The organism is Algoriphagus ornithinivorans (assembly GCF_900115305.1).
GTDB classification, from domain to species: domain Bacteria; phylum Bacteroidota; class Bacteroidia; order Cytophagales; family Cyclobacteriaceae; genus Algoriphagus; species Algoriphagus ornithinivorans.
This window is the reverse complement of the sequence record NZ_FOVW01000002.1, coordinates 115,344-230,686: the sequence shown is the minus strand read 5'-3', so window position 1 is coordinate 230,686 and position 115,343 is coordinate 115,344. Positions and strand designations below refer to the sequence as shown.

Sequence of the window (115,343 nt, the reverse complement as noted above, 5' to 3'; positions counted from 1 at the left end):
GGATCCATTCAAGACAATCGGGACCATTTTGATAAATTTCCCTGGCTCCATCAAAACCTTTCCCGGCTCAAGACGCATGATTTGACCTTTGTCCAAAAGGATTTCTAAAAGCCTTGGATCTGTGAAATTTGGAAGTGCTGATTTGAGTTCTTCTACTGTCATAATTATAAAAAAACGAAACTAGTCTTGACTGAAATGGAAGTTAGTGATAATTGTCACAATGCAGTAATCGTACTTTTAAAATAATACTGAATCAGAAAGGTGATTTATCTCATCTTTCCCAGCAAAGGTGATGAAAGTCACTAAAATGCCTTTTGATTTTAAATACCTTTCTATCAGTCAAACAACCGAATCATGAAACATTATCAAATAGTAATCATCGGTGGAGGTACCGCCGGAATTACAGTTGCTGCCCAGTTAAAACGTAAGGATAAAAATCTGGCAATAGCCATCATTGAACCTTCCGAAAAACACTATTACCAGCCAGCTTGGACACTTGTAGGCGCTGGTACTTTTGATTTTAAAGATACCGAAAGAGAGGAGGCCGACTACATCCCCAAAGGAGTGGAATGGATTAAAGGCAAGGCCACAGCCATAGATCCTAAACAGAATAAGGTTTCAACTGAAAAATCAGGGGATGTTTCTTATGATTATTTGGTAGTAGCTCCGGGTTTGGTAATGGCACCGGAATTATTGCCTGGGCTAAGCGAAGCAATGGATAAAAAGGTTGTTTGTAGCAATTACACAGACCCCGAACATACCTGGGAAGTATTAAAGAATTTCAAGGGAGGCAATGCTGTTTTCACCCAACCTACAACACCAATCAAGTGCGGAGGAGCGCCTCAAAAGATCATGTATTTGGCTGAAGAATTTTTTAGAAAAGCTGGAGTCAGAGAAAAAACCAACGTGATTTTTGCTACCCCTGGGACCGTGATATTTGGAGTTCCGGACTTTGCAAAAACACTCAACAAAATCATCAAGGATAGAGATATAATATTCAAGCCCTTTTATGCTCCAGTAAGAATAGATGCTGAAAATCAGGATATTTATTTTAAATACATTAAACCTGATTCTGTCCATTCTTTTGATGAAGCAGGTATGAAAATAGGAGAAGAACAGCTTGGTAATAATGAGATCAAAATTCACTTTGATATGCTTCACCTAGCACCACCGCAGGCTGCTCCCAAGTTCATTCAGGAAAGTGACATATCCCTCAAAGAAGGGCCTGGAAAAGGATGGGTGGACGTAGACATCCATACGCTACAGCACCTGCGTTTCCCTAATATTTTTGCTTTGGGAGACGTCGCACATCTTCCAACTGCAAAGACCGGTGCTGCAATCAGAAAACAAGCTCCCGTACTAGTGGGAAATTTACTTCAATTGATTCGGGAAAATAAAGTTGGAGAAGAGGCTTATTCTGGATATTCTTCCTGTCCATTGGTCACAGGATATAGTAAAATGGTTTTGGCTGAATTCAAATATGATAATGTAAGAGACAGTGATCCATTAATCTCAAAATTTGTGGATACATCGAAAGAACAGTATAGTATGTGGCTTTTGAAAAAATATGGGTTGCCCTTTATGTATTGGAACTTGATGCTGAGAGGAAAAGCTTAAAATCAACCACCAACAAGCCTAAAGCCTATATTTTCTGGATATAGGCTTTTTTATTCCTAACTTTTCATGAATACTTGAGTTTAAAGATTATAGCTCATCTCAAAAAATGAAAAACGCCGGTAAAGTTACTTTACTCACTTTTTTAATTTTCTCCTCATTGGCGATTTTACCTATGAGTTGCACCAACTTCTGTAATGACTCTTGCGGCTGCGGACCGGTTTTTGACATCAAGGATTTTAGGATTTTATCCTTTGAAACCCTCTCCCTCACCACTGATGGCCAGCAGGTAAGCCCCAGTACCGTGCTTCCGTATTCAACCATTACGAAATCATTCCGAATAAAAGAAACACAGACACTTGCATACTTTGAGTCCAATCCCTCCTACTTTACTTTCGGGACTGCAATGGCCTGTAGCCCACCTTTACCAAAATCTGCCGAGAAAATGATTGGTATTCAGATCATCAATACCAGAGAAGTCATCTTGGGAAACGGTGAAGTCATCAAAGTTGGACAAGACATCAGTAACTACTTTCAGATGAATTATTTTTTCAACAACACTACACGATCCATTGATCAGTTTCTGGAGAATGGATTAACAGTTTTTCGGGATGATTTATTCAAACTCGTCTGGAACAAAGATCCTGGTAAAGAAATCGAACTTGAGTTCAGTTTAAGAATTATGATGGAGGGTGGCCTGGAATTTAACTTAGCAAATGAAATCCTAAGTATTCGTTGATAACCATCTATCTAAAAACTGACAAAAATCTTTATTCTTTTTCTTTAGATCCATTCCAAATAAGTTATTTTTGCAAATCTTAGAAAAGGATTCCGACATTTAGTACATGACAGCTGACCAACTACCCATTTCCAAAAGTGCCGTTATCAAGGACGTTTTAGACTCCCCTTTGAAAATCAACTTAATGGAACTGGGCTTTCTTCCAGGAAAAAAAATCACCTTGCAACACGTTGCTCCTTTGAATGGCCCTATGGCATTCAGACTGGAAGAATCCACTTTAGCACTTCGAAAAGCCGAAGCTGCATTGCTGGATATTCAATTACTATAATCCCACATGCCTGAACAGACTCAATCACCTTTAGTCAAGCCACTCAAAATTGCCATCATAGGGAACCCCAATGTTGGTAAGTCGACCATATTCAACCAACTCACCGGTCTAAGCCAGAAAATAGGTAATTACCCGGGGGTAACTGTGGATAAGAAAATTGGTATGATGAATTACCAAGGGTCTACTTATGAAATTATAGATCTTCCTGGTACTTATTCCCTCTATCCAAATTCCGAAGATGAAATCATAGCCCACAGAGTATTAAATCAGTTGAGTGAAGTTGAGCGACCTGATTATGTGTTGATGGTTATTGATTCTCTTCAGCTATCAAGAGGGATGTTTTTAGCCTCGCAGTTGATTGACCTAGGATTGAATCTGGCTTTAGTACTGAACATGTCAGATTTAGCTGAAAAGCACGATCTGGAAATAAAAGGCTTCGAATTATTCAAAGCTTTAGGAGTACCAATTTTGAACACGGATGCAAGAGGTTCCAAAGGATTGGAGCAAATCCGGGAATTGATCCATCAGAAAAATTTTTCCAAAAAAAGTCAATTCCTTCAGGTAGACGATTTCATAGACTCTTCTCTCCTACAAGACATTAAAGAAAAGTTCGACCTCTCCAATGACTATCAGGCCTATCAAATTTTAAGATTTGGACTGAAAGATAAAGGACTTCCTCTGGAAAAAAGGCAATGGGTTAAAAACAAGATAGATAGCTTGAATATCAATTTGGAATCAGCCCAACTTGAAGAAACCAAGCTCAGGTATAGAAAAATCACCGGTATAATAGAAAAAGTACTGGTGAAAAAAGAGGATAGAAAAGTGTCCTCAAATACCATAGACAAAATTATTTTACATCCTGTTTTCGGATATCTCGTTTTCGCCTCCATCCTATTGGTCATTTTTCAGGCAATTTTTGCCTGGGCCACAGTTCCAATGGACTTGATAGATGGGGTTTTTGCTGATTTGGGAACTTGGGTGAGTACAGTTTTACCAGAAGGAGTATTGACCAGTCTCTTAGCCGAAGGTATCATCCCCGGTATAGGAGGTATAGTCATATTTATTCCTCAAATCGCCTTGCTTTTTGGATTTTTAGCCATTCTGGAGGACACAGGGTATATGTCCAGAGTTGTCTTTTTGATGGACAGATGGATGCGCCCATTTGGTCTTCACGGTAAAAGTATAGTGCCTTTGGTTTCAGGAGTAGCATGTGCTATTCCAGGAGTCATGGCTGCCAGAAATATCGGTAACTGGAAAGAGAAAATCATAACCATCATGGTGACTCCGCTAATGAGTTGCTCAGCAAGGCTTCCGGTATACATCATCCTAATTGGTTTGGTAGTTCCAAATGAGACCGTTTTAGGGTTTATTAATCTTCAAGCTGTCGCCTTATTGTCTCTTTATCTTTTGGGAGTGATAGGTGTTTTATTTACAGCTTTTGGACTTAAAAGCATCCTAAAAACCGATGAAAAGAGCTTTTTGATGGTAGAACTCCCATCTTATCGTACCCCAAGATGGAAAGATGTTATCATTACCATGTACAATAAGTCCAAGACATTTGTGACTGAGGCAGGAAAGGTGATTTTAGCTATTTCAATCATTCTATGGGTATTGGGCACCTATGGCCCTCCTGAAAAAATGGAGGAAATCAGAGCAGAAAGGGATCAAAAAATAGAATTGGCGTCTTCTGAAGTGGAAATAGAAGAAATCAGAGCAGAAGCCTCATCAGACTTATTGGAAAATTCCTTTATAGGAATCATGGGAAGAGCTATTGAGCCAGCTATTCGACCCTTAGGTTATGACTGGAAAATTGGAATAGCATTGATCACATCCTTTGCGGCTAGAGAAGTATTCGTATCCACCATTGCGACTATTTATAGCATAGGGGGAGATCCAGAAGATGATTCCACCATTCGAGAAAAGTTGAATGCTCAAATTAACCCGGTGACGGGCGATAAAGTATTCAACAAAGCCACCGCATTCTCTTTGATGGTATTTTATGTTTTCGCTATGCAGTGTATGAGTACCCTGGCGATTGTGTACAGGGAAACTAAAGGATGGAAATGGCCGTTAATCCAAACAGTATACATGACCGCTTTGGCTTATATATCAGCATTGATTACTTATCAAATTTTATCCTAAAATGTGGCAAGAAATAATCGTAGGAATTATCGTGTTGGGAGCTGTAGTCTATTTGGGTAGAAGGTTTTTCTATAAACCTAAAACCGAACCGGGCTGTGATAAATGTGCTAAACCTTGATTTGAAGAAAAAAAGGTAGCATTTCCAATTTTTTGATAATTTCACCCTATGGGCAGAGTTGCCAGTCAAAGTATTCAAACCACACTTTTTTCCTACTTAGGTGTAGTCATTGGCTATTTTAATGTCCTTTGGTTATATCCTTATGCTTTAGAAGCTGCTCAGTTAGGTACTTTTCGCACTATTCAAGATCTAGCTCTGCTATTTGTTCCCTTTGCTCAATTAGGATTGGGACATGGAATTACCCGGTATTTCCCCAAATTAAAAGCAGGTCATTCTGCTTTTTTGAGTTTTAGTTTGCTTCTGGCCACTGCAGGCTTTGTTTTAGTGAGTTTCCTATTTTTCGTATTCAAAGAAGAAATTATTGGTTTATTTTCCTCTAATTCTCCTGAGCTTATCAATTATTTATGGATCGTTTTATTGATCACATTTTTGGCTTTGGCCAATTCCATTTTAGATGCCTATAGCAGATCTTTTCTCAAAGTAGCTATTCCTACCTTCTTCCGGGAGGTTTTGCTTAGATTACTGACAGGCCTTTGGGTCATTTGTTTTTTGATGAAATGGATCAATTTTGATTGGATGATGGCAGGGCTAATAGCAGTATATGGGATACCACTTTTGGGGATTCTGGTTTATTTGTCATGGTTGAAAGTTTTGAAAGTTGATCTGAATTGGAGGTCATTTCCAAAAGGATTCAGAAGCTCATTTTTAAAATTCAGTCTTATAACCTTTCTAGCCACTGCTGCCTCTACCCTCATCATGAAAATTGACAGCATCATGGTCAGTTCTATGGTCAGTTTGGAGGCAAATGCAATTTATACCATTGCATTTAGCATGGCATTGGTCATAGAAATGCCAAGAAGAGCTATTTCTCAAGTTGTGATGCCCGTAGTTGCCGATCATTTTTCAAAAAACAATCTAGTAGAAATTAACCGGCTATATAAGGAAGTTTCCACAAGGCAATTCTACATCTGTATCCTATTATTTCTGGGAATATGGGCTAATATTGATTCCATCTACCATTTTATTCCCAATAGAGAAATTTATGAAAGCGGGAAATGGATTGTATTCTTTATTGGCTTGGGAAAACTCTTTGATGTGGCCTTTTCAATCAATTCTGAGATCTTGGTCTTCTCCAAGTATTACAGGTTTAACCTGATAGCAACTATAGCCATGAGTATCCTGATTATTCTGATGAACTTTTGGTTGATTCCTATTTATGGAATAGAGGGGGCTGCAATCGCTTCAGCATTAGTCATGTTGGCCTTCAATACAGTAAAATTCCTCTTTCTAAAAATCAGATTAGACTTCAATCCTTTTTCATTGGACACGGTAAAAATCATAGGCTTAGGTCTTTTCGCTCTGATTATGACTTCCATTTTACCAATGATGGAAAATCCATTGATCGATATAACAATTAGATCAATCTTGATTCTAGGAATATTTTGGTTGATTGCGGTGAGTGGTTTTTATGGAAAAGCTGAACTCAACTGGATAAAGGAAAAAATTAAAAAGTCCGGGTCTTAGAGTGTTACAAACCTCCGTATAGACAAGATTTGAGCTGCCTTTAATCCGCAAACTTCCACTGTTATCCTGCTTTTTTGGGCGAGGCCCCGATTAGTCCGATAACATCGGGATCGAGGTGAGGCCTGTTTTTGGAAAGGGCTTCACTCGGTAATTATGTTAATTGTGAAGTTTGAACATGTCGGCGACCCGGACTTGTGCAAATATACGATATTATGAGAGAGGGGTTAAGTAAATAGAGGATAATTCCAGAAATATTCGGATAAAACAATATGTCAAATCGATTAAAATGAAATATAATTCTGATTATTGAGGTATTTTTCTTTAAAAATTAGAACCAAATCAAAAATTTAGCGTTCGCAACAAAATATTATACCGTTTCTATATTTAAACATTCCATTTAGCCTTAACTTTGTAAATCCAAAACCCGGAGAACTATGTACTTGATTAAAAAAATGATCGTTTGCCTGGACCAAACTTCTTTGGATAAGACCCTGATTCAATATGCGGCATTTATCGCCAAAGTGAATCAAACCAAGAAGATTTACTTTGTCAATGTGATCAAAAATCTATCTGTACCTAAGGAGGTTTTGGAAGAGTTTCCAAATTTGGTGGAGAGCATGATCAATGAACGACAAGCGGCCATGGAAACGGTTGTCTCTGAAAACTTCCCTGATCAAAAAGGTATCTCCTTAAACTATATTGTAAAAGAGGGTTCTTTATCTAAAAAGGTACTCAAATTAGCTGAGGAGAAATCTGCTGATATGATTATTGTAGGCAGAAAAATTCATCTCCCAGGCACTGGTGTAGTATCTTTGAGGCTGGCAAGACGTGCATCTTGCTCCTTATTAATCGTTCCTGAAAACTCCCAACCGAAAGTTCAAAAAATTCTGGTTCCATCTGATTTTTCTGATTATTCTAAAGATGCGCTGGAAGAAGCGATTATGATCGCGGAAAAACATGGAAATGTGGAAATCGTCTGCCAGAATGTATTCTCTATCCCTTCTGGTTATCATTTCACAGGAAAAAGCTACGAAGAGTTTACTCAAATCATGCAGATGCATGCTGAGATAGCTTACAAAAAATTCATTCGAAAAATAAATACCAAGGGAATCAAAATCACACCTGTCTATACCAAAGACGAGGATGATGATCCCGTTCAGGAAATTGTCAACAAGGCCTTGGAAATCAATGCTGATGGCATCATTATCGGGGCTAAAGGACGAACAGCTGCTACCGCACTTTTTATAGGTAGTATGGCTGAAAGGCTTATTCAATTCAATGACAGCCTTCCTCTTTTAGTCACAAGGCCTAAAGGCAAAAACGCAGGTATTCTAGATTATATCCTGGAAATCTAAGTCTTATAGTGATTTGGCGCTGAAGGTATCGCCTTGGCTCAAATCCCCTGTATCAAATCCTTTTTTGAACCAGCGCATTCTTTGAGCAGATGTGCCATGGGTAAAAGAATCAGGTACTACCCTACCCCCTGCCTGTTTTTGAAGCCTGTCATCTCCAATAGCATTGGCAGCATTCAGTGCTTCTTCCAAATCCCCCCTTTCCATCATCCCGCTGCTTTTTTGGCTGTGATGAGCCCAAACTCCCGCAAGGAAATCCGCCTGAAGCTCCAGTCTGACAGAATATTGATTATACTCTTGATCGCTAATCTGACCTCTCAGGGAATGAACCTCATCAGTAATTCCCATGATTTTTTGGATATGATGTCCTACTTCATGGGCAATAACATAGGCTTGAGCAAAATCTCCCGGCGCATTTAATTTCCTTTCCATATCCTCAAAAAAGCTTAAATCTATATACAGTTTTTCATCAGCCGGACAATAAAAAGGACCTGTTGCCGCGCTGGCATTACCACAAGCCGAAGAAACTGATCCAGTAAAAAGAACTAAAGTGGGTTCCCGATAATTTGAAATCAATTCATTCCATACCTGCTCTGTATCCCCCAATATGACTGCACTGAATTCAGCCAATTCATCTTCCTCAGCAGTTGGTTGGTAATTGGATTCCGTCGTAAATCCTTGCCCTCCACCTTGCAAAAATCCACCTAAAAAGCTTAATGGGTTGGTGCCCGTTATAATGGAAAATGCAATTAATATCCCTACTATAATGAGTCCCGTTTTGGAAAAGAGGATTTTGAGCAATGAACCTATCAATAATGGATTCATTCCTCCTCCAGAAGAACTTCTTCCTCTTCTATCATCGATATTGCTGCTTTTTTTGCGGCCTTGCCATTTCATAGTATTCCTTTTGATGTTAAAGTGCCTTTTTTTCTCTTCATGAAAAAGATAAACAAGGGCTTAGCATAGAAAATAATTTAAAGAAAGGGAGATTACTTCGCATTCTCCGTGTAAAATTTATTTCCTACATCATTAAAATTAACCAAATTGACCAAAAAGCAATCAATAGCTTTTTAATAAATCAAACCCAAAACCTATGAAAAACACAAAAACCTCCATCCTATGCCTTTTATCGGCATTCTTTTATTTCCTTTTCTTAAGCTGTGAAAGCACTGCACAAGTCGGAGTGGGTGTCAAACCTATTGAAGGAGCAGAACTCATGTTAGATGGCACCAAGTCTATGTTGCTTGAAAAATGGGAGTATTGGGAAGGACCTAGATTTTCAGCTGAGGCACCTATCAAATGGCCTGAGGTTCAAGATCCTGTGACAGGAGGCAAAGCAATCAGTTCCAATGACCCAGCAGGAGCAGGAGGGAAATATGGAGCTGCAGATATCGTTACCAAAAAGAAATACAAGGACTTCAGGGCTCATGTGGAGTTTTTGATAAAAAATGAGGGAGGAAATAGCGGGGTTTATCTTCAGAATCGATACGAAATTCAAATCCTGGATGGAGACTATGGACTTCATGGATTGGCTGCAGTGATCAATGAACATCTCCCAAAAGAACAGGCCTATAATGGTCTTGGGAAATGGAATGCCTATGACATTGTATTCAAAGCAGCTCGCTTTGAAAATGGAATATTAAAAGAAAAAGCCAGGGTCACAGTTTATTTTAATGGTAAAAAAATCCACGAAGATGTGGTAATCCAACAGGTATGGGGCGGTCCAAATTCGGGTCTAGACGGAGGAAATGACGGTGGTAAAGGAATTACAGACAGACCCGGAGGTTTGAAGCTTCAGGCTGAAGGACACGATGTCCTTTACAAAAATGTCTGGATTAAGGAATTGGATTTGGATGGAAAGACAACTGATTTCTAATAAAAAGAGGCTGTCTTTTTAGTAGATTGTCAGACTGAGCGCCTAATTAACGTCAGGCAGGGAGTCAACGGCCATTTTAATCTTTCTGGCCCACATTTCGATCCCGAAAAATTGTTGGGACGCTCAATGTGACAAACTTCACTTTTAAGACAGCCACTTTTTTTATCCCAATTTGAATCGAATTGGAAGTCTCATTCTTGTCCTGACAATACTTCCATTCATTTCACCTGGAGACCATTTGCCAGAGCCTTTGACTACTCTCAAGGCTTCCTCATCGCATCCCCCACCTATTCCCCTCATCAACTCAATATCGCTAAGTGAGCCGTCTTTTTCTACAATAAAAGAAACAATGACAGTGCCTTCTATTTCTTTGGATTGGGCCTTTTCAGGATATTTTAAACTATTGATAAGATATTGCGTCCATCCCTGAAATCCACCGGGAGGCTGAGGAGCAACATCTAATTTTTCTATCTGTTCCTCAACTGTTTCGCCAGTTTGAGCTTTCAACTCAACCCCGATTAAAAATAGGAAAAGGGGAATAAATACTAGGGTTAATTTATAGTTTTTCATGATTTTGAATTTTAATGGAAAAAACTCTCCAATAGCTTGGAGAGCTTTTCAGGTTGCTTAACACGATTATTTGCTTAACTCAACTTGAACCGAATTGGTAATCTCATTCGAGTTCTTACTTTCCGACCTCTTTGTTCGCCAGCTTTCCATTCAGGGGAATTTTGAACCACTCTTAGTGCCTCTTCATCCAAACCAGAACCCACTCCTCTCAAAATTTCCACATCCTGAACTGAACCATCAGTATTAATTACAAAAACGACAATGACAGTACCTTCAACTCCTTCAGCCCTAGCAGCATCCGGGTATTTAAGATTCGCGCTCAAGTAATTATTCCATCCAGACATTCCCCCCGGTGGTTGAGGCTGAGTTTCCACCACGTCAAATATTTCATCCGCTGCTATGTCAACCACTTTACCATTGACCATTCCCTTGAGTTCAGTTGATCCATCTTCATTGATCACATCCACTATCTGTTCTGGCTTGAGTGGTTCATCTGATAAGTTTTGCTCGCAAGCGAATACAAAAACCATTAATGAAAAAAGAGGGAGAACTAACAAAAATCTGCTCTTTTGCAGTTCAGTTGATTTAGTTTTGTTCATCATAACAATGCGTTTTTTTGTTTGAAATTGATTAAAGCTATTCATAAACTGCCAGCCTTGATCTTTAGCTAAAAGTCTAACAAGCAATCTTGAATAATCGAATTGAGAAAAAGATTTGGTCACCCCTTGGTCAGCCTGAAACTCATGCACTTCCCGAAGAGATTTTTCTAAAGCATAAATGAATGGGTTAAACCAAAAAATAGCCTTGGTAAACTGAATCAGAATCAAGTCCCAGGTGTGTTTTTTTGCCACGTGAATTGATTCATGAAGTAAAATCTGTTTTTGATCCGGATCCTCTGGGTCAAATTTTGGCAATAAAATATAATTGAAGAAAGATGCTGGTTCAAAGCTGGGATGGATGGCTAATTTCATTCCCTGATAATTCCTCTTTTCGACCAGTTGGAGCTGAAAAATAGGTTTGGCCAAACCCAAACAAAACTTACCTAGTGAAAAGACCAATCCAATGGCATAAATCACCAAAATCATTTCCTGCCAAGAATAGGTTTCCACTTGCTCAGTGGTGCTTCCAAAATCAAAAGTAGGAAGTGTGTATTCCGCGAGAGGTGCCGCCGCTTGAGTCATCTCAAATGACAAAAGGGGCACAAAAAGAACCAGCAGCATCAAAACCAGAAGAGTTACTCTATTCCAGTCAAAGAAGGTTAGTTTTTCTAATACTACCTTATAAAAAACCCATCCGCCTACCAGGCAAATGCTTCCTTCTAAAAGATAATTTAAAACATTATTCATTGTTTATCCATGTTTTCGTAATCATCAATCATCTTCTGCAAATCATCAATTTCATCCTTGCTGATTTTTTTCTCTTTCACCATAAAGGATAAGAAATTACCTACAGACCCTTCAAAGAAATGCTTTACCATATGATTGATGCTTTTCTTAGAATAGTCTTCCTGACTGACTGTCGGGATATACATGTGAACTGTACCGTAAACCTTGTGAGTCAAATACCCCTTTTTCTCCAGTAACCTGATTGTTGAGGCCAAAGTGGTGTAAGGTGGCTTAGGTTCTGGAAATTCGTCCAAAACGTCACGAATGAGACCTTGTCCCATCTTCCATAATATGCGCATGATGCGCTCTTCCTGTTCTGATAATTCTTTCATGACTTTAATTTAAAATGAATTTTTTAAATAACCTATTAAAAATTAGTAGATCTATTGAAAAATAATTTATGACTTACTAAATATAGGTTATTCGCGAATAAAAATGGATTCCGATAATAAAGGCGAAACCAGGAAGTACCCCAATACCTCACCCTCTCCCTGAATGACCCGAATATTGGTTTCTGGATTTTGAGGAGGAGGACTGAAGAGTCCACCATCATTAAATAACAATCCTACCAACTGGGTAAAATAATTATAAACATCTCTATTCATACGAAAAAGCTCCAGTCTAACTCTATCTCCAGGCTGAAATGCATAATTTAACTCCAAACCTCTTTCGAAAAAACTTAATCCAAAGGTATCATCAAATAGTAAATAATCTTCCCTATTGTTTTTCAAGGTGTCATTTTCAATGACTCTAATCCGATAATAGTTATCTCTGGTGAATGGAATTTTGCCATAGGCTTTAATATAGTATCCCTCGTCAGAGAATAGTCTTTTCTCTTTGAACTCATAGGTCAAGCTATCAATTTTCGGAGCTTCTAACATCAGTCCCGAAGCTTGATAAATATTACCCCCCCATTTGACGGAAAGATTATATCGCTCTCCTACTTTTGCCACCTTTCTCCTATCCTTCGGCCTATAGCTCCTTGAACTGGAATTGTAGACAAATGGGATCAAAACTTCAGTCCCTGGAATACTGATTACCACCTCAGCATCAGAAATCACAATTCTAGTGGATTCATCAAAATAATTCTTTGCAAGGCTAATAGTCACCTCATTATAAAAGTCCTTATCGGTCCATGTACCCTCTATTACAGGGATCTCTCCTTCTATAGTAGCCAAGGGAAGATCCACTTCTTCCTGACAGGAAAAAAACACCACACTCAACAGAAGAATAAGCAATCGTCTCATCAAAACTGAAAATTATAAGTAATTGAAGGAAGAAATGTAAACAAATAGGTCATGACGATTCCTTGCCGACTAGATTCAATAGGGCCATCCCCCGCACTAAATCTAAAATCATCATTGTAGATCTGACGGAACTCATAGGCAAAAGGGTTCTTTCTTCCATATAGATTGTAAACACTGAAGTTCCAGCTTCCCCTCCATTTTCTCCCTTTATTGGGGTTTTTCCACGTGACTGAGGCATCCATGCGATGATAATCCGGGAATCTATCCTGATTTCTGAATTTGGAAAAAAGTGGTAAATGCTGGTTGTCTATTGGATAAGTTCCGATTGGAAATGTGACTGCCTGTCCTGTGGTATAAACGAAGGTTAAACCTGATGACCAGGAAGGAGAAAACTCATGATTCAAGACCAAAGTCACATCATGAGGTCTATCAAATCTTGGGTTATACTTTCGGTTTTCACTTATTCCTTCAATCAACCTCCAAGTTCTTGACCAGGTATATGCCAGCCAGCCTGTAGTTTTTCCGGTATTTTTTCGAAGTAAAAACTCCACTCCATAAGCCCAGCCTTTTCCGGTAAGAATTTCTGTTTCCACCTGGTCTGTAAATAGAACCTGAGCTCCATTTCTCAAATCAATGATATTTCTCAGGTCTTTATAATAAGATTCAACTGAAAACTCCCATTTGTTATTTTGGAAGTTTTTGAACACTCCAACCGAAATTTGATCAGATCTAATCGGAGGAACATAAGTGCCTGCCAAAATCCATCTATCAATTGGCAATCCTGCAGAACTATTAGAAGCAATCTGCACGTATTGAAAATTCCTGTTGTAGGCGGCTTTCAACGAAAACTCTTCATTAATCAAATACCTAAAAGCCAATCTTGGCTCCAAGCCTTGATAAAACTTGATGTTTTCGAAGGAATTGAATTGAACAGAATCAATCACTTCCACATCCGGTCCAGGAACACCTCCCGCATATCTATAGTCCACACCTCTACCTAGCTGATTGAAAAAACCCCATCGGAGCCCAGCCTCAGCACTCAATTTTGAAGAGAATTGATGAGACAGTCCAGCAAATAAATTATTCAATACTCCATTTTTTGGATTGGTATTGATTGGATCCAAATTACTGTTCGGAAGAGGTTCTAAATTGATGGGTGAAAAATTATAAAACTGGGAATGAAAGCCCCAGTAAGTCTGTGTTTTTGAATTATTATTTAAGGACCAGTTTCCCTTAATTCCTGATTCAGAAAGGTTATTATTCCAAATAAACCCATTATCCGGATCATTGATTTCGATTTTATAATTGTAAAAAGAGTGATAAGCATCTAAGTCAAAAAACAAGTCATCAGAAATATTTCTGGACCACTTCAATGAACTCACCCAATTACTCCAACCCAACCCGAACTCTTTATTTACACCCAGAAAATCTCTCCCTTGATAGGTAGAGAAAGTGATCTTATCCTTGTCCGAGATTTTAAACGCCAGCTTTCCGCTTAAATCATAAAAATTAAGCCTATTGTCTCTTAGGTCTGGATCATTAGCCAGTTTCAAAAAAACATCTGCATAGGTTCTTCTCGCCGAAAATACAAAAGAGGATTTTTCTGAAAATAATGGACCATCTATAGTAAACCTGGAAGAAATTGTTCCAATTCCTCCCTCTCCATGAATTTGATCATAATTTCCTTCTCTCAAACTAACATCAATTAGAGAAGACAGCCTTCCTCCATAGGAAGCGGGCATGTTCCCCTTATATAATTCCACCTGATCTAATGCATCTGGATTAAACACCGAAAAGAATCCAAAGAAATGGGAAGGATTGTAAACAGGAGTTCCATCTAGTTGTACTAAATTTTGATCGGCAGAGCCTCCTCTAACGAACAAACCGGTAGTCCCCTCCCCCGCAGTTTGAACTCCAGGTAGTAACTGCAAACTTCTAAGCAAATCGACTTCTCCAAATAAAGCGGGAATATTCTTGATAGTCTCAATAGGAACCCTCGCTTTTCCAGTCTCCAAATTCCGAACATTTTCATCCGGACGCCTTTCCTGAATAATCACTTCCTCAAGAGACAACTCCTCAGGATTCAAAAAAAAGCGCTGAAATTTGGCTAAATCTTTTTCAGTAAGAACTCTGATTGATTTTTCATAGCCTATAAAAGAGACAATCAATCTGGCTGGAAGTTTAGTGGGCTGGATTTCAAAATTCCCATCTAAATCACTAACTACTCCAGATTTTAAATCATTTTCCCAAAAAATATTTGCTCCCGGCAAGGGTGATGAATCTTTCACATCCAAAACCTGCCCACTGATTTTCGCACTTTCCTGAGCAAATAGAAAAAACGGCAACAGACTTAAAGCTAAGACTATCAGCAAACAAAAATTGACTTTGGATAAATTCATCGACCAAAAATATTGAACCCATTCAAATTACTCGGAAGGATTTGGGATTTAATAATTGTTAATATTTACAAACATTGAATTTATAACCGACCACTTGCATGAAAGTTCCTTTCAAAGTAAGCTTTATTTTATAATTTCAGGCCATGATTTGGGCATATCCTGACATCAAGCTTATTGCAATCCTAGCAGGAATTTTTATTCTGCTCTATCTGGTATATTTATCAAGATATTGGGCCATCAATAGAAGGCTACAAGTTGAAAAGCGAAGACTTTTCACCAAACTGGTCATACGTACTCTTTACTTTATATTATTTCTAATCGCTTTGGCAGGACCATCCATTGGAACATCTACCAAAGAAGTCAAAGAAGAAGGAAAGGATATTTTCATTGCAATTGATTTATCCCAATCTATGAATGCAACGGATATTGGCCCAAGTCGTTTGCAGAGAATCAAGTTTGAGTTGAAAAATTTGATTAAAAGTTTTCCATCTGACAGAATTGGATTGATAATTTTCTCCTCTGAGGCTTTTATGCAGTGTCCTTTGACATTTGATCAAAGTGTGCTCCAGCTTTATTTAGATGGATTGAATACCGGTTTGGTTCCAAATTCAGGCACGGACCTGAGAGGCCCTTTAAAAATGGCTTTGGAGAGATTCAACAATGATGAAAGCATGGAAGTAAAATCCAAGTCCATAGTATTGATCTCCGACGGAGAGAATTTCGGGGATGATTTGGACGACGTGGGCGACAGACTAAGCGATGCTGGAATCAAGGTTTACTCCTTAGGTATTGGAACAGAAAAAGGAAGCTCTATTCCACGAGGAAATGGAGTAATCATCAATCCTGAGACCGGGAAACCTGCAGAAACTAAATTAGATAGAGGATCTTTAAAATACATTGCCTCAGAAACAGGAGGTCAATATTTTGAAATTTCAGATGAAGCCCAGGAGCTAGGTGATCTCACTGCAGCACTAGAGAGATTAGAAGGAGGAACTGTAGGCACCAGAAAAATAGAAACCTCCTCCAATAAGTATTTCTATTTTCTTTTGGCAGGACTGGTTCTGTCTCTCATTGACATGATTTTACCTATCAAAACAATTAGATTATAATGAGCTGGGGCAAAGTCATCATAGCAATTTTCCTAATAATCCCTGCATCATGGACCCGGGACTCCAGGTTGAATGCAGCGATAGATGTTGCTGCTGAAAGCTATGCCAAAGCAGAATATGAGCAGTCTATTAAAGACCACTTATTTATATTAGAACAGTTTCAGCTCCAATCCTACGCATTGGATTTCAACTTGGGACTCAGCTATCATTATGCAGAAAATCCCGATGAAGCCAGTACTTATTTTGACAAAGCATCCACTAGTCCAGATAAGTTACTCTCATCTTTTGCTTACAATCAAGGTGGAGTGATTCTGGGAAATAAGAAGGAATATGAAGTAGCTCTTAATAAATTTAAATCTGCTTTAATTCAAGACCCATTCAATGAGGTAGCAAGGCATAATTACGAATTACTTGCTCGCTGGATGCAAAGAGACGAGGAAAGGAAAAATGAGGAGCAGAATAAGCCTGAGCCATCCGAATTTGCCAAGCGCAAAAAAGCGGAGGCTGATCGCCTGGTTGAACAATTTAGGTTCCAGAATGCGTTACAGGTAATGACTGATGCTCTGCAACAGGATGAGACGGTTGCAGCTTATCAGGACTTTATCAACAGTCTCCAAGAAATAACAGAAATAGAGAAAAAATGAAATACCTATTAAGCATCATTTTCTTGCTTTCCGCTTTGAGCCTTCAAGCTCAAACGGCAGGGGATTTCTTTAACCGAGCTGCGAGGTCCTATGTCAAAACTGAAAAAGAGGATGCTCTTAAAACAGTAAATCAGGGATTAAGTAAATATCCTGAGGACCAAAAATTAAAAGCTTTGAAAGAAAAGCTGGAGCAGGATCAAGAAAAGGAACAAAACCAAAATCAGCAGCAGCAGAACCAACAAAATCAGGAACAGCAGCAGCAAAATCAGCAAAGTCAAGGGGAAGAAGGCCAACAGCAGGAGTCCAAAGATCAAGGGGAAAAGACAGATCAGGATAAAGCTAAGGAATCTCAGTCCGGAAATCCTACAGACAAGAGCAATGACCCTGCAAGCCAAAATGCCAATGATCAAATGGATGCCAATTTAGCTGACAGACAGAAAGCCATGGAGGAATTCAAGGAAAAGCTTAAGGCTATGAACTTGACCCCAGAGCAAGCTGCTCAGATTTTAGAGAGCATGAATGCAGCTGAATTACGGTATATCCAACAGAATAAAAAGAAACCAACTCAAAGACCTAAAAGGGGAATTCCTGATTGGTAAAATTTTCTAATTGAGCTTTTAATTAAACCCAAATAAACATGTCTAAAGAAGTATATATTGTTTCAGCAGTTCGTACACCACTCGGAAGTTTTGGAGGAAAGCTTTCAGGACTTACTGCCGTTGAGTTAGGGAGCACTGCCATTAAAGGTGCCTTGGAAAAATCCAGTGTCAAAGCGGATGACGTACAGGAAGTTTTCATGGGAAATGTAATATCTGCCAATCTAGGTCAAGCCCCTGCAAGACAGGCTGCAATTGGAGCAGGAATTGGGTACCAAGTCCCTTGTACTACTATTAACAAGGTATGTGCTTCTGGAATGAAAGCAGTAATGTTTGCCGCTCAGTCCATCATGCTTGGAATCAATGATGTGGTCGTTGCTGGGGGAATGGAAAGTATGTCCAATGTCCCATTCTATGTTCCTAAAGCCAGATTTGGATACAAGTATGGCAATGCAGAGTTCGTGGACGGCCTTGTAAAAGATGGCTTATTCGAAGTTTACTATAAATTCCCTATGGGAAATTGTGCAGATAATACTGCCAAAGAGATGAAAATCAGCAGAGAAGAGCAGGATGCTTATGCAATACAGTCTTACCAAAGATCTGCTGATGCTTGGGCAAAAGGATACTTCAAGGACGAGGTAATTCCTGTAGAACTTAAAGGAAGAAAAGGGGAAACAATTCTCATTGATGAGGATGAGGAATATAAAAACGTTATGTTCGATAAAATCCCTTCCCTTCGTCCTGTATTTGATAAAGCAGGAACAGTTACCGCAGCCAATGCTTCCACCATGAATGATGGAGCATCTGCCTTAGTATTAGTCAGCAAAGAAAAAGCAGAAGAATTGGGATTAAAGCCACTGGCGAAAATCAGAGGATTTGCAGATGCAGCCACTGACCCACTATGGTTTACTACTGCTCCAGCACTTGCGATTCCTAAAGCTATCAAGCATGCAGGTTTGACTGCAGATGATGTGGATTTTTATGAAATCAATGAAGCCTTCTCAGCGGTGGCATTAGCCAATCAAAAACAGCTGAATTTGAATCCAGACAAACTGAATGTATTCGGAGGTGCAGTCTCCCTTGGTCACCCACTTGGGGCTTCAGGAGCTAGAATCATCGCTACCTTAAATTCAGTCTTGCATCAAAAATCTGGACAGATCGGAGTTGCCGGTATCTGTAACGGAGGCGGCGGTGCTTCTGCTTTAGTATTAGAAAAAGTCTAAAAAAGCAATTAATTTGATCCTTGGTGAATTAACCTCACCAAGGATTATTTTTATGAAAAAAGCCCTTTCAATTCTACTCTTTCTTTCCTTTTGTTTGATCGCAAAAGCTCAGGATACAATTCGAACTTATTACGATGAGGATCAGGAGCTACTGAAGGAAATTTATGTCCGAATCAACGGCAAAGCTCAGGGCCAAATCAAAAGATATAGTGAAGATGGACAATTGATCCAAATCGGTTTTTTAAAAGATGACCAAAGACATGGATTATTTGTGGATTTAGATCCGGCAACCGGAGATACAATTCGGATTGTCCCCTTTTTGGAAAATCAAAGAAATGGCTTGAGCAAAAGCTTTTATCCATCAGGACAAATTCAGCAGGAACTTAATTTCAACAATAACCAAATTCAGGGAAAGGTTACCACTTATTATCCCGACGGAAGTCTTCAGGACCTGACTGAGTTCAAAAATGACAGGCCAAATGGGTTGAATGAATCTTTTTATGAAAATGGGGAAATCCAAAGCAGGCGCAATTTCTCCATGGGACAATTTGATGGCTTGGTAGAGGAGTTTGATGAAAGTGGTCAAAAATTAAGAGTTGCAACCTACTCTAAAGGAGTTTTGGATGGAAAAGAAGAGCAGTATTATGAAAATGGTAAAATTCAGTCATCCATCGATTACAAAAAAGGCCTCTTGGATGGGGCATATATTTTAAATTTTGAAGATGGAAGCCCTCAAAGACGGGGAACTTACAAAAATGGGATAGCTGAAGGTGATTTGCTGGAATATTTTCCTGATGGAAGTATAAGATCCCAAATAAGCTATAAAAAAGGAATCCCTACCACTCCCCTTTTGGTTTATCATGCAAATGGAAAAATTGCTATCGAAAGAAAGTTTGTTCCTAATTCAGATTTGGTACTTAGTGAAAGCTTTTATTTTCCAAATGGACAGCTTCAGATGAAAAATACCTATCTCAATGGTTTATTGGAGGGAGAAGTTAAAATATTTAGGGAAGATGGGAGTTTAAAAGAAATCAAGAATTTCAAAAAAGATAAACTGGATGGTAAAAGGGAGTTCTATGATGAAAATGGAGAACTTATAAGAGTAGAAATTTACAAAGCAGGTAAAATCGAAGAGAAATAATCCCCAAACCCAAAGTATAAAGGCAAAGCTTTTCCTATTTTTGCCAAAAATCAAAAGCATGAGTCAAGCGATCAAAGAAACCAATTTTCAATTCCCCGGCCAACAGGGCTTTTATAAAGGAAAGGTAAGAGATGTCTATATCTTCGAAAAAGAATTGGTTGTAGTAGCCTCTGACAGGATTTCTGCTTTTGACGTGGTTTTACCCAAACCCATCCCATTCAAGGGACAAGTTCTAAATCAAATTGCAGCTAAATTTCTTGCTGCCACAGCTGATATAGTTCCAAACTGGGTAGCAGCAACCCCTGACCCAAATGTGACCATAGGAAAAAGATGTGAGCCATTTAAAGTTGAAATGGTAATCAGAGGCTATTTGTCCGGTCATGCTGCACGTGAATACAAGGCAGGGAAAAGAATGATTTGTGGGGTGCCTATGCCTGAGGGCATGAAAGAAAATGATCGCTTTCCTACACCTATTATCACTCCTACCACCAAAGCCTTAGAAGGTCACGATGAAGATATTTCCAAAGAGGATATTTTGGCAAAAGGAATCGTAAGTGCGGAAGACTATGCTGTTTTGGAAAAATATACGCGTGCGCTTTTTCAAAGAGGGCAAGAAATGGCTGCAGAAAAAGGACTGATTCTGGTAGATACGAAATATGAATTCGGGAAATACGGAGATCAAATATTTCTGATCGATGAGATCCACACACCAGACTCATCCAGATACTTCTACGCAGAAGGTTACGAGGAAAATCAAGAAAAAAACTTGCCACAAAAACAGCTTTCCAAAGAATTTGTTAGACAATGGTTGATTGCTAATGGTTTCCAGGGGAAAGAGGGACAGCAAGTGCCTGAAATGACCGATGAAATTGTAGATAGCATCTCGGATCGTTATATTGAACTTTTCGAGAAGATCACCGGTGAAAAGTTTCAGAAAGCAGAGACAAACCAACTTGAAAATAGGATTGAAAAAGCGATAAACGCTTATCTTTCCAAATAAATCTAAATTTATAAGGTCAGTCAATAACAAGAAAATCTAGAAGTGAATTGACAAGATCTCAACCGATTTAATTCGGGATTACCACTTAAATACAATCGTCTAAATATGAAATACAGCATCGATAAAAAAGAACAATATGTGGTTTTCACTCCAATGGAGGAAAAACTGGATTCTATTCTAGCACCAGCCCTAAAATCTGAGCTATTGACAGTTCATGCTGAAGGCTATGAAAACTTGGTTTTGGACATGAGCCAGGTAAAATATGTAGATTCCAGCGGACTAAGTGCTCTTTTAGTTGGAGATCGTGAATTCAACAAAAACGGTGGAATTTTTATCATCTCCGGAGTTCAGGATCACGTGATGAAGCTATTGAAAATCTCCATGCTTGATAAGAAATTGAATCTAGTCAACTCATTGGAGGAAGCCAGTGAGGCTATTTTCATTCATGAAATCGAAAGCGGAGAGGAAGAAGAAGAGGAAGAAGATTGATCAAGGATTTTGAGGTAACGATTCTTGGAAACACCTCCTCTATTCCTGTACATGATAGGAATCATACATCACAGGTGGTCCAAATTGGTCGGGAGTTAATTTTACTCGACTGCGGAGAAGGCACGCAGTTACAACTGAGAAGGTATAAGGTCAAAACCTCAAAAATCTCACACATATTTATTTCTCACCTACATGGGGATCATTACCTTGGATTGATTGGATTGCTGTCCAGTTACAATTTATCCAAGCGTCTTGATCCCATTTTTCTTTTTGGCCCCAAAGGTCTGGATGAAATCATAACCACTCATTTCAGGTATAGTAATACTCAGCTTTCATATCCTCTTCATTTTAAAGAGACAAATCTAGACAAAGGATTCAGTTTATTGACAGATCAAGCTAACTATCAGGTTTATAGCTTTCCACTTAAACATAGACTTCCGACTACAGGCTTTTTGATTCGGGAAAAAGCTGGATTTAGAAATCTGATCAAAGAAAAGCTGCAAAAGGAACAGCTTCCCCTGGAAGCTATTCATTCTTTGAGAAAAGGTTTGGACTACATTGGAAGTGATGGGTCTTTCTATTCTGTTAGGGAATACTGTTATCCGCTAGCTCCTTTGCGTTCCTATGCCTTTTGCTCCGATACAATTTACAATCCCGATATCATCGAGTTTATCAAAGGAGTGAATCTATTATATCATGAATCAACTTTCATGGAGTCAGACGCAGCCAGGGCTGAAAAAACTTTCCACAGTACAGCAAAGCAAGCTGCAGAGATAGCAAAAGCTGCTCAAGTGAAACAGCTCTTATTAGGACACTTTTCTTCCAGATATGTAGACTTGGAACCCATGTTAGAAGAAGCCAAAACAGTATTTGAAAACTCCGTGTTAAGCTTGGAAGGTCAAACCTATACTTTATGAACAAAGCCAATAATTCCCGGAAGACTAACTTGTTTATGATTCTTGGCGGGATATTTCTCACCAATGCTATTCTTGCAGAGATTATTGGAGTTAAAATCTTTTCCGCTGAAAAGACCTTGGGTTTTTCTCCGGTTAATCTCAATATTTTCGGGGAGTATTTATTGGATTTCAATTTGACTGCGGGGGCGGTAATCTGGCCAGTAGTATTTATTACCACGGATATTATCAATGAGTATTTTGGCAAAAAGGGAGTAAAAAAGATCAGCTTTCTGACTGCAGGGTTAATTGCTTATTCATTTTTAGTAATTGGATTGGTGACCATGCTGACTCCAGCAGATTTCTGGCTGGAAGTAAATGCCACAGATCCGGAGGGAAATGCTTTCAACATCAGTTATGCCTTCAACACTATTTTCAGACAAGGTCTTGGGATTATTGTTGGGTCCCTGACTGCCTTTTTATTGGGACAGCTGATTGATGTTTTTGTCTTCCAGAAGTTAAGGGCGATCACAGGTGCAAAAATGATATGGTTGAGAGCAACTGGCTCTACCCTAGTATCACAATTCATTGACTCTTTCGTGGTTTTGGGAATTGCTTTTTATGTATTTGGAAATTGGGACTTATCCCAAGTGGCTGCTGTCGGCATCATCAATTACATCTATAAATTCACTGTAGCTGTGATTTTGACACCTCTACTCTACCTGGCCCACGGATTGATTGACAATTTTTTGGGAGAAGAACTTTCACAGGAAATGATGAAAGAGGCATCTTCAGACAGATCCTTTTTGTAATGGAGTTAGCACTATGATGCTAACCTTGCCAAATATTTTACTCCAAAATCATGTTAATTTTTAAGAATATTCTAAAAAGACTGAGAGTCCGTTAGGTTTACAAAATAATTACTATTAATTTTGCACCGTCAATAAGACATAGAACATTTTTCTGAGCCGTGAAATCCTTACTGTCGCTTGTCGTGGGATAATCACAAGGAGTACATGGCAAGAAAAGTAAGGAAACATCATGGAAAACAACACAAAATTCTCAGACCTGGGGATTTCAGCAGAAATCTTACGGGCAGTGGAAGAAATGGGCTATACCCAACCTTCCGAAATTCAAACTCAAGCCATTCCTTTCGTATTAGAAGGTCGTGACGTAATTGGTCAGGCTCAAACTGGTACTGGAAAAACCGCAGCTTTTGCAATTCCTATCATCGATTTGGTTGATCCGGAATACAACAGACCGCAGGCTATTATCCTTTGCCCTACCCGTGAACTTGCTGTTCAGGTTGAAGGCGAAATTCAAAAACTTGCCAAATTTCACAAAAGAATAAACTCTGTAGCCATCTACGGTGGTGAATCTATCGACAAGCAGATTCGCGTACTTAAAAAAGGCGTTCAGATTGTAGTAGGTACTCCAGGTAGAGTTCAAGATCACATCAACAGAGGCACATTGAAGCTGGAAGATGCTGGAATCATCGTTTTGGATGAGGCAGATGAAATGCTAGACATGGGCTTTAGGGATGATATCGAGGCGATCTTGCAGGAGATGCCAGAACAGAGACAGACTGTCTTCTTCTCAGCTACTATGGCTAAGCCTATTATGGACTTAACCAGAAAATATCAAACAGATCCACAAATCATCAAGGTTGCCAAAAAAGAACTGACCGTCGATAGAATCGAGCAGGTTTTTTATGAGGTGAAGCCTTCTTTGAAAATGGAATTGATGACTCGTCTAATGACAGTCAACAACTATGCACTTTCTGTGGTATTCTGTAATACTAAAAGAATGACCGATGAGGTGACTGAGTCTTTGGGTTCAAGAGGAATTCTAGCTGAAGCACTTCACGGAGATCTATCTCAAGCTCAGCGTGACAAAGTAATGGGCAAGTTCAGAAAAGGACTTTGTACTGTATTGGTTGCGACTGACGTAGCAGCAAGAGGTATTGATGTAGACAATGTTGAGGCAGTGTTCAACTTCGATCTTCCACTGGATGAGGAATACTACGTTCACAGAATCGGAAGAACCGGTAGAGCTGGAAAATCAGGAACTGCTATCAACTTTGTAACTGGCAGAAGAGATTTCATGAAAATTCGTGACTTGGAGAAATTCACCAAGGCCACAATCGCAAAAATGGACCCTCCTTCAGTATCTGATTTGATTGAGTTGAAAAAAGCTCAATTGGTGAAGGATGTTTACAGACATTTAAGCAAAGAAGAGGATAATCAAATTTTCGAAGCGACTATTGGCCAAATGTTGGCCGAAGGTTTAAGCATGGACCAAATTGCTTTAGGATTACTAAAGATGACCATGGGAGATGCTGTGAAAGAAATGAGAGACCAAGACTTCGCGCTTCCTTCATTCAATGAAAGAAGAAGAGAAGGTGGACGTGACGGAGGTCGTGAAAGAGGAGAAAGAGGCGGAAGATTTGAAAGAGGTGGAAGTGACCGATTTGGACGTGGAGAAAGAGGCGAAGGCAGAAGAGAAAGACGTGAAGGTGGAAGAGACAGCAGAGATGGTGGAAGAAGACCTGAGCGAGTTCGTGATGCCAACATGGCCCGTCTATTCTTAAACCTAGGTAAAAAAGACAGAATCCGTCCTAATGATATCGTGGGAGCAATTGCAGGTGAAGCCGGCATCCCAGGCAGAAGCATTGGAGGAATTGACATATTTGACAACTTCTCTTTTGTGGACGTTCCACAGAAAGATGCTGATCATGTAATCCGCACTATGAAACATAACACTATCAAAGGGAAGTCCGTTAATATGGAAATCTCTAAAGGTTGAGTTTTTAGGTTATAAGGTTAATTGGTTAAAAGCACAATTTCTTCGGGAATTGTGCTTTTTTTGTAGGCAGATATGCAACTCTTTTTTCAACAAAATATAGCCCCTCCTACTATTTATCTGGAGTCTGAAGAATCAAAGCACCTCACCAAGGTTCTGAGAAAAAGAGTCGGTGATCAGGTTTTTGTCACCGATGGTGAAGGGAATTTATTTGAATGTACCATCACGGAGGCCAACCCTAAAAAAACCATTCTGCAGGTACTCCATCAGGAAACAATAGCAGAGGATGAGTTTCATATCCATTTGGTCATAGCGCCAACGAAAAGTCCTGACCGAATGGAATGGATGGTGGAAAAAATCACGGAGCTGGGTTTTCATGAATTGACTCTAATCAAGACGATGAATTCTGAAAGAAGCTTTCTGAAAACTGAAAGGCTGGAGAAAAAAATCATCGCTGCTTGCAAGCAAAGTCTAAAATTTAGGATCCCGAAACTCAACCCTTCCTGCTCTTTGGAGGATTTCTTTGCTGATCATATCCACAAAGACCATGAGAATTTCATTGCATATGTAGACGAGGATCATGACAGGCATCTTTTTGATGCAGCCAGTAAAGGAAAGAGTTATTGCATCCTAATTGGACCGGAAGGAGATTTTGACCCTAAAGAAATAAAAAAGGCATTTGAATTCGGCTTCCAACCTGTATCGCTAGGAAAAAGCAGATTGAGAACAGAAACAGCCGGACTTGCAGCTGTCCAAATGCTTCAAATACTGAATCGATAATTTTTTCGTTTGAAAATCAATTAGCTCAAGTTTTACTTGAAGAGAAATCTATATTTTCACTAATTTAGAGTTTAAACCATTTTTGCTGTGCCGTACAAAGAGCGAGAAATAGAAAAGAAATATCATTCCATTGGTGAAGTTGCTCAGATGTTCAAAGTAGCTCCCTCATTGATCCGTTACTGGGAAGGAGAATTTGATATTATCCGCCCTAAAAAGGATAAAAAAGGAAACCGTCGCTACACCAAGGATGACATTCAGAAAATTCGCTACATTTTTCATTTAGTAAAAGAAAAAGGCTACACACTAGATGGTGCTCGTGAGGTTATAGCACAAGGAAAAGACAAAGGCTTCGACAAGGTAGAGGCCGTTCAGAAACTTCAGGAAATCAAAGACTTTTTAATCAATCTGAAAAATGAACTTCAAGGAAAAAACGACACCTGAGGAGTATAGGTATTTTTTAGCCTTATCATTGGCACCAAAAATAGGACCGGGAGTATTTAAAGCAATTTTGGCATATGCTGGATCTGCTCAGAATTTTTTCGAAATTCCTAAAGGAAAAGCAGCTAAAATTCCAAAAGTAGGCCCTAAGCTACTTGAATTACGCGAGCAAAAGGACACTTTACTCAGAGCAGCTGATCAACTCATTCAGAATTCTGAGAAGAAAAATATCCGGATTCTTACCCATTTGGATCCTGAGTTCCCACAAAGATTAAAAGCGCAAGAAGATGGACCCGTTGTACTATTCATCAAGGGAAACAGTACCCTGAATTTTGAGAGAACAGTAGGAATAGTCGGCACCAGAAATGCCACCGATTATGGAAAAAGTGTTACTCGAAAAATTATTGAGGATTTAGCTGTATATCAACCTGTTATAATATCTGGTTTAGCTTATGGCATTGATATAGAAGCTCATAGACTGAGCCTCAAAACAGACCTTCCCACCATTGGAGTATTAGGTTCTCCGATCGATCAGATATATCCCGCTGTGCATAAAAGTACTGCCGAGCAAATGCTGGAAAAGGGAGCTTTGATCAGCGAGTACCCCTCAGGATCCAAAATGGTACCGGGAAATTTTCCTGCCAGAAACCGAATTATTGCAGGACTTTCCGATGCCCTTATTGTGGTGGAAGCAGCAGAAAAAGGAGGAGCATTGATCACCGCTGAAATAGCTTACAGCTATGATAAAGAAGTTTTTGCGGTACCGGGCAATTTGCAATCATCCTTCAGTGAAGGATGCAATCAATTAATCAAAAAAATGAAAGCATCCATTTATACAGGTCCGAATGATATTGCTGAAGCCTTATTTTGGACCAAACCAGGAGAGCAAAAAGTCAGCAAACCAAGTTTAGATTTGAGTTCCAGAAATGGTGAGGAGAAACTGATTTTAGAATTATTGCTGGACAAAAAGGAACTGGAAATAGACATGATATCCTATCAAACCGGTATACCTTTGGGATTATTATCATCCAAATTGCTGGAATTGGAATTTGAGGGGATTATTAAATCTTTACCTGGGAAAAAGTATAAAATTCAATACTGATCCTAACTTTTCAACCTTCTGATCAACTTTGGGTAATACCAAAGATAAAACCCGCTGATTGCCAGCAAAATCAATCCTAAAGAAACCAATGTTGAATAGGTCAACTTAGCACCTTCATCTCCTGAAGTATAAAAGTCTATAATACTTCCGTCGTGCACTTTCTCTATCCAATCAGAATGTCGGATGTCTACTGATAATATTTCTCCCGAAAATCCATCGACCTGCACTTCTTTAAAGTGATTTTTGAAAGTTACTTTAGCTATGCCCTTATCTGGCCGAATATCTATTCTGTCTACTTCCTTGGACTCTCCTAGCCTTTCCATTTCTAGCTCGGCAATGGAAATCATCATTGCTGGAGAAATCCACTCTCCCTGACCTAAAAATTCACTTTTCTGTGTTGGAGGTAATAGGTCTACCTTCTTTTTCCAGGCTAATAGAATGGAGGTAATTCCAATTATGAAAAAGAAAATAATCAATGGAACACCCATCCATTTATGAAGCACCCTCAGCCATCTCAGGGCTTTGACTTTACTTTGAATTAATGGAGTACTCATTACTTAGGACTGGAAAACATAATTAGCCAACTTCATGGATTCTCCCAACTCGGCTTTATTGAGGTTCAATGAGTGCCCCTCTCCTTCCAGAGTTTCTATCATGACTTCGGTAGCCATATTTCCAACCAAGTCATCATTTGCCATAGGACAGCCGCCAAATCCCTTTAACGCCCCATCGAATCGCTTGCATCCTCCTGCCAATCCAGCAATTACCTTTTCAGCTATACTTTCTCTTCTACTGTGCAAATGAGCACCGAATTCTATATGGGGAAAGGCTTGAATTTGCACTTCAAATAGATTTTTAATCAATTCATTATCAGCTACTCCTACTGTATCACTTAAAGATATTATTTTGACTTCAAGGTCATCTAGTTTTTGAACAAACTCCGCCACTAATTCTGGGGAATAAGGATCACCGTAGGGATTCCCAAAACCCATACTCAAGTAAACTACCAATTCTTTCCCCTTGGTTTGACAAAGATTTTGAACGGTTTCTACTGTTTCTAAAGCCTTAGAAATGGATGCATTGGTATTTCGCTGTTGAAAGGTTTCAGAAAGAGAAAGAGGAAATCCCAAGTAATCAATTTCAGGAAAATGAAAGGCATCTTCTGCACCTCTGACATTGGCTATGATGGCTAAAAGTTTGGATTGGGATTTATGCAGATCCAACAAACTCAATACTTCCGCAGTATCCCTCATTTGGGGTATTGCTTTGGGACTTACAAAACTTCCAAAATCCACTGTATCAAAGCCTACTTCCAATAGCTGGTTGATATAAGCCGCCTTGATTGCTGTATCCACAAAATCGGGCAGTCCCTGCATGGCATCCCGAGGACATTCGATTAATTTAATCATGCCCGAAGATAGGGAGAAATGAGAAAAAGAGGGAAAATTTGGGAAGAATGGTCAATTCTAACAGTCCTATTGGACACTAAGGAAATTAAAACACCTCCTTTGAAATCTTAATAAATTGTGTTTACTAATCGGGAATTAAAAGATATTATGGCATAACTACTACCAACTATTGTCAAAGATTACACCGAGCGCAAATGCTTCGTTCAAACAAGAAGCAGTATTCCAACTAGACAATCGCCCATTCATACAAAAAATAATCAGGCGGGATCTTTTTCTACCCTATACCGAATCGCTTCAGCAACGAAGTTGTTCAATGAAGTCTTGGCCTCCATGGCCAATAATGCAGCCTTTTGATGTAATTTAGCCGGTATTCTTACATTGAAACTCCCTTTGAACGGCTTCTCAGGCGATATCCCCGTTTCCTTACAATGAGCCAGATAAGTATCAACCGCCTCTTTAAAATCCTCTTCCAGGTGTTTACCGGTTTCTCCTTCGTAAGAGATCAGACCCTTAACCCCCAACACTTTTCCATAGAGAAGACTATCCTGAGGACTGTATTCAATGCTGCCTGTATAACCTTTATATTCCAGATATTTCATAACTCCAATAGTTCTTTGATCTGTTTCATTTGATATTGCTTCATGATCCCGCTTGGATGTGGTTTATGGAGCATGATAAGAGCCCCACCCTCGTTCTCGAATTTAACCCTAGAACCGGAGGTTTTACCTTTCTTTACTTCACTAAAACCAAAGTATCCAAGGAGTCTCACCATTTCATTATAATGGAAGTCAGATGGCATGCCCAAAAACCTAGCAATCAGTTTTTCCTTCTTAGACATAAACTCAAAGTAACTGTATTCAGTTGCAATTTACAAATTTTTAACTCAACTCTAACTAGTTAAACTCAGGGTTAAATAAGCATTGATTCCTCGAAGGGCCAACAGCTTCTACAATAAAAAACTTGGATGAAGCAGAATAAGTTAAGTCTTCAAAAAATTGAAAGCATAACCTGTATTAACTCAACTTAAATCGAATTGGAATTTTCATTTCTGAAGGAACTGGAATCCCATTGATTTTTTTTGGATTCCAGTTTTCTGGATAAATAAGAAGTATCCTCAAGGCTTCTGCAGCCAAGGCTGGATGAACCTGTTCTGGATTGGCTACCTGTGGATTAACAATAGCTCCTTCCTCATCCAAATCAAAGGCTAAAATAACCGTACCTTCAGCCCGTTCAGACCTTGCTTCTACCGGGTATTGCAAGTTGGCTACCAAAAAATCATTCCAGCTTTTCTTTCCTCCTTTTGGTTCAGGGTCTTCAATTAAGGGTTTGTCAATGACCACTCCATCCACACCATAATAGGTTTCTGATAAGATTTCTATCGAGGAACTGACTATTTCACTTTTTAGACTACCATCTTCATAATAGTTGGTCTCTTTAAACTCATCCTTCGCGTAATCAATACGCTTATTGAATTTCATTTCTCCATTGGGGTAATATCCCAAAATTCGTTCACTGATTTTTTCTCCGTTCTCGTCAGTCAAAACTGTAGAATGCTCAACCTTTACTGTATCCAAATTATATGTAAAGCTTTGAATCACCCCGTTTTTCTGGGTAGTGACTTTAATAAATTCAGCTGGATAGGCGTTGAGATCCACTATAGGATACCTAAAACCATTTAGGTATTCAACTTCCTGACCTAAGCAAATTATACACTGGGATAAAAAGAGAAATAAAAATAACAATCGAGACATCATAATTGGTTTTCCACTAAAAAAATAAAAGCTATTAGAAATACAAAATCAAATAGCCTTTTTTGTCAGAAATGGTCTTAAAACACCTCCTTCGCAATCTTATAAGTCGCATCTGCCTTACTCATAGTATAAAAGTGAAGACTCGGCGCATCTGCTGCTACCAGTTCCTTACATTGCTGAATGGCCCACTCTATACCCACTTCTTTGACTTCTCCATTGGTCTTGCACTTTTCCAGTTCGTCCATCAAGGCATCTGGTAAGTCCAAGAAGAAAGTACGAGGAAGCATGGTAATCTGACCTATGGTCGTGATGGGCTTGATTCCCGGAATGATGGGAACTGTTATCCCCGCTGCTCTTACGTCTTCCACAAATTTGAAATACTTCTCATTGTCAAAGAACATCTGAGTCACGATGTATTCGGCACCTTTCTCGACTTTTTCTTTCAGATACTTCAAATCAAATTTCATCGAAGGCGCCTCAAAATGCTTTTCAGGATAGCCTGCAACTCCTACACAGAAATCAGTATGGAAACTGGTTTCTGTTTCTTCATGCAAATATTTCCCATGATTCATACGGATAATTTGATCTACCAACTCGCTGGCAAAATGATGGCCGTCATTTTCTGGAACAAATCTTCCTTCAGTTTTGGGTGCATCGCCTCTTAAAGCCAATACATTTTCCACCCCGATGAAATTGAGGTCTATCAGTGCATTTTCGGTTTCTTCTCGGGTAAAACCTCCACAGAGCAAGTGAGGAACAGCATCCACCTGAAATCTATTCATAATTGCTGCACAGATTCCAACCGTTCCCGGCCGCTTTTTGGTACTGATCTTTTCCAACAAACCATTGGGATGCTTCTTATAAATAAACTCCTCACGATGATAAGTCACATCGACAAAAGGAGGTTTGAAATCCATCAAGGGAGCAATTCCTTCCAACAATTCTTTCAAACTTTGCCCTTTCAATGGCGGTAAAATCTCAAATGAAAACAGCGTAGATTTCGCGTTTTTCAGGTGTTCGGTAATCTTCATACAGTCTGATTCACAAGTAATTTAGCAGGCGTGTAAGCCAAATTGGGTGATAATAATCTCTCGGCATCTTCCAGGCTGATGCCTTTTCTCTTCGCATAACTCTCCACTTGATCTTGGGCAATTTTCCCTAAGCCGAAATACTTTGCATCTGGATGGGCAAAATAAAATCCTGAAACAGAACTAGTCGGATACATGGCATAACTCGAAGTCAAAGTGATTCCAATGGCTTTTTCCATTTCCAAAAGGCTGGCGATAGTTTCTTTCTCAGAATGCTCTGGACAGGCTGGATAGCCGGGTGCAGGTCGGATTCCTGTATATTCTTCTCGGATCAAGGAATCGTTTTCCAAATTCTCTTCAGGCGCATAACCCCAATAGTTTTTTCGGACTTGCTCATGTAAATATTCGGCTGCTGCTTCTGCCAATCTATCCGCCAAGGCCTTAAACAAAATATCATTGTAATCATCCCCGGCTTTTTGAAATTCTGCCAATTTGGACTCCATTCCCAATCCTGAAGTCACTGCGAAGCAACCCATGTAATCCACCTTTTCGGGATGTAGGTAATCAGCTAAAGAACGGTTTGGAACCCCTTTCCCTTTTTTACCTTGCTGTCTCAGAAAGTGAAATTGACCTAGAGTCAAATTTTTCTTTTCAGGACTAAAAACAATCGCATCATCTCCTTTTCTCTGAACAGGAAACAGTCCAAAAACACCTTTTGCAGTCAACCATTTTTCATCAATCAACTGATCCAACATTCTTTGGGCATCATTGAAAAGCTTTTTTGCTTCGCTACCCACGACTGGATCTTCAAGAATTTTAGGATACTTCCCGCTTAACATCCATGTACTGAAGAATGGGGTCCAGTCAATATATTTTCGGATTTCATTTAAATCCAAATCATCCAAAATTTGGGTTCCCAAGACTTTCGGTTCAATAGGTTCAAAAGCAGTCCAATCAATTTCCACAGGATTTTCCATAGCCTCTGAATAGGAAATCAATTGTTTGGCGGATTGTTTGGCCTCATGCTCTTCTCTCAATCGCTTATAAGTTTCCTTGATATCTAGATGATATTGATCCCTAGTCTCCTCAGAAATGGATTCACCCGCAATAGGCACAGACTTACTCGCATCAGTTACATGGATCACCGTTCCGGAATACACAGGATCAATTTTTACAGCAGTATGAATTCTGGAAGTAGTGGCCCCACCTATCAGCAAAGGAATTTTTAAACCTTGACGCTCCATTTCTGATGCCACATTGACCATTTCATCCAAAGAAGGAGTAATCAATCCACTCAATCCTATAATATCAACCTTATTTTTAATCGCTTCATCAATTATCTTTTGGGCATCTACCATCACTCCCAAATCAATGATTTGATAGCTATTACAAGCCAATACGACTCCTACGATATTTTTCCCGATATCATGCACATCCCCTTTAACTGTTGCCAGCAAAATTTTCTTCAGGGAACTGTCCTCTTGACCTTCTTCCGGCAGTGGCATGAATGGCTCAAGATAGGCTACAGCCTTTTTCATCACTCTGGCAGACTTCACCACCTGGGGCAAAAACATCTTGCCTTCCCCAAAAAGATCTCCCACCACATTCATTCCATCCATTAATGGACCTTCAATGACTTTCAATGGGTTTTGGAGTAGCTGTCTGGCTTCCTCCGTATCTTCAATAATAAAATCGAGAATTCCTTTTACCAAGGCATGCTCAATTCGCTTTGCCACAGGATCAGAACGCCATGCTTCATTTACTACCTCTTTTTTGCCGGAGGATTTGACAGTGTCTGCAAACTCCAAGAGCCTTTCGGTAGCATCTTCTTTTCTATCAAAAAAGACATCCTCAACCCGCTCCAATAAGTCTTTAGGAATATCATCATAGACTTCCAGCATGGTAGGGTTGACTATGCCCATATCCATTCCATGATGAATCGCATGATAAAGAAAAGCTGCATGCATAGCTTCTCTCACTCGGTCATTTCCTCTAAATGAAAAAGATACATTGCTAACCCCGCCACTTACTTTTGCTCCGGGCAGATTTTCTTTGATCCATTTGGTGGCAAGGAAAAAGTCTAATGCATTCTTTCTATGCTCTTCCATCCCTGTTGCAACCGGGAATATATTGGGATCAAAAATGATGTCTTGAGGATTAAATCGTACCCGATCCACCAAAATCCTATAACTTCTCTCACAAATCTGAATCCTCCGCTCGAAGGTATCCGCCTGGCCTTTTTCGTCAAAGGCCATTACTACCACAGCGGCTCCAAATTTCTTGATGGTTTTGGCTTGAAGGATGAATTCTTCTTCTCCATTTTTAAGAGAGATGGAGTTAACGATTCCTTTGCCCTGAACGCACTTCAAACCAGCCAAAATGATACTCCACTTGGAACTGTCAATCATGATAGGAATTCGGCTGATTTCGGGTTCTGAAGCGATTAGGTTCAAAAACTTAACCATTGCCGCTTCTCCATCCAGCATTCCTTCATCCATACAAACGTCCAGAACCTGAGCTCCTCCACGTACCTGATCTAATGCTACCTCCAAGGCCTCATCATAATTCCCATTCAAAATCAAACGGGCAAATTTCTTGGAGCCTGTCACATTGGTTCTTTCTCCAATATTGACAAAGTTTAGGTTGGGTGTAAATACTAAAGGCTCAAGGCCTGATAATTTCAAATAATCGTTCATTGCCTGCTCCTCAATCTTCATTTTCTGCTAATTCTTTTTTTCCGATTTTTCTTGGCTCAAAACCATCTGCTAGTTTTGCCAATTCCCGGATATGATCGGGGGTGGTTCCACAGCAACCTCCCAAAATATTCAACATGCCTTCCTGCAAAAACTCTTTGACTTGCGCGGCCATCTCCTGTGCATTTTGATCATACGCACCAAATTCATTAGGCAAGCCCGCATTAGGATAGGCTGATACAAAAAATGGGGCTTTGTTTGCCAAAACTTTCAAATAAGGTCTTAACTCTTTGGCACCTAAAGCGCAGTTTAATCCTACTGAAAGTAGAGGAACATGCGATACGGAAATCAGAAAAGCCTCTGTAGTTTGCCCTGAAAGAGTTCTTCCTGAGGCATCGGTGATAGTTCCAGAGATCATGATAGGAATACCTCCCTCAAGCGGGTCTAATGGTATATTTCTTTCTTCAAACACCTCTTGAATTGCATACAGCGCTGCTTTTGCATTCAAAGTATCAAATATTGTTTCCACTAATAAAATATCTGAACCTCCGTCCAGTAATCCTCTCACTTGCTCGGCATAAGCTTCCGCCAGTTGATCAAAATTTATTGCCCTATATCCCGGATCATTCACGTCCGGAGAAATGGAAGCAGTTCTATTGGTGGGGCCCATGGCTCCTGCTACAAATCTTGGTTTTTGAGGATTTTGAGAAGTAAATTCTTCAGCAACTTCTCTGGCTAATTTTGCAGATTGAAAATTAATCTCATAGGCTAAATGCGACAACTCATAATCAGCCTGAGCTATACTGGTGCCTGAGAAAGTATTGGTCTCAATGATATCCGCTCCAACCCCAAGATATTCAGCATGAATTGCCTTGATAATATCCGGTCTACTAAGGGAAAGTAAATCATTATTTCCCTTTAGAGATTTTGGGTGGTTTTTGAGACTTTCGGTGCGGAAATCCTCTTCTGTTAACTGGTATCTTTGAATCATGGTACCCATAGCTCCATCAAGGATTAAGATCCTATCTTGAATTGCCTGAAGCAGGGTTTCCGTTCTATTTTGCATCATTCTATTAAGTTTAAAAAGCTAATCGAGCAAAACCACGGAGCAAAGTAAAAATACTTTTCCGCTCATCTTTTTCCGGCATTTCCGGAACGGGAGTTAGCACCTTGATTACAGGTTGCTAAGACGTCGTAGGGCCCTTCCCTCGGTCTTTCTCGATAAGCAACTCAAATGTACTAGCTATTTGGCAATAAAACAGCGCTATCGTTGGATTTTTAAAACTTTTCGCCCTCTTTTTTTAAGATTCGGCAAGCGAAAATGCGATTACTCTAAAATTTAAGGTCTTACCCCTATTCCAAAAGTCAAATAAGGGGCTGACATGTAAGAAGCCATATCCAACTCCCCTAGTCTATAATTTGCCAATGCAAGTTCATATCCGGCAGATGCGGTAAATACAAGGTCAACCAACTTCCTTTTGGTCATTGGAATTCCATACTCTAAAAACACTTCGGGTTTACCCATCAAACCTGAATTTCTCAAATACCCGTCAAACTTTCTCTGCTCAAACAGTTCAGGAAAGTCTGGCTTATTTCTCTGCGCCAAGGTGTATCGTATATTTCCAAAACCCAGTCCGGCCAAAGCTCCAAATCCAAAATTTTTGTATTGAATAACTTTATATCCCAAATTCCCATACACTCTCAAACTGTTGAGAGACTGAGATTGGGTCTCGCTTGCGCTGCCATTCATGGCTAAGTTGTAAACATCTACTCCATAAAGCATACGTTCGGATTCACCTTTAATCTTAATCCCCAAATTGGAAGGCCTGCCTTCTAAGGGATCATAGCCAGCTTCTTCCAAAACCTCATTAAAAGTATCTGGACTTGTGAAATGAACCCCAGAAATCAGGTGAAGCCCAATTGAGGCATCTTTATAAAAGAAGTTTCTATCTGGAATGGAAATACCTGCTCCTAGTCTAAGAAATGCACCACTTTGAGCATTATCAAAAGACATCCCATTCAGCTCCCATTTTCCTTCAAATGGGCTAAATGCGTATCCTGCTTTCGCAATGATGGAAAGTGCTTCTCTCCTACCTGGAAGATCAAAGTCGTAGGTCATATGGAAGCCTATTTCTGTTAAAAAGTTCCCATAGTATTTTGATCCTTTTTGGATATCATTTTCACGAATAATAAATCCCTGCTTTGGGTCTGCCAGAAACTCTTCCAAACTGGAAGGCCTTTCGGATGGAAGCATTTGAAAATTCAAATAGCCCATTCCTAAAGACATATAGTGAATTAGCTGAAATTTGGATTCCTCGGTAAAAGCATATCCCACGTTGAGTAAAACTCTGGAAGTCCGGTATCCCAATTTAAAGCCATCCAAATCACTGTTTGCACCACGATTGTGATAAAGCTCAAGTCCAATCACGAAATCATTTATTCTGCTTTGATAGCCTAATCCTAAGGTTCTATATCTATTTCTCAAGCCTGTTAAACCTCTATCTTCCAGCATTTGGTCAAATTGATTCAATTTGGCTCCACTGGTACCTACCACGGTATACAGTGTGGTTCGCTTGGATAGAAGTTGCTGAGAAAAAGCATAGCCAGAACCAAAGAAGAAAACTATTGCAATGCTTATTCTAAAAAAAAGGGACATGAGTAAGGAAAATTTCGGCTGTAAATAAATAACCCACAGCCTTTAGGCAAAATTAATGCTAAAGATGTCTTAGACCCTTTCTTTGGGACGAAGAAATTTCAACAATTTCTCGTAGAGATTTTCCGGAGTAAATGGTTTGGCCACATAGTCGTTTACACCTACTTCCATTAACTGTTCTTTTACTTCATGCAAAGATGTGGCAGTCAATGCAAGCATAGGAACTTTACTTTTTACCGGATCTGCCATAGACCTTATTTTCTTGGCAACTGTAAAGCCGTCATAAATTGGCATTTGCAAATCCAATAGAATTAAATCAAAATGTTCCTTCTCAAAAAATTCCAGAGCCTCTTGCCCATCAGAAGCCACAACCACATTTCCGGTATTCCATTTTTTCAAAAATTTCTGGATCAAAATCTGGTTTACCATGTTGTCTTCCGCAACTAGTATAGAAGCTCCCATCAGAGATTTGATTTGAGGCTTATCCTCAGCTGAACCATTGTTCGCCCTCTCTTCAAAAGGCTTCAAGTGAATCACAAATTCAAAGACACTTCCACCACCTAGATTTGGAGAATAGGTAATATCCCCTTGATATAATTCCACCAAGCGTTTTACAATGGCCAATCCCAAGCCTGTACCTCCATACTTTCTAGTAGTCTCTGAAGAGGCCTGTGTAAATGCTTCGAAAATAGTGGAGACCTTTTCTTCTGGAATTCCAATTCCAGTATCCTCAAATCTAAATTTGACTATAGCTTTTCCTTCTATATCGATTCCCTCGGATTTGAGAATTATTTTTACACCGCCTTTTTCGGTGAATTTAATCGCATTGGAAACTAGGTTATTTACAATTTGACCCAATCGGACAGAATCAGCCAAGATACTTTTAGGAAGTGCTTCATCAATTTCGGAAATCACATACAGAGATTTTTCTGTAGCCTGAAAACTATGAGAATGCACAATTCGCTGAATGAAATTCTTTAAATCAAAAGGCATCTCCTCCAACTCTATTTTCCCTGAATCAATCTTATTGTAATCCAAAATATCATTGATCAGGGCCATCAAGCTTTCAGCAGAAAACTGTAGTGTTTTAAGGTTTTCCAACTGATCAGGTTTAGGATCATCCTCCAAAAGAAAATGAGCCAAACCAATGACTGCGTTCATTGGTGTCCGGATTTCATGGCTCATCACAGAAAGAAACTGGGATTTTATCAAAGACGCCTGCTCCGCTTTTTCTTTAGCTTTGAGCAATTCTCGCTGAGCCTCTTTAAGTTTGGATATGTCCCTTGCAATACCTGTGTAGAGTCTCTTTCCATCTTTATCCAGAATAACTTTTCCATTGGAATTGAACACTCGGTATTCTCCATTTTTATGGCGCAATTTGAACTCCAAAAATTGGTTTTGGGAGAAGAAATCCTTGGTCTCTTCCAAAAGTACCTGGAAAACATCCAGATCTTCCGGGTCCAAAAATTCAAATACGCTTTTACCGATAACCTCATCCATCTCATAGCCCATAAATTGCTTGACGTTGGGTGAGATATAATCCACAATAAATGACTCCGATAAGGAAAATATGATCTCAGTTGACTCTTCTACCAAGGTTCTATATTTTTCCTCTGACTGTCTTAAATCTTCTTTGGCTTTATGCTCTTCTGTGATATCCCTAACGATACTTAGTGCATATTCCACTTTGCCATATTCTAATATAGGCCTGATCACTCTGTGATATCTTCTTCCTCTTAAAAAGAATTCAGTCTCGACGATCTCACGTTTTTCATAAACTCTATCCAGTAATTTGGATACCTCCTTAGAATCAGTCAGTGCGATATCAGTTAGGTAATTCCCTTCAAAATCTGATGGACTCAGCCCCCAGTTTTCAAAGTTGGTTCCTTCTGCCAAAATGTATTTTCGACTTTTATCCAATAGGAAAATATTCGTTCCGGGAATATTGGAAGCCAAGACTCGATATTGTTTTTCTTTTTCCTCTTTGAATTCTTCGAAATTCTTTCTCTCGGTAATATCCTGAAACAGACCCTGATGTAGAATGATATCGCCTACTTCGTTTCTCACGTCTGTAGTTTTATCCTCAACCCAGATAAATGTCCCATCAGTTTTTTTGATCCTATATTCGCCAGAAAAGGAAACTACTCCTGACTTACCCCTTGATTTGCTATTGATCTTTTTGATGATTTTGGCGTCATCAGGATGTACAATGTCCAAGAATGGAACCCTATTTTCCATCAATTCCTTAGACTGATAGCCAAATTGGTTGATATTTTCCGAGATGTAATAGATTCTGTAGTCATCATTAGGATCCACCTGAAATAATACAGCTGGACTATTCTCTACAATCATGCTGGCTCTCATAGCCAAGCGTTCATTTTCGTATTTCTCAGAAAGGTCCCGGAGGATCAAAGAGTAGCCTATTTTCTCCTTTCCATCTGCATGGATTGCCTGCATAGAAATTTCAAAAGGAGCCTTAGGCTGAACCCCTGTCTCTATAAATAACTCTTGTTTCTTTACATCTCCTATTTCCAGTTTCCTGCCGATTTTTTCAAATCTGCTTCCATCTGGAAAATTAAATTTGATGACAGAATCTATGTGTTCATTATAGGCATTCTCCTTCACCATCCCACATAATTCCACAGCAGCTTTATTCAGATATATGATCTGATATTCGAGATTAGTGACCAAAATGGGATCATTAACCTGGGCTAGAATCTGAGATTGAAGCCTTAGATACTCCTCGCTTGCTCGCTTGTGTGTGATATCGGTACAAAATCCATTTACCTCAATTCCCTGGGTAAAAAAGTCCTGTTTGGTTTCTATTTCATAGGAAATGTAAACTAGTTTACCATCCTCATTGCGAATAGTAAACTCTCCCGAGGCATGACTTTTTTCCTTAATACTTCTTTTCAGATTTTTGACAAAATCCTCTCTGTAGCTCTTATCAATCCGAAGAATCAAAGAAGAAAATTCAGCTGTTACAGGCTGAATCCCCAAGTCAAAAATTCTTGCTAAACCACCTGAGATATAAAATAGATTTCTTGTAGTACTGTATCTCCAGGAACCGGATTTAGATAGCCTTTCTGTTGTAGCAAGAAGATTCTCGTTTCTTTCGATTCGTCGAGTCATCAAACTACCGATATATGCACCGGCAAGTATATCTCCCAATTGTCGGAAAATCTGCAACTCCTTCTCCGTAAACTCCAAGTCTTCCTGATCTATTTCAAAATAGATGACACCCAAAATCTTGGAGGCAGATATCATTGGAATCAAAATAAGCCTTGAAGTAGATTCAAAGCCCTCCGACTCTAAGTCAATCAGTTTTACTATGCCTGCCTCCAACCTTTTTTTACGGGAATCAATGATCGCTTTGAAATCAATTTCTGACTCACTTTTCCAGCTGGATAAACTCCAGGTATTAATAATATCAAGCTCTTGGGTTTCCTGATTGAATATGCTGATTACACCACGATGAGCCCTCAAAAAATGACTGAATTTTCTTAAAAACTCCTGAAAGTCTTCTTCCAGATTACTCAACCTTCTATTGATCAAACGGGAGGAAACCTGATTGATCAGGTTTTCTATTTCATATCTTTTCTGAAGAGACCTGTCTGTTTCAATAAAATCAGTGATATCTCTACTCGAAAATAAAACGCCATTGATCTCAGGATGATAAATTAAGTTTTTGGCAAAACTTTCAAGATAGATTCGTTTGCCCTTGGATCTATTAATCCAGAAATCAACTGCAACCTCCTCTGTAGAGTCTAGAACCTCCTCGAAACTCCCTTTCACCAACTCAATGATTCCTTCCTCAATGAAGTCACGGAAATTTTTCCCAACTATATAATCTACCGGAAAACCAATCTTTTGGACCACCGAATCGGAAATGAATTTATAATTTCCCTGCTCATCCAAAATGGCAATTAAATCATGACTATGATGAAGAATACTTTGGATATAACTCAGTTCCCCTACTGTCTGCTCCTGCTTATTCAAGATTGAATTCTCAATCGCTTTATTACCCAAAAACTTGATGGGATTGGCCTTAACTATCAAAAATCTACTGCTATAACTGGAAGGTAGATTTACAAAAACCCATTCAAACCGCTGAAATTCACCACATTTCTTCTCTAAAGATTTGAAATAAGTGATTTGGGGCAGAATTCCTTCTTTGAAAAATAAAAGTAGTTTTTGTTCTAGCTCCTCGTTTGAAATCCAAGCCTTCCAATCCTCAGGAAGGTTTTTGAAATTTTCAGTTGCGGTATTGTTCCAAAAGATGATTTCTTCAGAATCCATCAGAAACAAGGGTTCGTTGATTTCATTGAAGAAATCCGAAATATCAAACTGATGGAATTGACTCATTTAATTAACTACTTACTTTTTAGGGTTTATATCAAATCGGAAAATATTGAAAAAAGATGATCTAAAAAACAAGATTAGAGAAACAAATTCATTTTATAACTTATCACAGTTAAATTAATCACCTAAATTCAATTTAAATGATTTATTCAAATTTGCACCTTAAATTAAACGTGCATAAAATATGTTTCACCTAATCAAAATTCTATGATTATCTCAACAACCAACCAACTAGAAGGCTACAAAATCGATGAATATCTTGGCATTGTTTCTGGAGAAACCATCATAGGTGCCAATGTTTTCAAAGACTTCTTTGCCAGTATTACTGATATTGTAGGAGGCAGATCCGGCTCATACGAGCGCGTTCTAAGAGAAGCCAAAGCTACTGCTATGGCAGAAATGGAAATGCAAGCTAGAACCTTCGGAGCGAATGCCATTGTAGGAATTGACTTGGATTACGAAACGATTCGAGATGGAATGCTGATGGTGACTGCCAGCGGTACTGCTGTCAAGACAACCAAACTTTAATCTTAGCCCTGATCTTTCAGGGCTTTTTTCATTTGATCCAATATTTTTTCTGTACTGGTTTTTTTTAAAAAATGATCTTCCACTATCGCAACCGGAGCAGACTTACACATGTCCAAACATTTGGTTTGGATCAGTTTGCAGCAACCTTTCCAAGGATTTTGTTTGCTTGCAATTTTCAGATCCTTCTTGATCAGCTTGGAACCTGCTTTTTTACAATCTGAACCTGTACATATAAAGACTAACTGTCTGCTGTGTTTCATTATCCAATAGAAATGGCCTGCATCATTAAACCGCATAAGTAGGCCCCATAAGTTCCCACAGCATAGCCTAATACCGCCAAAAGAACTCCAACCGGTGCCAAAGAAGCATCAAATGCCGATGCCACAATTGGAGCAGATGCAGCTCCTCCCACATTTGCCTGAGAACCAACTGCCACGTAGAAAAATGGTGCTTTAATCAACCAAGCAACCAAAAGCATGATTAAAATATGGAAGAACATCCATAAAATACCGATCAGAAACAAAATTGGATTATCCAATACAGCTCCCAAATCCATCTGCATTCCAATGGTTGCCACCAAGACATATAAGAAGGCGCTACCCAATCTTGATGCACCTGCACCTTCCAAGTTTCTTGCTTTAGTAAAAGAAAGTGCAAGACCTGCTGTAGTGGCAATCACCACGATCCAAAAGAAAGTAGAGTCCAAAGAGTATTGCTTCAGTGCAGGGTAATCACTAGAAATAATCGGAGCTATCCAGTCAGCAATCAAATGCGAAACCCCGGTGATCCCAAAACCCACACCTAATATGGTCATGGTCTGAGCTAAACTTGGAATTGTCATGATCTTGGATCTAAAATCCGCTATTTTGTCTCGCAACTCATAGATTGCCGTAGAATCAGCTTTGAATATTTTGTCAATTTTTTCAGGTTTGGCAGCCCAGTACAACAAGAAAGCCATCCAAAGATTAGCCACTAAAACATCAACTGCTATCATTTGGGCGAAAAGGCTGGAACTTGCTCCAAATACCTCCAACATGGCAGTTTGATTGGCTCCCCCTCCTATCCATGATCCGGCAATGGTAGCCAAACCTCTCCAGATCGCATCCGGACCAGTGCCACCTAGGAGTTCAGGCTGAATAAAGCCCACTGTCATCAGTGCCAATGGACCTCCCAGCATGATCCCTAATGTACCTGCCAGAAACATCGTCAATGCCTTAGGCCCTAATTTGAGAATACCCTTTATATCAATGCTGATTGTAAATAAAACCAAAGAAGCAGGCAATAAATACCTGGAAGCAACAAAGTACAGGTTGGAATCTTCACCTGAAATAATTCCCAAGGAGTTAAAAACCGCAGGAATAAAATAGCAGAGTAGCACTGCCGGAACAACCTTATAAAATTTTTGAAAAATACGATTTTGGCTTGCTGAGGTGCTGAAAATTACTGCTAGAGTGGCTACTAGTAAGCCAAAAACCACAGCATCATTGGTGATCAAAGGAGCTTGTTCTTCCATAGTTTTGCTTAAAGGTTACAACAATACCAACAAATGCTCATATGCCCAAAAATGAGCTTATTTTCCCTTTTCCAAAAGTTCTATAAACTCTCCCAAAATCATGGCAGTGGCACCCCAAACCATTTCTTTCTCTACTTCAAAATAAGGAGTGTCCAGTTTGATTTGATTTCCTATTTCCAAAATGGTTTTTTTCTGGATTTCAGGGGATACGATATCGGCAACTCTTGCTGAAATGATTCTTTGAACTTCCCTTTCCTCAGGAACGAATTCAGGAATATGATCTACATAACCGATTACAGGACTTACTAAAAAATTGCTGGCAGGAATAAATAAATCAGACATTCTTCCCAAAACTTCGACTTTACTGGCATTTACTGCCACTTCCTCCTCAGCTTCCCGAAGGGCTGTAAAAACTTCGTTTTCGTCTCCTTCGTCCATTTTTCCTCCTGGAAAAGCTATCTGCCCACTATGTACTCCAATGTATTCAGGTCTTTTGATCAATGGAAAAAAAGCCTGCTTTTCCTGTGGATAGATTAAAATCAGAACTGCACCTTTTCTGTAATTAGAAGGTAATTTTGTATCAAACCTTCTCATATCCACCGGCTGAGGTGACATCCTCATCTGCGCCTCTTTACCCGGAAGTTGCCTTGAAAGCGAGTTTTTCAGTCTTTGGATGACTTCTTCAAAATCCATTTTAAATCAATTCAACCTTCTTGATTTTCTTATTTAGGTAAGATTCTATCTTATAATCAGAGGTAACTTTTTTCATTCTAAATTGATATACGAGATTTTCATTTGGTCTGATCAACCAAACCAAGGGTCTAAACCCCTCTACTTCCTGAAAAAAGCCCAATACTATAAACTCTTCCTCGCTCAGCCATAAGCCCTCTTCAAATGCTCCGGAAGGCCCCATAAATAGAAGGCGCTCTTTCATTCCATCTGCTTTATACCATACCACCTCAGAGTCAGGATTCAAAAAAGGAGAATCCAATTCATCTTGAGCTTCAATTTTGTAAGAATAGATATCCATTACTCCGTTTCCTCCTGGATGTGGAAATTGATATGGAAATAAAGGGTCACTAGGAAGGATAGGGTTTTTCTCAGGCATCTCAAAGCCCTCCAAAGTATCGGAAAGCATTAATTCAAAATCATCCGCCTCGAACCTTCCTAATTTCTGAGCCCAATGCTCGTACCATTCAGATTTCTGTGCAAAAACTAAGTCAAGTTTGGTGGGAAAATCATCCAACAAATCGGAAGAATCCACCATCACTTCAGTCTCATTTTTCTCCGAAGTTGATTCACATGCAAAAGCTATCCCGATAAGGCAAATGAGGAAAAGAATTTTTATCGATTTATCCATAAGAAAAAGATGAATGCATGAAGCTAAACCAGGACGATCAAAAAACAAAAAAGGCCGGACTACTAATCCGACCTTTTCCTGCTCTCAAACCTATTAAACCTATTGTAGATATTCAATTCATGAATACTGTCGAAAAGTAGAAAATGTTTTTATATACTCCAAACAATCGATTGCGAAAGATTTTCAAAATTTTATTCTTCTAGTAATTTTCGCCCTAAACGCTTCAAAATCAAGCTTATTTATTTTCATTTTTTTACAGAATTTTTTTGGTAGGATTTTGAGATCAATTAGGAAATTTCAATGCAATCGTGTGCATAAATTCCTGTTGCACTATCTTTTTATAAGAAAAATAAATAGGAATCATTCCACGAGCTTCAGAGGTATTAACTTTTTATACTATTTTCAATCATGCCACACAGAGCCATACCTCTTGCAGAAAAAATTTTTCAAGGATTCGAAAGTTACATTCGCTCCTTCAATACTTACACGGAGCTAGCTCCTCTTTATTTCAAGGAAAGAAACTGGGCTGCCACCCAATTGAATCATAAACAAAGGCTGCGCTTGTATAAAGACTTATTGTTTCAATTAGTGGAAGAGTTCCGAAAAATGCTTGGTGATGATGCCGATAAAAGGGAAATATGGACACTGATAAGGCAGCATTATCAGGAATTGATTGCTGAAAGACCTGATATAGAACTTGCAGAAACTTTTTTCAATTCAGTCATCAGAAAGGCTTTTCCGGGTATGTCCAGCGACGAAGAATTGATGTACCTCATGGAAGGTCATAGTTCCTGTGAGATTTTTTCTACGGCAGAGTTGCTCAATTCCTATCCCAGCTCAATGGGATTGGACTCCATTATTCGAAAAATATTGGATGATTATGATTTTGGAGCTCCTTTTATGAATAAAGAAGCTGATATCCAATTCCTGATTCAAAGTGTAAAAGAGGTCATTCTTACGCGATATAATCCCGGACCTGAAACGACCACGCAGATTCTTAAGTCAGTTTTTTATAGAAATAAGGCGGCATACTTAATCGGCCGAACTTATTTGGGACATAAATGGATGCCTTTTATCATCCCAATTCTTCATGGACCCAAAGGTGTTTTTGTAGACACTCTGATTTTTGATCCTAATATTATGAGCTCACTTTTTAGCTTCACCAGATCGTATTTTATGGTGCGGGCAGAAATCCCTTCCCAGGTTGTAGCCTTTCTGAGTTCGGTTATTCCTCATAAAAAAACACATGAGCTATACAATGCGATCGGATTCAATAAACACGGCAAAACACTATTTTACAGGGATTTTTTATTGCACTTGGCACAGTCTAAAGATCAATTTGTAATCGCTCCCGGCATCAAGGGAATGGTCATGACAGTATTTACTCTTCCTTCCTTTAATGTGGTATTCAAACTCATCAAAGATCATTTTGAGCCTCCAAAAAACATGACCAGGCAGGAAGTTCGGGAAAAATATAAGTTGGTTTCCTTACATGACCGGGTAGGCAGAATGGCTGACACACATGAATTCGAACACTTTAAAATTCCCTTAGATAGACTAAGCCCTGAACTGCTTCAGGAACTAAAAAACACCACTAATTCCCTTTTAAAGAAAGACGGTAAACATTTAATTATCAAACACCTATATACTGAAAGAAGAATGACTCCTTTGAACATATATCTGGAAAACTGCAGTACAGAGGAGGGAAATCAAGTGGCAGAAGATTATGGAAGAGCTATTTTACAATTGGCTCAGGCTAATATTTTCCCGGGAGATATGATGACAAAGAATTTTGGGTTAACTAGACAAAAAAGGGTGATATTTTACGATTATGACGAGATCGAGTTTCTAACGGATATGAACTTTAGAGCCAAACCCAAGGCCGAAACTTATGCGCAAATCTATGCTTCTGAACCTTGGTATGATATAGCTAAAAACGATGTGTTTCCGGAAGATTTTAGGCGTTGGATGATTGGAAGAAGTGATTTGAAGGAACATTTTTTAAGCTATCATCAGAATCTTTTTGATCCAGAGCATTGGAAAAAGATTCAACAAAGGATTTTGAAAGGCGAGCTTATACATGCCTTCCCCTATCCAGATGAAATCCGCTTTAGGCCAGAAGAAAAAGTTTAAGTTTCTTCTTAATGGTTCAAAGCTTACTTTTGCAAAGATTGAAAGGCAGCTCGCCTCACCTATGATTTCCCTAGAGACAGACCTAAAAGATAGCAGTATCAAAACCCGTAAACTGATTTTGCACACCCCCGACGATGATGAAAGACCTGTTTATATTTCAGGTAATTTCAACAATTGGGCTACGCAAGATTATCGGTTTAAAATGAAAAAAATCGATGAGGGAAAGTATGAGTTCGAATTTCCTGAGGAGGAGATTTTTCAGGGAGAATTGATTTACAAATTCACCAAAGGAGACTGGTCAGAAGTAGAAATAGATAGATATGGCAATAGAACTCCCAATAGAATATGGAGTGACTCCAAAACCTCACGAATTGAAAAAGTTGCCAAATGGAGAAAAAACTGGCTCCCTTATCGCCCAAGTCAACTTCCAAAAATTCATTTGATCTCTGAGGAATTTGAGATCCCCCAATTGAACAAAAAGAGAAAAATCTGGGCATTGTTACCTCACGATTATGAGAGTAGCGATGAACATTATCCGGTTCTTTATCTCCAGGACGCTCAAAACCTTTTCAACGAAAACGCTGAATTTGGAAACTGGCAGATCGACAAAAAACTGGCTGTTATGTCAGATTATGGAATTGGGAAAATCATCATCATCGCAGTAGAACATGCTGAATCAGAAAGAATTCAGGAATACAATGTTGGTAAAACTCTTTTAGGTAAGGGTCAGGGGAAGCAATACATCAGATTTATAACAGATACGCTTAAGCCATTTGTAGATAAAACCTTTAGAACCAAACCTGAAAGAGAGCACACAGGAATTGGTGGAAGCTCTATGGGAGGATTGGTTAGTATCTTTTCAGGCTTGATTTATCCGGAGGTGTTTGGTAAACTCATGGTATTTTCTCCTTCCCTTTGGGTAATTCCCAAAATCAAACTAGGATTCTTAGATTTCTTTGATCCGCAGGAAACCAGACTTTATCTATATGCCGGAGGAGATGAGAGTGAAACCATGGTTGAGCATGTCAGTAAACTCCGAAAAAGGCTTCTTAAAAGAGAGAGCCTACAAGGAAAAATGAAAATCCGGCTATCCATCAATGAGCAGGGGAAACATAATGAAAGCTACTGGAGTGATGAATTCCCCAAAGCGATAGAATGGCTTTTTTTCAGCAATAAAGAAGAATAAGACTTATGAAGATTCAAATTAATACTCAAGTTTCCAGCTCAACCTTTTTAAGAGTAATTCCATTTTTGGAAAAGGAAGAAATCAGCTTTTCTGCATCAAACGGAGTTTCTGTAAATGTGAAAAGCCCTATTTTTTCCGGGAAAAAAGACAGTTTTTATGTCCTGGAAGCGGAAAAGGAAATGGTGCTGCTTGTTGGCTTGGGAAAGGAGCCTGAGTACAAATCCATAGAAAATTCATTCAGAAAAGTGCTTCATAAGCATGATCATCTAATCGATCAAAGTATCCTGCTTGAATTTCCGGAAGGCTTTGATGATAATTATCTTGAACCAGCCTTAGTTGGCTTATTTCTAGGAGACTATCATCTTGATTTTTTCAAAAAAGAGCGTAAAAATAATTTCGAAGAGCTAGAGGTGCATATCAAGTTGGCACATAAAAACGCTGAGAAATTGGTACAACGAGCAGAAAAAATTTCAAAAGCAAAGAAGGAAGCATTTAGGCTTGTAGACTTACCTCCCAATAACCTTACCCCAGAATACTTGGCAGAATGGGCCGTAGAAATGGCAGGAAAATATTCCCTGAAATCAGAAATTATCAGCGGGATAGACGCAAAAGATAAAGGATTGGAAGCTTTTTTGGCTGTGGGAAGAGGCTCTGCCAAGGAACCCAAATTCATTATTCTAGAATATAGGCACCCTGAAGCAAAAACACATTTAGGCTTGGTCGGTAAAGGAGTAACCTTCGATACAGGAGGCCTAAATATCAAAACTCAGGGAATGCATCATATGAAATCAGATATGGGAGGAGCTGCTGCAGTATTGGGAGCAACTCAAGTGATTGCAGATTTGAAAATCCCTATCAATCTAACAACCATTGTTCCAGCAGTGGAAAATGCAGTCGATAAGGATGCCTATTTACCTTCCGAAATTATTGCTTCTCATGCAGGATTAAGCATCGAGGTAGTGGATACTGACGCAGAAGGTAGACTGATTTTGGCGGATGGTCTCTCCTATCTCATTGAGACTTACAAACCAGATCAAGTCATTGACATGGCTACCTTAACAGGCAGTGCCGTAGGTACCTTTGGTTATGAGTGTGCTGCACTTTTCTCCAATGATTCTAAGCTCTCTGAATCTCTTCAAAACGCCGGAAAAGGTGTTGGAGAAAAATCCTGGCCCCTTCCAATTTGGGAAGAATATGCTAAAGAGATGGACTCCGAAATTGCTGATATCAGAAATTATCATGGAAAGCCAATTGCAGGAGCCATAACAGCTGCAAAGTTTTTGCAAGCCTTCACTCATGAGCATCCTTCTTGGGCTCATTTGGATATTGCTGGGGTGGCTTTTGCGGATACTGATTTTGCAAAAACCAAATCAGGAACTGCCTTTGGTGTGGGATTATTGCTTAAATTCATAGAAAATCAAATGTAATATGAATCAACAAGGCAAAACTTTTCTGTGCATTTCCAACTTTTTCAAAGGCAATGCATTTTTAACAGCATTGAAGAAACAGGGAAATCGAGTTTTTCTAGTTACCTCAGAAAAATTGAAAGACAAACCTTGGGTCTATGAATACATAGATGAGGTTTTTTTCATGCCAGGGCAAGATTTAGATTGGGATTTAAACCTCTTGCTTCAGGGAGTTGGTGGACTAATGAAAAACCATAAAATCGAATCCATCATTGCCTTGGATGATTATGATGTTGAAAAAGCCACTTTCCTGAGGGAAAGTTTGAGAATACCGGGAATGGGACAGACCACCGGAAGATTTTTCAGAGATAAGTTGGCCATGAGAATTAAAGCTCAGGACTCTGGACTTCGGGTTCCTGCCTTCTCTCCTCTTTTCAATGATGAGGACATCAATTTATTTGCAGATCATATTTCTGCGCCTTGGGTACTCAAACCCAGGTCCGAAGCTTCTGCACATGGGATTATCAAGGTAAATTCGAAAGAAGAACTTTGGCACCATATCAACGAGTTGGGAGATAACCGCTTATACTACCTCGTCGAACAGTTCAAACCGGGAGATGTCTATCATGCCGATGGCTTATTATTAAATGGAAAAAGTCTGTTTTTAACTGTTTCTAAATACCTAGCTACTCCTATGGAAATCTCCCAAGGAGGTGGGATTTTTCGTTCTTCAAATATCAAATACGGGTCTTCAGAGGATAAAGCAATTAAGAAGGCCAATTTGGAAATTATGAAGGCATTTGGGATGAAATCAGGAGCAACGCATACTGAATTTATCAAATGCCATGAAGATGGAGAAATCTACTTTTTGGAAACATCATCCAGAGTTGGCGGGGCTCATTTGGCTGAAATGGTGGAAGCGGCAACAGACATCAACTTATGGGCTGAGTGGGCCAAAATCGAAGACTCTTTAGCCAAAGGCTACAAGTATGAATTGCCAAAAGTAGCTAAAAACTATGCGGGTATTGTACTTACTTTATCCAAGTATGAACATCCTGATTTGAGCAGTTTTGACGATCCCGAGGTATATTTTAGAGTTCCCTTAGAATATCATGCGGGGCTGATTGTTAGATCCAAAAACCAGCAAAAAATCATGGAGTTGTTGGACAACTATGCAGAAAGATTTGCAAATGAATTTTCTACCTCAGCGGCTGCTCCAGAGGTCAAAAAATTTCATTAAGCCTAGAACTTTTCTTCGATTCCAAGTCCAAAAAGAGCAAAATCATATTTGACCGGATCCCTTGGATCAAAGGTTCTCAATTGCTCTGTCAGTTCCAGAGCTGTTAGCCAATCCGTTTGTTTACGTGTGATTAAGCCAAGTTTCCTCGCCACCCTATCGACATGCAGATCACAGGGACAAATCAATTGAGCCGGCTTAATCTGATCCCAAATTCCAAAATCAACACCCTTCGAATCCTTTCTTACCATCCATCGCAAATACATGGTAATGCGCTTACATGCTGCTTTTCTTGCGGGAGTTGCTATATGTTTGCGGGTTCTGGATGGAGCATCGGGAAGAGAAAAGAAAAACTCATGGAATCGGGATAGAATTGATCCCATAGCATCAATTTCCCCGTTTTGTCCCAGTAAAAAGGCCTGTTCCAAGGAATCGTATTTTTTATAAAACCAAGTCAAAAAGTGGATAAAATAAAGCGTATCCACATCATTAAAGGTTCTATGTTTGAAGCTTAGAAATGGCTTCAAGTCATCTTCCTGATGATTCATCAAAAATTCATGGGGAGCATTATCCATTTTCTCAAAAAGCTCCAAGCATTTATTGATGATGGTCTTTCTTTGACCCCAGGCTAATATTGCAGCAAAAAAACCTGAAATTTCTATATCCTGCTTTTTTGAAAAGCGATGTGGGATAGAAATCGGATCGTTGGTTATAAATCCCGGCTGATTGTAGAGTTCGACTTTTTCGTCTAAAAATCCCTTGATATCATTCATTAAAGAGCAACTTTCACCTCTCCGCCTTGAGTTCCGTCAAACCATTTAAAAGAAAGCTCATTTTCTACTTTCTCAGAAACATGCCAGTCAAAGCACTTAATATTTGTAAGTGATCTTAAGGAATCTTCATCTGGATTATACAAGCAAATGTCAAAGTCGGGAAGATCTTTGGATTCAGTGCTATTCCATTTTTCTAAAATAAATCCCTCTTCTATAACTCTGATTTTATTTCCGAACACAAAATCCGATAAAACTGAAGGTACTCCATCCATCCTTCTCAGTCTAAAGCCAGAAGGGCCAAACATGATCTGTTTAACCAATTTAGCCTCCAGCATGTCATTGGAATAAGGGAGAACTTCCCATTCACTTTCCTTAATGACTATTTTTTTACCCTCAGGTCTCAACTTGGTCAAGAGTTGGGAAAGTTTGGAAAAGAGCCAAGTTAGCCCAATAAATAGCAAGCCAAAGCTTGCAAGGATTGGATAAGATACCACGAATATCAAATTCCAGATAAATCTAAAAACGTGGTGAAAGAAGAGTTGTACTTTGTTCATAATGGGGTACTTGCATGCAAAGGTACCCTGACTAAATAAGAATGACAAACTAGAGCTACAGAGTAATAACTAAATTCTATTCAAAAAAATATGATTTATCTCAGGGGAATTCTCAAGGCAACTCCGGTTGTGCTTAAACTAATGTTTTGAACTATTCCAGGTAAGTCTTTTGCATTCGCGCTGTGGAAGCTATACATGATGCCATCAAAGACCAATAAAAATGCACCTTGTAAAATTACCGACTTACCAAACCCAATCAATCGCTCATTTGATTTTCTAAGCCCTCTTTCTTTCAGGTATAAGCCTCCTCCCATATAAGCTAAATCTAATGCAGCATTAAAAAGGAGAATTTTTTCAATTCCATTTTGAGCATCCATTGTTTGCCAAAAATCGGTACCTGGACTCTCCTTGGTAGCTTGCCAATAACCCAACCCTGCAATTATCAAATTCACGGAGTTCCAATACAGGTTCATTTGGTGAAAAGCCTTGTTTTCTCCCATGCTTTGGCTTGCTCCTATCCCACCCCAAATCATATTTCCCACAGCCCAAGAGCCTAAAATCAACATCCCTTTTTGATTGTAATCTAATCGGGTCTGATTAAAAGATTCTAATGCAGGAATTTCCTGACTGAGGCTTTCAAAAGCAATAAAAAATAGTGCTAGAAAAAGGAGAGTTCGAAGTGGAGAAATAGCTTTCATATCAAACAAACTTACTGAAAAGCGGATAGTTATGATAATTAAAAAAAAAGCTCCGATAATTCGGAGCTCCAATTAATTTATCAAAACTTCTTAATACATCACCTCAACAGGGAATCTTCCATTCACAGCTTTGAGTTGATCAAATGCAGCTTGTGAAAGTTTAATGACCAATTTGGAGTTATCTCCAGTTTCAGGAAGTGTTCCCACCACTCTGGCAAAAATGGTCACGTCATTTTCTTCATTTTTCACTCGCATGATAGTTCCTACGGGCGCTGTTCTGTGAAGAACCAAATATTTTTTATGACCACCTGTACCTTCTATCAGTTCAGCTTGGCCGGTTTCTCTAATATTCTTAAACCCACCTGAGCTCGCTCCATCCGGAACAACATGCATTTCTTCAGGGCTACTTACCACCTTCGGCTCACCTACAATCGGCACGTCTGATTGTTTGGGCTCTGCTCTCCCAACTTTCAACACCTGTCCGACAGTTAGATTATTTGAGACCAAACCATTCCAATTAATGATGTCTTCCACTTTTGCATTGTACTGCCCAGCAATTGAAAACAAGGTCTGTCCGGTTTTAACTTCATGAGAAATCCAGTCTCCAGGAACCAAAACCTGACCTGTTGGCTGGGTTTTAGGCTCAGTCATTGGTCTTGTTTCTTCCTTTCTTGCAGGAGCCTCTTGCTTTACAGGACTCAGCTTAGGCTCCGGCTTTGGAGTAGTTTCTTTTTTTGCAGGTACATTAGCAGTGTTAGGTGCAGGTGGAGTTTCTTTCACTTCAGCTACCGTCTTTTGAGGAGCTGCTTGTGGTTTTTGAATGACCAATGCCTGGCCGACACTTAGATCATTTCCTTTTAAACCATTCCACTCCATGATCTCAGAAACTGTCACATCATATTTTTTGGAAATCGCAAATAGCGTTTCGCCTGGAACTACTTTATGCAAGGCTGCACCTGAAGGAACAGTTTCTTTGGATACATAGGGAACTCTGATTTGCTGTCCGATTTTTAAACCCGATTTCAAAGAGGCATTTGCATCTACAATTTCTCCTACAGGGGTTTGATATCTTCTTGAAATTCCGAAAAGAGTCTCCTTAGGCTCAACATTATGGATAATAAAGGTTTTATCGCCCACCCTTTCAATTCCTACAGAGTCCATTTCAGTCATAGCGAAGGTTGAAATGGAGATAAAAAGTGCAGGAACTAGGTAGAAAGTGCGTTTATTAATTTGCATATAGAAAGCTGATTTTGATGGGTTGTACTAAAATTCTATCTACATAAACATCAATAATTATGCTAAAAGACTAATTTTCTCGAATAAGAATCCCAGGTTATGGATCAAACGTCTTAAATCAACTGAAAGTCAAGGGATTTTAGAAAAAAAGCCTGATATCTTTCAAAAAATAAGTCCTAAAGGAAATTCATGCGTATCTTTTGTTTCTGATTAACTAACCATGAAAACATTATTCTACTGCCTTTTAATGTCAATTTTCTTTAGCAGCTTCTCAAGCACTAATGCCCAGGAAGCTGAAATAAAGAAAATATTCACTTTTAAAATTGACAGAGATATTGATCCTGCAATGAATAGAAGAGTGAAGCTGGCTTTGGAAGATGCAAAAGAAAAAAATGCAGATTTGATTATCATCGAAATGGACACCTACGGAGGTGCGGTCAATGATGCAGATGATATTCGAACCATGCTTTTGGAATCCGAAATTCCGATTTACACCTTTATCAATAAGGATGCAGCCTCCGCCGGAGCCTTGATTTCGATTGCTACCGATAGTATTTACATGGCACCAGGAGCAAGCATTGGTGCCGCCACTGTGGTCAATGGGGCAGATGGAGCTGCAGCACCTGATAAGTATCAGTCCTACATGCGCTCCATGATGAGAAGTACTGCCGAAGCAAAAGGAAGAGACCCCAAAATTGCTGAAGGAATGGTAGACGAAAAATTGGAGATTGAAGGTGTATCCGAAGCAGGTTCAGTCATTACACTTTCCGTTTCTGAAGCCATTAAGCTGGGTTTTTGTGAAGGAGAATACCGCTCCATCAATGCTATTCTTGAGGCCCAGGGGCTTCAAGACGCTGAGATTATTGAATATGAAGTTTCACACACAGAACAAATCATTTCTTTTTTCCTAAATCCTGCAATCAGTGGGATATTGATCTTAATTATTATAGGAGGAATCTATTTCGAACTTCAAACTCCCGGAGTTGGCTTTCCACTTCTAGCATCAATCGTTGCTACCATCCTCTATTTCATCCCTTATTATTTAAATGGACTAGCTGAAAACTGGGAAGTAATTGTATTTGTGGCAGGTGTGATTTTATTGGCAATCGAGCTATTTGTCATCCCAGGTTTTGGAATTTTTGGGGTTCTAGGGATAACTTGTATCCTTGCAGGTTTGGTCTTGGGTATGCTTCCGAATCAGAATTTCGACTTTGAATTTGTACCTGCCTCTCAATTATTCACTGCCTTGCTCACCGTGATCCTTTCCGCAATTGCTGCTGTGAGTTTGATCTTTTGGCTCACTCCCAAGGTGAATAAATGGCAGGCATTTCAAACCATTACTTTGGCCAGTACCCAACAGAGAACAGAGGGGTATACTTCCAGTTTTTACAAAGATGATTTAAAGGGAAAATCAGGTATAGTACATTCCAGACTCAGGCCCAGCGGAAGGGTAGAAATTGACGGAGAGATTTATGATGCCTATTCCAGAGGAGATTTTATAGACCAAGGTGAAAAAGTGATTGTAATATCCACAGAAGGAACATCTTTGAAAGTCAAAAAACTGGAATCCTAATTCCTGGCTTTTGTTAAGTTTGCGAAATGAACCCATTTCAAAGCATATATGAAGCAGTCGGAGAAGAAAAAATAAAACTACTGACCGCTTATTTTTATGAGGAAGTGTCCCGGAACGAAGAGTTGAGAAGACTTTATCCAGAAAAAGATCTGGCTCCAGCAGAAAGGAGACTTTTCTTATTTCTAATGCAGGTATTTGGTGGACCTCAAACCTATTCGGAAGAGCGGGGACATCCTCGGCTTAGAATGAGACATTTTCAGTGGAAAATAGATGGTAAAATGAGAAATCACTGGATGAATGCCATGCTCACAGCTTTGGATAAAATTCAGGTGGAACAGGAAGTCAGAGAGTTGATGATGAATTATTTTATCAAGGTGGCAAATCATATGGTCAATCATGATTAAACTTCTACGGATCATTTATTCAGTCTATGCCGGCTTATTATTCATTGGAAGCTTTTTAGCAATATTCCCTTTCTTTATGATCTGTATTTGGATTCCTGGATGGCAAAGATTTGGAAGAAAAATCAACCGCTATTGGGCTAAAGTTTATTTCACCTTGATTTTTCTCCCCGTTCACATGGAGAAAAAATGCAAGTTAGAAAAAGGCAAACCTTACCTTTTTTTAGCCAATCACTTCTCTTACCTGGACATTGCCATGATGGGGTTTATTCCGGGTGACGTGAAGTTTGTGGGAAAAGCCTCAATTAGGAAAGCACCTCTTTTCGGCTACTATTTTAAAAAACTCCATATCGCAGTTGACAGGTCAAGACTTAAAAGCCGTGCTGAAACTATGAGAAGGGCAGGTTTAGCACTGGATAATGGAAGCAGTATTGTTCTTTTTCCAGAAGGAGGAATCTATTCCACCCAACCACCACAAATGGTTCCTTTCAAAAATGGGGCGTTTCGGCTAGCTGTTGAGAAACAAATACCCATCATTCCTGTCACTTTATCCTATAATCATCTAATTTTGCCTGAAGGAAAAGGGCTCTTGCTCAACTTGAAAAGAGCAAAAATGGTCTTACATGAGGCTTTACTTCCTACAGTAGAAGATACAGAAGACAGCCTGAAAGAGAAGTGTTTTGAAGTGATTCAAGCTCAACTCAATCGGGATAATTTAGGTAACGACACACATGAAGATTGACAAAGAAGCAATCAAAAAAATAGCGCATTTGGCAAGGCTAGAATTCGATGAAGGCAGTGCTGAAAAAATGTCACAAGATATGAGTCAGATTTTGGACTGGGTGGAAAAGCTCAATGAATTAGATACAGATTCAGTGGAGCCATTAACCACTATGTCGTCCGAAGTCAATGACATGCGGGAAGATCAGGTAGGTAAGCATTTAGACCACGAAGCAGGTTTGAAAAATGCCCCAAAAAGAGATTCTGATTATTTCCGGGTTCCAAAGGTTTTAGAATAATGCTGCAAAACTCCACCAACTTACTTTCTAAAAAAGCAATTATCCCGGCCCTCCTTTTGATTATTACGGGAGGGCTTTTTGCTTACTTCTATTTTCTTTTCAATCCCATACCTTACAGAAATATCCAAGCCGGTTACTTTTTGGATAGTATTTCTATCCCTTTTGATTGGTCTCAATTTGGACCCGTTTCATTTCCTATATTGGTAGATAATTTTCTGATTTTTCAGGAATTCAAAGATTTAGGCCCCAATATTTTTGTTGCTGAGTCTTTATTCTTTGGTGTTTTAATGGGGCTCATTCTTACCCTGATTTTGACATTAGTCAGCGAATTGAAAAAGTACTTTTTTCTTGCTTTTGGAATAGCCTGGATTGCCATTCTCACTTTTTCCAATCTGAACGGATTGAATATTGGAAGTCCAAGTAGCAACTACCCCCTCATCATTGCCATAGTTGGCACCTTAGTAATTCCTGTTTTTTTTCATATTACTGGGAAATCTCTTCGATTTGAGTTCAGGTTTCTTCTCAATTTAATTTGCTTGATGGTCACTGGCTATGCGTTGGAAACCTTGAGTCCGATTTCCAGCCCAGAGCTTTTTCTAGCAGAACATCTAACCATGCCAGCTATACTATTATCAATTGCTTGGCTCTTATGGAATGGACACGGAGTGATTTCAGGCATTTATATTTTACTGCTAAAAGCAGGAAGAAATTTATCCTTGAAAGTATCCATTCAAATCACTCTAATAACAGCTATTTACCTACTATTAATGGTAAATATTTTGATGGATTTCACAGGCTTCCCTATGGATTTTCTGCCAAGCTTCAATCCCCTGTTTCTTCTATTTCCATTAGGAATATTGGGCTGGTTTACTTTGAAAGAAAGAGTTGAATCAGGTCAGGATTTGGTGGGGTCTGAAAAGGCATTGAAAGGACTGTATCTGATTGGCTTTGGACTGGTTTTATGGTTGAGCTGGAAACTCAAAATCTCCGGAAATCAACCCGCAGAAGAGTTTCTCAAACATATTTTCACTTACTCTCAAATCGGTTTCAGTCTATTTTTCTTGGTCTATATTCTTACCAATTTCTATGAGGTAATGAATTCCGGAAAAGCTGCAGAAAAGGTATTATTCAAGCCTCATTCCTTGCCTTATTATCATTTAAGAATTGGAGGTTTGATTGCCATGTTGGTAGCCACTGCTTACTCAGAAGGAATAGTTGGAGTACAAGCCAATGCCATGAGCAGTAATATTTTGGGTGATTATTATTACGGATCAGGTCAAAAATTAGAGGCTAGTATTATTTATGAAAACTCCTGGTCCAGGTATAGAAATAACCCAAAAGCCAAGAATGCTACAGCACAGCTTCTTTTCCAATTAAACCAGCCTACTTTAGCTAAACAACACTTGGAAGAAAGCTTTTCTGAAGCTCCTCAGGTGGACAATATTATCCTTCTGGCAGACAGGCTTCATAGAGAAAATAAGATTTTTGAATCCATATTTTATTTAGAACGAGGCCTTCGATTTTTCCCTGAAAATGAATTATTGCTGAATAATTTGGCACTATTGCTCACCAAGGTAAACCGTGCTGAAGAGGCATTGGCATTATTGGATTCAAGTTCAATCTCACACCCTGTTTCCCAAAGTAATCTATTGGCTTTGAAGGCCAAAATGGGTCAAATTGAGGGTGAGTCCAAGGCCTTGAATTCATTGGCAGAAAAAATCAATGAAATAGCCAGACAAAACGCTCTGGGAAACTATCCTGAAGAGAAACTTCTAGCGGAAGTAAAGAAAGAAATAGAAAAAGAAAATTCCCCCCTTTTGGTACAGGCTGCTTGGAGAAATATCTTTTCTCAAAAAAACCATGTCAACATTGAGTCCGACATTGCAATGCTTGACAGCTTGTGGAAGCAAGAGGAAATGCAGGATTATATCATGCAACTTCAGGAGACGGCTGTCATCAGAAGCCTTGGAGCCGGAAGAATAGCAGATGCGATCAAAAACCTGAATGGCTTGGCTTTTAGAAATCCCGGAGATGCTGGCTATTTTCTCCATTTATCGACCAGCATTTTAGCTCAGCAAATGGACTTTAAAAAAGCTGCCAAAGAATTACTGGCGGCAGAGGAAAAGGGATTTCAGGCTTTTCAGTCTTACCATTGGAGTATTTTGAGCTTTGGTGGATATTATGAAAATGCGGAACTGATTCGAGTAAAATATGGTCTTCAAATGCCGGATTATCTAACTCAGCCAGATGAAGCAGCCTTGTTTTACCTCGAGTTAATTCAAAAATTCCACGAAAGTCTGCCAAAAACTTTATACGATGAATGGAAAACTCTTCCTGATTCAGAACTCAAAACTGATTTCGCAATTCGATTGATAGCCTTTAAAAGTCATGGAATCGACGTGTCTGATTTGAGGGAATTAGGAAAGCATATTCAAGATAAAAAGGGTATTCAGGAAGATCTGAGTAAATTTTTGGCCAATCCGGATTTGAAAAATAAAGAGTCTGTAGAAGCCCTGCTCAATTGGCTTCAATTGGGAGATGAGTTGACAGGCAATCCCTATTTCAGTCCCTTAATCTGGTCTGCCGTTGCAATCAATCCAGATCCTTTGGCTCAATATGAAATCATCAATGCGGCTACTGAATTCAACCGAGACCCTATTCTCTGGATCAAAAAAGTTCAACTGGCAAGAGCAATAGGTTTGAGCAATTACGCAACAGATGCCCTGGTTGAAATGGCCCAATGGATAGATCCTGCCACTTTAGAAAGACTCCAATTAACCAACTATTAGAAGATAATCTCGTATTTTGACAGAAATGCTGTATTTTTAAAATTCAGCTGAAACCACTAACCCAACTTACCATGAGCAGAGTTATTGAGACCCATAATATCAACCGAACCTACAAAATGGGGGCAGAAATTATTCAAGCCCTAAAATCCGTTTCTATCACAGTGGATAGAGGGGAATATGTAGCTTTTATGGGTCCTTCAGGATCAGGTAAATCTACCTTGATGAATATCATCGGTTGCCTTGATACCCCTACTTCAGGCACATACATTCTCAATAATAAGGATGTCAGTGACATGACTGAAAATGAGCTGGCGGAGATCAGAAATAAAGAAATAGGCTTCGTATTCCAAACTTTTAACCTTCTTCCGAGAGCCAGTTGTCTGGAGAATGTAGCCCTGCCCTTGGTTTATGCAGGTTTTAGCAGAGCCGAGAGAGAAGAAATGGCATTTCAGGCTTTGAGTAATGTGGGACTTGGTGATCGAACCAAGCACAGACCAAATGAACTTTCCGGTGGACAAAGACAAAGAGTTGCGATTGCAAGAGCTTTGGTCAACAATCCATCTATCATATTGGCAGATGAGCCAACAGGAAACCTAGACTCTAAGACTTCCTATGATATTATGGAGCTTTTTCATGAGCTACACTCAAAAGGAAATACCATCATCATGGTAACTCACGAAGATGATATTGCCCACTATGCGCACCGAATTGTCAGATTAAGAGACGGCTTGGTAGAAAGTGATACAGTGAACCCAAATCCAACCCGAGGGGTAGGCGTTCACGCTTAAATCAAACAAAGTATTATCAAATAGATTCTTATTTTTGTCGGAGAATTGAAGGGCTATTCATGAAAATTTATACCAAAACCGGAGATCAAGGAATTACCTCATTGTTGGGAGGAGTCAGAGTACCAAAATCAGATTTAAGAATCGATGCTTATGGAACCATTGACGAACTCAACTCTTATGTGGGACTTCTCAGAGATCAGGAAGTAAATAATTCCAGAACTGATATTCTGAAAGAAATTCAGGATAGACTCTTTACAATTGGAGCTGATTTAGCCACTGTTCCGGGAAAGGATAAAGTAAAAAAGCCAGACTTGCATGCTGAAGATATCCAAATGCTAGAGCATCAAATGGATAGTATGGAAGCTAATTTGGCTCCTCTTACAGCATTTATCTTACCAGGTGGACACCAATCTGTTTCATTTTGCCACTTAGCAAGGACGGTGTGTAGAAGAGCTGAAAGATTGACAGTTGAGCTCGCTTCCTACGAACAAGTGAATGAAATGGTGATCCAATATTTGAATAGACTTTCGGACTACTTCTTTGTTTTGGGAAGAAAAATGGCCCAAGAACTAGAAGTAGAGGAAGTAACTTGGAAACCTAGAGTTTAAAAAACTGGGTAAATTTTGCCCGTAGTAAAATAAAATTTCAACAAAGGCTTTTGGCCTGAATCCGATTTAGCATGAAAACCTCGCTAGCCATACCGGTACACAAGACAGCATCTTCCAGATTAGCGCAAACTGATTTTTCCAATTTGGTTTTTGGAAAAACCATCTCTGATCACATGTTTGTGGCAGATTATAAAAATGGAGAGTGGACTGACTTGAGAATTGAACCTTATGCACCATTACAGCTCAACCCTTCCAATGCCGCTCTTCATTATGGACAGTCCATTTTTGAAGGAATGAAAGCATATAAAAATGAAGAAGGTGAAATTTTGATTTTCCGAGCGGATGCTAACTGGAAAAGAATGAATGAATCGGCTGAAAGGATGTGCATGCCATCCTTGCCTGAAGAGGTCTTTATGGAGGGTATGCTTCAGCTTTTGGATTTGGATAGAGACTGGGTTCCGACTGCCAAAGGAGCCTCCCTTTATATCCGACCATTCATGTTTGCTACAGATGACTACATTGGTGTAAAACCATCTGACACCTATAAATTCATCATTTTCACCTGCCCAGTAGGAAATTATTACTCTAAGCCTGTTTCTGTAAAAGTAGAAACCAAGTTTACGAGAGCAACTGAAGGAGGAACGGGAGCTGCAAAAACAGCTGGAAACTATGCTGCTTCATTATATCCGGCCTTACAGGCACAAAAAGCTGGCTACGATCAACTACTCTGGACAGATGGTAAAAGCCATAGTAATATTGAAGAAAGTGGTACGATGAATGTAATGTTTAAAATAAACGGAACGCTCATTACAGCTCCACTTCACACGGGTACAATCCTGAAGGGAATTACAAGAAATTCAGTAGTTCAATTGGCAAATGACTGGAATCAGCCAATCGAAGAACGATTTTTAAGCGTTTCTGAGTTGAAAGAAGCTTTGGAAAATGGAACTTTGGAAGAAGCATTTGGAACGGGAACTGCGGCGACTATTGCTCATATTGCCAAAATCCATATTGATGGAAAAGATTATGTCTTGCCAGAAAAACCAGCAGATGCTTTTTCACACAAAGTTTTAGCCGCATTGGATGGCATTAAATATGGAAGCCAAAAAGATCCACACAATTGGATCATTAAATTATAAAAATAAAGGCCAGTTAACTTAACTGGCCTTTTTTATTCCTATACTCTTGCTCGGCTCAGTCGCATAGTCATACATCTCGGACCTCCCAACTTCGGGTTCTGTTGTCAGCCTGAGCGGAGTCGAAGGCAGTCCCCAATTATTCTGATCCCGACTACAGGTCACTAGCCGCTAAAGGTCACATAAATTAATAGTCACTTTTTTATCCCTACACCCTAGCTCGGCTAAGTGGCATAGTCATACATCTCGGACCTCCCAAACCTCGGGATAATTCTGAGGAAGGAATTTCCAATACCTCCACTCCCATATTTCTTAAGGCTCTGTTGGTGTGAATGTTCCTATTATAGGATATCACTCTTCTTGGTCCAATAGCAAAAACATTAGCTCCATCAAACCATTGCTCACGCATAGAATAGTCTGGATTTCCATCTGCAGTTGCCAAAACCTCTAAATGAGGAATTTCCCTTTCCAAAACCGTTAACAGTGACTCCTTCAGAACTTCGCGTTTGATATGCACCTTATCATCCTGCACCTCCTTTAAAGTGTAAAGAGATGTTTGAAGGACAGCATTCATAGCATCAGGATATGTCAGCACCAGGTTTTCATCTAAAACGGTGAAAACTGTGTCCAAATGCATATAATTTCGCTTTTCAGGCAAGTGAACCTCATAAACCCTTTTCACAGATCCCTCTGCCAGAAGAGCTTTGGCTGCATGGTAAATTGCCTTTTCATCGGTCCGCTCAGAGTTCCCTATAGCTACTGCCTCATGGGATAAGACTATGACATCTCCCCCTTCAATACTTGGAGGATTATCATGACCATTGATGGGGTATAATTTATTGACGTGGTCTTTGAACTCCGGGTGATTTTCAAAAACGGTCCTTAACAAATTTGCTTCTCTCTGTCTACCTTCCATTTTCATGGAAGAAAAAATAATCCCGCCCGGAGTGAGTGCCATAGGATCTCTTTGAAAATACAAATTAGGACAAGGAGTTATCACAAAAGCATAATCCAAAAGTTCTCCCTGATTCAAGTTTGGGATTTTTCTTTTCAATTCATGCACTTTTAAGCCTGCTGTCAAAATCCCTGCACATTCAGCTGTAGAATATCGCTCCAAAATATCCTCAGCCAAATGAACCATGTTGGATCGTCTGAGAGATTCCCTCATCAATCTCAGCAATATCTCCCCGTCATATAATACGCGGATTAACAATTCTCTGAGTTGGTAAACCGTAGCTCCGGTTGATTCTTTAATTAAATTGGAAAAAACGTCATGTTCTTTTTGCAATGCCTCTAAGTAAGGAACATCTTCAAATAGTAAAAAGTCTTTGTTATAGGGAGTTAGCCTATCAATTTCCTTTCCCGGCCTATGCATCAACACTGCCCTGAGAGTTCCAAACTCCGAGTTTAATCTTAAATTCATTTATCAATATTTCATTAAATGACTCACTTTATTAAAATTTATCAATGATATCATCAATTTTAATAAAAAATTATCAAAATTTTAAGACTTCCTGATTTTATCGTAAAACTTAAAATCCCCTTGATATGGCTTGCTTTTAAAATCTTTTTGGCGTTTTTTCCGTTCTTTCAATCATACAATCAACCATCATCCCATGACCATGAGTCGACCATATAGAAATTTACTGTTTTTTTTAGGATTACTAATCTTCAGTTCTTGTCAATCCACAGCTCAGATAAACAAGGTAATCCAACAAACCTTAGGTACACCGAATAATTCTGAAATTGCAACGGGGCTGAAAGAGGCTTTGGAAAAAGGAACCGGAGTTAGTACAGAGCGATTATCTGCCGTTGACGGGTATTTTAAAAATCCTGATGTGAAGATTCTATTTCCTGAAGAGGCCAAAAATGTTGAAAAAACACTTCGATCAATCGGCTTGGGCTCAGTTTGCGATCAAGCTATTGAAAGCTTGAACAAAGCCGCAGAGGAAGCAGCTAAGGAAGCTAAACCCATTTTTACCGCGGCTATTAAGCAGATGACCTTGCAGGATGTCCGGGGAATCTTATTGGGAGAAAATGATGCGGCAACTCAGTATTTCGCGCGAACCACCAGTCAGGAGCTTACTAAGAAATTTTCACCTATAATTAATAGCAGCCTACAAAAAGTGAACGCTACCAACTATTGGTCTGATGTGATGACTCAGTACAACAAGATTCCTTTAGTAAAACCTGTTAATACCGACTTGACTGCTTATGTTACCCAGAAAGCTATAGATGGCTTATTTGTAGAAATCGCCAAAGAAGAATACAAAATCCGAGAATTAGTAACTGAGAGAACCAGTCCTCTACTTCTTAAAGTTTTTAGCTACGCCGAGAGGGAAAAAGAAGCACGTAAAAAAGATAATACAGGATTATAAACAAAGACCCCGGCAATCAGAAATTGACCGGGGTCTTTTATTTATTCAATAATATGGATATCCGCCTTCTTACCTGAATTGACAAAAATATGGCTTATTGTCTGCTGAAAGGATCAGAATCCAGAAGCTTCCGTCTTCGGTCATCGGTCTTCCAACCTGTCAAGCAAGGAAAATAAGGCAACTGGCATGATTGCGGATAATCAGGTTCAATAATAAAGAGAACTACTCTGCCAAATCAATAAAAAGGTTTTCCCCTTCTTTTCGAACAGATACCACTCCTTTTTTGCTTAAGCCTTTCATAGCAACATCCCATTTTTTATTACTCAATTCAGTCATACCCTTGATTTCAGGCAATAAGGCTGGCTGATTTCCCTTTACTAATTCAAAAATCATCTTTTCTTCCTCAGTCATTTCTACCTGCTTTTTCTCAGGTCTCATTTGAGGGAAGAATAAAACTTCCTGAATCGTAGTCTTATTAGTCAGCAACATGGTCAATCTATCGATTCCAATACCCAATCCTGAAGTAGGTGGCATTCCATATTCCAAAGATCTCAAGAAATCCTCATCCATGGCCATTGCCTCATCATCTCCTCTTTCGGCTAGTTTCAACTGGTCTTCAAATCTCTCTCGCTGATCAATTGGATCATTTAATTCCGTGTAGGCGTTAGCTATTTCTTTTCCATTCACGAACAATTCAAATCGCTCCACCAAGCCCGGTTCAGTTCTGTGCTTTTTCGCCAACGGAGTCATTTCAATTGGGTAGTCAGTGATATAAGTTGGCTGAACTAAGTGTTCCTCAACTTTTTCTCCGAAAATCTCATCAATCAGCTTGCCCTTGCCCATAGAATCATCTACTTCAATGCCTAGCTCAGTACAAACTTTTCGGAGTTCTTCTTCTCCCATTTTACTCACGTCGATACCAGCATATTCCTTAATCGAATCGTACATTGTCAAACGACGGTATGGACCTGCAAAATCAATTTCCTTCTCTCCTACTTTGACTTTGGTATCTCCGTGAATCGCTAGGGTAACTTTTTCAAGAAGATCTTCCACCATTTCCATCATCCAGATGTAATCCTTGTAGGCTACATAGATTTCCATTGATGTAAACTCCGGATTGTGAGTTCGGTCCATTCCTTCATTACGGAACATTTTCCCAAACTCATAAACTCCATCAAAGCCACCAACAATCAACCTCTTTAAATAAAGTTCATTGGCAATTCTCAAAAACAGAGGCATGTCCAGCGTATTATGATGAGTCTGGAAAGGTCTTGCAGCAGCACCACCATGAACAGCCTGAAGAATAGGAGTTTCTACCTCCAACCATCCGTGATCATCAAAATATCTACGCATGGTAGAAATAATTTTGGATCTGGTGATGAAAGTTTGCTTCACTTCTGGATTGACAGTCAAATCAACATAGCGTTGTCTATAGCGCATTTCAGGATCTGTAAATCCGTCGTAGACATTCCCTTCTTCGTCTCTTTTAACTACAGGTAATGGCTTAACGGATTTAGAAAGAACCTTCAATTCAGTGACATGAAGGGAAATCTCTCCAGTTTGAGTAGTAAAAATATATCCCTTAACTCCTATAAAATCTCCTATACCCAATAGCTTTTTGAATACACTATTGTAAAGTGTTTTATCCTCTCCCGGACAGATATCATCCCTTCTTACATAAATCTGTAACCTTCCAGTAGAATCCTGAATCTCAGCAAATGAAGCTGAGCCCATGATTCTCTTGGTCATCAATCGACCAGCAATTGAGATATCTTTGTAGTCGGTTTTATGATTTTCGTAATTTTTATGAATATCCTCTGAAGTGACATTGATTGAGAAAGCTTCAGCTGGGTAAGGGTTTATCCCTAATTGCATCAGCTCTTCCCTGTCTTTTCTTCGTTCGATTTCCTGTTCACTCAAAAGTTGCATGGTATAGATTTGAGAGTTCTAATTTTTATTTTATTCCTTGACTATTCTTTTTCAGCCTTCTGGTTTCAGCTTTCAAACTTCACACTTTTAATTCCTCTTTCTTCTTTTCATTTCCCTTTTCACCAGCTCAAACTCCCTGCTGCTTTGTCCAGCTATGGAACTGTTTTCTGCTGCTCTTCTGGTTAGATATGGCATCACTTTTTCTACAGGGCCGTAAGGAACATATTTTACCACCCTATATCCCGAGTTAGCCAGATTAAAGGAAATATTATCACTCATCCCATAAAGTTGAGAGAAGAAAACTCGGTCTGACTTAGGGTCTATCCCATTGAGGTTCATCAAATCTATCAGTTGAAGGCTACTTTTTTCATTATGGGTAGCACAAACCAGATAAATCCCGTTCTCAACACAATAAGCGATGGCTGCATCATAATCCCTGTCAGTGGCTGCCTTATTAGGTTGAATCGGATCAGGATAACCCATCTCCTCTGCCCTTTCCCGCTCCTTTTCCATATAGGCACCTCTTACAGGTTTGGCGCCCAACAAATAGCCTTTTTCTTGAGCTACCAAATGAGCTTTTTGCAATCTTGACAAAGAGTCATGCCTATACATTTGATAGGTGTTATAGACTACACAACGGTCCTGATTGTATTTTTCCATGGCCTCATAGGCCAAATCATCTATAACGTTTTGGAACCAAGATTCTTCTGCATCCACAAGAATCCTTAATCCCAAGTCATGAGCAGCTTTGCAAAGTTTATCCACCCTAGCTTTCATCCTATCAAAAGCAGCTTGCTCTTCTTTACTTAACTTTTCCCCATCCTGGATTTTGATCATGATATGATAATCTCCCAGTCCGGTTACCTTAAATACACCGAAAGGCATGTAAGCGGTTTTGGCTGATTCGACCAAAGTCTGATAAATCTCCTCCGTAGTTTTATCAAAGCTGGCTTCATCTCCTTTTCCCTCTACCGAAAGATCGAGAATAGACTCTACCCCGTATTCCGCCAACTTTTTACAAGCTTGAATGGACTCCTTGATAGTTTCTCCTCCACAAAAATGACCAAACATGGTCTTTTTCATGATACCTTTGACCGGAAGTTTGAGTTTAAAGGCCAAATTTGCTAATCCAATACCCAGATCGGAGATCAGATTATTATTGAGGGTTGCGAAAATCAAATACATTTTACGCAATTCAGCATCGCTCTTGGAAGCGAAGGCTACTTCTAGATTCTCGAAAGAAATTTTGGGTTTTACTGGCATATTGCTCAAATAAAGGTGCAAAGATATTAAAAAAACCTCTTCAGCAGATGATTTGTTGGGATATTTGGGCGGAATCTGATACTGAAAAAATCAAAAAATCAGGAAATTAAACCTAGTCGACCCTACTTGAGTTTTAAAGAACAAAAACCCGAATACTTTGGAAACCCTTTTCAATAAAAATTCCCATTCAAAGCCCTTAATTATTGCAGGTCCATGCAGCATAGAAACCCCCGAACAACTGGATAATACTGTTCAGGAATTGGTATCTCAAGGCATCAACTTAATACGCGGAGGTGTATGGAAACCAAGGACAAGACCAGGGAGTTTCGAGGGCTTAGGATCCATTGCCCTTCCTTGGATCCAGGAAATCAAAAATAAATACCCAGTCAAATTTGCGATAGAGGTTGCCTCTGCCCAACATGTTGAGGAAGCTCTGGCTCATGAAATTGATATACTCTGGGTTGGAGCAAGATCCACAGTTAATCCATTTACCGTTCAGGAAATAGCCGAAAGTCTCAAAGGAGTTAATATTCCGGTGATGATTAAAAATCCTGTCAATCCAGATTTAAGCCTTTGGATTGGAGCGGTAGAGCGATTCCAAAAAATTGGGATTCAAGATCTGGCAGTAATACATAGAGGTTTTTCAAATTTTAGGGATCAAATTCACCGTAACTCCCCTCTTTGGCAGATCCCAATTGAATTCAGAACTCATTTCCCTGATTTGATGATGATCAATGATCCAAGTCATATCTCAGGAAAGAGAGACCTAGTTCCCATCATTGCTCAGAAGGCTCTTGATTTAAATTTTGATGGCTTGATCATTGAGTCCCATTGTAATCCAGATCAAGCTTGGTCCGACGCTGCCCAACAATTAACTCCTAAAAATCTGGAATTCATGCTTTCTCAGCTGAAAACCAGAAAGGTGAAATTTGAAGCTGCAGAAATGCTCAATCAATTGGCAGAAATAAGAAGTCAGATTGATCAAGCAGATCATGACCTATTAGAAGCTTTGCACAGAAGAATGCAATTGGTAGAAAAAATAGGTGAATACAAAAAACTCAATAACGTAGCCGTATTGCAGATGGAGCGTTGGAAAGAGATTTTCGATAGCCGACCTAAGTGGGGAGAATCCTTAGGATTGAACCCAGAATTGATTCAGGAGATTTTCGGAATTCTGCATCAAGAGTCTATTCGGACCCAAACAGAAATTTTGGATAAAATAGAATCAAACAATTGAAGCAAGTGACATAATGAAAGGAAGTATTCTTTTATTTGTTGAAAAATTATTTTTCAATATATAATTCCGTTAGAATATTCATTAGCAATTAATTATTCTGAATCCATTCTATATTTTCATCTCATTTGAAATAAATGCAAAGAAGAGCCCTTCACTTTACATATTTGATAATCAATTGGTGAAAAAAATATTTTGCAATTAAAATTCCTCCGCTTACATTTACAGCATGTTAATCACAGCAGCGATCTATTTTACTTTCTTTTACTTTTACTTTCGAATGAAAAATCGAATCGGAGCTGTGTATTGTCTAGCCAAAAACTAAAAGAAAATAAATATCACAAAAGCCCGATTCGAAAGAGTCGGGCTTTTTTCATTTAAACGCTCAAGCCGTATGAAACCACACAAGCAAATCAAAGATTGGGGATTGGGACTAAGCTCCCCTTTGATCATCGCAGGACCTTGTTCTGCAGAAACTCCAGAGCAAATCGAACAGATCTGTAAGGAGATGAAAGAAGAAAACACTGTTCCTCAATTATTTAGAGCAGGAATCTGGAAGCCTAGAACAAGACCGGGATCATTCGAAGGAGTCGGGGAAGAAGGATTAAAATGGATGGAGATCGTCCGACATCACCTCAATATTCCTATTACAGTGGAAGTTGGAAATGCTGCACATGCTGAACTGGCACTGAAGCATAAAGTAGATGTATTGTGGATTGGAGCTCGTACCACAGTTAATCCATTCGCGGTTCAGGAGATTGCTGAAGCATTGAGAGGCTCGGACGTTCCTGTCATGGTCAAAAACCCAATGAATCCTGATCTAGACCTATGGATGGGTGCTTTGGAAAGAATGCATGCAGTGGGTATTGACAAATTAGCCGCAATTCACAGAGGTTTCTCTGATGCTTATGATAAGCGCTTCAGAAACAAGCCTAATTGGTCAATGCCTATCCACCTTAAGCGCGTTTGGCAAGGAATGGAAGTAATCAATGATCCCTCCCACATTGTCGGAAGAAGAGATGGACTTCTTGAAGTTGCTCAAAGAGCTATGAACTTTGGTTTGGATGGACTGATGATAGAAACTCATCATGACCCTGACAAAGCCTGGTCTGATGCCAAGCAGCAAGTAACGCCAAAAGCTTTGAAGCAGATGATTCAATCAATTGACTTCAAAGAGCCTTTGGAAAATATGAAGCCTGACGAAAGGTTGCAGGATTTGAGAAGAGCAGTAGATCATTTAGATGACCAGCTATTAGATATTTTACAAGAAAGATTTGCTGTGATTGATCAGATTGGTACGCATAAAAGAGAGCATCACTTGACAGTATTCCAATCTAACAGATGGAAAGAAGTAATGGAAAGCAGAACTCAAAAAGGAGTGGCTAAGCAGTTGAGCGAAAAATTCATGAAAGAACTGCTTTATTGTATCCACGAAGAATCTGTGAAGAGACAGGAAAAACAACTTCGGGAAGCAGAGCCTCTCAAGAAATAACAAATACGGCTGAGCACCTTAAAGAAAGGGAAGAATCTACCCTTCCCTTTCTTAATTTGATGTACCTTTAGGTTTTAAACTTGAGTTTTGTGAATCCAATCATAATTGCGGAACAGCCATCTAAAAGTCTATCTGAGGCACTTTCTTCCCTTACATTTTCTTCCCTGTTTATCCTTACAGATGAAAACACCCAAGAATATTGTTTTCCTCTGATTAAAGATGTCTTGCCGGAATCTTATTTTCATTTCACATTTCCTGCGGGAGAAAAGCATAAAAACCTAGAAACCTGCGCTGAAATTTGGACAGAAATGACCGAGGCGGGCTTGGATAGAAAGGCTCTTGTCTTGAATTTGGGAGGAGGAGTGTTGGGAGATATGGGTGGTTTTTGCGCCAGTATTTACAAAAGGGGCATTCGATTTATCAATTTGCCTACTACCCTACTTTCTCAGGTAGATGCCAGTGTGGGAGGAAAATTAGGGGTTGACTTTGAAGGTCTCAAAAATCATCTGGGTGTCTTCAATGAACCTGAACTTGTTCTTATTTGCCCGCAATTTCTCAATACACTTCCTTCGAACGAATTAAGGTCAGGCTTTGCAGAAATCATCAAGCATGGACTTATTCGGGATAAAGAATATTTTGAAAATTTAGATTTTCAAAATTGGAAAGAAAATGACTGGAAGAGTCTGATTTCACATTCTGTGGAAATTAAAAAATCGGTTGTGCAAGAAGACCCCAAAGAAGCTGGCTTAAGGAAGATCCTCAATTTTGGGCATACCATAGGACATGCCTTAGAAACACATTTCCTGGATGGTTCAAACCACTTATTGCATGGAGAAGCTATAGCCGCAGGAATGATTTGCGAAGCTTGGTTGTCCGTCGAAAAATGTCAAATGTCTTCTGCCGATCTTGAGCAAATCACCCAGAATCTTTTGGAGGTATATGGAAAAATCAGACTCAATAAATCAGATTTTGAACCCGTATTGAACCTTTGTCTCCAAGACAAAAAAAATGAAGGAAAGGAGATTTTATTTTCCTTACTGGAAAAAATTGGAAGCTGCACCTTTAACGTTCCCGTGAACAAAAGCGAAATAGCAGCTGCCCTAACCTATTATCAAAACCTATAACCTATTTACCTTGCCAACTGACACTATGGAGCTACTAAAACTGAATCAGAAATCAGCTTTTACTCCCACCACTATCCCTCTTCCTTCCTCTAAAAGCGAATCTAATCGGGTTTTGATCATAGATGCTTTGACTGAAGGTCAAAACACTATAGAAAACCTTGCAGAAGCGAGAGATACGCAGACTATGATTCGCCTGCTTCAAACCAATCCTCCTGTTTATGATGTGTTGGATGCAGGTACTACCATGCGATTTCTAACAGCTTATGCTGCTGTCACCAATCAAAATAAAGTAATGACAGGAACGGCCAGAATGTGTCAAAGACCTATCGGAATTTTGGTTGACGCTTTGAGGGAAATTGGGGCTGAAATTCATTACATGAACGTGGAAGGTTATCCTCCTTTGGCGGTTCATGGACTTTCAGAGCAGACAAAATCTGCGGTAAAAATTCGAGGAGATGTGTCCAGTCAGTACATTTCCGCCATGTTGATGATTGCTCCTATATTACCTAAAGGACTGGAAATTGAGTTGGAAGGAAAAGTGGGAAGCCGCACCTATATCGAAATGACTTTGGAATTGATGGCCAAGTTCGGGATCAACTATACCTGGGAAAAAAATACCATTAAAGTTGAAAACCAAGCCTATCAGCCAACTCAATTCATGGTGGAGAGCGATTGGTCTGGGGCAAGTTATTGGTTTAGCCTATTAGCCTGTGCAGATTCTGGACAACTTTTTTTGAAAGGGTTGAAAGAAAATAGCCTTCAGGGAGATTCTAAAGTTGTGGAAATCATGTCCAAACTCGGCGTGAAAAGCAGCTTCCAAAAGGATGGTGTTTTGTTGGAAAAAATCCCTGTGGAGGGATTGGAAGAGTTTGACTTTACACATTGCCCAGATTTGGCTCAAACTGTAGCTGTTACCTGCGCAATCATTGGCCAAAATTCAAAATTCACGGGATTGGAAAGTCTTCGTATAAAGGAGACTGACAGAATTTATGCTTTACAGCAAGAATTAGCGAAGTTTAATGCTGAACTTAAGGAAATTGAGCCAGAAGTATTTCAGGTGATCCCATCTGTTACTATGCCACATGAGGTAAAAATTCACACCTATGATGATCATAGAATGGCGATGGCATTTATGCCTCTTTTGACAAAAACTCAAGTACTAATCGAGGATCCGGATGTGGTGAATAAAAGCTATCCTAGTTTCTGGAAGCACTGCCAGCTTGCCGGAATAGATCTTTCAAACCATGAGTCTTAAAATTGCCATTCAGGGAATCCCTGGTTCATTCCATCATCAGGTGGCCTTAAAGGCTTATGGAGATGAAGCTGAAATTCTTCCCTTCAATACTTTTGAAGCAGTGGCAAAATCCATTTCTCAGGGAGAAGCTGATTTTGGAGTGATGGCTATAGAGAATTCCATAGCTGGAGCTATTTTACCTAATTACGATCTCCTCGATCGGTATGAGCTATTTATAACTGACGAATTTTACTTGCCTATTTCTCATCAATTGATGGCCTTGCCTGGTCAGCAAATTGAAAAGATTAAGGAGGTTCGCTCCCACCCAATGGCTTTATTGCAGTGTAAAACATTTCTTGCCCAACATCCAAATATGAAGCAAGTAGATGATATAGATACAGCAACGGTAGCCAAAAGAATTAGCCAGGAGCAAAGTGAGGGCCTAGCCGCAATCGCTTCGGAAATAGCAGCAGAAATCTACGGATTGGAAATACTTGCAAGAGATATACAAACTGTTAAAAGCAATTTCACCCGCTTTATTTTATTGGCAAATAAGATCAATCCTTCAGATGAAGGATCGAACAAAGCCTCTTTCAAAGTAACCATCAAAAATGAGCAAGGGGGCCTCGCCCAATTACTCAGTATGCTGGCTTATAAAGGTTTGGACTTAAGTAAAATTCAATCTATTCCTGTCATTGAAAAACCTTGGGAATATTCCTTTTTCATTGATGCAGTTTTTACGAATTATGAAAATTATCGGGATGCGATGAATCTTATCCAAAGGGATTTTGGGGATGTTAAAATTTTTGGAGAATACAGGAGCAGAAAATAATGAAGGGATTTGCAAAGCGCATAGAGGAGGTACAGGAATACTATTTTTCCGCCAAGCTCAAAGAAGTCAATCAAATGATTTCAGATGGGAAACCCATTATCAATTTGGGCATAGGAAGTCCTGATCTGGCTCCAGCCAAAGAAGTAATTCAAGCCCTAAACCATACAGCAGAAAATTCGCAATCTCATGGATATCAAGCTTATCAGGGAATCCCTGAGCTTAGGGTGGCCATGGCTGAATTTTATCAACGAGAGTTTCGTGTAAGGTTAAATCCACAGACTGAAATTCTTCCTTTGATGGGTTCAAAGGAAGGTATTATGCATATCAGCATGACTTTCTTAAATCCTGGGGATCAAGTGCTTATTCCAAATCCAGGATATCCCACTTACCGGAGTGTTACCCAATTGTTGGAAGCTGAACCCATATTTTATGAGTTGGATGAGTCAGGAAATCCAAATTGGGATCAATTGAACTCTCTTGACTGTAGCAAAGTCAAGTTGATGTGGGTGAATTATCCTCAAATGCCAACCGGAGCCTTGGGAAGTCTGGAACTGTTTGAGAAATTAATTGCCTTTGCAAAGCAAAATCAGCTGATCCTGATCAACGATAATCCCTATTCGCACATTTTGAACCCTCAGCCAATCAGCTTATTGGAGGTATCAGGCGCCAAAGAAGTAGCGATGGAGCTTAACTCTCTGAGTAAAACTTTCAATATGCCGGGATGGAGGGTAGGCATGCTTTGCGGAAAAGAAGAATGGGTCAAAGCCGTCATGAAAGTCAAATCCAACATGGACTCCGGGATGTTTTTAGGAATTCAAAAAGGTGCCATTGCAGCGCTTAGGTTGGGAAAAAATTGGTTTCAGGATTTAAATGAGCTATACACAAACCGACGTAAGCTGGTTTGGAAGCTGGCAGACCTACTGGATTTATCTTATTCCAAGTCTAACGGTGGACTCTTTGTCTGGTGCAAAATTCCTGAAGGAAAATCAGCAGATGAATTGGTCGATTATCTATTATACGAGAAAAATATCTTTATCACGCCAGGAAAAATCTTTGGTTCAGGAGGAGAAAATTACGTGAGAATTTCCCTCTGTATGCCAGAGTTCAAAATTTTAGAGGCAATCAAACGAATCAAACCTTAAAATCATGAATAAAATACATATTGTAGGATTAGGACTTCTGGGAGGTTCTTTCGGACTTGGGGCCAGAAGAAAATTTCCTGAAATGACCATCACGGGAACAGATATTTCTACCCAAAATCAGAAAGATGCTTTGACTTTGGGAATCATTACTAAAGCCCAAGATAAGCCTGACCTAGACACTGATATTGTTATTCTAGCCACTCCTGCTGATACTTTGGGAGACTTGTTAATTCAAACTTTGGATAAGGTCGGTGAAAATACCTTGGTAATTGACTTAGGTTCTACCAAGTCCAAGCTTTGCCTTCAGTTGGCTGGTCATCCAAAAAGAAAGCAATATCTGGCAGGACACCCCATTGCCGGTACAGAGTATTCAGGACCCAAAGCAGCATTTGCAGATCTACTAGATAGAAAAGTCATGATCCTCTGCGAAATGGAGAAAACAGACCTCCACCTGAAAGAAAAGGCCTATGAGCTTTTTGATGCATTGAATCTTAAACTGAGATTTATGGATCCTGATGAACATGATCGTCACCTGGCCTTTGTTTCTCATTTGTCCCATATTTCCTCATTTATGCTAGGAAAAACTGTTCTTCAAAAAATGGAGGATGAAAAAAACATATTCGATATGGCAGGATCGGGTTTCGCTTCTACAGTTAGACTTGCCAAATCAAGTCCGGCAATGTGGGCTCCTATCCTTACTGAAAACAAGGATAATATTTTAGCATCCTTGGATGGCTATATTTCAAATTTGACCGCTTTAAGGGAGAAAATAGCTTCTTCCGATGGAGAGGGTATTTACAAAGAATTGGAAGAGATTAACAAAATCCGGGATATTCTGGATTTGGGAAGATAAGCTCTATTCTATCCAATTATCAAACCAGGACAATCTCCTGGTTTTTTTATTGATAAAAGGTATTGAGAGAGCCAATGTGAAATTGTAAATTCAGTCACTAAAATAAACCTATGAAACCTACCCTACTATTGATAATCGGCTTATTCTTTGGCTTAGGAGTACATGCCCAAAGTTCTTGGGAAAATATAGCAGTCCAGGGAGAAGCCATGACCAGGCATGAAAATTCATTTGTAGAATGTGAAGGAAAACTATATGCCTTGGGAGGAAGAGGTATTCGCTCGGTAGACCAATTTGACCCCAAGACTCAAAAATGGCAGAAATATGCTGACGCCCCCATGGAAATCAGCCACTTTCAAGCTGTGAGTCTTAATGGAGAAATCTGGGTTATCGGGGCATTTACAGGATCTTATCCGCATGAAACTCCAATTCCTACAGCATTGATTTTTAATCCTCAAACAAGAAAGTGGAGAGAAGGCCCCAAATTACCCATGGGAAGGGAAAGGGGATCAGCAGGCGTAGTGGTAAAAGATGGCTTGATTTATATGGTAGGGGGAATTCAAGATGGACACTATGAAGGATTTGTTCCTTGGTTTGACGTACTAAATCCAAAAACAGGAAAATGGGAAGTCCTGCCAGATGCACCTAGGGCCAGAGATCACATCAGTGCTGCTATGGTAGGCGATAAATTGTATTTGGCAGGCGGAAGGACTTCCCATGCCGCTATTAGCAAAGTGTTGGAAACTACCATTGAAGAAGTGGATTACTTTGATTTCAAACAAGGAAAATGGATAAGTGACATCACACAAATCCCAACACCGAGAGCAGGAAACTCTAACTTGGGAATAGGAAAGTACTTGGTGGTTATGAATGGGGAAAGCGCTGCTCAAGTCCCAGCTCACGCAGAAGTGGAAGCATTAGATACTGAAACTAATCAATGGATCATACTCCCAAGCCTTAATCAGGGTAGACACGGAACTGGAGCCCTAATTTTTAAAGGAAAAATCTACGTGGCAGCTGGCTCCGCTAATCGAGGTGGAGGGCCTGAATTGAACACTTTGGAGATTTTGGATTGGAAAAAGGCCATTCAAAATTCAATTCAATAGCTGGGAACCTTTAGCTTGGAAAAGCTATTTTTGAATGGAAACAAACCAAGTATGAAAACACTAAAATTTAAAACCAATATCAATTGCGGTAACTGTCTTTCCAAAGTAAGTCCTATCCTGAATGCTGAATCTGGAATTGCTGAATGGAATGTTGATTTACAGGATACCGAAAAAACATTAACCGTTAAAACCGAGGATTTAAACCCTGAAGACATTAAAAAAACTGTGCTGAAATCTGGCTTTTTGGCCAACCCAAAGTAAGTTAAAGTACTGAAAATCAGATTTTATTAAGAATCACTTGAACTTTTGGTGGATATTTGCGTAGATTTGAGCTGTTGAAAAAATTTATTTCCATAGCGCTCTCATTGATTGTCCTATTCTCTTCTGTGGGAATGGCCAAAACCACGCATTTTTGTATGGGAGAGGAAATGGACAGTAAATTCAGCTTAGCCGCCAGTCATTTAGATTGTGGAATGGATAGTCCTAAATCCCACCAATCTCATGATGAAAAATCACATGTAGATCCAAGCGGATGCTGTGAGAACCTGAGTCAGCATTTACAGCTTGACGAAGAATCATCTGTTAAGAAATCAAATTCACAGGTAAATATCCACTTTGCCTTAGCCTTTATTGAGGTCTTTATATGGAATACCACAGTTTTTCCGCAGGAAGATCAAAGAGTAAATGATTATTACCCCCCTCCTATTGAACAGGATTATCAGATTCTGTTTCAAAGCTTTTTGATATAAAATTCATTCTTGCGGTTCTTCCGCTAAGTGCATGGACTTAATGTCCATTTGTATTTTCATTTCGCACAATTAGAATGAATTATGCTCAATTCCATCATAAAATATTTCCTAGAAAATAAGCTAGTTACCGTGCTTTTGCTTCTCCTAATAATTGCTTGGGGAGTAGCCACTGCACCTTTTAACTGGAACATCGGTATTCTACCACGGGACCCAGTTCCTGTAGATGCCATCCCGGATATCGGAGAAAACCAACAAATAGTCTTTACTGAATGGATGGGAAGATCTCCTCAGGATGTTGAAGATCAAATTACTTATCCACTTACCACCTCTTTATTAGGACTTCCCGGAGTTAAGAGTGTTCGCTCTAGCTCAGCATTTGGCTTTTCCAGCATCTATATCATCTTTGAAGAAGATATTGAGTTTTACTGGAGTAGGTCCAGAGTATTAGAAAAACTCAATTCATTACCCGCAGGTCTATTGCCTGAAGGCGTACAGCCTAAATTGGGCCCGGACGCAACTGCATTAGGCCAGGTTTATTGGTATACCTTAGAAGGAAGAGATCCTGAAGGCAATCCTGTAGGAGGCTGGGATCTTCACGAACTTCGAACCATTCAGGATTATTATGTCAGATATGCGCTGACATCTGTTGCAGGCGTATCAGAAGTTGCCTCTGTTGGCGGATATATCAAAGAATATCAAGTAGATGTAGATCCAGCTGCTCTAAAAGCTAATGGCGTTAGCCTGATGGATGTAATGGAGGCGGTGAGAAAATCCAACTTGGATGTTTCTGCCAATACCATCGAAGTCAATCGGGTGGATTATTTTATCCGTGGATTAGGATATGTGGAAGAACTTTCTGATTTGGATCAGGCTGTAGTCAAAGTGACCAACAACGTTCCAATTAGAATCCAGGATGTTGCACGGGTTAATATTGGCCCTCAGCCCAGAAATATGGGCGGAATCTTGGACAAATCCGGAGCTGAAGCTGTAGGCGGAGTTGTCATTGCTAGGTATGGTGACAATCCACTGGAAGTAATTGAAGGAGTAAAAGCAGAAATTGAAAAGCTTTCTGAGGGTTTACCTAGCAAGACATTAGCTGATGGCACGTTTTCAAAGGTTACATTGGTTCCATTTTATGACAGAACGGGCCTAATCTATGAAACGCTGGGGACACTCTATGAAGCTATTTCACTTCAAATCCTGATAACCATCATTGTCATTATAGTGATGGTGTATAATCTAAGAGCCTCTTTATTGGTTTCAGCATTGCTTCCATTAGCTGTATTGATGTGCTTTATTTTCATGAAGTACTTTGGAGTGGATGCCAATATTGTTGCTTTATCCGGTATAGCTATTGCCATTGGTACCATGGTGGATTTGGGAATCATTCTCAATGAAAATATACTCAGGCATCTGGAGCAGGCACCTGAGGGCAAAAGCAAATTGAAGATCGTTTATGAAGCAACAGCTGAAGTTTCAGGAGCAATTCTGACAGCAGTTAGTACTACGATCATCAGCTTTTTACCGGTATTTACACTTCAGGCTGCAGAAGGAAAGCTTTTTGGACCATTGGCTTACACCAAATCATTCGCATTGGTTGCTGCATTGATTTTCACGCTTTTGATCATGCCGGCATTTTCGCATTGGTTCTTCTCATTCAAAGGCTATAAAGGAAAGTTAAGCAGGTACTTTAATTATGCCTTGGTTTTGCTCGGTCTGGTGATCGCTTGGACTGTTTGGGCATGGGGAGGTTGGGTTCTGGTTGGATATGGACTGGTTCATACTCTTGCTTTTCATTTCCCTGAAAAGATAGAGCCCAGAAAGAAATTTCTGATTATAGCAGTAACCTTGATAGCTGTAGCAGGACTTTTGACAACAGAGTGGATGCCTTTAGGCGTGAGCAACAGCACTTTTGTCAACTTCCTGTTTATTGGTCTCCTTTTACTTCTGGTTTTAGGAGGATTCTCTCTATTCATAAAAGCCTATCCAAGACTCCTTACCTGGTGTTTAAACAATAAGAAGACATTCTTAATTTTCCCTGCGCTAGTAATCACCACGGCCGCCAGTATTTGGTTGGGATTCAATACGGTTTTTGGATTCATTCCTAAAACATTTGACCAAATTGGATGGAATATTCGCACCAGTTCAGTTTGGTCTGGATTAAGCCATACATTTCCTGGTTTAGGGGAAGAATTTATGCCCTCTTTGAATGAAGGTTCATTCCTTTTGATGCCAACCACAATGCCTCATTCTGGAGTTCAGGAAAACAAGGAGGTACTCCAAAAACTGGATATGTTAGTAACGGCCATTCCAGAAGTGGAATTAGTAGTTGGAAAAGCGGGTAGAGCCGAAACTGCCATCGACCCTGCTCCTATTTCCATGTTTGAAAATACCATCAATTACAAGAGCGAGTATGCGACAGACATCAATGGAAACAGGATCAGATATAAGGTCAATAAGGATGGGCATTATGAATTGAAAAACGGACTCTTTCATGATCCAGAGAATTCAGAACCTCATTTGATCAACACTTCACAGTTGATACCAGATGATGATGGAAAATACTTCAGACAATGGAGAAAAGAAATCAAAAGTCCTGATGATATCTGGGATGAAATTGTAGGGGTAATTAATATTCCTGGAGTCACCTCTTCTCCTAAGCTTCAACCCATCGAAACCCGCTTAGTCATGCTACAAACTGGCATGAGAGCTCCCATGGGAATAAAAGTATATGGACCTGATTTACAAACCATTGAAGAGTTTGGATTAAAGTTAGAAAACTATCTCAAAGAGGTTCCTTCTGTCAAAAGTGAAGCGGTATTCGCAGACAGAATAGTTGGTAAGCCTTATCTGGAATTGGACATCAATCGAGAGCAAATTTCCCGATATGGAATGAACGTGGTCGATGTGCAGGACTTTATTGAGACCGCTATTGGAGGGATGAAATTGAGTACTACGGTTGAAGGAAGAGAACGCTTCCCAATACGTGTTCGATATGCCCGCGAATTCCGCGATGATCCTGATGCCATTGCCAATCTTCAAGTTCCGACCCCAATGGGAAATTATATTCCTTTGGGGCAATTGGTTGATATTACCTACAGACCCGGACCGGATATGATACGGGGTGAAAACTCCTTCTTGGTAGGATATGTCTTATTGGATAAGAAACCTGGTTTTGCTGAAGTGAGTGTAGTAGAAGATGCCCAGCGCTATCTGAAAAGCAAAATTGATTCTGGAGAATTAGTGGTTCCTTCCGGAGTTAGGTATCAATTTTCAGGAAGCTATGAAAATCAAATCAGGGCAGAAAAAAGGCTTTCCATTGTTGTTCCTTTATCCCTCATCATCATATTTCTCATTCTCTATTTCCAATTTAGAGCGGTATCCACCACGCTTTTTGTCTTTACAGGAATTGCAATGGCTTTTTCTGGAGGCTTTTGGATGATATGGTTGTATGGTCAGGAATGGTTTATGGACTTCTCTCTATTGGGAACTAACATGCGGGATTTGTTCCAAATGAAAGTGTACAACTTATCCGTTGCGGTTTGGGTAGGGTTCATTGCCCTGTTTGGAATTGCAACTGATGATGGGGTCGTGGTTGCCTCGTATTTAGATCAAAGCTTTAAAAGCAATACTCCAAAATCAGCCCAAGAGGTAAGAGAAGCAGTATTGGAGGCTGGAAAAAGAAGGGTCCTTCCTTGCTTGATGACGACAGCTACTACCCTACTTGCTTTGGTACCGGTATTTACATCTACCGGTCGAGGTTCGGATATTATGATTCCTATGGCTATTCCTTCTTTGGGCGGAATGGTATTGGAGTTAACGACCGTATTTATAGTACCCACACTCTATTGCTGGTGGGCAGAAAGAAAGTTAAAAAACAATCCTACTGTTTTTGCAGAGGATGAAAATCAATAAGGATATGAGAAATTCAATCATTATAGTACTCATGTCATGCTGCATTACCTTTCCAGCCTGGACACAATCCTTGGATGATTATTTGGTAATAGCGGGAGAAAACAATCCCGAACTGAAAGCTTATTATCAAGAATACTTAGCTGCTATGGAAATTGCGCCTCAGGTTGGTAGCCTCCCAGATCCAGAATTGAGTGTGGGAATATTCCCTTCACCCATGGAGCGTTTTATGGGAAATCAGTTAGCTGATATCAGATTGATGCAAATGTTCCCTTGGTTTGGGATGCTGGCAACTCAAAAGGAAGAAGCTAAATACATGGCTCAAGCCAAATACAGCCTTTTCTTGAACGCCAAAAATCAGCTATTCTATCAAGTTAAAGATTCTTGGTACGAGCTCTATGCTATTCAGGAACAGATTAGGATCAGTCAGGAAAATTTAGAGTATTTAAAGAAATATGAAACGCTGGCACTAAGTAAATTCAGAGCTGCCTCTGCCGGGAATAGTCCCAAAAGCGCCATGCCCCAAAACTCAACTAATACTCAAACTGTAAGCTCTGGTTCTTCTGGGATGAGCTCTATGGGCAACTCTCAACCTATGTCCACCTCCAGTCCGCAAGCAATGAATTCAGGGATGAGCAATAATGGTATTGGAATGAGCGATGTGCTTCGTATTCGAATGCAAATCAGGGAACTGGAAAGTTCAATTGAAACCTTGAAGGATCAATTGACTCCTGTTCAAATTAAATTTAATAAACTATTAAACAGAGAAATCCAGGCTCCGATAGCCATTCCTGAGAAGTTGGAAGCAACTGCATTAATATGGGATAAAATGGTGGTTTTAGACAGCATAACTACTCAAAATCCCATGCTTCAAATGTATGAATCTGAACTATCAGCCTTGGATCAGCAAGAGAAAATGGCACGTTTAGATGGGAGGCCTATGTTTGGGGCCGGGGTAAATTATATGCCTTTTCAGCCCAGACCTGAAGGAAATATGGTGATGGGTGGAAATGATATGATCATGCCAATGGTGACTATGACCTTGCCTATTTACAGGAAAAAAACTCAATCGAGAATTAAAGAAACAAACTACCTGAAAGAAGCAACGGTATTGAGGAAAGAAAGGGAAAGCAATATGCTAGCAATGGAGTGGTCTATGGCTATCCGTGATCTAGAAGATGCTAATCGAAAAGTCAAACTTTATCAGGAACAAACAGAACTGGCCAATCAAACACTCAATTTGGTATTAACCTCTTTTACCTCTAATGGAAAAGACTTTGAGGAAGTATTGGCTACTCAGCAAATTTTACTCGATTATCAATTGAAAGCCATATTGGCAATTGTACAACAACATAAAAGTTTAGCCTTACTGGAATCCTTGGGAACCGGTAATCTATCTGGCTTAAATGACTAAAACATGAAAAAGCTACTTGAAAATAAATGGATAAAAATAGCAGGGCTGATTCTTTTGGGAGTGGCCTTGGGTTGGTTGGTCAAGCCAAGCGGGGAAACTTCACAGGAAGCTGGACATGATCATTTGGGAACTCTTACTGACCAATTATGGACATGCTCCATGCATCCCCAGATCAAATTGAACGAGCCAGGAGACTGCCCAATTTGTGGAATGGATTTGATTCCTGTTGCTTCTAATTCCTCCTCTGGAAATTCCAACCCACTAGCATTCGAAATGACTCCTGAGGCTGTTGCTATGGCTAATGTAAGCACGACTATAGTGGGAGGAACTGATGCAAAAGGTGACCTTTTTCTATCAGGTAAAATTCAGGCTGATGAGAGAGAAAATGCAGCGATAACTGCAAAGTTTCCTGGAAGGATTGAAAAACTTTATGTCACATTTACAGGAGAGCAGGTTAGAGTTGGGCAAAGGCTGGCAAGTATTTATTCACCGGAACTATTGACCGCACAGCGGGAATTGATCGAGGCTGTAAAAACAAAAGCCTCTTTTCCTGAATTATACCAAGCGGCAAAAGAAAAATTGAAGCTCTGGAAACTGAATGATGCCCAAATCTCAGAAATAGAAAAGTCAGGTCAAGTCAAAGATAAAATTGATATCCTCGCTGAATTTAGTGGTGTAGTAACCCAAAGAAATATTGCTGTGGGAGACTATGTTTCCACAGGACAAGTTCTATTCAATGTAGTGGATCTATCCAGACTTTGGGTGCTGATGGATGCTTATGAATCAGATCTCCCATTTATCAAGGTTGGAAATGAAGTCAATTTCAATGTGGCAGGTATCCCAGGCGAAAATTTTAAAGCCAAAGTCACATACATTGATCCGATGATAAACCCTAATACAAGGGCTGCTTCAATCAGAGCGGAGGTTTTGAATCGTCAAAGCAATCTTAAACCGGAGATGTTTGTCACAGCTAGAATTCAAAGTACTCAAAAAGGAAGTCAAGCCAAGCTTTCAATTCCCCGTACGGCTGTACTTTGGTCGGGAAAAAGATCAGTTGTTTACCTCAAAGTGCCTAATTCAGAAATTCCAACCTATGAAATGAGAGAAATCACCTTAGGTTCTCGGGTCGGAGATAATTATCAAATAGAATCCGGTTTACAAGCTGGAGAAGAAATCGTCACCAATGGTGTATTTGCCATTGATGCAGCAGCACAGCTTTCTGGAAACTTTAGTATGATGAATCGACCAGAAACCAGGTCTTTAGAAGTTTCTTCGGCCTTCCGTGATCAAATCACTCAAATTGCTGATGCTTACTTTAGAGTAAAAAATGGCTTGGTCTCCGACCAATTGAACCAGAGTCAAAAAGACTTGACTGAGGTAAAAAAAGCAGTTTCTCAAGTAGATATGAAGCTTGTAGAAGGTAAAGCCCATGATTCATGGATGAAAGTCCAGGCCCAGCTGAACGCGGCTGTTGGAAATATGGAAAAGGCCTCATCGATAGATGAAGCAAGGAAAGGCTTTTCCTCCCTATCTGAAGCTGTATTGGAAATGACTGAATTATTCGGATTGAATAAAGAGGCTGTATATAAAGACTATTGTCCTATGGCATTTGGGAATCAGGGAGCTTTTTGGCTTTCTGAAAGAAAAGATATTACCAACCCCTACTTTGGAGCTTCCATGCTCACATGTGGCGAGGTCAAGCAAACCTACCTAAAAGGTCAAGCGGTCTTGGCCACTGAACAATCGAAAACTACAATTTCAACATCTCATAATCATTAAATTAAAACTCATGACAAAAACAGGTTTATTTTCCCTAGCACTGGCTTTTGCCCTAATTTCTTGTTCTGGCTCGAAAACCGAAGAGTCTCAAGATTCAAGTGAAATGCAGGAAACTGAAGTTAGTCAAACAACTTCAGTTTCTAATAATTCTGGAACTTTAGGAATTATTGATGCTTATTTAGCTGTAAAAGATGCACTTGTGGCAGATAATTCGTCAGATGCTGCTGAAAAAAGCAAAGCTCTAACAGAAGCATTAAACGCTTATGATATTGCTTCTTCTCAGGGAGAAGACATTGAAGAATTGGAGAGAGTCCAAACTGAAGCTGCTCAATTTGCTTCCAATATTGCATCGGATGATATTGCTGTTCAGAGAGAAAGCTTCCAGGCATTAAGCGTATTGATGAAGGACTTTCTTAAAATTGCAGGTGCAGATAGAACCCTTTACCATCAATATTGCCCTATGTACAAAAACAACACCGGTGGAATGTGGTTAAGTGCCTCCTCAGATATCAAAAACCCGCTTTTTGGTAGTTCAATGCTAAATTGTGGAGCTGTGGAAGATACATTAACAGTGAACTTATAATTTCAAAGTGAGCCTTTGGGCTCACTTTTTATTTCCTACCCAATATGATCCGATTAATTCTTTTCTCTTTAGCCTGCTTTCTTTATTCATTAGAGGCTTATTCTCAAACCAAAGTTTTGGAACCTTTAAAAGTATCTCAAATCCGAGGTATCAATGTTTTTGGAAAACCTGTAGATAATCAAACCAGATGCGTCCACTGGCATTCCGAATTGGATGTGATAGCTATCAAGTTTAAGTGTTGCGAGAAGTACTACCCCTGCTTTTCCTGTCATGAAGAAGAGGCCGACCATACTCATCAAGTGTGGCCTAAAAAAGAGTTTGACCAAAAAGCCATCCTATGTGGTGTTTGTGGAACAGAGTTGAGTATCAAAGATTATATGAACTCCAACAATACCTGTCCCAATTGCCAGGCAGCTTTTAACCCTGGATGTAGTAAGCATTATCATTTGTATTTCGAAACATCTGAGAATAAATAGACCATATCTATTTAAATTTCAATATTTTAAACTAACCTGATTAATCTTTTTATGGAACATTCTAACCATCAACATCACCAGGAAAACCACCATGATCATCATGCCCACATGATCAAGGATTTTAAAATTAGGTTTTGGATCTCACTAATTCTGACGATTCCAATTCTTCTTTTTTCAGATATGATTCAAGATTGGTTGAACTTCAACATCCAATTTGAAGGAAAAGATTATGTAGTATTTGGGCTTGCCAGTATTCTGTTTTTTTATGGTGGCTGGCCATTTCTCAAGGGGCTAAAAGAAGAGTTAACAGATAAAAATCCTGGAATGATGACTTTAATAGCCCTTGCTATTACAGTAGCATATGTTTACAGTTCCGCTGTGGTTTTTGGCTTAGAGGGGATGGGCTTTTTTTGGGAACTGGCCACACTAATTGTCATCATGCTTCTTGGGCATTGGATGGAAATGCGCTCAATTATGGGTGCTTCCAAAGCTTTGGAAAAACTGGCGGATTTAATGCCTAACGAGGCTCATTTGATTGTCGATGGAGAAACCAAAGATATCTCCGCGGGCGAATTAAAAAAGGGGGATTTGATTTTGGTAAAAGCTAATGAAAAGATTCCTGCTGACGGCACCATTGAAGAGGGTGAAAGTCATCTTGATGAAAGTATGTTAACGGGTGAAAGTAAGCCGGTAAAGCGAGACAAAGGAGACGACGTCATAGGTGGATCAATCAACGGTAAACAATCTCTCAAAATCAAGATCTCCAAAACTGGTGAAGACTCCTACCTGAATCAGGTAATCAATATGGTCAAGGAGGCGCAGCAAAGTAAATCCAAAACTCAAAATTTAGCTAATGTCGCAGCTAAATGGCTGACATTCATCTCTATTGGTGCTGGAATTATCACTTTATCAGTTTGGCTTATTTTAGGAAAGGATTTTGACTTTTCTCTAGGCAGGATGGTAACTGTTATGGTCATCGCATGTCCTCATGCATTGGGATTAGCCATTCCGTTGGTTGTTTCTATTTCCACTTCCCTATCAGCAGAAAAAGGGCTTTTGATTCGAAATCGAACTGCCTTTGAAAATGCCAGAAAAGTAAGTGCTATTGTATTTGATAAAACAGGAACTCTTACTGAGGGGAAATTTGGAGTAACTCGAATTCATTCTTCAGGAGAATGGAAAAAAGATCAAATTCTAAAATTCGCTGCTTCTTTGGAATCCAGTTCTGAGCATCCAATCGCTCAGGGAGTCCTTGAAAAAGCAAAAGAGGCAAATATCACATTAAAGGAAGTCTCCAACTTTGAATCCATAACAGGTAAGGGAATTCAAGGAGACATCGATGGTAAAACCTATCAAGTAGTCAGTCCAGGTTATTTGGAAGAAAACTCAATCTCAATACCTCAGGAAACAGATTCTGATGAAGCAGAAACAATTGTTTTTCTCTTAGAAGAGAAGAAACTTCTTGGTTTCATCGCATTGGCAGACAGCATTCGTGAAGAAAGTCATCAAGCTATAAAGACCCTAAGAGAAAAGGGAATTAAGTTATACATGGCAACCGGTGATAATGAAAAAACTGCAAAAGCGGTAAGTGAACAGCTAAAATTAGATGGGTATTACAGCGAAGTGCTTCCGGACGAAAAAGTAAAAGTCATTGAAGAATTACAGAAAAAAGGTGAATTCGTAGCTATGACTGGAGACGGTGTCAATGACGCCCCTGCTTTAGCAAAAGCTGATATAGGAATTGCTGTAGGTTCAGGAACAGACGTCGCTGTAGAGACAGCTGATATTATTTTGGTCAACAGCAATCCTCAAGATATAGCCAAATTAATTCTCTTTGGAAAGGCAACTTATAACAAGATGATTCAAAATCTAGGATGGGCAGTCGGATATAATGCAATTGCCTTACCCCTTGCCACAGGTTTTATCCCTGGCTTGATGATTCAACCTGCTGTTGGAGCCGCTTTGATGAGTTTAAGTACCATCATTTGCGCAGCGAACGCTCAACTATTACGAAGAAAAATATAACCAAAACCCAACATATGAAAAACAGAATTCTATTATTCACCCTTTTCGCGGCAATTGCTTGCAGTCCAAAGTCCTCCGATTCAAATGGAGAAATGAATCATGAAGATCATGCAAATCATGAAGCTCCGGCCGAAAATGCTACTCCCTCCAAAAGCCCTAGGACTAGCGCTATGGCAATGATAGATGGCAACCATGTACACATAGATTACTCCTCTCCAAGTGTAAGAGGAAGACAGATATTTGGTGGATTAGTCGCTTACGGAGAAGTTTGGGTCACAGGAGCACATAAAGCCACCTCAATTCAGTTTGACAAGCCTGTCAGCATTAATGGCAAAGAAGTTCCAGCCAGGAAATACGGATTCTTTACCATTCCTGGAGAAAATGAATGGATCATCATTCTAAATGAAAACTGGGATATGCACTTAGCTGATGACTATAGCCAAGAAAAAGACATTTTACGATTTACGGTCACACCCAAAGAGCTCGACCAACCTGTTGAATCTCTGACCTATTTTGTTCAGGAAACTGCTCCTGGCATGGGAGAAATTACTGTTAGCTGGAGTACAACCCAAATCAAATTTGATTTCAAAAACAGCTAAATAATAACAAATTTTACTGGAGAGAAAACTCACCTATCACCCACCTATGAGAAAAAATAATCAGTATTTCGCCCGAAAAATCCATAGATTTTTAGGCGTATTTATAGGAATCCAATTCTTATTGTGGACTATCAGTGGACTTTATTTCAGTTGGACTGATATTGATGAAATTCATGGAGATCATTTCCATCAGGAACATATGATGCACGAATCTCCAAGTAATTTGATCAACCCTTCAAGTCTAGACTCAACTTTACAAATCTCCTCTTTAGAACTTCGATTTGTCAATCATCAACCCTACTATTGGGTCAATGAAAATGTACTTTATCATGCTCAAAATGGCCTGAAAAAAGAAGAAATCACTGAAAAAGAAGCTCGGGAAATAGCTCAGATTTACATCAAAGGTAATCTTCAAATCAAAGAGGCTGAATACCTAACTGAGACGGGTTCACATCATGAGTACCGAGGACGTCCTTTGCCTGCCTGGGCGATTCATTTTGAGCACCCTGAAAATTTAACAGCTTACATTGACGCCAAAAGTGGGAACTTTGAAAGAGTAAGACATAGGAGTTGGCGCTGGTTTGATTTCCTTTGGATGTTTCATACCATGGATTATGCAGGCAGAGATGATTTCAACAATTTACTCTTAAGAGCATTTTCACTATTTGGCTTAGCTACAGTTTTTTCTGGTTTTACCTTGTTTTTTATGACTAGAAAAAAGAAGAAAAAACGAAGCCTGTTTTAAAATAAAATAGCTGTCTCCATGCTTGAACGGACTAAACTGATTAGTCTATATGGAGACAGCTTATTTTTTAATCTAAGAGTGTAAACCGAACTCCAAGAAAACCCCGAATCCCCTGATTAGGAGCAAACATATAAGTGGGGTCAAAGGTAAGCGCATTCGGATTATTGGGAGTTGGGATAACCGATCCATCTGAACCGAACTCTACTCCTCTATCGAAAGGATCAAAGGCCCTGGCAATGCTGTTGGCAGGAGGCGTAAAATTCAGGAGATTTTTAATTCCACCATAAACCTCCCATTTTTTGCCAATGGATTTAGTGAGTTGAATATTCTGTATACTCCACCAGGGAGAAAACTCGGGCCTATCATCCAATTCCCCCAGTAAAGGTAAACGCATAGGACTATAAAGATTTCCGGTATAGTCAATTTTTAAATCCAAAGGGTAAATCGTATAACCAATATTCCAAACAGTTGAAAATCTCTCTGATAGAAGCTGTCGGGTACTGACTCCTTCTTCCGTAAAAGTCACATCCATCAGCGTGGCTCCAACACTTCCTTCCAAGCCACTTGGCAATGCAAAATTAGAATTCAATGAAATTCCCTTCGAAACAGCATGACCATCCAAATTGGCATAAATGATTTGGTTTGGATTAGTTTCGTAATCTGGAATGATCCTATTGGTGAAATAGGTATAGAATAGTGAAGCATCTAAACTGAGAAATGCCCCTTTACTGCTGTAATATTTTTTGATGGCATTCGCATTGACATTCCAGGAACGTTCTGGCTGCAATTCCTCTTCAAATACCACTTCTCTGGCTCCGGTCAAAGCAGCATGATCTTCCGTAAATACATTAGCAACCCGAAAGCCATTTCCCGCTGATAATCTAAAAACCATCGTCTGATCAGCAGATGAAATTTTATAATTAAGGCGAGGACTGAAAATGGCTCCATGAATGGAATTATAATCTGCTCTCGCCCCTAAGAGTAAACTTTGACTAGTAGTCAATTTGATCTCGTCTTGAACAAATACTCCGGGTAAATGAATGATTGAAGGTTGATTTAAGTCCAACTCTACCGAAGAGGTTGCTGGAGTATTATCATCGTATTTAGTATATCTGTAAGCCAAACCGGAGAGCAATTGATGATTTCCTAAATTTTCAGCCCAAGTCAATTGTCCAAAAGCGATGGTTTGATCTGCGATATAAATGACATCACCGTACACAGAGTTTTGATTATGCCCGTTTGCTGAAAATTGAAAATTCAACTTTTCACTGCCCGGAAGTTCATAATTTCCAAAAACCTCCCATCTACTCGTATAAATACTTTCGCCATAAATTTCATCTCCTCCGCGGTTGGTTGAAGTCCAATCCATCTGACCACCCCACCTGTCCTCATACAAGTAGCGAAGAGCTACATTCAATCCCTTTTTGCTTGCTCTATCTACTGCTAATTTTTGAAAAATAGAGATACGCTTAGCAAGGGTCAAATCCGTCATCCCATCTCCATTATTATCGATGGGGTTATCATAATAAAAAGCATTAATTCCAGTCAAAGACTTTACGGACCTTCCCCACTTGGAACGAATATCTAGATCCAAATTATACTCTCCCCAGCCAGTGCTAAAGGCATCTACCCCGACTTTAGGAGCTAAATCTGGGTTTTTGGTGATGATATTAATCAAGCCCCCCACTGCCTCTGATCCATACAAAGTGGATGCAGGACCTTTGACCACTTCAATTCTATCGATAAGAGATTGCGGGATGCCTGTTAGACCATACACAGTAGACAAACCAGAAACAATGGGCATTCCATCAATCAATACCATGGTGTAGGGTCCCTCCAAACCGTTAATATGGATGTCCCCCGTATTACAAATGTTACAATTGATTTGAGGTCTTACTCCGTTAATATTCTGTAAGGATTCAAATAAGGATGGTGTGGGATTGGCTTTAAAAAAGCCCTCCTTATAAACCTCCACCGGAACCGGGCTATTAAGCCTGGAGACTTCCTGTAAAGTTCCACTGACCACTACTTCATCTAAGCTTGAATCCAAAGATTCCATTTCAACAATCAAAGCACCCTCGTATGGAATCTCTACCTCAGTGACATACCTTCTAAATCCTAAAAGGGAAATCTCTACTTTTAGCCTCCCTTTTTGTAATCCAAAAATCTGAAAATGCCCATCGGCTTCTGAAACTGCACCTTTCCCAGAATCGGGTAAAAATATAGTAGCAAACTCTACAGCCTTTCCCCCTGAAAGTACCCTACCCTTTAAGCTATGTTGACCTTGGGCAGTACCATTCAAAAGATAACAAAATGAAAGAGTAAGCAGTAAGCGAGTGATCATAGTTTCTTGTAAATCAATAAGATTAAAGAGCTAACTATTTTAATTAGAATTACAAAATTACAATGTTAGAGTTATCTAACAAATTTATTCTATCAATTTTTTTTACATATTTGAGTACTCAAATTTTAATTATGGCCTCTACCACGGAAGAAAATTATCTCAAAGCCCTTTTTAATCTGTCAAATGAACAAGGTGAAGTCAATATTTCTGAATTGGCTAATCAGCTTCAAGTCAGTATGCCTACCGCAAACTCCATGGTCAAAAACTTGCAGAAAACGGGGCTTTGTGTCTATGAAAAATATAAACCTGTATTATTAACCCCTAAAGGAAAAAAAGAGGCTGCTTTGATTATCCGAAAGCATAGATTGACAGAAATGTTTTTGGTCACAAAAATGGGCTTTGGATGGGAAGAGGTACATGCAATCGCTGAGCAGGTGGAGCATATTCATGCACCTAAATTTTTTGAAAGAATGGATGAAATGATGGGTTTTCCAACAGTAGATCCCCATGGCTCTCCTATTCCCGACAAACAAGGAAGAATTCAGGATTTGAGGTTCAAAAACTTATCAGAAGCAAAAGCGGGACAAGAAGTGATTTTAGCTGCTTTGGCAGATTCCAGTACAGAATTTTTGGAGTATCTCAATAGCCGAAACTTGACTTTGGGAACAGAATTGAAGGTGGTTTCAAAGGAAGCTTTTGATCAAAGTATGGTCATCAGTTACGGAGATGTCGAAAAGGAAACTCTTAGTCAAAAAGTATGTGAAAAACTCTTGGTAAAAACCTTTGGATCAGAAGAATAGAGTTTAATAGTCTTTGGTCCAGCCCCTGCCGGCTTTTTTCTCTGATCTTGCTTTTTTCTCCTTGATTCTCTTTTCTACTGCTGCCTTGGTGGGTTTGGTTGCTTTCCTGATTTTTCTTTTTTCAAATGCCTTTCTAAGCAAATCGTAAAACTTTTTTACTACCAATTCCTTATTCTGAATTTGAGAACGTTTTTCTTGGCTTTGAAGCTGTAACTTACCCTCTAGATCTATCTTGTTTTTGAATTTTTGGGATAGTTTTTCTTTTTCCTCATCAGATAAAACAGTAGAGTTTTGTACATCAAAGTACAATTGAACTTTGCTTTCAACTTTATTTACATTTTGTCCTCCCGGACCAGAACTTCTGGCAGTCTGAAAGTCCAATTCTTTCAAAAAATCTCCTTCTGCAATTCTTTTTTCAAGTGATTTCATTTTGCCTTTTTAAATACCCGTGATTTCTCTGAACTTCACACTCTGCCGCTGGCTTAAGTCAATTTCATGACCTGAGTTCAATTTGATCAACAAGGTACTGTTGAAGTAGGGTTCAATTTTCTGAATAAAATCCATATTAAACATGTACTGACGATTTGCCCGAAAGAAGAGATCTGTAGGAAGTCTGGATTCCAAATAGCTTAGAGATTTATGTAAAAGTGGCTTTTGGTTCTCATAGTGAACCCGTACATAATTCCCCACGCTTTCCAATAAGAATATTTTAAAAACCGGAACGAAATGACAAGAATCTCCATCCTTGATGAAAATCTTCTTTTCTGGAGAGAGCCTTTCTTCTGTACTTTCCACATCTGATTCTTTGGACAAAAAGCGATTGACAGCTTCTTTTAACCGTGTGGGATTCAGAGGTTTCAGCAAATAATCCAAGGCGTTAATTTCAAAAGCTTTGATGGCGTATTGATCATAGGCAGTTACAAAAATGACAGAGTTCACCTCATCCAATTGCTCAAGAAATTGAAATCCATCCATTCCGGGCATGTTGATATCCAGAAATATCAAATCCGGTTTTAATTCATTGCATTGGATTATAGCTTCCTGCACCCGGTCAGATTTGCCAACTATTTCCAATTCCGGAAAGGGTTGAAGTAGTACCTGTAACTCCTCGAGAGCCAAATTTTCATCATCCACAAGGAAAACCCGCTTTTTCATGTTAATTGATTGGTAGATTGATAGTAGCTCGAACTTCATTGGAAGAGTTACTGTCGAGCATGAATTTTGAATTCTCCCCAAAAAGGGATTCTAATCTTTTTTGTACGTTTTGAAGCCCGATCCCCAAGTTGAAAGTATCATTCAACTGCCCTGAGTTTGTCACCTCAACTATTAAGTTTTTTCCTCTTTTTTTGCTCGACACGTGGATAGAACCCCCATCCGGTAGCTTGGTGATCCCATGTTTAATCGCGTTTTCAGCTAAGGTTAAAACCATGGCTGGAGGCACTTTCAACTCCAGGGTTTCCTCCTCCAGCTGAATATGAACATCCAATCTCTTTCCAAAGCGGATTTGCTCCAGCAAAAGATACTTTTCTACCTCCTTCATTTCATCATTCAAAGCTATTAAAGGAGCTTTCTCATAATTCAGAGAGAATCTCAGCAATTCCGAAAGCTTGATTATTGCATCTCTTGCCTTCTCCTGATCAATTAAAACCAAGGCCTTGATACTATTGAGAGAATTGAATAAAAAATGAGGATTCAATTGATTTTTCAAGAGTTCCAACTCAGATGTTTTGGCCAAATTCTCCAGCAAAAGCTTTTGCTCAGTCACCTCCTGCGTGTGCTTCATGATATGGAAAAGATAATAGATAATCACCCAGCCCATCACGTAGCGTCCCAAATTCATGAGTTGTCCAAAGTAACTGATAATAAACTGAGAATTAAGCCCCTCAAACTCAAAACTCATGATTAGAGGGAGATACAATAAAGCCGTCATGATGAATGTAATCCCAAAAACATCCACTAGCCCTTTCACCCAGATTCTGGAAAGTTTCTTTTGAAATTGAGATTTAGGGATAAAATAGGTTTTGTAAAAATGAGAAACAGTCAATCCTAGAAATGACATGATTAAAAACTGCATCACGTATTCCCAATTAAACTCTCCGACAATAAAGAAGGTATAATTGATGGTTTCAATAAAAACAATGGAACTCCAGCCAAGTACCTGTAGAACCCAGTAAAGATGTTTTTCAGATATTTTACCCTGAAATCCCATTGTTTTGAATTAACTATTAGTTAACTGGCGAAAGCGTATAGCCAGCTTCTTTTAAAAGATTCAAGACTCCTTTTTGACCTGCCAAGTGGCCTGATCCTACCGCAAAAAAGGTAGACTTTTCTTCCATTTGTTTTTTCATGACCGGAATCCAGTTTTCATTTCTTTGGTCCAGAAGAATTTCTGAAAAATTACCGGTCATTGGATTATCGCTGATGGTTTGGTACAACTTATCCAAATCCTGAGCAACATAAGCTTCAACCGTAGTCTGAAACTCTTTCATGGACTCATCTGTGGTAACCATTTTCCCAAGCTCTTCCAACTGAATATTCAAAGGAATCTGATCAAAAATCCCTACTTGGAATGCTACATCTTCCAAACCTAGAATTTCTTTTCCCTGCTGCTGAGCCATCTGCGTAAAAAAGAACTCGTAACTCTCCATTTGATCACAAGGCAATTGCTTCATCAAGACCATGGAAGTCAATACAAATGGCTTCAGTATCCCCATTTGAGCCAATCCTGCCCCATAATTTTGAGTTAAAAACTGATCCAAAGCCTTGGATTGTTCCTCTTTCATTTCTCCTTGGATATTTTTCATTCCGGAATTGATAGATACTGCCTGCATCTTTTGCTGCAGTTCCGGATCATCCATATCCAATTCTAAAACCAACTGTTCAGTACCAGTGAAAGCACCCTTAATTTCCTCATTCATCAAAAATTGATCAGGACAAATCATGTGAATGGTACCAAATACATAGGAATCTTTTTCTAATCCATTCCCGCTAATCTTCCAAAGAAGACTTTTCTCTGTTTGTGCTTGCAACTGAAACACAAAACCTATGCAAAAAAGCAAGGTTAATCTTAAAATGTTACAATAGTTCTTTTTCATGATCTAAATGATTAATTAAACAAATATGAATATTGCCGAGCTTGAAAAAATACTTAATTCCTTCAATGCAGAAATTTAGCGATAAATGCAGTTTTCTTTTTTTATTTTTTTAGGTTATGCTTGCTTTCTTTTCAAAGAAAGGTTTATATTTAATCCTTAGTTTCTTGTTTTTAGGCCTTTAAAGCTCTTCTGTTAAATATTTCAAATGAAATATTCGTATATACGAATCTATTTTGTTAATTTGAAACAATAGCTTCAAACCTAATCTAACCTGCAAACGACCATGAAGAACAGAAGAGACTTTCTTATTAAATCCACTTTAGGAGCCGCTGGCTTAGCCTTAGCTCCTGCTTGGCTAGAGGGAGCCCCCTCGATCATCAAAAATTACAATAAACCGGATAGTCAGATTAATGGAGTTCAGATTGGATGCATTACCTATTCATTCCGATCACTTCCTGACCAAAGTGCCGAAGCAACCCTGAAATATATAACAGACTCAGGTTTAAGTGCTGTTGAACTAATGGGAGATCCAGCGGAATCATTTGCAGGTATGCCTTCCCCAACATTTGATAGGATGAAAGCATGGCAATTGGGTGGAAGAGAAAGAAGAGGAGAAACTCTTTCAGACAATGAAAAGAATGAATTGGCAGAAATCAGAAAAGCTGCCGAGGCATATTCTCAGGAAGTTGCACAATGGAGAGCGAATGCCTCCATGAAGCCTTTCGAACAATTGAGAAAAATGTACAAGGATGCTGGTGTGAGTATCTATGCTTTCAAACCTAGCGCCTTTGGAATGAATAATACGGATGCTGAAATCGCTTATGGAATGAAAGCAGCCAAAGCTCTCGGCACCAGTCATGTAACCTTAGAGCATCCCTCAAACGATGCCCATACCTTAAAATTGGGTAAAATGGGGGAACAGTTTGGTATGGCAGTTGCCTATCATGGACACGAACAACAAACCTTTGACTTTTGGGATACAGCCTTGGCTCAAAGCCCAAAAAATGCACTGAATTTGGATATGGGACATTATATCGCTGCAGGGCACAAAGATTTACTTCAATTGATTGAAAAACAGCAGAAGAATATCCTCAGCATGCATACCAAAGATCGTCAGAGGCCTGAAAATGGCAAAGGAAACGTGGTATGGGGAAGTGGAGACACTCCTATAGGAGATGTACTCAAACTCATGCAAAAAAATAAATACAAGTTCCCAGCAACTATAGAACTGGAATATCAGGTACCGGAAGGATCTAATCCAGTAGCTGAAGTGCAAAAATGCCTGGAATTTTGTAGAAAGAGCCTGGCCTGATTAGGAAAGGATGCTTAACACGACCGCGGCGGGGAGAAATCTCTGCCGCTTATTTTTTGAATAATTCTCCAAGATTCTTCAGACGGACCAAAGCCTCTTCCAAATCTGAATTTTCTTTGGCAAAGCAAAAGCGAATGATCTTGTCATCTTTTTGATTATGATAAAAAGAGGATACAGGAATGCAGGCAACTTTCAATTCCTTAGTCATTTTCTCTGCTAACTCTCTATCCCCAATTTTTGAAAGATGTCCATAGCTGGCTGTTTGGAAAAAACTTCCTTGGGTAGCCTGAAACTCCAAGCCTGTATCTTTCAAGCCAGTTAAGAATAAATCCCTCTTTTCTTGATAAAAACCAGGAATCGACTCATATCGCTCAGGTTTTTCCAGATATTCCGCAAGAGTATATTGTAAAAAAGTAACCGAGCTGAAAGTCACATATTGATGGATTTTTCGGAACTCTTCTGTTAGCTTTTCAGGAGCTATACAGTAGCCCAATTTCCATCCCGTTACATGAAAAGTCTTCCCAAAGGATCCACATACAAAGGATTTTTGCCTCAATTCCTCATGTCCAACTAAGGAAAGATGGGGCCGGCCATCAAATGTGATATGTTCATATACCTCATCACTGACGACATAAATATTCCTTTCTCTGACTAATTCGGCCAATTGATCCAAATCATCTTGAGTCCACACATATCCGCTTGGATTATGAGGACTATTGATGACAATCAATTTAGTCTTAAAGGTGATGGAGTTTTTCACCCTTTCCCAGTCAACCGAAAAATCACTTGAATTCAATGGAACTCGAATTGGAATACCTCCACTCAATAATATAGCTGGCTCATAACTATCATAGGCGGGCTCCAGTATAATCGCCTCATCACCAGGATGAATCATCGCAGTAATTGAAGAAAAAATTGCTTCTGTCGCTCCTGAAACTATGCTGACTTCTGTTTCAGGATTCACCTTGGCACCATAGCACCTTAGCGTTTTTTCCGCCATTTTTTCCCTTAAAGAAGGAATCCCACTCATGGGTGCATATTGATTATATCCGGCTTTGGTATACTTTGCCACCATATCCAATAATTCGGGATCGGCACCAAAGCCCGGAAAGCCTTGGGATAAATTAATTGCTCCTTCCTCCTGAGCCATTTTAGACATGATTGTAAAAATAGTCGTCCCTATGTGGGGCAATTTTGAGCGCATATTTCTAAAATTTTGACTCTTACAAGTAATCAATTTTCTTTTGAAAAAAGGAGAATTTAATCTTATTTCCTTGACCTAGATTCGGAGTGAAAGCTGAAAAAGCTAAATCAATTATTATCGTGATAAGAAAAAGAATGCTCAATTTTGAAAGTCGGCTAGGTAAATTTGATTTCAATCATTGGCACTATCATTTTCCGGTTCCAGATGTAATTGCCGAGCAAATGATGGATAAAAATCACAGAAGAGTGCTAGTAAAGATTAACGAAAGTGATTCTTTTCATATGGCTTTGATGAAAGCAAAAGAATGCTGGTATATCCTTATCAATCAAGAGCTCCGCAAAAAACTTGATTTGGATGAGAACAAAAAGGCAACTATCCAAATCGAGCGGGACTTAAGTGAATATGGACATGAAGTTCCTGAGGAATTTTTGGTATTGATGGATCAGGATGAAGAAGGCAGTGCTTTCTTTAAATCACTTACTCCCGGGAAACAAAGATCACTGATTTACTTGGTGACTAAAGTTAAAAATCCGGAAAGTAGAATGAAAAAATCCCTTGCAATCATGCATCATCTGAAATTAGCCAAAGGGCAATTGGATTTTAAGCAATTAAACGAGTGGATCAAATATTATAATAATCTTTAATTTCATGGTAGAAAAGGCAAAAAACAAGGTATTCATTGCTACAAGCATGGATGGCTTTATTGCGGATAAAAACGGCGGAATAGACTTTTTGGAATCAGTTCCGGAACTCAACACAGTCGATTCCGGCTACGCAGCTTTCATGCAAAGCGTGGATGCACTTGTGATGGGAAGGCATACTTTTGAAACAGTACTGGGTTTTGACATTCCTTGGCCATACGAAAAGCCTGTTTATGTCATGAGTACCACGCTCAAACAAATTCCAAAAGAGCTCCAAGACAAAGTTTTTCTGGTCCAAGGAATTTTGAGGGATGTGCTGAAGGATATTCATTCGAATGGTCACTTGAGTTTATACATCGATGGGGGTAAAACTATTCAAAGTTTTCTCAAAGAAGACCTAATCGATGAAATAATAATAACCCAAATTCCTGTGATTTTGGGAGAAGGAATCTCATTATTCGGACCTCTTGATCAAATGCTAAAATTCCAATGTATCTCCAGCCAAATTTTCGTAGAAAAAGTACCTCAGCTACATTATATTAGGTCACATGAAAAATAAAAAAGAGGGCCAAAACCCTCTTTTATTGATCAATGCTTTACTTTTTATCCAAACCCATTTTGGCCTTTCTGGTCTGACGATTGGCCTCTTTTTTGGGTCTGCTTGCTCCGAAAGTTCCACGATTGATTTTTCCTCGTCTAGATTTCAAATCTCCTTTTCCCATAATTTTCAGGTTTAAGTTAAAAGATACTCAAAGTTAAAAAACAGCTCTAAGGATGTCAATTTGAGGATAAATGAATCTTTTCCTGTTTTCTTTCTTAATTTAGAATATGGAAAAAGCCAAAATTCAGATCAACTGTGATTTAGGTGAAGGGGTAGAAAATGAAGCCCAAATCATTCCCTTGATTGATGCAGCCAGCATAGCCTGCGGAGGGCATTTTGGGGATCAGAGTACCATTGCCCACACACTTTCTCTATGTGAAAAATTCGGGAAAGCAGCAGGTGCACATCCCTCCTATCCTGATCTGGAAAATTTCGGCAGGAAATCCATGGATATTTCTGATGAATATCTAATCGATGCCTTAGCCAGTCAATTGGAATTATTCGAATCCGTAAGGCAAAATACCCGACTTGAATTAGATCATATCAAGTTTCATGGAGCTTTGTATAATGATGCAGCCAAAGATTCCAGATTAGCGGAATTACTTTGCCACTTTTTGATCGAAAACCTTCCTGAAACCACCGTCTTTGTTCCACCGGGTTCAGAGATGGAAAAGGCAGCAAAATTGGCTGGATTGGCTATCAAAAGAGAAATTTTCGGCGACCGTACTTATGGGGAAGATCTAAAATTAAGGCCTAGATCAGAGGCAGACTCTCTTTTAACAAAGTATGATTCTGTTGAAAAACACTTAGAACCCATATTGAACTCAGGCAAAATCCAAACGGTCAATGGAACCATGATTTCGGTTCCTGCTGATACACTTTGTTTTCACGGAGATAACCCCGGATTATTGAATTTTTTACCGAAAATCAGGAAGAAATGGTGGAATTGACTCCTTCAGTTTTTCAAATTGGTCCACAATACACCGAAATAAAATGGTCCGAACAAGTAAGTGATTCTCTTTTGATTAAGAGATTATCATTAGAAAAATCCCTGCTAAAAGATCTGGGAAATGAAATAGATGATTTGAGGGTAGCCTATCAATCAATTGTCGTTAAGTGGAAAAATCAATTTCCCGAAGATCAGTTTCAAAAGCTGATTAAAACTACCTCCACTCAAAGAGCTACTCTTTCAGATACGGTTTGGAAAATTCCCGTATGTTACGGAGGCCAATTTGGGAAAGACCTTCTCAATTTGGCTTCAGAAAAAAAAATGTCAGAGGAGGAAATTGTTCAACTGCATAGCCAAGCCAATTATAGGATTTTCTTCTATGGTTTTTTACCTGGGTTTATGTATCTCTCAGGTTTAGACCCCATACTTTCTACTCCCAGAAAATCCATACCAGACCGTAGCATTCCTTCAGGCTCTGTGGCCATTGGAGGAGATCAAACAGGTGTTTATCCTCTGGAATCCCCCGGTGGCTGGCATATCATAGGAAGGAGCCCTATTCCTTTTTTTACTCCCTCTTCTATCCCACCAGTTTGGGGAAAAGCAGGTGACCTGATTCAGTTTAATCCTATTTCTGAATCAGAATATGAGCGCTTGAAACGAAATCCAAAACATCCGGAACAGGTATGATCAAGGATATAGCTTATTTGAATCTAATTCAAACAGGTCCGGGAACGAAAATCAGGGATTTAGGAAGAACAGGCTTAGTCCAATTTGGTGTACCACAATCAGGTCCGGGAGATTTGGAAGCTTTTTTATGGAATAATCATTTACTTAAAAATTCACCTGGAGACGCCCAACTGGAAATCCAACAACCTGGATTGAAATTACAGTTTGAGCAAGCCTGTCAAATTTGTATTTCAGGTGCTTTATCTACCATCAAGCTCAATGGGAAAAATATAGCCTGTATTGGAGTTATAGAGATTCAAGAAGGTGATCTTTTAGAAATAGGAAAATTTCTGCGCGGTTCTTTAATTTATTTGGGAATTCGGGGAGGATTTCAAACCCAAGAGATCTTAGGTTCCAGAAGTCAACTAAACGGCATCACAGATGCTGCATCTATTACAAAAGGAGCAAAAATTCCATTTTTCACCAACCTCTCAAACCCGGTAAAAACTACTTTTTCACATCCTAAATGGGATAATAGCTATTTGGAAAAAGAAGAAATCAGGGTTTACCCTGGTCCGGAGTGGTACTTGTTGGATCCCAACGAACAAAAGATGCTTCTATCCAGGGATTTCCATATTTCAATTATGAAAAATACGATGGCAATCCAACTGGAAGAATTGGTCTCCAATCAAATCTCAGATATTCTAACTGCTCCTGTTTATCCGGGAACCATTCAATTGACTTCGGGTGGAAAACTATTGGTATTGCAGCAAGATGCGCAAGTAACAGGAGGTTATCCAAGAGTTTTACAAATTGATGAAAAGGACCTGAGAGTTATAGCTCAAAAGGCTCCAGGTCAAAAAATTCGTTTCCAGCTCGTTTCCGAAGTTTAAATTTTAAGCCTACACGGAAAAAAATCAACATCACTTCTTAATAAATTCCTCTTGAAATTTGAGTGATGCCCTCCGACCTGTTAAATTACAGTTTTTACCATTAACCCTAAGACCACATGGATACCCTGTTGAAAGACAAAATTATTGCCCAAGGAATGGATCCTGATACAGTAGCGGAGCAAATTTCAAACTTTAAGGATGGCTTTCCTTATTTGAAAATAACAGGCCCAGCAACTCCACAGGATGGCATTCAGGTGCTTTCGAATGATCAATTGAAGCATTTTGTAGAAACTTATCCCAAAAAAGCAGCATCTATAGAAGTAGTGAAGTTTGTTCCTGCTTCAGGCGCTGCATCCAGGATGTTTAAAGACCTCTTCTCCTTTTTGGATGGAGATGGTGACTTGAGCAAATCGGCTTTTGTGCAGAAGTTCATAGACAAAATCGAAAAATTCGCTTTCTATGATGATTTGAATGCGGCATTGAAAGAAAAGAACACTTCGATTGCTGATTGTCTCGATAGAAATGATTATAAAGAAATAGTAGGTACGCTTCTAGAAGACTCTGGACTAGGTTATGGAAACCTTCCCAAAGGGCTTTTAAAATTCCATCAATACGAATCTGAAGCAAGGACACCTGCTTATGAGCACTTGATCGAGGGCTCACAATATGCAGTGGGAAAAGGTAAACTTGTCAAAATTCACTTTACCGTTTCGCCGGAACATGAAGAAAAATTCCGAAAGGAAATAGAAAGCATAGTACCAAAATTAGAGTCCAAAACAGGGCTTAAATACGAGGTAACTTATTCACAGCAGAAAAAATCAACTGACACCATTGCCGTCTCGATGGATAATGAGCCATTCCTTGAAGAAGATGGATCCATTTTGTTCCGTCCAGCCGGTCACGGTGCTTTATTGGAAAATCTAAATGATATTTCTGCTGACCTTATTTTCATCAAAAACATTGACAATGTAGTTCCTGACCGCCTTAAGTCAGATACAAAAACCTACAAAATGGCCATTGGAGGGCTATTGTTGGAAATCCAGGAGAAAGTTTTTGAAGCTTTAAAAGAGTTTAGTCAGGAGATATCTGATGAGTCATTGAAAAAAGCAAAAAATGTCTTCACTGAAGTATTGGGAGCAAAGCTTCCTAATGAGTTTGAAAACCAGCCTTTGATGGAGAGAGCCAATTTTCTGAAAGGAAAGCTCAATCGACCGATCCGTGTCTGTGGCATGGTGAAAAATACTGGAGAACCTGGAGGTGGACCTTTCTGGGTCTTGGAAAAAGACGGAAGCCAATCCCTACAAATTCTAGAAACTGCCCAAATCGATCTTTCTGACCCAGAGTCAAAAAAGCATTTTCAGGCTGCAACTCACTTCAATCCAGTGGATTTGGTTTGTGGTACCCGGAATTTCAAAGGAGAAGAATTTGATCTTTTGAAATACAGAGACATGAAAACCGGATTCATCACAGAGAAGTCAAAAAGTGGAAGAGAACTGAAGGCACTGGAATTACCTGGTTTATGGAACGGGGCTATGGCAGGCTGGAATACCTTGTTCGTTGAAGTTCCTTTGATCACTTTCAACCCGGTGAAAACAGTCAATGATCTACTCAGAGACGAACACCAATAAAGGCTGAAGTTTGAAGTTAAAAAGCTGAAAGAGACCATTCACTCTTTTCAGCTTTCTGACTTTATCTTTCTTACTTCCCTTAATCCCGTTTGCCCTCGTACAAATCGTATTTCAGCAATCTACAGTCGATTGTACCATTCCAAAACTCAATTCTTCTACTGGCCTTTAGTCCTACTTTTTTGGCCAATTCAAGGTTTCCGGTAAAAATATACCCACGATACCCCGCGCATTTTTGTTTCATGAAATCTCCTATCCTGCGATAGGTTTGCTCCAATTCCGTCTCCTCTCCCAGCCTTTCGCCATATTCGGGATTAAACATGATCACGCCTCTTGGCTTCTCTGGAATCTCAGTTTCCGCAAAATCACAAACCTGAAAATCAATCATATGATCCACTCCGGCAGTCATGGCATTTTCTTTCGCAAACGAAATAGCTTGTAATGAGATATCAGATGCTATAATCTTGACCTCAGGAACCTCCACTATTTTGGCCTCCAACTTCTTTATTTTAGCATGATAGGCAGACTCATCATAACCCAGAATTGACATAAAGGCATAATGGGATCTATATAAACCTGGATATCTTTTGGTAGCCATCAGTGCTGCTTCTATGGCCAAAGTACCTGAACCGCACATGGGATTGATAAAAGGTACTCTCGTATTCCATTCTGTAGCATAAATAGTAGCCGCTGCCAAATCCTCCATCATAGGGGCTTTGCCTGGAATCTTTCTATATCCATGCTTTGCAAGCGTATCACCAGAGGTATTAATGTATAAGGTGGCTTGCGTTTCCTTCCAGAACATCTGAAAAACCGCCCCACTAAATTCTGAACCAGAATCAGGTCTCCTTCCAAATTTTTCTCTGAAACGATCTACAATTGCGTCTTTGATTTTAACATTGACGATCAAAGGAGTAGTGACACTTTCATTGTCGGCCACCGAATTAATAGAGAAATAGCCATCCACATCCAGGTATTCCTCCCAATTGATAGCTTTTACCCTGCGATAAATATCATCTGCATGACGCAGATAAAAAGACTTGATTTCGAAGAGCACGTGAGAAGCTGTTCTGAGGTGAAGATTCAAATCCATGCAATCTTCCATACTGGCAATAAGTTCTATCCCTGTTCTCTGTACAGATTCCGGAACAAAACCTAACTCTCTTACTTCTTTTTCCAGGTAAGTAACTGATCGGTCTTTGCAGGTTATAAAGACCTTTCTTCTTTCATTAAAATCAAGCATACACAAAAGTAGGGATTTCAGGCCAAAGGATCTTCGAAGATTTTGGAGGCTACTCATGTAAAATCAGAGGTAAAACTCGCAAACGATTGCGTAACTTACATCAGACTCAGCTTGTACCTAAGCCTCGAAATTTTCAATTTAGAATGAATAAACAAGACTTTGCATGAAGATAAAATCAATTTACACCCTTGCCCTTCTCAGTAGTATTTTCCTTTTTTCATGTTCTTCCGGTGAAAAAGAAAACGCGGATGGATGGAAAAACCTATTTAATGGAGAAGATTTAAGCGGTTGGAAGGCAGTTGCCGGAACAGCCTCTTTTGCTGTAGAAAATGGCGAAATCATTGGAACCGCAGTTGCTGGCTCTCCCAATACATTTTTAATCACAGAGGAAACATTCGGAGATTTTATTCTTGAGCTAGAGCTTAAGGTAGAGCATGTTTCCTCCAATTCAGGAGTGATGGCTAGAGGACAATTTGATCCCGATGGCAGAGACGGAAAAGGATTAGTATACGGCTACCAAATTGAGGCGGACCCAACCGAGCGAGCTTGGTCAGCTGGTATATATGATGAAGCCAGAAGAGGGTGGCTTTATCCCTTGGAGCTCAATCCTGAAGCTAAATCAGCTTTCAAATTAGGTGAATACAATCAATATAGAATTGAAGTAATTGGGGATGAAATCAAAACCTGGTTGAATGGACAGGAAGTCGCCTACGTAGTGGATGATATGGATAAAAGCGGTTTTGTTGGTCTTCAGGTTCATAGTATCCAAAAGCCAGAAGATGCAGGTCGAAAAACCTATTTCAGAAATGTAAGGATCAAAACAGAAAACCTAGATCCTCAACCTTTCAACAAAGACATTTTCGTGGTCAATAACCGTCTGAATGAGTTGACAGATTATGAAAAAACTCAGGGTTGGAGACTTTTATTTAATGGTCAAAACTCAGAAGGATGGGTTGGAGCCTATAAAGACAGCTTCCCTGATTTCGGTTGGTCTGTGACTGATGGAATATTAACCATTGCTGCTTCAGGTGGCGGTGAGTCTACCCATGCAGGAGACATCGTGACAACGGAAGAGTTTAGTGCTTTTGACTTAGCTTTTGATTTCAAATTAACAGAAGGAGCCAATAGTGGAGTGAAATATTTTGTCACTTTGAAGGAAGAAAATTCAGGTTCAGCTATTGGCTTGGAATATCAGATTTTGGATGATGAAAGACATCCTGATGCCAAAATGGGAAGAGAAGGTAACAGAACCTTAGCTTCCTTGTATGATTTGATCAAAGCAGAAAAGCAACCAAGATTTTTGAAGCCAATCGGAGAATGGAATAAGGGTAGAATAGTCGTGCATCCTGATAATAAAGTGGAACATTATCTCAACGGCATCAAAGTAGTAGAATATGTCAGAGGATCCCAGGAGTACAAAGACCTTGTGGCAATCAGTAAGTATAAAATCTGGGAAAACTTTGGCGAGGCAGAGCAGGGCCATATCCTTTTGCAGGATCATGGTGATGAAGTCAGCTTTAAAAATATCAAAATCAAAACATTGAACTAAGACCCAAAAACCATGAGCAAGCAAAATAGAAGAGAGTTTATCAAGAAAAGCACGGCAGCCACCCTAGGCTTATCGGCTTTGGGAGCTGTGGGCTTTTCAGCCAAATCCTATGGTAGAATCATTGGTGCCAATGAACGATTGAATGTAGCCATTGCTGGTTTGGGAAGAAGATTGGGAGCTTTTTACGAGCCAATCGCTTTGGAATCCAGCAATGTAAATTTGCTATACCTCTGTGATGTAATGCAAAGCCAAATGACCAAAGCAGCAGGCAATTTTTCCAAGCATATTTCTTATCAGCCCAAATTGGAAGGGAACATCATGAAGGTTTTGGAGGACAAGGACTTGGATGTTTTGATCAATGCTACTCCGGATCATTGGCATGCACCTGGAACATGGCTTGCAATGGAAAGAGGAAAACACGTATACGTTGAAAAGCCATGCTCCCATAATCCAAAAGAGGGAGAATTGTTGATTGCCTTACAGAAGAAATACAATAAGGTAGTTCAAATGGGAAATCAGCAACGCTCAGCTCCTGAAAGTAGAGAAATCATTGCCGCCATTCATAATGGAGCAATCGGTAAAGCTTATAAAGCAGTTGCCTTTTACAGTAATCAGCGTGGAAGAGTAGTCAACCCCTCTCCTGCTCCAGTGCCTGAAGGTTTGGATTGGGAAATGTTTCAAGGTCCCGCTCCAAGGAGAGCATACACTCATGACACTTGGGATTACAATTGGCACTGGTACGGTTGGGATTATGGCACTGCAGAGACAGGTAATAATGCTACCCATGAATTAGATGTAGCAAGATGGGCTTTGCAAGTAGATTATCCTTCACAGGTCATGGTTGATTCTGGAAAGTATCATTTTGTGGATGATGGCTGGACTATGTACGATACCATGGAAGCAACTTTTAAGTTTGGTAAAGACAAGACGATCACATGGGACGGTAAAAGTAGAAATGGTCTGAATACTTATGGAGCAGATAGAGGGACAATCATCTACGGTTCTGAAGGAAGTGTATTTGTCAATAGAAATGGCTACAAGCACTTTGATCGAAATGGAAAACTGATTAAGGATAGTCAATCTTCTGGTTCCGAAGGTGGTACGCAACTCGGAGGTGGTGGCGACATGAGTACCACTCACGTGGTCAACTTCTTTAACGCGGTCAGAGGAAAAGAAAAACAAAACTCCAATATAGAAGAAGGTGCTGTAAGTACTCTGCTTTGTCATTTAGCCAATATTGCTTCAAGAACTGGTGAAATATTACAATGTGATCCCAAAAATGGTCATATCACCAACTCCAAAGCTGCCATGGCCTTATGGACACGTCAATATGAAAAAGGTTGGGAACCTCCCAAGGTTTAATTTATATTGATTAACAAAAAAAGGAAGATTGAATTATATAATTTGGTCTTCCTTTTTTTATTTCCTGACACGATATTTTATGCCATTGACTAATTTTATTTTTCAAACTCATTCATAATCTTTTATAATTCTTGGAAAAATACTATTTAACTGATTTATAGCTATTTGCAAACGAAATCGATTCCGTAATCTATACTATTAGACACCTTGCTATGGGTTTTATATATAGGTAAATTATAATCATAAATAAAGTTCTAAAGTATCATTAATACACATTAGAAAAACTCTATTTATAACCATAATCTATCTATCAATTAACAATAAACCCTTATCCAATGCGTCCAAAATTTTACACTTACCTCACGGTAGTGCTTTTTCTTTTGCTTGGTGTATTCCAGGCAAAAGCACAAGACCAGCAAGTAAGCGGAACCGTTTCCGACGAAACCGGATATCCCCTTCCCGGGGTGACCATTCTATTGAAAGGAACTACCCGCGGCACAACCTCCGACTTAGATGGAAAGTATTCCATCTCAGCCCCTTCAACCGGGGTTTTAGTATTTTCTTTTATTGGCTATGACCCAAAAGAGGTTACAGTTGGTAATCAGACTACTATTAATGTAAGCCTCAATCCAGATTTATCTGATTTGGAAGAAGTGATTGTGGTAGGATACGGAACAGCCAAGAAAAGTCAACTGACAGGTGCAATTTCTTCAGTTGGAAACAAAGAAATCCAAGAGCTCCCAATCACCGATGCCAGGCAGGCATTACAAGGGAGAGCTGCTGGAGTTGATGTTACACAGCCCGGATCAAAGCCAGGCTCAGCACCTCAGGTTCGTATCAGAGGAAGACGATCATTCAATGCATCCAACGAACCTTTGTATGTAGTAGACGGAATTCCGATTGTAGGTGGATTGGATGACATCAACCCTCAGGACATTACTTCCATGGAAGTTCTGAAAGATGCCTCTGCAACAGCTATCTATGGTTCAAGAGGTGCGAATGGAGTGGTTTTAATCACTACTAAAAGAGGTACAAAAGGTAAAACAGTAGTGTCTTTAGACTCCTATTATGGAATCAATGAAGAATTGGGAAGAATTGAAGTTTTTGATGGACCTGCTTTCGCAGAATACAAAAGAGAGTCCAGAAGAGCTACAGGAAACTACCCTGAAGGTCCGGCCACTCCAGAAGCTGATGCAAATATTTTTGAACCAGTAGAATTAGAAAGCTTAGCCATGGGAAGAAGCACCGATTATATCGGAGGTCTACTTCGCACCGGTGCAATCCAAAGTCATCAAATTGGAGTAAGTGGGGGGAGTGATAAAACCACCTTCTTTGTTTCCGCCAACTACTTCAATGACAAGGGAGTAGTAATCAATCAGGATTTTAGCCGGTATACATTTAGGGTGAATATCGATCATCAAATCAATGATAAGTTTAAGATAGGAACCTCCACCCTAGTATCTTACAGTGAAAGAAATGGAGAAGACTTTAACCCACTAGGTGGTGCACTGCAAGAAAATCCATTAGGTAAGCCTTTTGATGATGAGGGTAATTTGATCTTTTTACCTACGTCTGATGGTCTGAGAACCAACCCTTTTGCAGAAGTTGTACCAGGAGCCCAAGTCGATCTTACCAAAAGATACAGGATCTTCAATTCCATTTATGCCAATTGGCAAATTGCAGAAGGTTTGACATACAGGTTTGTTTTTGGTCCTGATTTTAACATAGCCAGGTCTGGAAGATTCACAGGATCTCAAACCAATGCAAGACGTGGTGGGGCAGCTACAGGAAGTGTTAATGAGCGTTTTCGATTCAATTACACGCTAGAAAATATCCTGACATACACTAAAAAATTCAATCAGGATCATAATATCAACATCACCGCTCTTCAGTCCATTCAAAAAGACAATTTTGAGCAGACAACTGTAAGTGTACTAGGCATACCAGCAGAGTCTCAACTATTCCATCGTTTAGGAGATGCTTCCCAAATCACAGGAGCAAACACAAATTTGGTTCAATGGGCTTTGATGTCATTCATGGGAAGGGTTAATTATGATTATAAAAACAAACTCCTTCTAACAGGTACTGTAAGGGCTGACGGTAGCTCAAGATTTGGAGAAAACAATAGGTACGGGGTATTCCCTTCTGTGGCAGTTGGCTGGAATTTATCTGAGGAAGCTTTCCTGAAAAATTCCTCATCCGTAGATCAATTGAAACTGAGAGTCTCTTATGGATCGATTGGAAATCAAGCAATCAATCCTTATCAAACGCAAGCACTTCTTGGTCGTACTACTTATGCTTTTGATAATACTCCTGCATTTGGTTATCGTCCAAACTCAATTGGTAACCCGGATTTGAGATGGGAGACTTCTACAACATTTAATACTGGGGTTGATTTTGCCCTTTGGAAAGGAAGAGTAATAGGTGCTTTGGAATATTACGTCACCAATACTTCCGATCTTTTGGCACCTCAACCATTGCCGAATTCAACCGGATTTGGAGGTTTTATTACCAATATTGGAGAAACACAAAATCGGGGAATTGAATTAACTCTATCTACCTTAAATGTTGAAAAAGGAGATTTCACCTGGTCCACAGACCTGATTTTCACAAGAAACCGAGAAGAAATCATTTCACTACCTAACGGAGATGATATCGCTGCTGGTAGATTTATTGGGCGACCATTGACTGTATTTTACGACTTGAAGAAAGTTGGAATTTGGCAATTGAGCGAAGCTGATGTAGCTAATTCATTTGGCGATGTTCCTGGCGAAATCAAGGTGGAAGATTTCAACGGCGATGGAAGAATCAATGCAGATGACAGACAATTTTTAGGCTCAGCAGTCCCTGATTTCTCAATCGGTATGACTAATCGTTTTGCCTACAAAGGCTTTGATTTCAACTTCTTCATATTTGGAAGATTTGGTTCCATGATCAGATCAGCCTTCCATGACAATTTCAATACGCTGTTTGGAAGATATAATAACCTAGCCGTGAATTATTGGACTCCTAATAATCCGACTAATGATTATCCAAGGCCAAATCAAAATCAAGAACGTCCGAAATATAATACTTCTATGTCCTACTTCAGCGGAACTTTCGTGAAGGTTAGAAATATCAATTTTGGATATAGTTTCTCTCAAGAAGCAGTTAAAAAAATTGGTTTGCAAAGCCTGCGAATTTATAGCAGTATTCAGCAACCCTTTATATTCTCAGAGTACAGAACAAAGCATAAGGGTATAGATCCAGAGGTTTTCATAGATGGAGAGCAAGGGGTCGAAGGTGGAGTAGTTAATGCTAACATATCCCCTGCTGTTACCCAGTTTACTTTTGGAATCAATGCAAAGTTTTAATCAGAAAAATCAATCTCATGAATAAGCAATTAATCAATAATATAAAGTATGGAGCTAAAGCCTGTTTTTTGGCTTTGAGCATCTCCATGGCTGTTTCCTGCGATGGATTATTGGAGGAGGATGTCATTTCACAAATCGGGAACAATTACCTCAACACTCCAAAAGGTCTAAATGACGGCATAAATGCAGCCTACAGTACAATGAGGAGTTGGTATGGAACAGAAAGAGGAAACAATTTCAGCATTTTCGGAACCGACATTTATACCAATGGATCAGACGGTAGCTGGAAATTTATGAATACCTATACCAATCAATTTGACTCTCAGAATGGACATGTTCGTGAGCTTTGGGATGAATTGTACAGAGGTATCAATACCTGCAATGCTGTAATTGAAAGAGCCGAGAACGTAACCGGAATGTCCTCCCAATTAAAAGCTCAGAGGGTTGCAGAAGCTAAATTTATAAGAGCTCATCACTATTTCTTATTGGTACAACTTTTTGGAGCAGTGGACCTTCAATTATCCGAAACCAGAGTTCCTACCAAAGAAGTAAGCAGAGCACCTGTTTCCGAAGTTTATGCTGCAATCATTCAAGATCTTCAGGAAGCCATCCCTAATCTGGAGGCCAAGGCTAAATCAAGCGATTACGGAAGAGCAACCAGACCTGCTGCAGAGCATTTACTGGGAAGAGTTTATATAACCCGTGCAACTTCACCTGCAGGCAGCGCAGCAGATTATGCGTCAGCAGAACCTTTATTGAAAAATGTAATTAATAATTACGGATTACGATTATTACCTGATTTTGGAAATGTACATCGCTTTGGAAATGAGATCAACGATGAGGTAATCTGGTCGGTTCAATATACCAGAGACCCTCTTACCAATGGTGGCGGCAATAATGCTCATGTTTTCTTCTTGATGGAATATGATATCCAACCAGGTATGATTCGGGATACTCAAAATGGAAGGCCTTTCAAGCGCTATAAGCCAACTACTTATTGCTTGGAAACTGTATTTGGAGAAAGAGTAAATGACAGTAGGTATAAAAAATCATTTGTTGATCATTTTCTTGCCAATAGACCAGGTACATACAATACCACCTTTGACCCGACAAAGCAGAAAGTAACCTTTGCGCAAGGAGACACAACCATTTATCTACCCGGGTTTGAAATGCCTTTGGATGAGCAAGCGAAAAAGCCCTACCAGGTTCTTACCCCAAGTAGATATACCGAAAAGCTGTATCCATCCTTAAACAAACATTTAGATCCAGGAAGAGTAGATAGAACTCAGTTTGAAGGTGGAAGAGACTATATCGCCATGCGTCTTGCCGACACTTACCTACTTTTAGCTGAAACACAATTCAGACAGGGAAAAGTTGCTGAAGCTACAGAAACCATCAATGTGGTAAGAAGAAGAGCTGCTTTTCCAGGAAGAAGTAGTCAAATGGAAATTACTCCATCTCAGATGACTTTCGAATTTTTGACTGAAGAAAGAGCAAGAGAATTGATTGGCGAACAAACTAGATGGTTAGACTTGAAACGCTGGGGAATTTTGGTAGAAAGAGTTAAGGCATACAACCCTCAGGGAGCTCCAAATATTCAGGATTTCCATACCCTTAGACCTATACCTCAAAATCAAATAGACCGGGCTGAAGGTGGAGCAAGTGCTTTCCCTCAAAACCCCGGTTATTAAAAATTAGCTGGTTTTCAAACAAAAAACTGCTTCGATTTTCGGAGCAGTTTTTTTTATTTCCAGCACACTAAAGTTGACTAATAATTTCTAAACCTTTTATCTCACAAGTGTCGACTCCCTAATCGTAATTTTACTGGGAATGGTAATCACCTGATTCAAAAGATCGGGTTGTCTGGGCTTCGTCAGTTTTTTGATTAAAAGCTTTGCACACTCCTCCCCTATAGTTTCTGCAGGTTGAGTGATAGTAGTTAGGGATGGATTTAGCAATCCGGCAATACTCATATTCGAGAAGGAAATAATCTTCAAATCATCCGGAATGCTCAAGTTTGTTTTTTTGACTGCCTGATAAGTGGCCAAAGCCAATTTTTCAACTGATGATAAAATGCCATCCGGTCTGTTAGAGGACAGCAGCAACTCTCTAATCAACTGAGTATTATCTTCATCACTATGACAGCAATGCAGGCTAAATGCGGGTTCAGGTTCCATTCCAGCCATTTTCAAGGCATCCACATAGCCTCTATGCCTTTCTTTGGTGATGGAAAGTTCTTTACTCAGCATTAAAAATGCGATCTTTTTACATCCTTGCTGAATCAAATGCTTAGTCCCTTCGAAAGCACTTTCATAGTCATTGGTGATGAATTTGGTAGTTGGAATTTCTGAACAAATTCGATCGAAAAATAATATAGGCAAACCTCTATCATGCAAGCGCTTCAAATGAGAAACATCACTTGTTTGGCTGGAAACAGACATGACTATTGCATCAGCTCTGCCATTTTGAAGCAAAGAGAGGATTTTCTTTTCTTTCTCTACATCCTCGTGGGTACTGTAGACCAGCAAATGATAGCCATGCTCAGAAGTAATTTCTTCGATTCCATCGATCACCTGAGAGAAAAAGTAATTGATACGCTCAGGGATAATAACTGCAATGGTTTTACTCTTATTCTCCCTCAAACTTCTGGCAAATGGATTAGGCTGATAATTCAGTTTTTCCGCCATGCTAATCACCTTTTTTTTGGTGGCTTCGGAAATTTCGTAACTGTCATTTAAAGCCCTGGATACGGTAGATGGCGCCAAATTCAACTCAGCTGCCAGTTCTTTGAGACTGATTCCATTATTCATGACTATTTTGGGTTTGTTAGTATAAAAGTCATTGAAAATACGAATCATTTTCGCTCACTTGGTAAAATGGTTCGGAAAATTTCGCAAACGTTTTCGTATTTAAATCTTCAAATGCTCTCGATTCGGGGTAAATTCAAGTTTGAAACGGAATGCTAATTTGATGACCTTTTTCCCATGATTTCAACTAATTCGCAAGTGAATTTTCTATCCGAAGACTTCTTATTGCAAAACTCTTTTGCTAAGACGCTATACCACGATTACGCTAAAAATCTACCCATTATAGATTATCACAACCATCTTTCTCCCTCAGAAGTCAATTCCAATAGGCAGTTTTCCAATATGAGTCAGATTTGGTTGGCTGGAGATCATTATAAGTGGAGAGCTATGCGAACATTGGGCATCTCCGAAAAATATATTACAGGCAATGCCACTGATTCAGAGAAGTTCAAAAAATGGGCTCAAACCGTCCCTTACACCATGCGTAACCCGCTGTATCATTGGACTCATTTAGAGCTGAAAAGATATTTTGGAATTGAAGAAATATTAAATGAATCCAATGCAGCTGAAGTTTATCTTCATTGCAATGAATTACTTCAAAAGCCGGAATATGCCACTCAAGGATTATTGGGGCAAATGAAAGTGGAAGTAATCTGTTCAACAGATGATCCCATTGATTCTCTACATGACCATGTTAATTTTAGTAGAAAAAAAACCGGGCTATCCATGTATCCTGCATTCAGGCCGGATAAAGCTTATGCCATAGAAAACCCGGATGCCTATCTTTCCTATTTAGAAAAACTGGGAGAAGCAGCAGGAATTAGCATCCAGAATTATGAAGATCTTTTAGCGGCTTTGGAAAATAGAATTGGATATTTTCATGAGAGGGGTTGTAGGCTAAGTGACCATGGTTTAGAACAATTATATTTCTTTGAAAAAGACGAATTCAATCTTCAGGATCTATTTGAGTTAATTCGCTTCAAAAAGAAATTAGAACCCAAAGAAATCCAGTATTTCAAATTCAAAACCTTGCAGGAACTTTGCAAAATGTATCATTCCAAGGGCTGGGTTCAACAGTTTCATTTGGGGGCTTTGCGGAATACCAATACCCGAAAATTGAGTGAATTGGGTCCGGATACGGGATTTGATTCCATTGGGGACTTTGATCAAGCCAAAGCATTAGCAGGCTTCTTAAATTCACTTGATAGCAAGGATCAATTAGCTAAAACTGTCCTTTATAATCTCAATCCAAGAGACAATGAGGTATTTGCAACCATGATCGGAAATTTTAATGATGGAAGCACCAAAGGAAAAATTCAATTTGGCTCAGGTTGGTGGTATTTAGACCAAAAAGACGGGATGGAAGCCCAGATGAATGTATTATCAAATATGGGATTGATATCATGCTTTATAGGTATGTTGACCGATTCTAGAAGCTTTTTATCCTTTCCAAGACATGAGTATTTCCGAAGAATCCTTTGCAATTTATTTGGAAAAGATGTAGAAAATGGAGAACTCCCCTGGGATGAAAAATGGCTGGGAAAAATCATTACTGATATCTGCTACCATAATGCCAAAAACTATTTTGACTTTAATTCAAAAAATATAACCGTCTGATAATGAGTAACTCTCTTTTCAACCTTTCCGGAAAAATAATTGCCTTCTCCGGCGCTACAGGAGTACTTGGC

General features: G+C 39.4%; 103 protein-coding genes, 2 pseudogenes and 1 riboswitch (2 of these 106 cut by a window edge). Of the genes and pseudogenes, 67 read left to right on the top strand and 38 right to left on the bottom strand.

Annotated elements, in window-relative coordinates; all coding sequences use genetic code 11:
• Window positions 1-162: the 5' end (the start) of a Crp/Fnr family transcriptional regulator gene (locus BM073_RS03140; RefSeq protein WP_091650226.1), read on the bottom strand. The gene continues 495 nt to the left of window position 1, outside the view; 162 of the gene's 657 nt are visible here — the first part of the coding sequence; its start codon is at window positions 160-162; its stop codon lies beyond the left edge, outside the window.
• 192 nt (window positions 163-354) lie between these two features.
• Between BM073_RS03140 and BM073_RS03135 the strand changes: the two genes are divergently transcribed.
• The 7 genes from BM073_RS03135 to BM073_RS03100 all read left to right on the top strand — a co-directional run bounded on the left by BM073_RS03135 (window position 355) and on the right by BM073_RS03100 (window position 7,820).
• The gene (locus BM073_RS03135; protein ID WP_091650224.1) at window positions 355-1,617 is read left to right on the top strand and encodes an NAD(P)/FAD-dependent oxidoreductase; all 1,263 of its coding nucleotides are present in this window, start codon (window positions 355-357) and stop codon (window positions 1,615-1,617) included.
• Between the two features lie 106 nt (window positions 1,618-1,723).
• Window positions 1,724-2,353 (top strand): hypothetical protein, encoded by a 630-nt coding sequence (locus tag BM073_RS17930; protein WP_139217431.1) that lies wholly within the window; start codon window positions 1,724-1,726, stop codon window positions 2,351-2,353.
• Window positions 2,354-2,459: 106 nt separating this feature from the next.
• Complete coding sequence (locus BM073_RS03120; RefSeq protein ID WP_091650216.1) at window positions 2,460-2,681, top strand: FeoA family protein; 222 nt, start codon at window positions 2,460-2,462, stop codon at window positions 2,679-2,681.
• Window positions 2,682-2,687: 6 nt separating this feature from the next.
• Window positions 2,688-4,823 carry a ferrous iron transport protein B gene (gene feoB, locus BM073_RS03115; protein WP_091650214.1) on the top strand — a complete coding sequence of 712 codons (2,136 nt, stop codon included), beginning with the start codon at window positions 2,688-2,690 and terminating at the stop codon, window positions 4,821-4,823.
• 1 nt (window position 4,824) lies between these two features.
• Window positions 4,825-4,941 (top strand): FeoB-associated Cys-rich membrane protein, encoded by a 117-nt coding sequence (locus tag BM073_RS03110; protein ID WP_091650209.1) that lies wholly within the window; start codon window positions 4,825-4,827, stop codon window positions 4,939-4,941.
• Between the two features lie 48 nt (window positions 4,942-4,989).
• Window positions 4,990-6,465 (top strand): lipopolysaccharide biosynthesis protein, encoded by a 1,476-nt coding sequence (locus BM073_RS03105; RefSeq protein ID WP_091650205.1) that lies wholly within the window; start codon window positions 4,990-4,992, stop codon window positions 6,463-6,465.
• A gap of 434 nt (window positions 6,466-6,899) precedes the next feature.
• Window positions 6,900-7,820, top strand: a complete 921-nt coding sequence (locus BM073_RS03100; RefSeq protein WP_091650203.1) for a universal stress protein — start codon at window positions 6,900-6,902, stop codon at window positions 7,818-7,820.
• Between the two features lie 3 nt (window positions 7,821-7,823).
• On the opposite strand, the gene ypfJ is transcribed toward BM073_RS03100, so the two are convergent.
• Window positions 7,824-8,714 carry a KPN_02809 family neutral zinc metallopeptidase gene (gene ypfJ, locus BM073_RS03095; protein WP_091650200.1) on the bottom strand — a complete coding sequence of 297 codons (891 nt, stop codon included), beginning with the start codon at window positions 8,712-8,714 and terminating at the stop codon, window positions 7,824-7,826.
• A 196-nt stretch (window positions 8,715-8,910) separates the two neighbouring features.
• Between ypfJ and BM073_RS03090 the strand changes: the two genes are divergently transcribed.
• Window positions 8,911-9,693, top strand: coding sequence for a 3-keto-disaccharide hydrolase (locus tag BM073_RS03090; RefSeq protein ID WP_091650198.1), 783 nt, complete (start codon window positions 8,911-8,913; stop codon window positions 9,691-9,693).
• 162 nt (window positions 9,694-9,855) lie between these two features.
• Here BM073_RS03090 and BM073_RS03085 read toward each other — a convergent pair whose 3' ends face one another.
• The 6 genes and pseudogenes from BM073_RS03085 to BM073_RS03065 all read right to left on the bottom strand — a co-directional run bounded on the left by BM073_RS03085 (window position 9,856) and on the right by BM073_RS03065 (window position 15,294).
• On the bottom strand, window positions 9,856-10,263 hold the full coding sequence (locus tag BM073_RS03085; protein ID WP_091650196.1) for an energy transducer TonB: 408 nt from the start codon (window positions 10,261-10,263) through the stop codon (window positions 9,856-9,858).
• 74 nt (window positions 10,264-10,337) lie between these two features.
• Window positions 10,338-10,658: pseudogene (locus BM073_RS18200) on the bottom strand (energy transducer TonB); the annotation flags it as partial.
• 216 nt (window positions 10,659-10,874) lie between these two features.
• A pseudogene (locus BM073_RS18195) lies at window positions 10,875-11,234 on the bottom strand (M56 family metallopeptidase); the annotation flags it as partial.
• A 371-nt stretch (window positions 11,235-11,605) separates the two neighbouring features.
• On the bottom strand, window positions 11,606-11,980 hold the full coding sequence (locus tag BM073_RS03075; RefSeq protein ID WP_091650190.1) for a BlaI/MecI/CopY family transcriptional regulator: 375 nt from the start codon (window positions 11,978-11,980) through the stop codon (window positions 11,606-11,608).
• Between the two features lie 87 nt (window positions 11,981-12,067).
• On the bottom strand, window positions 12,068-12,895 hold the full coding sequence (locus BM073_RS03070) for a DUF4249 family protein (RefSeq protein ID WP_175557835.1): 828 nt from the start codon (window positions 12,893-12,895) through the stop codon (window positions 12,068-12,070).
• Window positions 12,895-15,294 (bottom strand): TonB-dependent receptor, encoded by a 2,400-nt coding sequence (locus BM073_RS03065; RefSeq protein WP_091650183.1) that lies wholly within the window; start codon window positions 15,292-15,294, stop codon window positions 12,895-12,897. Before BM073_RS03065 ends, BM073_RS03070 begins: the two co-directional genes overlap by 1 nt.
• A 143-nt stretch (window positions 15,295-15,437) precedes the next feature.
• Here BM073_RS03065 and BM073_RS03060 point away from each other — a divergent pair, with 143 nt between their 5' ends.
• The 13 genes from BM073_RS03060 to dprA all read left to right on the top strand — a co-directional run bounded on the left by BM073_RS03060 (window position 15,438) and on the right by dprA (window position 27,511).
• Window positions 15,438-16,403 (top strand): VWA domain-containing protein, encoded by a 966-nt coding sequence (locus BM073_RS03060; protein WP_091650180.1) that lies wholly within the window; start codon window positions 15,438-15,440, stop codon window positions 16,401-16,403.
• A complete protein-coding gene (locus BM073_RS03055; protein WP_091650178.1) occupies window positions 16,403-17,047 on the top strand; it encodes a tetratricopeptide repeat protein in 645 nt (214 codons plus the stop codon). Before BM073_RS03060 ends, BM073_RS03055 begins: the two co-directional genes overlap by 1 nt.
• Window positions 17,044-17,646, top strand: a complete 603-nt coding sequence (locus tag BM073_RS03050; RefSeq protein WP_091650175.1) for a hypothetical protein — start codon at window positions 17,044-17,046, stop codon at window positions 17,644-17,646. The genes BM073_RS03055 and BM073_RS03050 overlap by 4 nt, the downstream gene beginning before the upstream one ends.
• 38 nt (window positions 17,647-17,684) lie before the next feature.
• Window positions 17,685-18,866 (top strand): acetyl-CoA C-acyltransferase, encoded by a 1,182-nt coding sequence (locus BM073_RS03045; protein WP_091650171.1) that lies wholly within the window; start codon window positions 17,685-17,687, stop codon window positions 18,864-18,866.
• Between the two features lie 52 nt (window positions 18,867-18,918).
• Entirely contained in the window at window positions 18,919-20,007 is a 1,089-nt protein-coding gene (locus tag BM073_RS03040; RefSeq protein WP_091650168.1) for a toxin-antitoxin system YwqK family antitoxin, read from the top strand.
• A gap of 58 nt (window positions 20,008-20,065) precedes the next feature.
• On the top strand, window positions 20,066-21,007 hold the full coding sequence (locus tag BM073_RS03035) for a phosphoribosylaminoimidazolesuccinocarboxamide synthase (RefSeq protein ID WP_091650165.1): 942 nt from the start codon (window positions 20,066-20,068) through the stop codon (window positions 21,005-21,007).
• Between the two features lie 105 nt (window positions 21,008-21,112).
• Complete coding sequence (locus BM073_RS03030) at window positions 21,113-21,496, top strand: STAS domain-containing protein (RefSeq protein WP_091650162.1); 384 nt, start codon at window positions 21,113-21,115, stop codon at window positions 21,494-21,496.
• Window positions 21,493-22,413, top strand: a complete 921-nt coding sequence (locus BM073_RS03025) for a ribonuclease Z (RefSeq protein WP_091650159.1) — start codon at window positions 21,493-21,495, stop codon at window positions 22,411-22,413. Before BM073_RS03030 ends, BM073_RS03025 begins: the two co-directional genes overlap by 4 nt.
• Window positions 22,410-23,201 carry a queuosine precursor transporter gene (locus BM073_RS03020; protein ID WP_091650156.1) on the top strand — a complete coding sequence of 264 codons (792 nt, stop codon included), beginning with the start codon at window positions 22,410-22,412 and terminating at the stop codon, window positions 23,199-23,201. Before BM073_RS03025 ends, BM073_RS03020 begins: the two co-directional genes overlap by 4 nt.
• A gap of 229 nt (window positions 23,202-23,430) precedes the next feature.
• Window positions 23,431-25,194 (top strand): DEAD/DEAH box helicase, encoded by a 1,764-nt coding sequence (locus BM073_RS03015; protein WP_091650154.1) that lies wholly within the window; start codon window positions 23,431-23,433, stop codon window positions 25,192-25,194.
• Between the two features lie 72 nt (window positions 25,195-25,266).
• Window positions 25,267-25,971: a 16S rRNA (uracil(1498)-N(3))-methyltransferase gene (locus BM073_RS03010; RefSeq protein ID WP_091650151.1), complete on the top strand. Its 705-nt coding sequence runs from the start codon at window positions 25,267-25,269 to the stop codon at window positions 25,969-25,971.
• Between the two features lie 87 nt (window positions 25,972-26,058).
• A complete protein-coding gene (locus BM073_RS03005) occupies window positions 26,059-26,412 on the top strand; it encodes a MerR family transcriptional regulator (RefSeq protein ID WP_091650148.1) in 354 nt (117 codons plus the stop codon).
• Window positions 26,384-27,511 (top strand): DNA-processing protein DprA, encoded by a 1,128-nt coding sequence (gene dprA / locus BM073_RS03000; RefSeq protein ID WP_091650145.1) that lies wholly within the window; start codon window positions 26,384-26,386, stop codon window positions 27,509-27,511. Before BM073_RS03005 ends, dprA begins: the two co-directional genes overlap by 29 nt.
• Before the next feature lie 2 nt (window positions 27,512-27,513).
• Here the strand turns inward: dprA and BM073_RS02995 are convergent, their stop codons facing one another.
• The 10 genes from BM073_RS02995 to BM073_RS02950 form a co-directional block, all read right to left on the bottom strand.
• Window positions 27,514-28,065, bottom strand: a complete 552-nt coding sequence (locus BM073_RS02995) for a PepSY domain-containing protein (protein ID WP_091650142.1) — start codon at window positions 28,063-28,065, stop codon at window positions 27,514-27,516.
• Window positions 28,066-28,068: 3 nt separating this feature from the next.
• The gene (locus tag BM073_RS02990) at window positions 28,069-28,920 is read right to left on the bottom strand and encodes a hydroxymethylglutaryl-CoA lyase (RefSeq protein ID WP_091650139.1); all 852 of its coding nucleotides are present in this window, start codon (window positions 28,918-28,920) and stop codon (window positions 28,069-28,071) included.
• Window positions 28,921-29,177: 257 nt separating this feature from the next.
• On the bottom strand, window positions 29,178-29,519 hold the full coding sequence (locus tag BM073_RS02985; RefSeq protein WP_091650137.1) for a type II toxin-antitoxin system HicB family antitoxin: 342 nt from the start codon (window positions 29,517-29,519) through the stop codon (window positions 29,178-29,180).
• A complete protein-coding gene (locus BM073_RS02980; protein WP_091650134.1) occupies window positions 29,516-29,758 on the bottom strand; it encodes a type II toxin-antitoxin system HicA family toxin in 243 nt (80 codons plus the stop codon). Before BM073_RS02980 ends, BM073_RS02985 begins: the two co-directional genes overlap by 4 nt.
• A 175-nt stretch (window positions 29,759-29,933) precedes the next feature.
• Window positions 29,934-30,671 (bottom strand): energy transducer TonB, encoded by a 738-nt coding sequence (locus BM073_RS02975; protein WP_175557834.1) that lies wholly within the window; start codon window positions 30,669-30,671, stop codon window positions 29,934-29,936.
• Window positions 30,672-30,748: 77 nt separating this feature from the next.
• The gene (gene metF / locus BM073_RS02970) at window positions 30,749-31,702 is read right to left on the bottom strand and encodes a methylenetetrahydrofolate reductase [NAD(P)H] (protein ID WP_091650129.1); all 954 of its coding nucleotides are present in this window, start codon (window positions 31,700-31,702) and stop codon (window positions 30,749-30,751) included.
• Window positions 31,699-34,416: a methionine synthase gene (metH, locus tag BM073_RS02965; RefSeq protein WP_091650127.1), complete on the bottom strand. Its 2,718-nt coding sequence runs from the start codon at window positions 34,414-34,416 to the stop codon at window positions 31,699-31,701. The genes metF and metH overlap by 4 nt, the downstream gene beginning before the upstream one ends.
• Window positions 34,406-35,458 (bottom strand): homocysteine S-methyltransferase family protein, encoded by a 1,053-nt coding sequence (locus tag BM073_RS02960; RefSeq protein WP_091650123.1) that lies wholly within the window; start codon window positions 35,456-35,458, stop codon window positions 34,406-34,408. Before BM073_RS02960 ends, metH begins: the two co-directional genes overlap by 11 nt.
• Before the next feature lie 62 nt (window positions 35,459-35,520).
• Window positions 35,521-35,620: riboswitch (SAM riboswitch) on the bottom strand.
• Between the two features lie 111 nt (window positions 35,621-35,731).
• A complete protein-coding gene (locus BM073_RS02955; protein WP_175557833.1) occupies window positions 35,732-37,048 on the bottom strand; it encodes a hypothetical protein in 1,317 nt (438 codons plus the stop codon).
• A gap of 69 nt (window positions 37,049-37,117) precedes the next feature.
• A complete protein-coding gene (locus BM073_RS02950; RefSeq protein WP_091650121.1) occupies window positions 37,118-41,410 on the bottom strand; it encodes a PAS domain S-box protein in 4,293 nt (1,430 codons plus the stop codon).
• Window positions 41,411-41,614: 204 nt separating this feature from the next.
• Here BM073_RS02950 and BM073_RS02945 point away from each other — a divergent pair, with 204 nt between their 5' ends.
• On the top strand, window positions 41,615-41,935 hold the full coding sequence (locus tag BM073_RS02945; protein ID WP_091650119.1) for a YbjQ family protein: 321 nt from the start codon (window positions 41,615-41,617) through the stop codon (window positions 41,933-41,935).
• Between the two features lie 2 nt (window positions 41,936-41,937).
• On the opposite strand, the gene BM073_RS02940 is transcribed toward BM073_RS02945, so the two are convergent.
• From BM073_RS02940 to BM073_RS02925, 4 genes are read right to left on the bottom strand one after another with little or no spacing between them, the layout of a single operon-like run.
• The gene (locus tag BM073_RS02940; protein ID WP_091650115.1) at window positions 41,938-42,195 is read right to left on the bottom strand and encodes a (2Fe-2S) ferredoxin domain-containing protein; all 258 of its coding nucleotides are present in this window, start codon (window positions 42,193-42,195) and stop codon (window positions 41,938-41,940) included.
• Entirely contained in the window at window positions 42,195-43,448 is a 1,254-nt protein-coding gene (locus tag BM073_RS02935) for a DUF819 family protein (protein WP_091650111.1), read from the bottom strand. The genes BM073_RS02940 and BM073_RS02935 overlap by 1 nt, the downstream gene beginning before the upstream one ends.
• A 57-nt stretch (window positions 43,449-43,505) precedes the next feature.
• Window positions 43,506-44,141, bottom strand: coding sequence for an NUDIX hydrolase (locus BM073_RS02930; RefSeq protein ID WP_091650105.1), 636 nt, complete (start codon window positions 44,139-44,141; stop codon window positions 43,506-43,508).
• Between the two features lies 1 nt (window position 44,142).
• Window positions 44,143-44,808 (bottom strand): hypothetical protein, encoded by a 666-nt coding sequence (locus BM073_RS02925; RefSeq protein WP_091650102.1) that lies wholly within the window; start codon window positions 44,806-44,808, stop codon window positions 44,143-44,145.
• 408 nt (window positions 44,809-45,216) lie between these two features.
• Between BM073_RS02925 and aceK the strand changes: the two genes are divergently transcribed.
• The 4 genes from aceK to BM073_RS02905 all read left to right on the top strand — a co-directional run bounded on the left by aceK (window position 45,217) and on the right by BM073_RS02905 (window position 50,773).
• Window positions 45,217-46,941 (top strand): bifunctional isocitrate dehydrogenase kinase/phosphatase, encoded by a 1,725-nt coding sequence (aceK, locus tag BM073_RS02920; RefSeq protein WP_091650099.1) that lies wholly within the window; start codon window positions 45,217-45,219, stop codon window positions 46,939-46,941.
• Window positions 46,942-47,002: 61 nt separating this feature from the next.
• Window positions 47,003-48,127: an alpha/beta hydrolase gene (locus BM073_RS02915; RefSeq protein ID WP_091650914.1), complete on the top strand. Its 1,125-nt coding sequence runs from the start codon at window positions 47,003-47,005 to the stop codon at window positions 48,125-48,127.
• Between the two features lie 5 nt (window positions 48,128-48,132).
• Window positions 48,133-49,554 (top strand): leucyl aminopeptidase family protein, encoded by a 1,422-nt coding sequence (locus tag BM073_RS02910; protein WP_091650098.1) that lies wholly within the window; start codon window positions 48,133-48,135, stop codon window positions 49,552-49,554.
• 1 nt (window position 49,555) lies between these two features.
• Window positions 49,556-50,773, top strand: coding sequence for an ATP-grasp domain-containing protein (locus tag BM073_RS02905; protein WP_091650095.1), 1,218 nt, complete (start codon window positions 49,556-49,558; stop codon window positions 50,771-50,773).
• A gap of 2 nt (window positions 50,774-50,775) precedes the next feature.
• On the opposite strand, the gene BM073_RS02900 is transcribed toward BM073_RS02905, so the two are convergent.
• The 4 genes from BM073_RS02900 to BM073_RS02885 form a co-directional block, all read right to left on the bottom strand.
• Entirely contained in the window at window positions 50,776-51,543 is a 768-nt protein-coding gene (locus BM073_RS02900; protein WP_091650092.1) for a TIGR02757 family protein, read from the bottom strand.
• Window positions 51,543-52,097: a hypothetical protein gene (locus BM073_RS02895; protein WP_091650090.1), complete on the bottom strand. Its 555-nt coding sequence runs from the start codon at window positions 52,095-52,097 to the stop codon at window positions 51,543-51,545. Before BM073_RS02895 ends, BM073_RS02900 begins: the two co-directional genes overlap by 1 nt.
• A gap of 95 nt (window positions 52,098-52,192) precedes the next feature.
• Window positions 52,193-52,795, bottom strand: a complete 603-nt coding sequence (locus BM073_RS02890) for a DUF6992 family protein (protein WP_091650913.1) — start codon at window positions 52,793-52,795, stop codon at window positions 52,193-52,195.
• A gap of 90 nt (window positions 52,796-52,885) precedes the next feature.
• Complete coding sequence (locus BM073_RS02885; RefSeq protein ID WP_091650087.1) at window positions 52,886-54,031, bottom strand: DPBB and LysM peptidoglycan-binding domain-containing protein; 1,146 nt, start codon at window positions 54,029-54,031, stop codon at window positions 52,886-52,888.
• 220 nt (window positions 54,032-54,251) lie between these two features.
• On the opposite strand from BM073_RS02885, the gene BM073_RS02880 reads away from it, so the two are divergent.
• From BM073_RS02880 to BM073_RS02845, 8 genes are all read left to right on the top strand, one after another.
• A complete protein-coding gene (locus BM073_RS02880) occupies window positions 54,252-55,604 on the top strand; it encodes an NfeD family protein (RefSeq protein ID WP_091650085.1) in 1,353 nt (450 codons plus the stop codon).
• Between the two features lie 26 nt (window positions 55,605-55,630).
• Window positions 55,631-56,008 (top strand): globin domain-containing protein, encoded by a 378-nt coding sequence (locus tag BM073_RS02875; protein WP_091650082.1) that lies wholly within the window; start codon window positions 55,631-55,633, stop codon window positions 56,006-56,008.
• The gene (locus BM073_RS02870) at window positions 56,001-56,747 is read left to right on the top strand and encodes a lysophospholipid acyltransferase family protein (protein ID WP_091650079.1); all 747 of its coding nucleotides are present in this window, start codon (window positions 56,001-56,003) and stop codon (window positions 56,745-56,747) included. The genes BM073_RS02875 and BM073_RS02870 overlap by 8 nt, the downstream gene beginning before the upstream one ends.
• Window positions 56,737-57,024: an Asp-tRNA(Asn)/Glu-tRNA(Gln) amidotransferase subunit GatC gene (gene gatC / locus BM073_RS02865; protein WP_091650078.1), complete on the top strand. Its 288-nt coding sequence runs from the start codon at window positions 56,737-56,739 to the stop codon at window positions 57,022-57,024. The genes BM073_RS02870 and gatC overlap by 11 nt, the downstream gene beginning before the upstream one ends.
• Entirely contained in the window at window positions 57,024-59,813 is a 2,790-nt protein-coding gene (locus BM073_RS02860) for a tetratricopeptide repeat protein (protein ID WP_091650075.1), read from the top strand. Before gatC ends, BM073_RS02860 begins: the two co-directional genes overlap by 1 nt.
• Window positions 59,814-59,884: 71 nt before the next feature.
• A complete protein-coding gene (locus tag BM073_RS02855; protein WP_091650073.1) occupies window positions 59,885-60,601 on the top strand; it encodes an ABC transporter ATP-binding protein in 717 nt (238 codons plus the stop codon).
• Between the two features lie 59 nt (window positions 60,602-60,660).
• Window positions 60,661-61,209, top strand: coding sequence for a cob(I)yrinic acid a,c-diamide adenosyltransferase (locus tag BM073_RS02850; RefSeq protein WP_091650070.1), 549 nt, complete (start codon window positions 60,661-60,663; stop codon window positions 61,207-61,209).
• A gap of 71 nt (window positions 61,210-61,280) precedes the next feature.
• Window positions 61,281-62,348 (top strand): branched-chain amino acid aminotransferase, encoded by a 1,068-nt coding sequence (locus tag BM073_RS02845; RefSeq protein ID WP_091650067.1) that lies wholly within the window; start codon window positions 61,281-61,283, stop codon window positions 62,346-62,348.
• A 205-nt stretch (window positions 62,349-62,553) separates the two neighbouring features.
• Here BM073_RS02845 and BM073_RS02840 read toward each other — a convergent pair whose 3' ends face one another.
• Window positions 62,554-63,768 (bottom strand): arginine deiminase, encoded by a 1,215-nt coding sequence (locus BM073_RS02840; RefSeq protein WP_091650065.1) that lies wholly within the window; start codon window positions 63,766-63,768, stop codon window positions 62,554-62,556.
• A gap of 193 nt (window positions 63,769-63,961) precedes the next feature.
• Here BM073_RS02840 and BM073_RS02835 point away from each other — a divergent pair, with 193 nt between their 5' ends.
• Window positions 63,962-64,723: a DUF4197 domain-containing protein gene (locus BM073_RS02835; protein WP_245756360.1), complete on the top strand. Its 762-nt coding sequence runs from the start codon at window positions 63,962-63,964 to the stop codon at window positions 64,721-64,723.
• A 222-nt stretch (window positions 64,724-64,945) separates the two neighbouring features.
• Here the strand turns inward: BM073_RS02835 and lysS are convergent, their stop codons facing one another.
• Window positions 64,946-66,652, bottom strand: coding sequence for a lysine--tRNA ligase (lysS, locus tag BM073_RS02830; protein WP_091650062.1), 1,707 nt, complete (start codon window positions 66,650-66,652; stop codon window positions 64,946-64,948).
• 87 nt (window positions 66,653-66,739) lie between these two features.
• Window positions 66,740-67,915 (bottom strand): proline dehydrogenase family protein, encoded by a 1,176-nt coding sequence (locus BM073_RS02825; RefSeq protein WP_091650059.1) that lies wholly within the window; start codon window positions 67,913-67,915, stop codon window positions 66,740-66,742.
• A 157-nt stretch (window positions 67,916-68,072) separates the two neighbouring features.
• On the opposite strand from BM073_RS02825, the gene BM073_RS02820 reads away from it, so the two are divergent.
• The 18 genes from BM073_RS02820 to BM073_RS02735 all read left to right on the top strand — a co-directional run bounded on the left by BM073_RS02820 (window position 68,073) and on the right by BM073_RS02735 (window position 89,211).
• Complete coding sequence (locus BM073_RS02820) at window positions 68,073-69,152, top strand: bifunctional 3-deoxy-7-phosphoheptulonate synthase/chorismate mutase type II (protein WP_091650056.1); 1,080 nt, start codon at window positions 68,073-68,075, stop codon at window positions 69,150-69,152.
• A 391-nt stretch (window positions 69,153-69,543) separates the two neighbouring features.
• Window positions 69,544-70,641, top strand: coding sequence for a chorismate mutase (locus BM073_RS02815; protein WP_091650053.1), 1,098 nt, complete (start codon window positions 69,544-69,546; stop codon window positions 70,639-70,641).
• Window positions 70,642-70,730: 89 nt separating this feature from the next.
• Complete coding sequence (gene aroB / locus BM073_RS02810; protein ID WP_091650050.1) at window positions 70,731-71,765, top strand: 3-dehydroquinate synthase; 1,035 nt, start codon at window positions 70,731-70,733, stop codon at window positions 71,763-71,765.
• A gap of 25 nt (window positions 71,766-71,790) precedes the next feature.
• Entirely contained in the window at window positions 71,791-73,020 is a 1,230-nt protein-coding gene (locus BM073_RS02805; RefSeq protein WP_091650047.1) for a 3-phosphoshikimate 1-carboxyvinyltransferase, read from the top strand.
• A complete protein-coding gene (locus BM073_RS02800) occupies window positions 73,010-73,831 on the top strand; it encodes a prephenate dehydratase (protein ID WP_091650045.1) in 822 nt (273 codons plus the stop codon). The genes BM073_RS02805 and BM073_RS02800 overlap by 11 nt, the downstream gene beginning before the upstream one ends.
• Entirely contained in the window at window positions 73,831-74,973 is a 1,143-nt protein-coding gene (locus tag BM073_RS02795) for a pyridoxal phosphate-dependent aminotransferase (protein ID WP_091650042.1), read from the top strand. Before BM073_RS02800 ends, BM073_RS02795 begins: the two co-directional genes overlap by 1 nt.
• A gap of 4 nt (window positions 74,974-74,977) precedes the next feature.
• Window positions 74,978-75,826, top strand: coding sequence for a prephenate dehydrogenase (locus BM073_RS02790; RefSeq protein ID WP_091650040.1), 849 nt, complete (start codon window positions 74,978-74,980; stop codon window positions 75,824-75,826).
• 110 nt (window positions 75,827-75,936) lie between these two features.
• On the top strand, window positions 75,937-76,929 hold the full coding sequence (locus BM073_RS02785) for a Kelch repeat-containing protein (protein WP_091650038.1): 993 nt from the start codon (window positions 75,937-75,939) through the stop codon (window positions 76,927-76,929).
• Window positions 76,930-76,980: 51 nt separating this feature from the next.
• Entirely contained in the window at window positions 76,981-77,190 is a 210-nt protein-coding gene (locus BM073_RS02780; RefSeq protein WP_091650035.1) for a heavy-metal-associated domain-containing protein, read from the top strand.
• Between the two features lie 74 nt (window positions 77,191-77,264).
• Complete coding sequence (locus BM073_RS02775) at window positions 77,265-77,678, top strand: HYC_CC_PP family protein (RefSeq protein WP_139217430.1); 414 nt, start codon at window positions 77,265-77,267, stop codon at window positions 77,676-77,678.
• An 81-nt stretch (window positions 77,679-77,759) separates the two neighbouring features.
• Complete coding sequence (locus BM073_RS02770) at window positions 77,760-81,593, top strand: efflux RND transporter permease subunit (protein WP_091650030.1); 3,834 nt, start codon at window positions 77,760-77,762, stop codon at window positions 81,591-81,593.
• A gap of 4 nt (window positions 81,594-81,597) precedes the next feature.
• The gene (locus BM073_RS02765) at window positions 81,598-83,004 is read left to right on the top strand and encodes a TolC family protein (protein ID WP_175557832.1); all 1,407 of its coding nucleotides are present in this window, start codon (window positions 81,598-81,600) and stop codon (window positions 83,002-83,004) included.
• Between the two features lie 3 nt (window positions 83,005-83,007).
• Window positions 83,008-84,783 (top strand): efflux RND transporter periplasmic adaptor subunit, encoded by a 1,776-nt coding sequence (locus tag BM073_RS02760; protein ID WP_091650023.1) that lies wholly within the window; start codon window positions 83,008-83,010, stop codon window positions 84,781-84,783.
• A gap of 10 nt (window positions 84,784-84,793) precedes the next feature.
• A complete protein-coding gene (locus BM073_RS02755) occupies window positions 84,794-85,366 on the top strand; it encodes a DUF3347 domain-containing protein (protein WP_091650021.1) in 573 nt (190 codons plus the stop codon).
• 44 nt (window positions 85,367-85,410) lie between these two features.
• Window positions 85,411-85,842, top strand: coding sequence for a CHY zinc finger protein (locus tag BM073_RS02750; RefSeq protein ID WP_091650018.1), 432 nt, complete (start codon window positions 85,411-85,413; stop codon window positions 85,840-85,842).
• Between the two features lie 51 nt (window positions 85,843-85,893).
• The gene (locus BM073_RS02745) at window positions 85,894-87,867 is read left to right on the top strand and encodes a copper-translocating P-type ATPase (protein ID WP_091650015.1); all 1,974 of its coding nucleotides are present in this window, start codon (window positions 85,894-85,896) and stop codon (window positions 87,865-87,867) included.
• A 14-nt stretch (window positions 87,868-87,881) separates the two neighbouring features.
• Window positions 87,882-88,466: a DUF2911 domain-containing protein gene (locus BM073_RS02740; RefSeq protein WP_091650012.1), complete on the top strand. Its 585-nt coding sequence runs from the start codon at window positions 87,882-87,884 to the stop codon at window positions 88,464-88,466.
• A gap of 46 nt (window positions 88,467-88,512) precedes the next feature.
• Entirely contained in the window at window positions 88,513-89,211 is a 699-nt protein-coding gene (locus BM073_RS02735; protein ID WP_091650010.1) for a PepSY domain-containing protein, read from the top strand.
• A gap of 67 nt (window positions 89,212-89,278) precedes the next feature.
• Here BM073_RS02735 and BM073_RS02730 read toward each other — a convergent pair whose 3' ends face one another.
• Entirely contained in the window at window positions 89,279-91,555 is a 2,277-nt protein-coding gene (locus BM073_RS02730; protein WP_091650008.1) for a TonB-dependent receptor, read from the bottom strand.
• Between the two features lie 131 nt (window positions 91,556-91,686).
• Between BM073_RS02730 and BM073_RS02725 the strand changes: the two genes are divergently transcribed.
• Complete coding sequence (locus BM073_RS02725; RefSeq protein WP_091650907.1) at window positions 91,687-92,355, top strand: metal-dependent transcriptional regulator; 669 nt, start codon at window positions 91,687-91,689, stop codon at window positions 92,353-92,355.
• Window positions 92,356-92,358: 3 nt separating this feature from the next.
• On the opposite strand, the gene arfB is transcribed toward BM073_RS02725, so the two are convergent.
• Genes arfB through BM073_RS02705 form a run of 4 tightly spaced genes read right to left on the bottom strand, consistent with a single transcriptional unit; the run spans window position 92,359 to window position 95,450 of the window.
• Complete coding sequence (arfB, locus tag BM073_RS02720; RefSeq protein WP_091650006.1) at window positions 92,359-92,784, bottom strand: alternative ribosome rescue aminoacyl-tRNA hydrolase ArfB; 426 nt, start codon at window positions 92,782-92,784, stop codon at window positions 92,359-92,361.
• Between the two features lie 9 nt (window positions 92,785-92,793).
• Complete coding sequence (locus tag BM073_RS02715; RefSeq protein ID WP_091650003.1) at window positions 92,794-93,510, bottom strand: LytR/AlgR family response regulator transcription factor; 717 nt, start codon at window positions 93,508-93,510, stop codon at window positions 92,794-92,796.
• Window position 93,511: 1 nt separating this feature from the next.
• Window positions 93,512-94,564 carry a sensor histidine kinase gene (locus BM073_RS02710; RefSeq protein WP_091650000.1) on the bottom strand — a complete coding sequence of 351 codons (1,053 nt, stop codon included), beginning with the start codon at window positions 94,562-94,564 and terminating at the stop codon, window positions 93,512-93,514.
• A gap of 16 nt (window positions 94,565-94,580) precedes the next feature.
• A complete protein-coding gene (locus BM073_RS02705; RefSeq protein ID WP_091649997.1) occupies window positions 94,581-95,450 on the bottom strand; it encodes a TraB/GumN family protein in 870 nt (289 codons plus the stop codon).
• A 283-nt stretch (window positions 95,451-95,733) separates the two neighbouring features.
• Between BM073_RS02705 and BM073_RS02700 the strand changes: the two genes are divergently transcribed.
• The gene (locus BM073_RS02700; RefSeq protein WP_091649996.1) at window positions 95,734-96,762 is read left to right on the top strand and encodes a sugar phosphate isomerase/epimerase family protein; all 1,029 of its coding nucleotides are present in this window, start codon (window positions 95,734-95,736) and stop codon (window positions 96,760-96,762) included.
• Window positions 96,763-96,811: 49 nt separating this feature from the next.
• Here BM073_RS02700 and BM073_RS02695 read toward each other — a convergent pair whose 3' ends face one another.
• Window positions 96,812-97,966: a methionine aminotransferase gene (locus BM073_RS02695; RefSeq protein ID WP_091649993.1), complete on the bottom strand. Its 1,155-nt coding sequence runs from the start codon at window positions 97,964-97,966 to the stop codon at window positions 96,812-96,814.
• A 119-nt stretch (window positions 97,967-98,085) separates the two neighbouring features.
• Here BM073_RS02695 and BM073_RS02690 point away from each other — a divergent pair, with 119 nt between their 5' ends.
• Both BM073_RS02690 and BM073_RS02685 read left to right on the top strand, forming a co-directional pair.
• Window positions 98,086-98,610: a YdeI/OmpD-associated family protein gene (locus BM073_RS02690; protein ID WP_245756359.1), complete on the top strand. Its 525-nt coding sequence runs from the start codon at window positions 98,086-98,088 to the stop codon at window positions 98,608-98,610.
• A 4-nt stretch (window positions 98,611-98,614) separates the two neighbouring features.
• Window positions 98,615-99,166, top strand: coding sequence for a dihydrofolate reductase family protein (locus BM073_RS02685; protein ID WP_091649990.1), 552 nt, complete (start codon window positions 98,615-98,617; stop codon window positions 99,164-99,166).
• A 37-nt stretch (window positions 99,167-99,203) separates the two neighbouring features.
• Here the strand turns inward: BM073_RS02685 and BM073_RS02680 are convergent, their stop codons facing one another.
• On the bottom strand, window positions 99,204-99,329 hold the full coding sequence (locus BM073_RS02680) for a 30S ribosomal protein THX (RefSeq protein WP_091649988.1): 126 nt from the start codon (window positions 99,327-99,329) through the stop codon (window positions 99,204-99,206).
• 106 nt (window positions 99,330-99,435) lie between these two features.
• Between BM073_RS02680 and BM073_RS02675 the strand changes: the two genes are divergently transcribed.
• The 4 genes from BM073_RS02675 to BM073_RS02660 all read left to right on the top strand — a co-directional run bounded on the left by BM073_RS02675 (window position 99,436) and on the right by BM073_RS02660 (window position 103,344).
• Window positions 99,436-100,158, top strand: coding sequence for a LamB/YcsF family protein (locus BM073_RS02675; protein WP_091649985.1), 723 nt, complete (start codon window positions 99,436-99,438; stop codon window positions 100,156-100,158).
• On the top strand, window positions 100,146-100,844 hold the full coding sequence (pxpB, locus tag BM073_RS02670; RefSeq protein ID WP_091649983.1) for a 5-oxoprolinase subunit PxpB: 699 nt from the start codon (window positions 100,146-100,148) through the stop codon (window positions 100,842-100,844). The genes BM073_RS02675 and pxpB overlap by 13 nt, the downstream gene beginning before the upstream one ends.
• Window positions 100,841-101,716 (top strand): 5-oxoprolinase subunit C family protein, encoded by an 876-nt coding sequence (locus BM073_RS02665; RefSeq protein ID WP_091649980.1) that lies wholly within the window; start codon window positions 100,841-100,843, stop codon window positions 101,714-101,716. Before pxpB ends, BM073_RS02665 begins: the two co-directional genes overlap by 4 nt.
• Window positions 101,717-101,832: 116 nt before the next feature.
• Window positions 101,833-103,344: a DUF4301 family protein gene (locus BM073_RS02660; protein ID WP_091649977.1), complete on the top strand. Its 1,512-nt coding sequence runs from the start codon at window positions 101,833-101,835 to the stop codon at window positions 103,342-103,344.
• A 79-nt stretch (window positions 103,345-103,423) separates the two neighbouring features.
• On the opposite strand, the gene BM073_RS02655 is transcribed toward BM073_RS02660, so the two are convergent.
• Complete coding sequence (locus tag BM073_RS02655) at window positions 103,424-104,584, bottom strand: THUMP domain-containing class I SAM-dependent RNA methyltransferase (RefSeq protein ID WP_091649973.1); 1,161 nt, start codon at window positions 104,582-104,584, stop codon at window positions 103,424-103,426.
• 163 nt (window positions 104,585-104,747) lie between these two features.
• Between BM073_RS02655 and BM073_RS02650 the strand changes: the two genes are divergently transcribed.
• The 4 genes from BM073_RS02650 to BM073_RS02635 all read left to right on the top strand — a co-directional run bounded on the left by BM073_RS02650 (window position 104,748) and on the right by BM073_RS02635 (window position 112,539).
• Entirely contained in the window at window positions 104,748-106,133 is a 1,386-nt protein-coding gene (locus BM073_RS02650) for a 3-keto-disaccharide hydrolase (RefSeq protein ID WP_091649971.1), read from the top strand.
• Between the two features lie 12 nt (window positions 106,134-106,145).
• Window positions 106,146-107,495: a Gfo/Idh/MocA family protein gene (locus BM073_RS02645; RefSeq protein ID WP_091649968.1), complete on the top strand. Its 1,350-nt coding sequence runs from the start codon at window positions 106,146-106,148 to the stop codon at window positions 107,493-107,495.
• 335 nt (window positions 107,496-107,830) lie between these two features.
• Window positions 107,831-110,848 carry a SusC/RagA family TonB-linked outer membrane protein gene (locus tag BM073_RS02640; protein ID WP_091649965.1) on the top strand — a complete coding sequence of 1,006 codons (3,018 nt, stop codon included), beginning with the start codon at window positions 107,831-107,833 and terminating at the stop codon, window positions 110,846-110,848.
• A 17-nt stretch (window positions 110,849-110,865) separates the two neighbouring features.
• Window positions 110,866-112,539, top strand: coding sequence for a RagB/SusD family nutrient uptake outer membrane protein (locus BM073_RS02635; protein ID WP_091649963.1), 1,674 nt, complete (start codon window positions 110,866-110,868; stop codon window positions 112,537-112,539).
• A 96-nt stretch (window positions 112,540-112,635) separates the two neighbouring features.
• On the opposite strand, the gene BM073_RS02630 is transcribed toward BM073_RS02635, so the two are convergent.
• The gene (locus BM073_RS02630; RefSeq protein WP_091650900.1) at window positions 112,636-113,658 is read right to left on the bottom strand and encodes a LacI family DNA-binding transcriptional regulator; all 1,023 of its coding nucleotides are present in this window, start codon (window positions 113,656-113,658) and stop codon (window positions 112,636-112,638) included.
• Between the two features lie 174 nt (window positions 113,659-113,832).
• Here BM073_RS02630 and uxaC point away from each other — a divergent pair, with 174 nt between their 5' ends.
• Both uxaC and BM073_RS02620 read left to right on the top strand, forming a co-directional pair.
• Window positions 113,833-115,272 carry a glucuronate isomerase gene (gene uxaC / locus BM073_RS02625; RefSeq protein WP_091649960.1) on the top strand — a complete coding sequence of 480 codons (1,440 nt, stop codon included), beginning with the start codon at window positions 113,833-113,835 and terminating at the stop codon, window positions 115,270-115,272.
• A gap of 2 nt (window positions 115,273-115,274) precedes the next feature.
• On the top strand, window positions 115,275-115,343 hold the beginning of the coding sequence (locus tag BM073_RS02620) for an SDR family oxidoreductase (RefSeq protein WP_091649958.1). It continues 750 nt past the right edge of the window; 69 of the gene's 819 nt are visible here — the first part of the coding sequence; its start codon is at window positions 115,275-115,277; its stop codon lies beyond the right edge, outside the window.

Coding starts and splice junctions, on each gene's coding strand:
- BM073_RS03135 (WP_091650224.1), top strand. CDS start 355: ATGAAACATTATCAAATAGTAATCATCGGTGGAGGTACCGCCGGAATT.
- BM073_RS17930 (WP_139217431.1), top strand. CDS start 1,724: ATGAAAAACGCCGGTAAAGTTACTTTACTCACTTTTTTAATTTTCTCC.
- BM073_RS03120 (WP_091650216.1), top strand. CDS start 2,460: ATGACAGCTGACCAACTACCCATTTCCAAAAGTGCCGTTATCAAGGAC.
- feoB (WP_091650214.1), top strand. CDS start 2,688: ATGCCTGAACAGACTCAATCACCTTTAGTCAAGCCACTCAAAATTGCC.
- BM073_RS03110 (WP_091650209.1), top strand. CDS start 4,825: ATGTGGCAAGAAATAATCGTAGGAATTATCGTGTTGGGAGCTGTAGTC.
- BM073_RS03105 (WP_091650205.1), top strand. CDS start 4,990: ATGGGCAGAGTTGCCAGTCAAAGTATTCAAACCACACTTTTTTCCTAC.
- BM073_RS03100 (WP_091650203.1), top strand. CDS start 6,900: ATGTACTTGATTAAAAAAATGATCGTTTGCCTGGACCAAACTTCTTTG.
- ypfJ (WP_091650200.1), bottom strand. CDS start 8,714: ATGAAATGGCAAGGCCGCAAAAAAAGCAGCAATATCGATGATAGAAGA.
- BM073_RS03090 (WP_091650198.1), top strand. CDS start 8,911: ATGAAAAACACAAAAACCTCCATCCTATGCCTTTTATCGGCATTCTTT.
- BM073_RS03085 (WP_091650196.1), bottom strand. CDS start 10,263: ATGAAAAACTATAAATTAACCCTAGTATTTATTCCCCTTTTCCTATTT.
- BM073_RS03075 (WP_091650190.1), bottom strand. CDS start 11,980: ATGAAAGAATTATCAGAACAGGAAGAGCGCATCATGCGCATATTATGG.
- BM073_RS03070 (WP_175557835.1), bottom strand. CDS start 12,895: ATGAGACGATTGCTTATTCTTCTGTTGAGTGTGGTGTTTTTTTCCTGT.
- BM073_RS03065 (WP_091650183.1), bottom strand. CDS start 15,294: ATGAATTTATCCAAAGTCAATTTTTGTTTGCTGATAGTCTTAGCTTTA.
- BM073_RS03060 (WP_091650180.1), top strand. CDS start 15,438: ATGATTTGGGCATATCCTGACATCAAGCTTATTGCAATCCTAGCAGGA.
- BM073_RS03055 (WP_091650178.1), top strand. CDS start 16,403: ATGAGCTGGGGCAAAGTCATCATAGCAATTTTCCTAATAATCCCTGCA.
- BM073_RS03050 (WP_091650175.1), top strand. CDS start 17,044: ATGAAATACCTATTAAGCATCATTTTCTTGCTTTCCGCTTTGAGCCTT.
- BM073_RS03045 (WP_091650171.1), top strand. CDS start 17,685: ATGTCTAAAGAAGTATATATTGTTTCAGCAGTTCGTACACCACTCGGA.
- BM073_RS03040 (WP_091650168.1), top strand. CDS start 18,919: ATGAAAAAAGCCCTTTCAATTCTACTCTTTCTTTCCTTTTGTTTGATC.
- BM073_RS03035 (WP_091650165.1), top strand. CDS start 20,066: ATGAGTCAAGCGATCAAAGAAACCAATTTTCAATTCCCCGGCCAACAG.
- BM073_RS03030 (WP_091650162.1), top strand. CDS start 21,113: ATGAAATACAGCATCGATAAAAAAGAACAATATGTGGTTTTCACTCCA.
- BM073_RS03020 (WP_091650156.1), top strand. CDS start 22,410: ATGAACAAAGCCAATAATTCCCGGAAGACTAACTTGTTTATGATTCTT.
- BM073_RS03015 (WP_091650154.1), top strand. CDS start 23,431: ATGGAAAACAACACAAAATTCTCAGACCTGGGGATTTCAGCAGAAATC.
- BM073_RS03010 (WP_091650151.1), top strand. CDS start 25,267: ATGCAACTCTTTTTTCAACAAAATATAGCCCCTCCTACTATTTATCTG.
- dprA (WP_091650145.1), top strand. CDS start 26,384: ATGAACTTCAAGGAAAAAACGACACCTGAGGAGTATAGGTATTTTTTA.
- BM073_RS02995 (WP_091650142.1), bottom strand. CDS start 28,065: ATGAGTACTCCATTAATTCAAAGTAAAGTCAAAGCCCTGAGATGGCTG.
- BM073_RS02990 (WP_091650139.1), bottom strand. CDS start 28,920: ATGATTAAATTAATCGAATGTCCTCGGGATGCCATGCAGGGACTGCCC.
- BM073_RS02985 (WP_091650137.1), bottom strand. CDS start 29,519: ATGAAATATCTGGAATATAAAGGTTATACAGGCAGCATTGAATACAGT.
- BM073_RS02980 (WP_091650134.1), bottom strand. CDS start 29,758: ATGTCTAAGAAGGAAAAACTGATTGCTAGGTTTTTGGGCATGCCATCT.
- BM073_RS02975 (WP_175557834.1), bottom strand. CDS start 30,671: ATGTCTCGATTGTTATTTTTATTTCTCTTTTTATCCCAGTGTATAATT.
- metF (WP_091650129.1), bottom strand. CDS start 31,702: ATGAAGATTACCGAACACCTGAAAAACGCGAAATCTACGCTGTTTTCA.
- metH (WP_091650127.1), bottom strand. CDS start 34,416: ATGAAGATTGAGGAGCAGGCAATGAACGATTATTTGAAATTATCAGGC.
- BM073_RS02960 (WP_091650123.1), bottom strand. CDS start 35,458: ATGCAAAATAGAACGGAAACCCTGCTTCAGGCAATTCAAGATAGGATC.
- BM073_RS02955 (WP_175557833.1), bottom strand. CDS start 37,048: ATGTCCCTTTTTTTTAGAATAAGCATTGCAATAGTTTTCTTCTTTGGT.
- BM073_RS02950 (WP_091650121.1), bottom strand. CDS start 41,410: ATGAGTCAATTCCATCAGTTTGATATTTCGGATTTCTTCAATGAAATC.
- BM073_RS02945 (WP_091650119.1), top strand. CDS start 41,615: ATGATTATCTCAACAACCAACCAACTAGAAGGCTACAAAATCGATGAA.
- BM073_RS02940 (WP_091650115.1), bottom strand. CDS start 42,195: ATGAAACACAGCAGACAGTTAGTCTTTATATGTACAGGTTCAGATTGT.
- BM073_RS02935 (WP_091650111.1), bottom strand. CDS start 43,448: ATGGAAGAACAAGCTCCTTTGATCACCAATGATGCTGTGGTTTTTGGC.
- BM073_RS02930 (WP_091650105.1), bottom strand. CDS start 44,141: ATGGATTTTGAAGAAGTCATCCAAAGACTGAAAAACTCGCTTTCAAGG.
- BM073_RS02925 (WP_091650102.1), bottom strand. CDS start 44,808: ATGGATAAATCGATAAAAATTCTTTTCCTCATTTGCCTTATCGGGATA.
- aceK (WP_091650099.1), top strand. CDS start 45,217: ATGCCACACAGAGCCATACCTCTTGCAGAAAAAATTTTTCAAGGATTC.
- BM073_RS02915 (WP_091650914.1), top strand. CDS start 47,003: ATGATTTCCCTAGAGACAGACCTAAAAGATAGCAGTATCAAAACCCGT.
- BM073_RS02910 (WP_091650098.1), top strand. CDS start 48,133: ATGAAGATTCAAATTAATACTCAAGTTTCCAGCTCAACCTTTTTAAGA.
- BM073_RS02905 (WP_091650095.1), top strand. CDS start 49,556: ATGAATCAACAAGGCAAAACTTTTCTGTGCATTTCCAACTTTTTCAAA.
- BM073_RS02900 (WP_091650092.1), bottom strand. CDS start 51,543: ATGAATGATATCAAGGGATTTTTAGACGAAAAAGTCGAACTCTACAAT.
- BM073_RS02895 (WP_091650090.1), bottom strand. CDS start 52,097: ATGAACAAAGTACAACTCTTCTTTCACCACGTTTTTAGATTTATCTGG.
- BM073_RS02890 (WP_091650913.1), bottom strand. CDS start 52,795: ATGAAAGCTATTTCTCCACTTCGAACTCTCCTTTTTCTAGCACTATTT.
- BM073_RS02885 (WP_091650087.1), bottom strand. CDS start 54,031: ATGCAAATTAATAAACGCACTTTCTACCTAGTTCCTGCACTTTTTATC.
- BM073_RS02880 (WP_091650085.1), top strand. CDS start 54,252: ATGAAAACATTATTCTACTGCCTTTTAATGTCAATTTTCTTTAGCAGC.
- BM073_RS02875 (WP_091650082.1), top strand. CDS start 55,631: ATGAACCCATTTCAAAGCATATATGAAGCAGTCGGAGAAGAAAAAATA.
- BM073_RS02870 (WP_091650079.1), top strand. CDS start 56,001: ATGATTAAACTTCTACGGATCATTTATTCAGTCTATGCCGGCTTATTA.
- gatC (WP_091650078.1), top strand. CDS start 56,737: ATGAAGATTGACAAAGAAGCAATCAAAAAAATAGCGCATTTGGCAAGG.
- BM073_RS02860 (WP_091650075.1), top strand. CDS start 57,024: ATGCTGCAAAACTCCACCAACTTACTTTCTAAAAAAGCAATTATCCCG.
- BM073_RS02855 (WP_091650073.1), top strand. CDS start 59,885: ATGAGCAGAGTTATTGAGACCCATAATATCAACCGAACCTACAAAATG.
- BM073_RS02850 (WP_091650070.1), top strand. CDS start 60,661: ATGAAAATTTATACCAAAACCGGAGATCAAGGAATTACCTCATTGTTG.
- BM073_RS02845 (WP_091650067.1), top strand. CDS start 61,281: ATGAAAACCTCGCTAGCCATACCGGTACACAAGACAGCATCTTCCAGA.
- BM073_RS02840 (WP_091650065.1), bottom strand. CDS start 63,768: ATGAATTTAAGATTAAACTCGGAGTTTGGAACTCTCAGGGCAGTGTTG.
- BM073_RS02835 (WP_245756360.1), top strand. CDS start 63,962: ATGACCATGAGTCGACCATATAGAAATTTACTGTTTTTTTTAGGATTA.
- lysS (WP_091650062.1), bottom strand. CDS start 66,652: ATGCAACTTTTGAGTGAACAGGAAATCGAACGAAGAAAAGACAGGGAA.
- BM073_RS02825 (WP_091650059.1), bottom strand. CDS start 67,915: ATGCCAGTAAAACCCAAAATTTCTTTCGAGAATCTAGAAGTAGCCTTC.
- BM073_RS02815 (WP_091650053.1), top strand. CDS start 69,544: ATGAAACCACACAAGCAAATCAAAGATTGGGGATTGGGACTAAGCTCC.
- BM073_RS02805 (WP_091650047.1), top strand. CDS start 71,791: ATGGAGCTACTAAAACTGAATCAGAAATCAGCTTTTACTCCCACCACT.
- BM073_RS02800 (WP_091650045.1), top strand. CDS start 73,010: ATGAGTCTTAAAATTGCCATTCAGGGAATCCCTGGTTCATTCCATCAT.
- BM073_RS02795 (WP_091650042.1), top strand. CDS start 73,831: ATGAAGGGATTTGCAAAGCGCATAGAGGAGGTACAGGAATACTATTTT.
- BM073_RS02790 (WP_091650040.1), top strand. CDS start 74,978: ATGAATAAAATACATATTGTAGGATTAGGACTTCTGGGAGGTTCTTTC.
- BM073_RS02785 (WP_091650038.1), top strand. CDS start 75,937: ATGAAACCTACCCTACTATTGATAATCGGCTTATTCTTTGGCTTAGGA.
- BM073_RS02780 (WP_091650035.1), top strand. CDS start 76,981: ATGAAAACACTAAAATTTAAAACCAATATCAATTGCGGTAACTGTCTT.
- BM073_RS02770 (WP_091650030.1), top strand. CDS start 77,760: ATGCTCAATTCCATCATAAAATATTTCCTAGAAAATAAGCTAGTTACC.
- BM073_RS02765 (WP_175557832.1), top strand. CDS start 81,598: ATGAGAAATTCAATCATTATAGTACTCATGTCATGCTGCATTACCTTT.
- BM073_RS02760 (WP_091650023.1), top strand. CDS start 83,008: ATGAAAAAGCTACTTGAAAATAAATGGATAAAAATAGCAGGGCTGATT.
- BM073_RS02755 (WP_091650021.1), top strand. CDS start 84,794: ATGACAAAAACAGGTTTATTTTCCCTAGCACTGGCTTTTGCCCTAATT.
- BM073_RS02750 (WP_091650018.1), top strand. CDS start 85,411: ATGATCCGATTAATTCTTTTCTCTTTAGCCTGCTTTCTTTATTCATTA.
- BM073_RS02745 (WP_091650015.1), top strand. CDS start 85,894: ATGGAACATTCTAACCATCAACATCACCAGGAAAACCACCATGATCAT.
- BM073_RS02740 (WP_091650012.1), top strand. CDS start 87,882: ATGAAAAACAGAATTCTATTATTCACCCTTTTCGCGGCAATTGCTTGC.
- BM073_RS02735 (WP_091650010.1), top strand. CDS start 88,513: ATGAGAAAAAATAATCAGTATTTCGCCCGAAAAATCCATAGATTTTTA.
- BM073_RS02730 (WP_091650008.1), bottom strand. CDS start 91,555: ATGATCACTCGCTTACTGCTTACTCTTTCATTTTGTTATCTTTTGAAT.
- BM073_RS02725 (WP_091650907.1), top strand. CDS start 91,687: ATGGCCTCTACCACGGAAGAAAATTATCTCAAAGCCCTTTTTAATCTG.
- arfB (WP_091650006.1), bottom strand. CDS start 92,784: ATGAAATCACTTGAAAAAAGAATTGCAGAAGGAGATTTTTTGAAAGAA.
- BM073_RS02715 (WP_091650003.1), bottom strand. CDS start 93,510: ATGAAAAAGCGGGTTTTCCTTGTGGATGATGAAAATTTGGCTCTCGAG.
- BM073_RS02710 (WP_091650000.1), bottom strand. CDS start 94,564: ATGGGATTTCAGGGTAAAATATCTGAAAAACATCTTTACTGGGTTCTA.
- BM073_RS02705 (WP_091649997.1), bottom strand. CDS start 95,450: ATGAAAAAGAACTATTGTAACATTTTAAGATTAACCTTGCTTTTTTGC.
- BM073_RS02700 (WP_091649996.1), top strand. CDS start 95,734: ATGAAGAACAGAAGAGACTTTCTTATTAAATCCACTTTAGGAGCCGCT.
- BM073_RS02695 (WP_091649993.1), bottom strand. CDS start 97,966: ATGCGCTCAAAATTGCCCCACATAGGGACGACTATTTTTACAATCATG.
- BM073_RS02685 (WP_091649990.1), top strand. CDS start 98,615: ATGGTAGAAAAGGCAAAAAACAAGGTATTCATTGCTACAAGCATGGAT.
- BM073_RS02680 (WP_091649988.1), bottom strand. CDS start 99,329: ATGGGAAAAGGAGATTTGAAATCTAGACGAGGAAAAATCAATCGTGGA.
- BM073_RS02675 (WP_091649985.1), top strand. CDS start 99,436: ATGGAAAAAGCCAAAATTCAGATCAACTGTGATTTAGGTGAAGGGGTA.
- pxpB (WP_091649983.1), top strand. CDS start 100,146: ATGGTGGAATTGACTCCTTCAGTTTTTCAAATTGGTCCACAATACACC.
- BM073_RS02665 (WP_091649980.1), top strand. CDS start 100,841: ATGATCAAGGATATAGCTTATTTGAATCTAATTCAAACAGGTCCGGGA.
- BM073_RS02660 (WP_091649977.1), top strand. CDS start 101,833: ATGGATACCCTGTTGAAAGACAAAATTATTGCCCAAGGAATGGATCCT.
- BM073_RS02655 (WP_091649973.1), bottom strand. CDS start 104,584: ATGCTTGATTTTAATGAAAGAAGAAAGGTCTTTATAACCTGCAAAGAC.
- BM073_RS02650 (WP_091649971.1), top strand. CDS start 104,748: ATGAAGATAAAATCAATTTACACCCTTGCCCTTCTCAGTAGTATTTTC.
- BM073_RS02645 (WP_091649968.1), top strand. CDS start 106,146: ATGAGCAAGCAAAATAGAAGAGAGTTTATCAAGAAAAGCACGGCAGCC.
- BM073_RS02640 (WP_091649965.1), top strand. CDS start 107,831: ATGCGTCCAAAATTTTACACTTACCTCACGGTAGTGCTTTTTCTTTTG.
- BM073_RS02635 (WP_091649963.1), top strand. CDS start 110,866: ATGAATAAGCAATTAATCAATAATATAAAGTATGGAGCTAAAGCCTGT.
- BM073_RS02630 (WP_091650900.1), bottom strand. CDS start 113,658: ATGAATAATGGAATCAGTCTCAAAGAACTGGCAGCTGAGTTGAATTTG.
- uxaC (WP_091649960.1), top strand. CDS start 113,833: ATGATTTCAACTAATTCGCAAGTGAATTTTCTATCCGAAGACTTCTTA.